Source organism: Arthrobacter sp. GQ119, from assembly GCF_059759125.1.
Genome location: NZ_JCAXEA010000014.1, coordinates 1 through 115343, shown reverse-complemented (window position 1 = coordinate 115343; position 115343 = coordinate 1). Strand labels below are relative to the sequence as shown.

Genomic DNA, 115343 nt, shown 5'->3' with positions numbered 1-115343 from the left:
TCCAGGACGTGGGAACCACCCTCGGCCGCAAGCAGGTCACCCTGCGGGTATCCGATGGCCGGGCCGAAAGCGAGGGCAAAGTCATCGTGGAGGTCCGGGCGCGCGGAACCCTGCCGCCGGTGGCAAACCCGGACCACATAAGCGCCGTCGCCGGCCAGGACGCCGTGGTATCGCCCCTCGAGAACGACTTCGACCCCGCCGGCGCCACTCTGAGGCTGGCGCGGATTGAAGGGCCGGCCGCTGCGAAGGTGTCGCCCCGCTACGACGCCGGGACCTTCGTATTCAACGCAGCTTCCGCGGGCACCTATTACGTTACCTATCAGGTGACCAACGGGCCGGCGAGCCAGCTTGGACTCGTCAGGATCGATGTGACCAACGGCGGGTCCGGCGCCCCGGTAGCAGTCAGGGATGTCGCACGGCTTCCGCACGGCGGCCAGACCCTCGTGGATGCATTGGCAAACGACGTCGATCCGGCCGGCGGCGTGCTGGTGATCCAATCGGTAAACGTTCCATCAGGGTCGCCCGTGTCCGTTGCCGTCCTGGACCACAGCGTCCTGAAGATCACCGATGCGCGAGGTTTGACGGCCCCTGCCGTGGTTACGTACACGGTCTCCAACGGGCAGCAGAGCGCCGTGGGCGAGGTGACGGTGCAGCCCGTGCCTGCCCCGGCCAGGTTGCGGCCGCCCCGTGCCGTCCCGGATGAGATCACCGTGCGCGCCAATGACGTTGCGACGGTCAATGTGCTGGCCAACGACAGCCACCCGGACGGGGCGGCGCTGACGCTGAAGCCGCAGCTGGCGCAAACGGTTGACGCAGCGGACGGGATGCTGGGCATTTCCGGTGACGTCCTGCGGTTCAAGGCCGGGCCCACCGCGAAAACGGTGCACGCCATCTACGTGGTGCAGGGCCCGGACGGACAGGAGGCCTCCGCCCAGGTCACCATCCGGATCAAAGGCGGCGGCGCAGACCAGAATTCCCGGCCGGAACCGAAAAACCTGACCGCCCGCACGATCGCTGGCCGGACCACCCGGATTCAGGTTCCGCTGGAAGGGATAGACCCGGACGGCGACTCCGTGTCCCTCGTGGGACTGGACAAGGCGCCCGCTTCCGGAACCGTCACCGTCGGGGCTACGTATTTGGACTACACGGCTTCTGCGAAGGCATCAGGCCAGGACGCGTTCAGCTATGTCGTGGCGGACACTTTCGGGGTCCGCAGCACAGCCACCGTTGCGGTGGGCATCGGTGCCGCCGGCGGGGCCAACCATCAGCCGGTGGCAGCCGATGACGCGGTGGCCGTCCAGCCCAACAGGAATGTCGCCGTCGACGTGCTGGACAACGATGCCGATCCCGACGGCGACGCGCTGGCCCTCATCCGGGGCGGAGTTGACGCCGACCCGGCTCTCGAGGCGTCCGTCGAAGACGGAAAGGTGCGGTTCACGGCTCCCGCCGCCACGGGCGCCGTCGTGATCCGCTACAGAATTTCCGACGGACGGGGCGGCCAGGCCACGGGCACCGTCAAGGTCGACGTCACTCCCGCGGCGCCGAGGAAGGCGCCGGTTTCCCGGGACGACCGGGTGTCCTTCGCCGAGACGCTGGGGAAGTCCGCGGTTGATGTTCCCGTCCTTAAGAACGACGTGGATCCGGACGGTGTGACCTCTGACCTCAGGGTCGCCCTGGCCACCGGAACCGCCGACGCCGCCGTGCGCGGTGACGGCCGTGTCAACATCACGCTGCTGCCCCAACCGCGGATCATCCCCTACACCGTCACGGACCTGGACGGGCTCGCCTCCACTGCGTTCATTCACGTGCCCGGCACGTCCGAACAGCGTCCAGCACTGAAGAGCCCTGCGCCCCTGGAGGTAGTGAGCGGCACGGAACTGGCAGTCGACCTGGACGACGCCGTCGTGGTGCGGCAGGGCCGCACCCCCCGGATCACCGTGGACTCCCGAGTTTCCGCGGTTGCCGCCAACGGAAAGCCGCTGGTCAAGGACGCGACGTCCCTGGTTTTCACATCCGCCGACGACTATGCCGGACCGGCGTCACTGACGTTCGAGGTGGCCGATGGCCCCGTGGAGGCGCCCGACACGCTGACCTCGGTGCTGACGGTCAGCATCAACGTGCTGCCCGATCCGAACCGGAACCACCCGCCCGCCATGTCCTCCACCCGTGCCGCCGTCGTCAAGGGCGAAGAGACTGTGGTGGAGCTGGAGCCACTGGTGTCGGATCCGGATCCCGCGGACAGCGGCAAGCTTAAGGTCGCCGTGGGTGGACAGCTTCCCAAGGGAATCAGTGCCAGCGTGCAGGGAATGTCGCTGCGCATCAAAGCCGACGCCGATGCGCCGGAGCCGGGAGGCGCGGTGCCGCTGACAGTGACGGATCCGCGCGGGCTTTCTGCCCAGGCGGCAGTCCAGGTTGAGCTGACGCCGTCGCTTCGTCCGCTGCCGGTGGCCAACGACGACGAGGTGGCCGAGGCCAGGGCCGGCGAAGCGCGGCAGGTCCGGGTGCTGGCCAACGACGTCAACCCGTTCCCTGATGCCCCTCTGAAACTTGTCAGCGCCGTCGTGGAGACGGGCACCGGCAGCGCCACCGTGTCAGGGGACGCGGTGGACGTCCGTCCCGCGGATTCGTTTGTGGGAACCATGGTGGTGAGATACCGGGTTCAGGACAAAACGGCGGACCCGCGCCGCCAGGTTGAGGGCCGCCTCCGGCTGACGGTCAAGGCGAAGCCGGACAAACCGGGAACTCCCGTGGCCACCGAGGTGCGGGACAGCACCGTGGTGCTGACGTGGACGCCGCCCGCTGCCAACGGATCCGCCATCACGGGCTACAGGGTCACCGGTACCGGCGGCGTTTCGAAGCTGTGTCCTGCCAACACGTGCACCATCGGGTCCCTGACGAACGACGTCGAATACACCTTCAGCGTGGTCGCAGTGAACGGCATCGGCGAATCCGAAGCCTCTGCTCCCTCCGCGCCGGCGCGACCGGATCAGCGGCCCGAGGCGCCACAGGCGCCGTCGCTGCGGTTCGGGGACAAACAGCTCAACGTCAGCTGGCCGGCCGCCAGGACCACAGGGTCGGCGGTCAGCGGCTACGAGCTGCAGATCTCGCCGGCCCCGCCGGCCGGTGCGGCCGTGAGGTCGGCCGGTCCGGGCCTGAGCTACACATGGACCGGCCTGGCGAACGGCACGTCGTACCGCATCCAGGTCAGGGCGAAGAACAAGGCCCCCACGCCGTCGGATTGGAGCCCTTTCTCGGCCGCCGAGATCCCGGCGGGCGTGCCCGCCGTTCCCGGGAAGCCGAGCAGCACGCTCGCGACGTCAGGCGCCAGCAATTCGGTCATCCAGGTCAACTGGGCCGCTCCGGAAGGCAACGGTGACGCCGTGTCCGAGTACACGGTGGTTGCGTCCCATCCCGGCTCGCCGAACACGTCGCAGGTGGTTGGCGGCGGACGGACCAGTGCCGTCTTCACCGTGGGCAATTCCGACGCCGGCTACACGTTTACAGTGGCCGCACGGAACAAGGCCGGATATTCGGGCGCCAGTGCGGCGTCGGATCCGCGGCGCGCGGTGGGGGCTCCGGGGCCCGTCAACGGGCTGCACGCGGAACCGCGTGACAACAGTGCCCAGCTGTCATTCACCGCGCCCGCCGCCACCGGCGGCGCCGCTGCCGGGGAAACCGTTTATGAGTACCGGGTGAACGGGGGCCCCGTCGCCGCCATGCCTGCCAGCAGGGTCATACCCGGGCTGGCGAACAACGGCACGTACACCGTCGGCGTGCGCGCAACCAACGTCGTGGACGGCCAGTCCTACCCGGGTCCGTTCACGGACGCCAATCCGGTGGCTCCCTTCGGGAAGCCGTTCCAGGCAATCACCGACGGGTTCCACTACGGAAACACGCAGGTGCGGACCACTGTGGCGCCTCCGGCAGCCAACGGCCGGCCGATAGCGAGGTTCGAGTGGAACAGCCGGTACCCCGACGACGGCAGAACCGGTCCCTCAGGCGTGCTACCCGCGGGCGGCGGCGAAATTTTCGCGGGCGACCAGCCCGACCAGAACGTGGAGGTTTACATCACCACCGTCGACACCGACGGCAACCGCAGTGATGTCCTGAGGGCGGGCGGACGGACCTATCAAAACATCAGTTTCACGGTCAACGGCGAGTTCGGCGGCCTCTGTGCCTGGACAAGCTACCAGGGTGGCGGGGCGGACAACCAGGTGAATTGCCTCGCGGACAGCGGCGAATGGATACCCAACGGGCAGATTCTGCCGATCAACTGCACGGGGACCAATGTGCAGTACACCTTCCGGGGTTCCGCGGCCAACCAATGGGCCGTGAAGAGCGGATACGCCGCGACGCGTCACATGCGCATCGCGGGCCAGACGCTTAGCGGCCAGCCGTTGGCCTGCCAGTAGCCCCCGCTGCCGGTGCCATTGCCGGAAGTTCCCAGTCCACCGCGCCGGCGCCTTGCTCTTCCAGCAGGGCGTTGGCGCGGCTGAACGGACGCGACCCAAAGAAACCCCGGGAGGCGGACAGCGGGCTGGGATGGACGCTGGCCACCACCGGAGTCTCGCCCAGCAGCGGGCGCATCCCCTCGGCGTCCTTTCCCCACAGGACCGCCACGAGCGGGAGCCGGCGCCCATCGGGCGCCCGGCGGGCAGCGACGGCGGAAACCGCCGCCGTCGTGATGGTTTCCCAGCCTTTGCCGCGGTGCGAGCCGGCGGCACCCTCGCGGACGCTCAGGACCCTGTTGAGCAGGAGCACGCCCTGGTCCGCCCAGGCACCGAGGTCGCCGTGGACCCTGGCCGGACACCCCAGATCCGATTCCAGTTCCTTGTAGATGTTCGCAAGGCTGCGGGGGATGGGCCGCGTCCTGCCATCAACCGAAAAGGCCAGACCCACCGCGTGGCCCGGAGTCGGGTACGGATCCTGGCCGACGATCAGCACCCGCACCTCCGCCAGGGGCTGCCGGAACGCCCTCAAAACGTTCGACGGCGAGGGCAGCACCTGGTGACCCGCCGCTACTTCCGCTGCCAGGAAGGAAAGGGCCGACCTCAGCTCGCCCTCCACCCCGGCCAGCGCTCCGGCCCAGTCAGCGGCCACCAGCTCCTCCAGCGGCATCCCTGCCATCTGGACGAAGCCAGGGCCCGCGGCCCCGGGCGGCAGCAGGTCGAACAAGGGTTCAGGTTGTTCAGTCACACCGATCATTCTCCCAGCGGCAGCGGCATGGCGTAACGCGTCGTAAATGACAACGCTGTTATTCCTCCGTACCATGGAGGCTGGAGTTTTTACCGGAATCAGCGAAGGAGTGCGCAGTGGCTGAGCCGTTGCAGGACCATCTCGCGGAGCAGTCTGCTGCGGAGGCCGCAGAGGCGGACGCCGGGCCGCGGCGCGGATCCCTGCTGGATGACTTCCAGCTGAGGAACTCGCCGCTGAGCGAGCGTGAGCAGCAGATCCTGGCGCTGGAGCGGCAGTGGTGGAAGTATGCCGGCGCGAAGGAACAGGCCATCCGGGAGCTGTTCGACCTGTCGGCCACGCACTACTACCAGATCCTGAATGCGCTCATTGATACCGAGCATGCGCTGGCCCACGATCCCATGTTGGTGAAGAGATTGCGTAGACTACGTACGTCACGTCAGAGGGCCCGCACCGCGCGCCGCTTGGGGTCTGACGCGTAACCGCCAGTGCCGAACTGCCGGCAGAAGACCAACAAGGACGTCACTTTTACCATGACCAACTATGCCCGAGACGAATTCGACAGGGTCCCAGAGGTCACTTCCCGGCAGGGCGTACACCGCTCCGTACCGGCACCCAGGCGGCCCCGTCTGTGGCCCGTCCTGAGCGTGGGAAGCGGCGCTCTCGCCGTTGGTGTGGCCGCGTTTGTCTTCCTTCCGCAGCTCGGCTTCGACGCCGCTGCCGGGCCTTCAGCAGCCCCGGACGCTGCGGTCTCGCCGTCGGCGGATCCCTCGCCCACGCCGTCCGAGGCAGCGGCGCCGTCCGGAACCCCGAGCGCCGACGCGTCGTCGGCTGCGGCCTCACCATCAGACCCGGCATCCCCTCCGGCCTCCGTCGAAGCGCTCACCTCCGCCGCGGACAAGTCCCTTCCTGTTTCGGTCTACAACGGCACGCAGACATCCGGGCTGGCCGGCCGCGTCGGCGCCACCCTCGAGGCCGACGGCTGGACTCTGGGCCAGGTTGCGAACTGGCAGGGCGCGCCCCAGCAGGAGTCCGTCATCTTTTACTCTGGTGCCGAGCGCAGGGCCAGCGCCGAGGCCCTCGGGGAGCTGCTGAACATCGCCACGCTCGTGGAGAGCCCAGGATTTGAGACGTCCGTTGCCGTGGTGCTGGGCCCCGGATTCCAGTGACCTTCGGGGTTACGCCTGAATAACTATTGAGTCCGGGTCCCGCTGTCAGCCTGCCTCCCGCCGGGGCGCAGTGGATAGAGTGATTTCGAGTCTTCGGCGCGTAATTCACGGCACACACTGAGGTGGGCCTTACGGAAGCAATCTGAAAGTGTGGAGATCATGGCATTGGGAACCGTGAAATGGTTCAACGCTGAAAAAGGCTACGGCTTCATCACCGTCGACGGCACGGGCGACGACGTCTTCGTGCACTGGTCCGCCATCCAGGTGGACGGCTACCGCGCCCTCGACGAGGGCCAGCGCGTGGAGCTCGAGGTCGGCGAAGGCGAAAAGGGCCCGCAGGCCGAAAACGTCCGGCCCGCCTAGTGGCTGCCCGCGCCGCCCGGAGACCTGCCAGGGTGACCGCCCGACGGCGGACCGGAACCATGAGAGCCGCCCGCACTGCTGTTTGGGTGGCCGCTGCCTGGGGTGCTGCCGCCGTCCTGGCGCTGGGCGCATGCTCCGGCTCAGGCGAAAACGCCCGGACTGCGTCCGTGGAGGCCAGCGGCGACGGCACCTTCCGGATCGGCCTGATCCTGGACAACACCGGAACGCAGGCGTTCCTGAACAGTGCCCAGCTGGCAGCCGCCAAATTGGCCGTGCAGGAGATCAACGCGGCCGGCGGCCACAAAGGCAGGCCCGTGGAGCTGTTGCCGGAAAAGCCCGGCGGTGACGCCGGGGCTCAGGCGCGGGAACTCGTGGATGCCAAAGCCGACGTGGTGATCGGACCCACGGATTCCAGCCACGCTCCCGCCGTCATCGATGTACTGTCCAAGGCCAAAGTCGCGCTCATCTCGCCGGCCAACACGGCAGGGGAGCTGAGCGAGTACAGGAGCGGCGGATACTACTTCCGCACGGCGGCGGCCGACGCCGCCCAGGCTGCCGTGCTGGTGAAGCTGGCCAAGGACGGCGGCGCCAAGAGCCTGGCCGTCGTCCACGAGGAGGGCGCCTATGGCACGGAAGTGTCGGCGGCCGTCTCCGTCTCCGCGAAGGGTGCCGGACTGGAGCCCGTGACTGTGGCGGCCTTCAAAGCGGGGGAGGCGCAGAAAGCGGTGGCCACTGCCGCCGGCGCCTCACCGGACGCCGTCGTCCTCGTTGCCCGCGGCGGCGCACAGGGTGCCATCGCAGAACTCCACAACGCGGGACTGTCGGGGAAGCAGCTGATCCTGGCAGACGGAGCCTTCAGGCAGTACGGCTCGGACCTCGGTTCCCGGGCGCTGGACGGCGCCCGCGGAATCGTCCCCGGGGTGTTCCCCTCGGCCCATCTGCAGGGTGAACTCGTGGCCGTGGACAAGAACCTTAAGGACATGACGTTCGCCGCGGAGACTTACGATGCGGTCAACCTCGCAGCATTGGCGGCTGCCGCGGCCGATGACGACGCCGGCGCGTCCGTTGCCGCGAAGCTGATCGCCGTCTCAGGCGGGTCCGCCGGTGCCGGCTCCGGGCCTGCAGGCAAGCCCGCTGTTTGCCGGACGTACAAGGAGTGCCTTGCCGCCGTCCGGGCCGGAACGGCTGTGGATTATGACGGCGAGTCGGGCCCCGTCCGGTTCGACGCGAACGGCGACGTGACGGTGGCCAAATACATGGTGTTCACCTTCGGCGCGGACAACAGGGCGAAACTCACCGGCAGCGAAACAGCCAGCCGGGCAGCGGGCTGATCGCCGGGAGCGAAGCGGCCCCGGATTCGTTCCGGTTTTCACGGCCACTGCTTGCACTCTCCCCGGGGGAGTGCTAATTATTGATTAGCACTCCTGAGCATCGACTGCTAATGCCTCGCCCGGCCCAGGCCGGCAGCGAGGTTGGCGGACGTGTAAGGGAGCGAAGAAATACCTGGTTGGGGTGAGATCCGGACTGCCGGCGTACAGAGGCCTGCAGGAACGATCGTCCGTCGCGGGCACCGCAGCAAGGTTCATTCTTAACGACTGTCCCGAAAGGACTACTGCCGTTATGGCCAAGATCATTGCATTTGATGAAGAGGCACGCCGCGGTCTTGAGCGGGGCCTGAACATCCTCGCCGACGCCGTCAAGGTCACCCTCGGCCCGCGTGGACGCAACGTCGTCCTCGAAAAGAAGTGGGGCGCCCCCACGATCACCAACGATGGTGTTTCCATCGCCAAGGAGATCGAGCTGGACGACCCTTACGAGAAGATCGGCGCCGAGCTGGTCAAGGAAGTTGCCAAGAAGACGGATGACGTCGCCGGCGACGGCACCACCACGGCTACCGTGCTGGCACAGGCCCTCGTCAAGGAAGGCCTGCGCAACGTTGCGGCCGGCGCTGACCCGCTGTCCCTCAAGCGCGGCATCGAGAAGGCAGTTGAAGCGGTAACCCGCGAACTGCTGGACAACGCCAAGGAAATCGAAACCAAGGAAGAGATCGCCGCCACGGCGTCCATCTCCGCCGGTGACGACGAAATCGGCGCCCTCATTGCCGAAGCCCTGGACAAGGTCGGCAAGGAAGGTGTCATCACCGTCGAGGAGTCCAACACCTTCGGCCTGGAGCTTGAGCTGACCGAAGGCATGCGCTTCGACAAGGGCTACATCTCCGCATACTTCGTCACGGACACGGAGCGCCAGGAAACGGTCCTCGAGGACCCGTACATCCTGATCGTCAACTCCAAGATCTCCAACGTCAAGGAACTGGTTGCTGTCCTCGAAAAGGTCATGCAGTCCAGCAAGCCGCTGCTGATCATTGCCGAAGACATCGAGGGCGAGGCCCTGGCCACCCTGATCGTCAACAAGATCCGCGGCACCTTCAAGTCCGTCGCCGTCAAGGCTCCGGGCTTCGGTGACCGCCGCAAGGCTCAGCTCGCCGACATCGCCATCCTCACCGGTGGCCAGGTCATCGCCGAGGAAGTTGGCCTGAAGCTCGAGACCGCTGGCCTCGAACTCCTGGGCCGCGCCCGCAAGGTGGTTGTCACCAAGGACGAGACCACCATCGTCGAAGGTGCAGGCGACGCCGACCAGATCGCCGGCCGCGTTTCCCAGATCCGCGCCGAGATCGAAAACTCCGACTCCGACTACGACCGCGAGAAGCTGCAGGAGCGCCTGGCCAAGCTGGCCGGCGGCGTGGCAGTCATCAAGGCCGGAGCCGCTACCGAAGTTGAGCTCAAGGAACGCAAGCACCGCATCGAGGACGCAGTCCGCAACGCGAAGGCTGCCGTTGAGGAAGGCATCGTCGCCGGTGGTGGCGTTGCCCTCATCCAGGCGGGTCTCAAGGCATTCGCCAACCTGAACCTGTCCGGCGATGAAGCAACCGGTGCGAACATCGTCCGTGTTGCCATCGATGCTCCGCTGAAGCAGATCGCCTTCAACGCAGGCCTCGAGCCCGGCGTTGTGGTCGACAAGGTCCGCGGCCTGCCCGCAGGCCATGGCCTGAACGCTGCAACCGGCGAGTACGTCGACCTGCTGGCTGCCGGCATCAACGACCCGGTCAAGGTAACCCGCTCTGCCCTGCAGAACGCGGCTTCCATTGCCGGACTGTTCCTCACCACCGAGGCAGTAGTCGCCGACAAGCCGGAGAAGAACGCTCCGGCCATGGGCGGCGGCGACGAGATGGGCGGCATGGGCGGTTTCTAACCCCCAGGCCTTCTAGTCGCTCAAACGCGTAAGAGCAGCAGCGGCCCCACCTTCGGGTGGGGTCGCTGCTGGTTTTAACGGCCCGGAATGTTCGACGGCTTGGCGTGTCTTACGGCCCGGCGTGGCCGCTCCACAGGTCCGTCGCTCCGCGGGTTTTATGGCACTGAGTTTCAGTGTCGGCAGGGTCTGGCAGGATGGATTCGTGACGATTACAGCAGCGGCCGACGGTTCGGCCTTAGGAAATCCCGGTCCCGCCGGATGGGCCTGGTATGTGAACAACGATTGCTGGCGCGCCGGAGGGTGGCCGCACGGAACGAACAACCAGGGTGAGCTCATGGCTGTGCTGGACCTGTTCCGCGCCACGGCACACGTCCCACAGGAGGACCTGCACATCCTCTGCGACAGCCAGTACGTCATCAACTGCATCACCAAATGGATGCCGGGCTGGAAGCGCAAGGGCTGGCGCAAGGCCGACGGCAAACCGGTGCTGAACGTGGACCTCCTCAAGGACATCGACAGGGAACTGGTGGGGCGCAAGTACCGATTCGAATGGGTCAGGGGCCACGCCGGCCACGACCTCAACGAGGCAGCGGACGAGCGGGCCCGGGCCGTTGCCCTGGCGTACCAGCAGGGAATCGCGGCACGGTCCGGACCAGGTTTCCGCGGACCGGCCGCGCTGGGCGCATCGGATGCCAGCGCACAGGATGCCAGCGCACAGAGTTCCGGCGCACCGGCTGCCGGGGCAGGCTCCGTAGCTGTGGCATCCCGCCCGGGTTCCGCCGTCGCCGACCTTCGGAGGCAGGGCGGCATGGGCACCTACGAAACCGAAGAACCCGGCCTTTTCAGCGAACCGGAGCCCGACCTTTTCAGCGAGCCGGAGCCCGACCTTTTCAGCGAGCTCGATGCAGATGCATTCGCGGTGCCACCGGGAAGGGGCCCGAGCCCGGAAGAAACCGTCGAGGCGCTGGAACGTGAGCTCCTCCGTCCGGATGTACGCAGCGATATCGGCCGGACGGGAGTGCTCCTGCACCCGGAGTTCATGGAGATCGGCAGCTCCGGAAGGATCTGGACGCGGGACGCCATGATGATGTCCCTGGAGGAAAGCCCCGGCGGTCCGATGGAGCTGGAGCTGATCTCTGCCGACCGGATCGGCGCGGACACCATCCTGCTGACGTACCGCAGCCTCTCACGGGACGGTGCGGCCCTGCGGAGCTCCGTCTGGGTCCTGCACGGCGGACAGTGGCGCCTCCGCTTCCACCAGGGCACCCCGGAGGCCTGACCGGCCCTCAGCTGAACCGCTGGGCGTTGCCCTGTTCCGCCTGCGCGTACGTGGTGGCCGCCGACTGCAGCGCGAGGTTGATGGAGGCCAGGGAGGCTTCCACCTTCCCCTGCGTCAGCGTCCATTCCGTGATGAGTGCCTGGAAGTTCGTGGCCGCAGAACCCCGCCACGTGGCCTGGAGTTCGTCCAGGCCGTGCTTCATCGCCTGCACGTCGGCGCTGATGCGGTCAACGGTGGCCCTGACGTTGGCTGACTTCACCTGGAGGAGTTCGGTATCAACGGAAATGATGCTCATGGCTGTGCCTCTCGACGCGCGGTGGACCGGCACTGGAGTGACCGGCGGAGGGCCGGTTTTCCGACCCGCTGGGTCGAGCCTATGGACCCGGCCGCAGCGGCCACCACAGGAAATCCCTATATGTGGATAACCTGGCCGCCGCCGGGGCCTCCCCGCTCCGGTCCGTCGTCCCTGGTCCCGAGATCCTCGCTCGCCCCGTCCCCGCTTACGCCGTCCCCGCGGGAAGCCTCCTGTGAGTCGTCCCGGAGGGGAAGGCTGACCACTAGCGTGGCACCGCCGCCCTCGGTGGCGTCGACCCGGACGGAGCCGCCGTGCGAGCCGACGATGGCGGCCACGATTGCCAGGCCCAAACCGCTGCCGCCGGTATCGCGCGTGCGGGAGGTGTCCGACCGGTAGAAGCGCTCGAAGATCTTCGGCGCTTCGCTGTCCGGAATTCCGGGTCCATGATCGCGGACTTCGAGCACAGCCCTCGGCTCGCCCTCCGCACCGGTCCTTACGCCGACGGCGAGTTCGATCGGGGTCCCCTCCGGCGTGTATCGGAGGGCGTTGCCCACGAGGTTTCCCACGACCTGGCGGAGCTTTGCCTCATCGCCGAGAACGGGGGCAGGCGCGGCGTGTCCGCCGTCGAGTCCCATCAGCGTGATGGTGCGCCCCCGGTCGCTGGCCTGGGTATCCACGACGGCGTCGTGGGCGAGCAGCTGCAGGTCAACGGGTTTCCGCTGCAGCGGCCGCTGCTCGTCCAGCCGGGCAAGCAGGAGCAGGTCCTCCACCATGGAGCCCATGCGCTTGGCCTCGCTCTCGATTCGGCCCATGGCACTGGCAATGTCCTCCTCGGACTGCAGGGCACCATGGCGATAGAGTTCCGAGTAGCCCCTGATGGTCACCAGTGGAGTCCGCAGTTCATGGGAGGCGTCCGCCGCGAAGCGCCGCATCCGGCCCTCCGAAGCCATCCGGGCAGCGAAGGCCGCCTCGATGTGGGCGAGCATGGCATTGAGCGAGCGCCCCAGGCGGCCGACTTCGGTGGACGGGTTTTCCACCGCCACACGGCGCGACAGATCCCCGGCCGCAATGGCTGCGGCAGTCTTTTCGACCCTGGCCAGGGGCCTGAAGGACCTCGTCACGGTCCAGGACGCGATAAAGGAGGCCAGGATCATGGTGAGCAGACCCACGCCCACGACCACGAGCGTGGCGTGGCGAAGTACTTCGTCCACCGGAGAGAGCGGCAGCCCGACAACGACGACGGCCCGCTGCTGGTCGCTGTCGACCACGCTGACCGCGACCACGCGCCAGTTCTTGCCGTCGCTGCCCCGGACCTGGAAGGGCTTCAACCCGCGTTGACGGGCATCATCCACGGAGATTGAGTCGATGTCCGGGCGGTCGGACTTGCCGTCCAGATTAGTTGGCGCAGAGTCCGGGTAATAGATGGTGACCGTGTAGTCCGTCGGCACCACAGGGTTCGGCACAATCAACTGGTTGAAGGACCGCTGCCGCTCGGCGGACTGGACCGCGGCCCGGAGTTTGTCGTCCACCTGGCCTTCGAGATAGCTGCGCAGCAGCGTCAGCGTACCCGCCCCCGTCACCGCGAGGGCCACCAGCATAAGCGCCATCATGATGGCCACCAGCTGTGACCGGAGTGTGGCGGACTTCCAACGTTCGAGCAAGGTCAGCGCTTTTCTGCCGTCCGGAGCACGTAGCCCACGCCGCGCTTCGTCTGGATAAGGGCCGGGGCCTCAGGATCGATGTCCACCTTGCGGCGGAGGTAGGAAATGTAGGATTCAACGATCGAAGCGTCGCCGTTGAAGTCGTATTCCCAGACGTGGTCCAGGATCTGCGCCTTGGACAGGACACGGTTCGGATTGAGCATGAGGTACCGCAGGAGCTTGAACTCGGTGGGAGACAGCTCGATCACGGTGCCACCGCGCCGCACCTCGTGGGCGTCGTCGTCGAGCTCGAGGTCGTCCACCCGGATGACCGCCTCGTCATCGTCCAGCATGGGCTGGGTGCGGCGAAGCACCGCGCGGATCCTCGCTACCACCTCGTCGAGGCTGAATGGCTTGGTGACGTAGTCATCGCCGCCCACCGTGAGTCCGGTGACCTTGTCCTCGGTGTCGTCTTTGGCCGTCAGGAACAGGACAGGGAAGTGCTTGCCGGCGGCGCGCAGCCGGCGCGTGACGGTGAAGCCGTCCATGTCCGGAAGCATGACGTCCAGTACGGCCAGGTCGGGCGCATCGGCTTCGGCGGCGGCCAGGGCGTCACGCCCGTTGGCTGCGGAGATGACCTCAAATCCGGCGAAGCGCAGCGACGTGGACAACAGCTCGCGAATGTTGGGTTCGTCATCGACCACGAGAAGCTTTGCTTCGGCACCGTTCTTTTTCATAGTTCCCATGATGCTCCCAGAGTCTGGGAGTTGTCTGGATGTATGTTGTGTGTTCAGTGGGCCCTATCCCACGGCGCCGGCGTCCTTGGCGTCCATGATCCTGTAGGCATAGCCCTGTTCGGCCAGGAACCGCTGGCGTTTGGCGGCGAAGTCCTGGTCGAGGGTGTCCCGGGCCACGAGCGAATAGAATCGTGCAGCCCTGCCGTCCTGCTTGGGGCGCAGCAGCCGGCCGAGCCGCTGGGCCTCTTCCTGCCGGGAACCGAAGGACCCGGAGACCTGGATGGCCACGGATGCTTCCGGGAGGTCGATGGAGAAATTCGCCACCTTGGAGACGACGAGGGTCTGGACCTCGCCGGCCCGGAAAGCATCAAAGAGCCGCTGGCGCTCCTTCACCGACGTGTCGCCCTTGATCACGGGGGCGTTCAGTCGCCCGCCAAGCTCATCGAGCTGGTCGATGTACTGGCCGATCACCAGCACCTGTTCGCCGTGGTGCTTTTCCACCAGCTGCTCCGCCACCAGGGTCTTGGTTTCCGACGTGGCGCACAGCCGGTACTTGTCGGCGTCCTCGGCCATGGCGTAGGCAACGCGTTCGTCGCGGGGCAAATCCACCCGCACCTCCACACAGTCCGCGGGCGCGATGTAGCCCTGTGCCTCGATGTCCTTCCACGGCGCGTCGTAGCGCTTGGGGCCGATGAGGCTGAACACTTCGCCCTCGCGGCCGTCTTCGCGGACCAGGGTGGCCGTGAGGCCCAGGCGGCGCCGGGCCTGCAGGTCTGCCGTCATCCGGAAGATGGGCGCAGGCAGGAGGTGGACCTCGTCGTAGATGATCAGGCCCCAGTCGTGACCGTCAACCAGTTCGAGGTGAGGATACAGTCCGCCGCGCTTTGTGGTGAGCACCTGGTATGTGGCGATGGTGACAGGCCTGACCTCCTTGACGGCGCCGGAGTATTCGCCAATTTCGGCTTCCGTGAGCGAGGTCCGCTTGAGCAGCTCGTCTTTCCACTGGCGTGCCGCAACGGTGTTGGTGACGAGGATGAGCGTGGTGGTTGAACTGGTGGCCATGGCTGCGGCCCCCACCAGGGTTTTACCCGCGCCGCACGGGAGCACCACCACGCCGCTGCCTCCGGCCCAGAAGTTCTCAGCAGCCAGCTGCTGGTAAGGCCGCAACTTCCAGCCGGACTCGTCCAGCATGATCGGATGGGGTGTGCCGTCGACATAGCCGGCCAGGTCCTCCGCAGGCCAGCCGATCTTGAGCAGCAGCTGCTTCAGCTGGCCGCGCTGGGACGAGTGGACCACCACGGTCTCAGCGTCAATGCGCGGTCCCAGCAGCGGCTGGATCTTCTTGGCACGGCTGACCTCCTCGAGCACGGGATAGTCGCTGGTCCGCATGACGAGCCCGTGCTGCGGATCCTTTTCCAGCCGCAGCCGCCCATAGCGGGACATGGTTTCTTCAACGTCGATCAGCAGCGAGTGCGGCACCGGGAAGCGGGAGTACTTGAGCAGGGTGTCCAGGACCTTCTCGGCATCGAGGCCCGCGGCCCGCGCGTTCCAAAGGCCCAGGGGAGTCAGCCGGTAGCTGTGCATGTGCTCCGGTGCGCGCTCCAGTTCGGCGAAGGCCGCTATGGCGTGCCTGGCTTCGGTGGCCTGCTCGTGGTCGACTTCCAGGAGGATGGTCTTGTCGCTTTGGACAATCAGCGGTCCGTCGTTCACGCGGTGCAATCTTTCACGGGTGTATTTCCCCTGCTGCTTCGATATCGATGATCCGGTGGATGGACAGCACCCGCTCGGTGTCCTTGGCGGGGTCGAACACCCGGACGCGTCCGCCGCTTACCGAGACCGGAACAACTGTTTCCAGCCTCGCATTCCCGAGGCTGTCCACGACGTTCATGGTGACCCGCTGTTTAAGCCGAATCGCCTTCCGCAGGGTCTCCAGCCCGAGCTGCGTGGCTTCCTCGCTGCCGTTGACAGCGGCGCCGGACCGGTGGCCGTTGGAGCCGGCAGCAGCCGCATGGCTGCGCAGCACTGCGAGCTGGGCGGCGATGTCGGCGTCCGGCGGGGCTGTCCGCGGCGCACTGTACACAGGCCGCGCGCCCGTCCCGGCAACCGGCGCGGTGCGGTTCAGCCGCACGACGGCGGACTCCGGTTCTTCGACGGCGGGTGACAGTCCCAGCCCGCGCAGCACCAGCGCCGTCTGCCGTGGCGGCGCATGCGAGATCAAGACCGTGGGGGCGATCCTGACCAGGTTCAGGGAGGCTGCCGCGGCTTCGCCTGCCAGCTCCATGAGGGCAGCTTCGTCATCGCTCTGGATGAAGCAGCCCGCGGCGCCGACGCGCAGCTTTCCGTGTCTCTGGGCGGTGTCCTCGATGAGGTACTCCAAGGGCTGCGGAACGGCGGTGGCCGAGTGCCTTCGGAGGAAGTCCAGGATGGAGGCGGCGTCCTGTCCGGCGTTCAGGGCCCGCCGGATCGACTGCACGGAGAACCTGTAAATCGTGGCCGGACCCTGCCCTTCGGCGTCCGCCAGCCGCTGCAGCTGTTGGCTCAGTTCCGGGCTCAGGTACCCCGGGGCAACAGCGGTAAGGTCCGCCTGGAGCAGGACGTGGTTCAGGGCGGCCGGCAGGTGTTCGCCAAGGATGTCCATCGCCTCGTCGGGGGCGTCGGCTGCGATGGCCGCGCCCACCTGGCTGAGGGCGCCGGATCCGATCAGGCCAAGCATCTCGGCCTCCGCCAGGACTCCGCGGATCAGTGAGCTGAATCGCCGGGCCATCCGCGGCTGCTGCCATTCGGCGCGTTGCAGCACCGCATTGGCGTCGAGGACGGGGGCGGTGCCGTCCGGAGCCTCGGCTTCGATCGTCAGCTCCCGGAGGATCTCCAGGATTCTTTTGCGGACCACCGGCGCATCAGACCGCTGAGCCTCGGCAGACAAGGCGTTGACGACGGCGGCGCCTGCAGCCGTCCGGTGGTTCGGCTGCCCGCCGGGCTGGCCGTTGATGGGCTGCCCCACCAGTGACGGGGCGCGCTCGCTGGCCAGCCAGGCATTGACAAGCCACAGCCACTGTTCTTGGCGGGGCAGGCCCAGCCACTCGAGTTCGGTCGGCTGCACCCAGCAGGAGCTGTCCACATCCAGCCGGACCAGACCCGAAAGGGCGCAGAACTCCAAGAGGACGGCGGCCGCATGCTGGTCGGCCCGCAGGGCATCGGCAAGCCTGCGCATTTCGCGGATGCCCACCCCGCCGCTGCGCAGGGTCCCCAGTGGCTGCTCCCGGACGGCGTGGAGCAGCTCGCCGGTGAGACGCAGCGTCTCGGCGATTGCGCCCAGGGCGGCGTTGCGGCGCAGGGAAGCGGTGGTGGTTCCCAAGGTGGGCCTGGGAGGGGTGAGGGAGAAGTTATCAATCACTGCGCCGCCCCGGAGGGATATCCCCACGCTGTGGGGGAGTTCAACGTGCGCCGCGTCCAGCGGCACGAGAAGGCCACGGGCCAGCAGCCAGTCCACCGGTCCGACGTCGTGCCCCTCGCCGATGACCGACGCTTTCCGCTGTGCCTGCGGGACCGCCCCCATGGCCCAGTTGCTGAACCGGGCCAGCAGCGCCGTCGTGCGTTCCGGCGCAGTGGCGAGGATGGCACGCAGGGCCTCGGGCGAGGAAGTCCAGTGCTGCAGGGCCAGCGCCGCCTCCATCGGGGTGGTGGCGGGCTGGATCGCGGCGCCGCTGCGGTGCAGTTCGCCGACCAGCTGGACGACGCGCTGGGCGAAGGCTGGCTGCAGCCGGACCAGTTCCGTGTAGCTGCGGCCCAGCCCGGCGGGATAAATTCCCACGACATCCTTCAGGCTCCCCACCGGCAGGTAGAAACGCTGCCGGTGGGCGGAAGGGCTGGCGATGTGAGGGGGCTCGGCACGGTGGACCAGCGCCAACTCCTGGAGCGACAGCAGGATACGTTCAACGGCGGCCAGCGAAGAGCCTGCGATCAGTTTCTTGACACCTGCTGCCGACGCGCTGTGTCCGGTATCGGTGTTCGTGCACAGGTGAAGGGTCTCCAGCACCTGCATTTGGGGCCGGTTGAGGCGCTCCAGGGCCCGCTGCACGCTGACCCGCGCGCTGGCACGGGCCGCCAGCGCCGCGAAATCGGGTACGCCCGGCGAAATGAGATCCGGCCGCGCAGCGAACAGGGCACGCAACGACGCGTCGCTGCGTGCCTCCAGTTCCTTGCTGAGCGCACGAATAAGGGACATCAGTCCAACGTTACCGCCCGCCGCCGTTTCCTGCCCGGCGGCGTGCTGCAATGCTGTCGATCACCAGCACGAATACCAGGATGAAAGCGAGCGGAAGCCCATAGAGGGCAGCGGACGTGATCGCGGCCGGAGCGGCCTGGCCCCCGTATGCCATCGCCATCACCGTTCCCACGGACGCCAGGGAAAGCACTGCCAGAACCGCTGCGGCGACCGTCAGGGGACGCCGGAAACGCGTGGGTATCATGCCGTAACGCTAACAGTCCGGCCGCGGCTGCGCCTCAAAGCAGGAATCCCAAGCCAGTCAGGATAACCTTGAAGTAGCAGACCAACATGAACCAGGCAGTCATACCCTGAACCCGTACACCGGTGCGGATGCGGTGATGGCCGGACATGTCTAGACAGTCAGAACGAAGAAGGTTGATTACGTGCCTACCGGCAAAGTCAAGTGGTATGACAAGGACAAGGGATTCGGATTCCTCGCGGGCGAGGACGGCCAGGAAGTGTTCCTGCCCAAGTCGGCGCTTCCCGGGGGCGTCACTGAACTGAAGGCCGGCACCCGGGTCGAGTTCGGCGTGGCCGACGGCCGCAAGGGCGCCCAGGCCCTGGGTGTGCGGGTACTGGACAAGGCCCCATCCATCGCCAAGGCCAAGCGGCCCAATGCCAGGGACCTCGCGCCTGTGGTGCAGGACCTCGTCACAGTGCTGGACAACCTCTCCGGCACCCTGTCCGCGGGCAAATACCCGGAGGGTAACAAGGGCAAGGCCATCGCGGCTGCCCTGCGTAAGGTTGCCGACGAGCTGGACGCCTAGGTCCCCATGAATCCGGAACCTGAACAGGTCGAATCAAAGGCGGCACCGAAGACTCCCAGGAAGCGTGCCGGTGTTCCGGTCTGGCGTACCGGAAAACCCGACGCCGTCCTCGCGGCTGCCGTAGACGTGGCCAGGGCCGCCATCGAAGGCATCGCGAAGGCATCGGAAATCGGCGAACACCTGGCCGCGCGCACGGAGGGTGACCGCCTGGTGACCCACCTCTTCGAATCCAGGCTGCCCGGTTACGTCGGATGGCAGTGGTACGCCGTGCTCACACGCAATTCACGGTCCAAGGTGATCACTGTGAACGAGCTGGGCCTGCTGCCCTCCGCGGACTCGATCCTCGCCCCGGAGTGGGTTCCCTGGGCAGAGCGTGTCCGGCCGGAGGATGCCCAGGACGATGCACATGCGGACGAAGACGCACCCCGGGCCGCTGCCGCCGGGGCACGCGCGTCAGCGGCGGGCACTTCCGGTGCCGGCGCCATGGAGGTGCCGGAGGTTTCGTCGGAGCCAGCCGTAAAGGAAACCGCGAAGGAACCGGCCGCCGAGGAAGGCTGAACGGCGAACGGTGCCGTCCGGGACACGAGCCCGGACGACGCCGTCGAACGCTGATGCTGCCTGTGGCAGCGGCGCGGGGAGGCTACTTCTTCAGCTGGCCCACCACGTAGTCGATGCACTCCAGCAGCGCCGAAACGTCCGCAGGGTCGATCGCCACGAAGGTCGCAATGCGGAGCTGGTTGCGTCCCAGCTTGCGGTACGGTTCCGTGTCGACGATGCCGTTGGCGCGCAGTACCTTGGCGATGGCCGCGGCATCGATTGAGTCATCAAAGTCGATCGTGGCGATGACGTTGGAGCGTTCCGCGGCGTTGGCGACGAACGGCGTGGCGAACCCGGAGGCCTCGGCCCACTTGTAGATCCGGCCGGCGGAGTCGGCGGTGCGGCCGGCGGCGAAGTCGAGGCCGCCGTTGGAGTTGAGCCATTGCACCTGCGCGTCGAGGGTCACCAGGGTGGCCAGGGCCGGCGTGTTGTAGGTCTGGTTCAGCTTCGAGTTGTCGATCGCCGTTTGCAGGTCCAGGAAGTCCGGGATCCAGCGGCCGCCGGCCTTGATCCGCGCGGCACGCTCCAGCGCGGCGGGGGAGAAGAGACCCAGCCACAGGCCGCCGTCGGAAGCGAAGTTCTTCTGCGGTGCGAAGTAGTAAACGTCGGTCTCGGCGACGTCTACGTCCAGCCCGCCGGCGGCGGACGTGGCGTCCACGAGGACGAGGGAACCTGCGTCGGCGCCGCTCACCCGCTTGACCGGGGCGGCAACACCGGTGGAGGTCTCGTTCTGCGGCCAGGCGTAGACGTCGACGCCTGCCTCTGCCCGGGGCTCGGGGCAGGTTCCCGGCTCGGACTTGATGATGGACGAGTCCGCAAGGAACGGGGCCTTATTGGTGGCCGCGGCAAACTTCGAACCGAACTCACCGAAGGAGAGGTGCTGGGCCTTCTGCTCAACGAGGCCAAAACTCGCCACGTCCCAGAACGCCGTCGAGCCGCCCACCCCGAGGATAACTTCGTAGCCCTCGGGGGCGCGGAAGAACGTACTGAGGCCCTCACGGACCGATCCGACAAGGTTCTTCACCGGCGCCTGGCGGTGGGACGTGCCCAGGAGCGTGGTGGCGGCTGCGGACAGCGCCTCGACCTGCTCGGGCCTGACCTTGGAAGGTCCGGCGCCGAACCGTCCATCCTTGGGCAGGAGGTTTGCTGGGATAGTGATGCTGGTCTCGCTCACAGGGGCTCCAATTTTCGGCATGGACTTGCGGATCGGCGGGGACAGTTGGTGACCGGCGGTCAGGTACGGCTGCCCGCGAAGGCCCCCTTTATTCTGCCTGAGACGCGGAAATCCCGGGAACCGCGCCCGTCACAGTCCAGTCATTGAGACGCGGCGGTTTATCCGGAGTAATTCAAAATAGGCTAAGCTTTTGGTGGACGAACGGGCGGACAGCCGGCGTTGCTCCGCCGCCGGATTGGGGCCGCGGCGGCTGGATGCCGGGCCGCCAGACGAGGGGCCCGCGGTACCGTGGGAGAACGCAAGTACTGTGCTCGAGGAGCTGAGCTGAATGACGGATCTGATCGATACCACGGAGATGTATCTTCGGACCATTTTGGAGCTGGAAGAAGAGAACATCGTGGCACTGCGTGCCCGCATCGCCGAGCGCCTCCGCCATTCGGGTCCCACCGTCTCCCAGACCGTCGGACGGATGGAGCGGGACGGGCTGGTGGTGGTTACCGGCGACCGGCACCTGGAGCTGACGGAAGTAGGGCGCAAGCGCGCCACCGAGGTGATGCGCAAGCACCGGCTGGCCGAGCGGCTGCTTGCCGACGTCATCGGCCTGGACTGGGCCTACGTTCATGACGAAGCGTGTCGGTGGGAACATGTGATGAGCGAACGCGTGGAACGCAGGATCTATGAGATGCTGAATCACCCCACAGAATCGCCCTATGGCAACCCCATTCCCGGGCTGGCTGCGCTGGGCGGCGAGCCGTCGGGTACCTTTACCGACGGCGACCTGAACCTGCTGGACGCCATGGGCAGTTACGGCCCGGACTCGCGGGTGACCGTCAGCAGGCTCGCCGAACCGATTCAGGTCGAGCCCGAACTCCTGCAACAGCTGGACGAGGGCGGGATCCGCCCGGGCGCGACCGTGTCGCTGGAACGGGTCGGGGAGTACATTTCCGTGCGCGTCCCTGGCATCGACGGCGCCCTCGAGTTGCCGCCCGAAGTTGCTGCGCACGTGTTTGTCCGGGTGGCCTGAGTCACCTCCGGTATAGATTTGTCCGACATCAGCTGGCAGGACGACCCACCACTTTTGCACAACCAAGATAACGGAATTATTACTGCCCGATTTAATCACCTATAGTTAAGTCGCAGCGCCGATACCAAAGCGTTACCTGATCCGGAGCCGAACTCTGCCAGCGGATCAGTCGCTCGAAACACCTTCTGGCAGAGGCGGAGGAACCACAACTGGCCGTTCAACACGGCCTTGGGGTGAAGTCCGCAGCAGCAAGCCACCTTCCACAGACGGAATCTCCGGATACCCCTGTGCCAAAAAAGGCTTGTCATTGCGGACCGGGTCGATCAACTCTCTGACCCGAATCCGACAGCTAACTTCGCAGGCTACCCAGAGAGGAACCGTTCTTGACCATGCAGAATGCCCGGGGCCGCCGCCGCGCTACCGGCTCCGCTGCGGAGCCCCGCACGCCCGTAGCGGTCGCCGCTGAGCGACCCCGCGATGCGCAGCGTCAAGCGCGGAAGCAGCGCAGTCCTTTCCGTCAGGTCGCTGACTTCGCCGCTGCCAGCGGAGTTGGCCAGAAAGTCGGGGTGGCTCTTGCCGCCTCGGGCCTCCTGCTGACGGTCACAGTCCCCGCCACGAGCCCGGTCCTGGCCACGGCCGACCACAGTGCCTCCGCCGGCGCAGGTGCCGCCACGCCGCAGCCAGAGGTCTCCGCCGAGGCGGCAGCCAAGATTGACTTCAGCCGCACCTCTGTGGCGACAGCCGGCGACCCGGACGGCAAGCTCAAGCAACTCCTGAGCGCCCAGTCCGCCGGCAGCATTAGCCGCGCGGCCTCCGTCGGCAGCCTTGGCTCGCCCTTGGCGACCATGGTGAAGTCCTCGCCCTTCGGATACCGCGTGAGTCCTATCACTGGCGGCGCCGGAGAGTTCCACCGTGGCCAGGACTTCGCGGCCCAGTGTGGGACAGAGGTGTACGCAGCGGCCAGCGGCACGGTCACGTATGCGGACTGGCACGAGTTCGGCGGCGGCAACAGGGTTGTCATCGACCACGGCAACGGCCTCGAAACCACGTATAACCATTTGTCGTCATCGAGCGTTCAGGTTGGCCAGAAGGTCAGTCGGGGCGACGCGGTGGCACTTAGCGGGACCACCGGCGCATCCACCGGCTGCCACCTCCACTTTGAGGTGATGGTCAACGGAGAAGTCGTTGATCCCGAAGGCTGGCTGTAAGCAAAGCCGATGGAGAACTCTCATATTCCCGTTACACGCCGTGACCTGAATGTGACATTGCCTCCGAACTGTTGTACCGTCTAAACCGCGTCAACTTTTCCGAAGTTGACGCCCTTGAGTGGATTGCCTAACTCTGCCACCGCTCAAGGTCCGTTCGCATTACATCGTCTGGCAGGGGCGGGGGAACCAATTTTGGTCTTCGCAAGAAGGCCTTGGGGTTAAGTCGCAAAGCTTCCCAGGAAGCGGCGCGGCCGGGTGACTCCCATCCGAATCCGACAGCTCACCTCGTAGGCATTGGGAGAGGCTACCTTCGTGTCTTCACGCCACAATCTTGCGCGCCACCGTGCGCAAACGGTTCGTAAGAACCCGCTGGACTCCGTGTCCAAGGCAGTAAGCGCCAATGCAGGCACAGTAGGTCGTCAGGCAGCAGTCATTGCGGCCGCTTCAGGACTCGTCCTGAGCGCCGGCATGCCGGCCAACGCATCCGACGCCAACATCGGTGTTTCCGCCTCCGCTGAGTCCGGATCCCAGGCGACACAGCTTGCTGTGACCGCCGCGCCCACCGCAACCGTCTCCTTCGAGCGTCCTGCCGTTACCACCGAGGCAGCCCCCGTCATTGAGACCGTCGCCCCCCAGTCCAGCGACGACACGGCCAGCCCCGAAGCTGCCGTGGATACCCTCGCGGCCGAGGCCGGGAAACTGGTTGACGCCGCACGCTCGGGCGCAACGTCAGGTCTTGCGGGCATCGCCTACACCGGCATCGGCAGCCCGTACGTCTGGGGCGGCACCACTCCCAGCGGCTGGGACTGCTCCGGCTTCACCCAGTGGGTCTACGCACAGGCGGGCATCAGCATTCCGCGCGTCAATGCGTGGACAGCCATGAAGCCTACGTCGACTCCCGCTCCCGGCGACCTGGTCATGCAGAACGGCGGTGCCCACGTTGGCATCTACGTTGGCAACGGCATGATGATCAGCGCGCTGAACCCCTCGCAGGGCACGATCCTGCATGCAGTGTCCGCCACGGGCACGTCCTCGTTCTACACCCTTCGCTAAAACCCCCATTCGAGACGATTCGGCGTACCCCCAAGACGCCGGCGCGTCGCTAAACCGCGGCCTGCTACAGCGGGACGTGGAACACGAAAGAGAGAAATCATGACTACACGTGCGACCATTGCACGCCACCGCGCCGAGGTCACCAAGACCAACTCGCTGTCCGTCATTGCCAAGGCTGTCGGCGACAACGCCGGCGGAGTAGGCCGTCAGGCTGCTGTTATCGCTGCCGCCTCCGGACTCGTTCTGACCAGCGGCATCGCCGCCAACGCCGCAGAGACCAACGTTCAGCGCGATTCGGCTTCCACGTCCACCCTGGAAGTCCAGTCCCTGGCGTCGGCGCCGATTTCGGCAGCATCCAGCATCGCCATCTCCTACGAGAAGCCGGCGATCACCACCACCCCGGCCCCCGTCGTTGAGGCTCCCGAGCCGGTCGTCAACGTCCAGGAAGCTGCGCCTGCCGTGGAAGCCCCGGCCGTCAAGGCTGCTCCGACAGTTCAGGCCACGGCGACCGTGGAAGCTGCACCTCTTGCCAACACGTCCTCGGCAAGCGGCAAGGGAGCTTCCATTGCCGCAGCTGCCTACGCCCAGCTGGGTGTCGCACAGGACTGCACCGCACTCGCCACCAACTCGCTGGCTGCTGTGGGCGTCCACTACCACGGCTGGCCGGCAGGTTACCTGTCCTTGGGTCGCACCGTCAGCGCTGCCGAAGCCAAGCCGGGCGACCTCGCCTACTACGAAAACGGCGGCATGGGCCTGGCCCACATCGCTGTCTACGTGGGCAACGGCCAGGCTGTACACGGTGGCTGGAACGGCGGAACCACCGCTCTGTTCAGCGTGAACGTCGGCTCCGGCCCGGTCTTCATCCGCGTCGGCGGCTAAGCCACGAGCAAAGGCTTAAAAGGACCCCTGCCTCTGAGGCGGGGGTCCTTTTGTCTTAAAACTGCCCGGGCTGAACACCGACACGCCGTGGCCGAATGTTAGGCCGATTCGTCGATATACGCTAAGAGTGTTTACTCTTGTGGTGTCGATCCATAGCCCGGACATGCAGAGGGCAGCCGGCCCTCGCGCCTCTGCCGGGTGCGGCCGTGAAGAGGTATGCGCATGCGCACGCTCGTTCTTAATGCTGGATATGAACCCTTGGCGGTTGTGACCTTCCGCCGGGCGCTGGTTCTTGTGCTCACAGGAAAAGCCAGCGTGGTTGCTGAAGGTGACGATCCCGTCGTGGGGCCGAAGGACATCATGGGACGCCCCTCCGTGATCCTCCTGAACCGTTATATCCGGCCGCGCTATAACATGGTCACCGCAGTCAGCCGGCGCGGGGTACTGCGCAGGGACGGCCACCGGTGCGCGTACTGTGGCAAGGCAGCCCACACCATAGACCACGTCCAGCCGAAATCGCGGGGCGGTGCGGATACCTGGGAAAACCTCGTGGCGGCCTGCCTCCGGTGCAACAACGTCAAGGGGGATCACACCCCGGCCGAAATGGGCTGGAAGTTGCGGTTCGTCCCGGCGCCTCCCGTTGGCACCATCTGGCAAATCAAGGAACTGGAGAAGCCGACCCCCGCATGGGATCCCTTCCTGCTTCCGGAGACGGCCGCCTGACCCGTCCGCACTAGGCTTGGTATGTGTATTTCGATGCAGTCATCCTGGCCGGCGGCCGTTCTTCGAGGCTCGGCGGTTCGCCGAAGGCCGAACTGATCTATGAGGGGGAGACCCTTCTGCAGCGGTCGATTGCGGCCGCCCGAGGTGCCCGCCGCATCGTAGTCGTGGGCCCGGAAGCCCACGACCTTCCGCCCGGTGTTTTGAGCTGCCGGGAGGATCCGCCGTTCGCAGGGCCTGCCGCCGCGGTTGCGGCCGGCCTGGCCCTGCTGGAGTCCCCGGCCCGTCCCGGGGATGATGCCTATGTTCTGGTTCTGGCATGTGACATGCCCCGCGTGGCTGGTGCCGTGCGTGCCCTTCTGGCAGCGCTGCGGGATGGCGACGGCGTCATGGCAGTTTCGGGCGACGGGCGGCGCCAGCCGTTGGCAGGCTTTTACCGCGCGGCTGTGCTGGAACGCGCCGTGGAAGAAGCCGCGGCGCGGAACGCTTTGAACCATGGGTCAGTTTTCGCTCTCCTTGCTAGGCTTGACGTACAGGCTGTCACCGTGCCCGCCGGCTCCACAGACGATGTGGATACCTGGGACGATGCCGCCGCATTGGGAGTGGACGCCAGCAATCATCCGGGCTGAACGTCGCAGCCGCAGTTGAGATTGGAGGCAGGCATGAAAAGCCAGGACGAAACGCTTGAGGAGTGGTGCCGTCTACTGCTGCGGGCCTTCGAGCTCGAAGACGTGCAGGTGGATGTCAACGAGGTGCTGTCCCTTGCCGGGGTGGCTGCGCACTCGGTGGTCCGGCCCGCAGCGCCGCTGACCACCTTCATTGCCGGATTTGCCGCCGGGCTCGCATCAGGTTCGGGCCAGGCGCCTGACTCCACATCGATGAAGGCGGCCATGGACGTGGCCCGTTCCGTGTCTAAGGCCTACTCGGCCGATGAGGCAGGGGATGACCCGGTTCCGCCGGCCGCAGGCAGTGCCAGCAGTGTAGCGCCTTCCAGCGGGACACCGGGGGAATGACCGCCGCCCCCGGACATCCTGCAGCCGAGGCCGCCCAGCCGGCCACCCACCCAGCCGGGGACGCTGCTTCGGCCGAGGACGACACAGACGCACTGCCCGCGGACAGTGGACCCGCGGACAGTGGAATCGAGCCCGCGGATCCGCCTGCCACGCATGCGGCACACACCTGGGAAGAAGCACGGCAGGCCGCCTTTGACTGCGCTGCTCCGATCCCTGCGGGCCGGGTTCCGCTGCGGGAAGCCCTGGGCCGGACATTGGCGGCGGACATCACCGCCCTGCAGGACATTCCGCATTACGCTTCGTCCGCGATGGACGGCTGGGCCGTCAACGGCAGCGGTCCCTGGATCCTTGCCGAACCCGGGCAACGGCTCGCCCCGCACCAGGCCAGCGTCATCGTGACCGGCGGACTCATTCCACCGGGCGCGAAGGCGGTGCTGCGCAGTGAAAGCGGCGCCATGTCCAAGGATGAGGATGGCCTGCCGGTATTGGTCCTCGGCGGCAGCGCCCGCCCGGGTGAACCGCGAAACGGCCAGCACATCCGCAAAGCGGCTGAAGAAGCCGTTGCCGGCGAGGTGCTGGTCAAAGCCGGCACCACGCTGAATCCTGCCCATCTGGCACTCGCCGCCCTGGCCGGCCACGACGATGTGTCGGTCGTTGGCAAACCGGTGGTAAAGCTGCTGCTCACGGGCTCCGAGGTCGTCGAGCACGGCCTCCCCGAAGCGGGCAAGGTCCGTGACACCTTTGGCCCGCAACTGGCTTCCGTCGTGGAGATGATGGGCGGCATCTGTACCGGACAGGTCAGGATAGGGGACAGCTACGGCGAGTGGCTGGAAGCACTGGAGGACGAAGGGCCGGAGGCGGAGCCGGACGCCCGCCTGGCGGAGGCGTCAGCAGCAGTCTTGCCTCCCGACGTCGTCATCACCACCGGGGGTACCGGTGTGTCCGGTACCGATCACTTCAGGCGCGCCGTGGCTGATCTCGGCGGGCGGCTGGTGATCGACGGCGTGGCGATGCGCCCCGGCCACCCGGCCGTCCTTGCGGAACTGCCGGACGGGCGCTTCGTGCTGGGACTGCCCGGCAATCCGCTTGCGGCAATGATGGCGCTGTCCACTGTCGGCGGGCCGCTCCTCGCGGCACTGGGCAACGGGGCCATGCCGCCCGTGCAGGAGGTGCCGTGCGGAACCATGATCGATGCCGACCCCGGCCGGACCAGACTCATGCCGTTCCGGCTCCTCTACGGCATGGCCTCGCCCTCCCAGCACACCGGACCTGGGATGATGCGGGGACTGGCAGCCGCTGATGGCGTGATGGTGGTCCCGCCGCACGGCGTGCAGCTTGGGGAGACCGTTCCGGCCTTTGCACTGCCGTGGGGGCCGGCCATTCCCGAGCCCAAGAAGGCCGACTCCAAAGCGAAGGCGTCACCCCGCAGGGCGGGGAACAGGTCGGCCGGCAAGCCGGCCGCGGACAGCGGACCAGTGGACTGGAGTGCGCTTCTGGACTGAAAACCACAGCCCGTTGGTGTACTGGCACCCCGCTTGCAATGATGGAGGCATGAACAGGCCGGCACCAGGGGTGACCCGATGGGACGCGTGACGCAACGACGCAAGATTCACCGATACGTTCTGGACGGCTCACCCTCCGCCCTCGAATTTCCGGTTCGGCACCGTGAGGACGTGCTGGCCGTGGAGGAGCCGCTGGAGATCCGGCTCGGCAGTCTCTCCTTCTCCGTGACCATGCGCACACCGGGGGACGACTTCGACCTGGTGGCGGGATTCCTGGTCTCCGAGGGCGTCATATGGGACCCCGACCAGCTCATCTCCCTGAGGTTCTGCGCCGGGGAAGATGAAAACGGCGTCCAGACCTTCAATGTGGTGGAAGCCCAGCTGCGGCCCGACGTCGTGCTCCCGGACACCGGACGCCACGTCTACACATCAAGTTCCTGCGGGATTTGCGGCACGGATTCGATCGAGGCCGTCCGCAAGTCCTCGCACTTCAGTCCGGCTGACGACACGCTCACGGTCCCCGTAAGAACCCTCGCTGCCCTGCCGGACCTGCTCAGGGAAGCGCAGACGGTCTTCGAAGCCACCGGTGGCGTGCACGCCGCCGGTCTCTTCAGCATCGATGACGACGGCGCCGCCCGGCTATTGTGCCTCCGCGAGGACGTTGGCCGGCACAATGCCGTGGACAAGGTGGTTGGCTGGGCGTTGCGTGAGCGGCGCCTGCCGCTGTCCCGTACTGTGCTGCAGGTATCAGGCCGTGCATCCTTTGAACTGGTGCAGAAGGCTGCGTTGGCGGGCATCCCGGTACTGGCTGCCGTCAGCGCTCCCTCCAGTCTCGCCGTTGAACTAGCGGAGTCCAGCGGGGTTACCCTGGCCGGTTTCAGCAGGGGAAGCAGCCTGAACGTCTATACCGGTGGACACCGCATCTCCCTGGCGGAGCTGCCCCGCCAGGAGCCGCGAATGCTTGGTTAATGAGGCTCGACGCAGTAGATTTTATCCATCGAATGGACACGTTGATCCGCTCTTTCAGGGCAGCGAACCTGCCCCGGACACCAGCTGGATGACGCCCAAGGCCGGCGAAACGGCCTGAACGGGCGGCGCCGGCCCCATGCATTAAAGAGGAACACATTGCACGACGACCGCCGGATCACGGAAGTCCGTCTCGACCGCTTCCTGCGGGAGCGGATCACCCCCGCGATCTACTCGCGAACCGTACCCCTGACCTTGAGCAGCTGGGAAGTCCCGGACGAGCCTGTGCCCGTCATGGAGGCACTGCGCCAGGATTTTCGGCGGCAGGAACACGGCGCGGCGTGGGGCCGGCCCTGGGGAACCATGTGGCTTCGTCTCGAGGGCGAGGTTCCCGACTCGTGGGGGACCGCGCCGGACACCGAAGTGGAGATGGTGGTGGACCTCGGGTTCACCACCGAAATTCCCGGCTTCCAGTGTGAAGGCACCGCGTGGCGGCCGGACGGCAGCATCATCAAGGCAATTTCTCCGCGCAACCAGTACATCCCGCTCAAACTGCTGGGCAGCGGTATGGCTGTGGACTTCTATGTCGAAGCTGCGGCCAACCCCGATGTTGCGCAGGGCTGGACCTTTGCGGCCTCGCCGTACGGGGACAAGGCTACCGCCGGTGACCAGCCGCAGTACCGTCTCGGCAGCATTGCCATCGCGGAACTGAACCGGCACGTGTGGGAGCTGCAGCAGGACATCGCTGCGCTCCGGGGCCTGATGCACGAGCTGCCCATGGAACTGCCGCGCCGCCACGAGATCCTGCGTGCCCTGGAGCGCATGCTGGACATTATGGATCCGGACGACGTCCCCGGCACTGCGGCGGCAGGCCGGGCCGCGCTCGCCGGCGTTTTGGCCAGCCCCGCTTACGCCTCGGCCCACGAACTGCTGGCCACCGGCCATGCCCATATTGATTCCGCCTGGCTGTGGCCGGTACGGGAGACCATGCGGAAATGCGCGCGGACGTTTTCGAACGTGGTCGCGCTCATGGACGATGATCCCGACTTCGTGTTTTCCTGCTCCTCAGCGCAGCAGCTGGCCTGGATCAAGGAGTTCTATCCCGAACTGTTCGGGCGGATCCGCGAGAAGGTGAAGGCCGGACAGTTCGTTCCCGTGGGGGGCATGTGGGTGGAATCGGACACCAACATGCCCGGCGGGGAAGCCATGGCCCGGCAGTTCCTGGAAGGCAAGAGCTTCTTCCTTGACGAGTTCGGCATCGAGTGCCAGGAAGCCTGGCTTCCGGACTCGTTCGGATATTCCGCGGCGCTGCCGCAGATCGTCAAGTCAGCCGGCAGCAAGTGGTTCCTTACGCAGAAAATCTCCTGGAACCAGATCAACCGGATGCCCCATCACACCTTCAACTGGGAGGGGATTGACGGCACGCGGCTCTTTACCCACTTCCCGCCCGTGGACACCTACAACTCGGAGCTCACCGCCCGCGATCTTGCCCATGCTGAACGCAATTACCGGGACCACGGGTACGGCACGATCTCGCTGGTCCCCTTTGGCTACGGCGACGGCGGAGGCGGCCCCACCCGGGAAATGCTGGCCGCCGCCCACCGCACCGAGAACCTGGAAGGCTCGCCCAAAGTCCGGATCGGGACGGCACGCAGCTTCTTCGAGCAGGCCCAGGCCGAATACACCGCCCTCCCGGTCTGGGTGGGGGAGATGTACCTCGAACTCCACCGTGGCACCTACACCAGCCAGGCCCGCACAAAGCAGGGAAACAGGCGCAGCGAGCACCTCCTCCGTGAAGCCGAGCTGTGGTGTGCCACAGCAGCGGTGCGCACCGGAGGTTCCTACGCCTACCCGGCAGCCGAGCTGAAACGGCTGTGGCGGCTGGTGCTCCTGCAGCAGTTCCACGACATCCTGCCCGGCAGTTCCATCGCCTGGGTACACCAGGACGCCGAACGGAACTACGCTGCCGTGGCCAAGGGACTCGAAGGGCTTATCAGCCAGGCCACGGCCGCCGCGCTGGGCGAGGGCAGCGAGGAGTTCCTGCTTAACGCAGGTCCCCGCGAACGCGACGGCGTTCCGGCACTCGCTGCTGCCCGGCCCCTCGAGGCAGACGGGCCGGTGCAGGTCACAGCCCGGGATGGCGGCTTCATGCTCGACAACGGCATCATCCGTGCCGTGCTGGATGCCAACGGACTGCTGACCTCACTGCGCGACCACGCCAGCGGCAGGGAGGCCATAGCCCCGGGCGACTTCGGAAACCACCTGGAACTGCACCGCGACACCCCCAACGAATGGGACGCCTGGGACATTGACCAGTTCTACCGGCGGAACGTCACGTCACTGACCGACGCAGCCTCCATGACGGTGGAGCGGCACGGCGGTGACGCCGTCGTCATCGTTGAACGGCTCTTCGGGGCCTCGCGGATCGTCCAGCGCATCACCTTGGCGCCCGGCGGCAGTTCGCTGGGCATCTCCACGGACGTCGACTGGCAGGAGCGTGAAAAGCTCCTCAAGCTGGGGTTCCCGCTTGATCTCAGGGCCGACCGCTCGGCTGCTGAAACCCAGTTCGGACATGTCTTCCGGCCCACCCACGTCAACACCTCCTGGGAGGCCGCGAAGTTCGAGATCTGCGCGCACCGCTGGATCCATGTAGCCGAACCCGGTTATGGCGTGGCCATCGCCAACGCCTCCACCTACGGCCATGATGTGGCCAGGAGCATCAGGGACGACGGCGGAACCACCACGACCGTCCGGCTCTCACTTTTGCGCGCGGCAAAATTCCCCGACCCGCAGGCAGACCGCGGGCGCCACGTACTGGACATCTGGATCCGGCCCGGTGCCGGCATCGCGGACGCCGTCGAGGAAGGCTACCGCGCCAACCTCCCACCGCGGACCGTGCTGGGCGCGCATCCCGTGGAGCCGCTGGTCGCCGTGGATAACGCGGCGCTCGTCGTTGAAGCTGTGAAGCTGGCGGAGGACGGGTCGGGGGATGTCATCGTGCGGCTGTACGAGTCCCTGGGCGAACGCTCGGCGGGACGGGTCATGGCCAACTTCCCTGTCCGGAACATCCACACCGTGGATCTCCTGGAACGGAAGGCCGAGGCGCCGGGCGTCGTGGGCGGAAAGAACGCGGCAGACCTCACCCTGCGTCCGTTCCAGCTGGTCACCCTGAGGTTCGTGCGCTAGAACTCGTGAAGCAGCCGCTTGACGAACTGCCGGGTACGTTCCTGGCGCGGTGCCCGGAGGACCTCCGCCGCCGGTCCGCGCTCAACCACCACGCCGCCGTCCATGAAGATGACCTCGTCGGCCACCTGCCGGGCGAAGGCGAGTTCGTGGGTGACGATCACCATGGTCCAGTTCTCTTCGGCCAGTTCCTGGATGACGCCCAGAACATCGCCAACCAGTTCGGGGTCCAGGGCTGACGTGGGTTCGTCGAACAGCAGAAGCTGGGGCTTCAGGGCGAGGGCACGCACAATGCCCACGCGCTGCTGCTGCCCGCCGGAGAGCTCGAAGGGGTAGGCGTCGCGTTTGTCCGCCAGGCCAACCCGGGCCAGCAGCTTCTCCGCCTCGTCGACGGCTTCGGTGCGATTGCGCTTCTGCACCTGCACCGGGCCTTCGATGACGTTCTGCAGCACCGTCATGTGGGGAAAGAGGTTGTAGTGCTGGAAGACCATGGCACTGCGGTCGCGCAGGTCCGAGATGTCCTTCTTGGCCACCTTGCCCGAAAAGTCGAGCGACAGGTCTTTGCCGGTGCCGGTGTCTGCAAAGGTGACGGTGCCGGCGTCGGGCGTTTCCAGCCCGTTCAGCGAACGGAGCACTGTGGTCTTTCCGGAGCCCGAAGGCCCGATGAGGGCAACCACGTTGCCGCGGCGCACGTCCAGGTCGATGTCCCGGAGCACCACGTTGCTGCCGAATGCCTTGGCCAGGCCGCGGACGGAAAGCACCGGCCTCGCCTGGGGCGCACCGGCGTGCTCAGGGTTGCCCGAGGGAGCGCCGGCGGGCGGGCTAGTGGGCGACATAGCGGTCCAATCTCTTTTCGAGGGCGGATTGTCCAGCGGACAGCGCGAGGCAGATGACCCAGTAGACCAGCGCGGCTTCAAGGTACAGCACCATGAACTCCTGGCTGAAGGCGGCGATCTGCTGGGCATTCCGGAAGAGCTCGGTGACCAGGATCAGGGAGGCCAGCGATGTGTCCTTGACCAGGGAGATGAACGTGTTGGACAGCGGCGGCACGGATACCCTGGCCGCCTGCGGAAGGATGATGCGGCGCAGCGACAGTCCCCGCGACATGCCGATCGTGTGTCCGGCCTCCCACTGCCCCTTGGGGACCGAGAGGATGGCTGCCCGGATCACCTCCGCCGCATAGCCGCCGACGTTCAGGGAAAAAGCGATGATGGCGCTGGGCCAGGGATCCAGCTTCACGCCCAGGCTGGGCAGCCCATAGAAGATCACGAAGAGCTGCACCAGCAGAGGGGTTCCGCGGATCACGGAGACGTAGAACCGTGCGGCCCCGGAGATCACAGCGTTTCGGCTGAGCCGCATGAGCGCCACAAGCAGCGCCAGGGCCAGGCCGCAGGCGAACGAGGCCAGGGTCAGCGGGATCGTTCCCGTGACGGCACCGGCGATGATCGGGCCGAAGGAGCTCCAGACGAGGTCCCAGTTGAACGGCATTTACTTCGTGACGTCCGCGCCGAAGTACGTCTCCGAGATTTTCGCCAGGGTGCCGTCTGCCTGAAGATCGGCCAGGGCCTTGTCCACGGCCGCGGTGAGTTCCGTGGAACCCTTGCGGAACACAAACGCGCTCTCCGACTTTTCCGTGGTTTCTGCGGCGATCTTCAGGCCGGAGTCCGGGTTGGTCTTGGCGTAATCAAGATAGGTGAGCTTGTCGTTGACGATCGCATCCACACGGCCCTGGCGGACCAGCGTGACGCCCTGTGCCCAGCCTTCAACGGACTGGACGTTTGCGCCGGCGTCCACGGCCATCTTGTAGAAGTTGCTCGTCAGCGACTGGGCGGTGGTCTTGCCCTTGAGGCTCTCGAAGCTCGTGATGCTGCTGTTGTCCTCTTTAGTCACGATCACACCCGTGGAGACGGTGTACGGGGTGGAGAAGTCGTACTTTGCCTTGCGTTCGGGGTTGATGGAGATCTGGTTCGCGATGGTGTCGAAGCGCTTGGCGTCGAGGCCTGCGAAGATGCCGTCGAACTGGGTTTCCTCGAACTTCGCCTTTACACCCAGCTTGCCCGCCACCGCCTTGGCGATCTCGACGTCGAAGCCGGTGAGCTCGCCTGCTCCTTCGGCATGGAAGGAAAACGGCTTGTACGTACCCTCCGTCGCGATCACGATCTCGCCCTTGGACTTCACATCGCTCAGGGAAGTATCCGAGCCGGTGGTAGCCGACGGTGCCTGGGAGCCGCCGCAGGCAGACAGCGCCAGCGCCAGGCCGGCGAGAGTGGCGACGATTGCACTGCGGCGGGTATGGAGGCGGTTCATGGCGGTTCCTTCTTCTGCTGGCGGCTGAGGGCTTTGTACCGGCAACGCCCGTGTGACGTCCTTTTATTTCGCCATCATACGGGGGGCCGGAACGGGGCCTTAAACAGGCTGAGTGGGGGCGGTCCCCAACGGCCGCCACCACTCATCCCCCCAATGCATGCTCCAGCAGGCGCCACAGTCCTCCGGATTAGCGGAGCACCAGGCAGCAGCTGCTTTCACACATTCATGATTCTCTCACGCTCTAATGATTTTGTGAATCCCGCTTTGCTACCTTTCAGTAAATGACGTTCCCGGTCCCGTTGCAGCCGGTTGACTAATACTGGCTGCCTGCGGGCGACGGAACCCTCCGGTGCGCCCTCGCCTTGGCCAGCCAGATCAGCGCCAGGCCGGAGACGAAGCACAGGATGGCGGTGTAGTTGATGATGAAGGGCAGGTAGCCCCACGACGGCGGAATCAACGGAAAGAGGAGGCTGAGCGTGACGTCTATTCCTCCGATGGCCAGCAGGAGGGCACTGATCCGCAGCATCGGCGGCAGAGTGCTGCCCACCGCACGCACCATGGCAGGCAGGATGGCCAGGCACACGTAGGCAGGATAGGCGCGGCCGGCCGCACCGTAGTATTCCACCAAGAGCCTGTTCCGTTCGTCCTTGGCATAGACGTCCATCATCCCCGCCGACGAGCCTTCGGTGTCCATGAAGGCGAAGAGAACCAGCAGCGCGGCGGAGATCAGCCCCAACACTATGGTTCCGGCACGCCCCCGGATGAGCTGCACGCCGCGGGCGTCTCCGAACCCCTTGGCGATCCGGATGCCGAGGAAGTAGATGGCGCCAAAGATGATGAAGCGCAGGAGGAGGTTAGCCACATTCGTGTTTCCGAGCAGGTTATCGATCGCCAGATAGGGGCCCTTGATGCTTAGGAGCGTGGCCACGGTCAAAAACGCAAAGATATAGAAGAGCGACCTGTTTTTCTTGCGGACCAGGTTCGGTATCCGGGACAGGGCGGCGGCAGCGCACGCCACCAGAGTGGTCCACTGCAGGATCTCGATCATCCCAGATTCTCCCAGATTTTTTCGGTTTGTTCTTGATCTTGTTCCTGGCGGCGCAATGTCTTCCCGAGCGCCTGGAGGCGGTCTCCCGCCAGTGCGGCGAGTTCGCCGTCGGACAGCCGGTCCAGGGCGGCCTTGCGGGCGCCCGGCGCCCAGCCTGCTTCGGCTTCCGTGATCAGACCGGTGGCCACCAGGCCGCCGGTCAGCCCGACGCCGCCAGCCCGGGATGTGGCTATCGCCACCTCGGGGGCAAGCCGGTTCGCGGTCAGCTGCGCGGAGTAGTTCTGCGGGGCGATTCCCGTGGCGGCGGAGACACGGTGCCGGAGTTCCCCGTCGTCGATTGCATCCACCCAGTTCTTCACGGAGGTCGGGTGCGGAGCCGGGCTGAGTTCCCAATCCCCGCCGACGTCCTCTTCGGGTGCCGTGCGGGCGATGACAGCACGCAGCAGGTCCACGGTGGCGATTTGGCTGACGAGCTCCTGCCGGGTGGGCGGGACGAGGGGTCCGGCGAGGTCGCGGTAGACCTCAAAGTAGGCAAGGGACGTTACGGGATCAGTATCGAAAGCCCGGCTGATGCTGACCACGGTTGCCTCGGCGACTTTGCCACGGACGAGCTGCTGGGCCAAGGTGGTCCGCTTGACCTTCGACAGCCTGCAAACGTCGGCCATGCTGGTGTCAGGTGCAATGCCGTGCAGCCAGCGCTGGAACGCTTTGGCGGGGAGTGGCATGGAACGCTCTCTGCTGAACGAATGATTGGCACGATGGCAGCTGCCGGTAGTCTCGATTTTACCCGGGCCGCCGCTTCCACTATGCTAGTTTCTCGAACCCGCTGGTCCGTACACCCCCCAAGTCCGGACCAGCGGGTTCTTTCATGCCCGCCGGAATTTTCGGGCCGATCCGGGCAGCGGTGAGAGGATGGACAAATGACGGCAACCCTTGTTGCGAAGGACCTGGCGGGCGGTCATGATCACCGCACCCTCTTCTCAAAGCTTTCCCTGACCGTGGCGCCCGGGGAGGTCGTCGGCGTCGTCGGGGCGAACGGGGCCGGCAAGTCCACCCTGCTCCGGCTCCTTGCAGGCGTGGATGAACCGCAGGAGGGAACCGTAAGCCTGGCTCCCGCGGATGCGTTCGTAGGCTGGCTTCCGCAGGAACACGAGCGGGTCCCTGGCGAGACAGTGGCCGCGTATATAGCACGCCGCACGGGCTGCGCCAGTGCCACCGCCGACATGGAGGCCACCGCCGAAGCGCTCGGCGGGGGAGCCCCCGGCGCGGACGATGCGTACTCCCTGGCCTTCGACCGCTGGATGGCCTCGGGCGCCGCCGACCTGGACGAGCGGATTCCCCCTGTCCTCGCCGATCTGGGCCTGGACGTCGGGGCGGACGTGGACATGACCGGGCTGTCGGGCGGCCAGGCGGCACGCGTAGCGCTCGCCGCCCTGCTGCTGAGCCGCTTTGACATCGTGCTGCTGGATGAGCCGACAAATGACCTCGACCTGGAGGGCCTTGCCACGCTGGAGGCCTTCGTCCAGGGTCTCCGCGGAGGCGCCGTGCTGGTCTCGCATGACCGCGAGTTCCTGGCCCGCTGCGTGACCACGATCGTTGAGTTGGACCTCGCCCAGAACTCAGTGGCAGTCTACGACGGCGGCTACGAGGCCTTCCTCGAGGAGCGCGCCGTCGCCCGCCGGCATGCCCGCGAACGCTACGAGGAGTTCGCCGCCACGAAGGCGGATCTGGTGTCCCGTGCACGCACCCAGCGCGAGTGGAGCTCGCAGGGCGTCCGTAACGCCATGAAGAAAAACCCCGACAACGACAAGATCCGCCGGGCGGCCAGCACGGAATCGTCGGAAAAGCAGGCGCAGAAGGTCCGTCAAATGGAGTCGCGCATCGCCCGCCTTGACGTAGTGGACGAGCCGCGGAAGGAATGGCAGCTGCAGTTCAGCATCGGTCAGGCACCGCGCTCAAGCTCCGTGGTGGCAACGCTCCGGGACGCCGTGGTCCATCAGGGGGACTTCACGCTGGGACCGGTCAACCTGCAGCTCAACGCCGGTGAACGGATCGGCATCACCGGCCCCAACGGTGCGGGCAAGTCAACACTGCTGCGCCTGCTGCTCGGCCTGCAGGAACCGGCTTCCGGGAATGCCTCCAGAGGGGCGTCCGTGGCCGTGGGCGAGATCGACCAGGCACGCGGCCTGCTGGCCGGCAACCTGAAGCTGGGCGACGCCGTCGAAGCGGTGCTGGCCGACCAGACGCCGGCGGAGGTCCGCACCCTGCTGGCCAAATTCGGACTCAAGGCGGACCACACCTCCCGCACCGTGGATTCCCTCTCGCCGGGCGAACGCACGCGCGCAGCCCTCGCCCTCTTACAGGCCCGCGGTGTGAACCTGCTGGTCCTGGACGAGCCAACCAACCACCTGGATCTGCCGGCGATCGAACAGCTGGAGGAAGCCCTGGAGAGCTACGAGGGCGCACTGCTGCTGGTGACCCACGACCGCCGCCTCCTCGAGAACGTGCGGCTCGACGCGCGCTGGCACGTGGACAACGGCGTGGTCACAGAAGCCATGACCGGAAAAATGGAGCAGAGACAATGAGCATGGACGGCGTCGCCTGGCGCTCGCTGCACAACATCACCCGGGCCAAGAGCGGCTCCAAACCGTTTTCCCGGGAGACGCTGAAACGCGTCCTGGGCTTTGCGCGCCCACACCGGGCCAAGCTGATTGCCTTCGTGGTGGTGTCCATTGCCATGGCCTTCCTTGCCGTGGCAACGCCGGTGCTTGCCGGCCAGGTGGTGGACGCCATCGTGGCCGCTGCCGGAACCGGCGAAGTGATCCGGCTGGCAGCGCTGATCGCCGGGGTGGCCGTTGCCGAGGCCGCGCTGGGCTTGGTGAGCCGGTGGCTCTCCTCCACCATCGGCGAAGGCGTGATCGTAAACCTCCGCACCCGGGTGTTCGACCACGTGCAGAAAATGCCCATCGCCTTCTTCACGAGGACCCGCACCGGCGCCCTCGTCAGCAGGCTGAACAACGACGTCATCGGAGCCCAGTCGGCGTTTGCAGGAACACTCTCCGGCGTGGTGAGCAACGTCGTGGCGCTCATTCTGACCCTCGTAGTCATGCTCAACACCTCGTGGCTGGTCACCGTGCTGGCCATGGTCCTGCTGCCGATCTTCCTCATCCCCGCCCGGCGGATGGGCTCCAAGCTGGCAGACCTGCGCCGTGAAGCCGCCGAGCACAACGCGGCCATGGGCACCCAGATGACGGAGCGTTTCTCGGCCCCGGGTGCCACGCTGGTCAAGCTCTTCGGCCGCCCGGAGGACGAATCGCGAGAGTTTGCGCTGCGTGCGGGCCGCGTCCGCGACATCGGTGTGCGGACCGCGATGCTGCAGTTCACGTTCGTGACCGCGCTGACGCTGGTCTCTGCGCTGGCCCTGGCCCTGGTGTACGGCCTGGGCGGCTGGCTCGCCATCGAAGGCCAGCTCGCACCGGGCGACGTCGTGGTGCTGGCACTGCTGCTCACCCGCCTTTACGCCCCGCTCACCGCCCTGTCCAACGCCCGCGTGGAGATCATGAGCGCCCTGGTCAGCTTTGAACGCGTCTTCGAGATCCTCGACCTCAAGCCGCTCATCCAGGAAAAGCCCGACGCCGTGGAGGTCCCGCCGGGGCCGGTCGCCGTCGAATTCGACGACGTACGGTTCGCCTACCCCTCGGCGGACAAGGTGTCCCTGGCGTCCCTCGAGGAGGTTTCCACCCTGGACACCCGCGGCGGCGAAGAGGTGCTGCACGGCATCAGCTTCCGGGTGGAACCCGGCCAGACCGTTGCGCTCGTCGGCTCGTCGGGAGCGGGCAAGTCCACCATCGCCCAGCTGCTGTCACGGCTTTACGACGTCGACTCCGGCGCCGTGCGCCTCGGCGGCCGCGGTTCCGGAACAGGGCTGGACGTCCGCGACCTGACCTTCGGCTCCATCCGCGCCACCCTCGGCATGGTCACGCAGGACGGTCACCTGTTCCACGAATCCATCGCCTCCAACCTGCGGCTGGCCCGTCCGGACGCCACCGAGGAGGAGATGTGGGACGTGCTGCGCCAGGCGCGGCTCGAGTACATGATCCGGTCGCTTCCGGACGGCCTGGACACCGTGGTGGGGGAGCGCGGCTACCGCCTGTCCGGTGGGGAACGCCAGCGCCTCACCATCGCCAGGCTGCTGATCGCCCAGCCCCGCGTCGTTATCCTGGATGAAGCAACAGCGGCACTGGACTCCACCAACGAAGCCGCCGTGCAGGCGGCTCTCGGTGCGGCACTCGAGGGGCGCACCGCCGTCGTGATTGCGCACAGGCTCTCCACGATCCGCGCCGCCGATGTCATCCTGGTGGTGGAGGACGGGGCAATAGTGGAGCGCGGAACCCATACGGAACTCCTCGCCGCCGACGGCCGCTACGCCGAGCTGTACCGGACGCAGTTCGCGGAGGCTGCCGCAGTGGCTGAGGAAGCCGTCCCGGAGCTTTAGGCATCTCCGGTTGCAGACAAATGGGCAGGGCCCCGGAGAAATGTCTCCAGGGCCCTGCCCGGTTGTTAGGCTGCCTGACGGCCGCCAGCCGTTACCGGAAGATGTTGTAGCTGCCCCAGCCCCCGCCGATCAACGTTCGGGTACCCCAGATCCCCTTGCTGTAGGGGTAGTGGGCTAACGTGCCGTCGGTGAAACGGGCGATGAGTCCGTTACTTCCGGGGGTGAATCCAGCCACATTGGTGATGCTGTTGACGCTGTTCCACCCTCTGCCGACCACGGGCCTGGTTTGGTTGAGGAAGCCACCGGTTCCGTTGGAGCGGTACAGCAGGAGGCTGCCGTCGCTGCGTTTGGCGAGGAGGTCCTGTATCCCGTTCTGGTCGAAGTCAGCCATGGTGAGATAGAGGCCACGCCATCCGCCTCCGCGGTAGGTGCGCGGCGACAGGGTTTTTCCAGTGCTGTTCCCGTAGTACCAGAGACTCCCGGCCGCGTCGTAGGCAAGGATGCCAGGGTACTTGTCGGCTGTGCGCCAGCGGCCGACCGTCACGTGGTAACTGCCCCATCCTCCGCCGAGGGACTGGGCCGGAGCGAATCCTCCACCGTGCTTTCCAAGGTAGTAAGTCAGCCGCCCGTCCTTCCACTGGGCGACGATGTCATAGACGCCGTCGCTGTTCCAGTCGATCACGTACCCCTTGGCCAGTCCGGCCCAGCCGCTGCCGATCTTTTGCCGCGGCTGGATACCGCCAGCGCCGGTGGCCCGGTAGTTCCACAGCACGCCGTCCGCTCCGGCCGCTACGGTATCAGCGGCGCTGGCGATGGTCGGCCCGGAGTGGGCGGGTGGCGTGGTACCGATGTTGATGGTCGAGGCGACGCTGGGCACCCCGTTGGCGTCCACTGCAAAGAGCATGTAGTTGCCCGGCACCAGCACTCCGTGATCCGACGGCAACCTCAGCGACGCGGTGTTGCCCGAGACCGCGGTTGCGGTCAGCGGGATCCGCCGCTGGTCGGTGTTCACGGTGTGGGTCACCGTGCTCATCCGCATCAGGGAGAACTTGGTGGTCGGCGACCCGGTGGTCACGGCAATCGTGCTGCCGGGCGAGGCGAACGTTGGTGCAGTCACAATCCTCGGCCGGACGCGGGCACTGCCATCGGCGTTCAGCAGGTAGGGCGGGGTGAAGATCTCTCCGTCCAGGTGGTTGGTGGTGCAGTCCCCCTCGCACAGCCCGCCGCCGCCGACGAACACCCGGGCATCCGGGAGCAGCAGGGCAACGCTGTGATAGGTCCGGGGAATGGCCATCGGCGCCATCGTGGTCCACAGTCCGGTCGCCGGGTTCCAGATTTCCGGGGACATCCTGGCATCAGTGTCGGTCCAGGGACGAGGAGTGGCCTGACCGCCGACCACGAGCACCTTGCCATCGGGCAGCGCGACCCCGTTCGCGAAGGACCGGCTGACGGCCATGTCCGCGGTCCGGGCTACGGTGGCTGCGTTGTTGATGTCGATGGTGTACGCCCGCGCCGTGGCAGGGGCGCCGGAGTAGGCGGTCGCCCCGCCCACGGTGAGGATCTTTCCGATGTCGTACATCACGGCATCGCCGTTCATGGCGTCCGCGCTGTCGGACCGCAAACCGGCCGAGGTGATGCTGCCGGTGCCTGTGGTGGAGATCCAGTTCATCTGGCTGCTCGGCCCGGCGTGGAATACGCGGCCGCCGGGGGCGGCGAACAACCAGGCGTGATTGTCGGAACGGAATTCGCCGTCGGGATCGTCGGTCAGGATGGGGTCTACCGGCACATTTGTCAGCGCGCGCCAGCCGCCGGCGGCGGACCACACCTCGCCGTGCCTGTTGCCCACATCGCCGCCTGACCAGGATCCGCCGATGCTGAACACCTCACCGGTGGACGTGGTCACGTTGGACTGGTATCCGCGGCCCATCGTCATGGCCGGTCCCCGGGTCCAGGTGTTGGCCGCAGGATCGTACAGGCTGGTTTTCGTGCTGTTGCTGCCGCCGCTGACCATGATCCGCCCGTCCGGCAGCATCGAGGTTCCGGGGCAGAACATGTCGTGGGCGGTGTTGGCCACCTCGGTCTGGGTCACCGCGCCGGTGGTGAGGTTCAGGGTGGATGTCTGGGTGTAGCCGCTGGCGCCGCCGAATACCGTGCCCGAGTACGCGGACCAGGTGAGCAGCTTGTTGCCAGGCAGCAGGGCTGCTGCGACCGGGACAATCGGGAAGTTGATGGTGGGACCCCAGGACCCCTGCGCCCCGTTCACTGCCATGGTGGTCATCATGCCGCTGTCGCTTTGGCCAATCAGGTTGATCTCCGCTGCACTGCTCCAGGATCCTCGGTTGCCGGCCTCGCCGATGGCCCGTAGCTGGACATAGCGTGCCGTGGCTGCCGCGAACGTCACGCTTTTTTCGGCACTGCTGTCCGCCCAGGTCCCCTGGGCCACGGGCGTACCCCATGTGGTGCCGTTGGTGCTCACCAAAATCTCGAAGCTGCCGATCCGCCCGTTCTCGACGTCGGGACGCGGCAGATAGCGCAACCCCGTGATGTTTTGGGTCACCTTGGTGTCGATTGTGATGGCGTGAGGCAACGCGACTGCAGGCGCGGCAGTTCCCTTGCTGTGCCAGAACGTGTCGGCGTTCCCGTCGAGAACGTTGGCGGCCACACCGTTCCCGCCGGAAACCACTTCGTCGCTGGCCGACACCGTCCACCCGGTCCGCTGCAACGAAGGCGGAGGCGGCTCCATCCCGTCGGCCGACAGCACGGGGATGTGCTCATGGGGCCCCGGCGGCGCGCTGGAGGCGTCGTCGTGCGGAACCACCGCCACGTAACCCGTGATCAGCAGGAATGCCGCCGTAACTGCGGATACAACTCGAAACATGTGCGCCTCCGTCTGGCTTCAGCCCTCCACGACAACACGAAGGCTAGGCCGGGCAGGTTGGGAAAACCTTGGGCGGCAGGTCCGGGCAGTGAAAGGTTGACGGCATGCGTGAATATATGAGCCCGCGAAGCCAGGGCCGGGATATGAGGCTGGGGTACCAGGCGGAGGAGGTCAGGTGCGGGCGGTGCCCCGGGCGTCCGGTGCGGCCAGCGCCGGCAGGATGTGGTCCGTGAGCAGGGGCGCGAGGTCGGCGGGCAGCTCCGCCGCCAGGTCCAGCCAGCGGATTTCTGCGATCTCGGCCGAGGGATGGGCAATCCAAGTGCCGGGCGCCCTGAACACCGTTGCCTCGATTTCCGTTGCTTCCTCATTGGCGGCGTCCGCGAGCCACACGCCCATCAGCTCCAGATCCCGCGGGTCAACAACGATCCCCACTTCTTCCTCGAGCTCCCGCGCCGCGGCCTGCACAGCGGTTTCGCCGGGTTCGGGTTTCCCTCCGGGATGCATGAACTTGTCCGTGCCGCGCTTGCGGACGGTCAGGAGCCGTCCGGCGGCGTCATAGACGCAGACCGCAGAGACAATGATGCGGGGATTCACACCTACGAGCCTAGCTGTTTAGCAGCATGCGCCGCAGGCTCCCGACGGAGCACGGATTCCAGCAGCAGGTCCTTGTGGGGGCCCGTGACGTCCCAGACATAGCTGAATGCGTCCGGGCCGAGCAGGGAGTATCTGACGCGGTAGGTGTCGGGATCGCACCAGTGGTGGTCCTGGCTGGCGTCCGCGGCGAAGCTCATTCGGTGGAACGGGCGGCCGTCGGGAAAGGTCATGTCCAGGGCGTCGGGCGAGCCCGTGGGCCTAAGGAGGTATTCCCGCGTCGCCGGGCCGGTAAAGGTCCCGGCGCCTGAAGCGGGCCAGCGCACGGTGCCTTCCTCATGGAAGCGCAGCCCGCCGTCGTCGTCTGTTTCGGTAAAAATTACGACGCCGGCAAAGGTTCCGCGGGTGCCCGCCGTGCGGTCAAAAAGGGTCCGTTCCACGGACCAGCGTCCACCGGACGCCACTGCCCGGGAATTGCGGGCCTGCGAGATGCCCAGCAGATAGGCGCGGAGCCCGGAATACGGCTGCAGATTCAAGTGCCCTCGATTGGAATCGAACCAACGACACCGGCTTTAGGAGAGCCGTGCTCTATCCACTGAGCTACGAGGGCGGGCGTCCGCGCGGCCAGCCTGGGCCGGCCCGTTCGGACACGCTTACAAGCATACAAGGTGTCGGCGCGTACTACGCTCTTGGCATGGCCGCCGCAGCACAAGCACCTTCCGCCCGGGCAACATTCCTGCCCGATACCGCCTCCACGAGACAGTACATCGGGGCCTGGGCCGTACTCAGCGTGGTGCAGTATTTCGTGGCGGAGGCGGCCGTGATCGGCGCCTGGGCCGGGCCCGAACCCTACGACCGCCGGACCGGGTTCATCAGCGACCTCGGCGCCGTTCACTGCGGCGTTTTTGACGGGCGCAGCGTCTGCTCGCCGCTGCACCCGCTGATGAACGCCTCTTTTGTGGTCCAAGGCCTGGGAATGCTGCTGGGTGCCCTGCTGCTGAGTTCGGCGCTGCTGCGGATCGCTGCGCGGCCGGGAGCGCCGGTGGCGGCGAGCCACAGCGGCGAGGTGCCGTGGTTCGCGGCCGTTGGCACGCGCGTCTTCACCGGAACGGCCGGCGCCGGAACCATCATCGTGGGGCTGGTGCCCGAGGACGTGGGCTCGGGCTGGCACTTTGCGGGTGCCGTCATGTACTTCGCCGCCGGGTCCTTCGCGTTGCTGCTGCTGGGTGGCCTGTGGCTGGGGCAGACACCGCTGGGCCGGTTCATCCTCGCGTGCGGCATCGTGTCCCTCAGCGCCCTGGTAACGGGCGGGGTGACGGGCATGAAGGTGCCGGAACCCGGGACATTGGAGCGGCTGATGGGCTATCCGATTACGGTCGGCCTGGCTGCTGCCGGCCTCGTCGTTGCCCAGCGCGTCCACCACGAACGCGCCGTCCGCAAGGCACTCAGGGCGCGCTCGGCCTAATCCCCGGGTCCGCTTTGGGCTGCCTTTACGGGCTAGGCTGCGGACTGGCCCGCTGAGCCCGCTTCGACCGGCGGCGCCCCAAAAAGACTGCGGCCGCGCCGGCAAGCAGGCTCAGCACCAGCAACACCCAGCCCGCAACGGTGAGGAAGGACGCCAGGGCGACCTGTCCGGCGTCGAGCGTGGGCGCAGACACCATGGCGTCGATGGCCACGTTCCCCCATAGCCGTGCAACCACGAACAGCAGCGGCAGGGACCACAGCGCCCAGCGCAGCGTCTTTCTCGCCACGTTGGTGCCAATCAGGATGAGCCAGGTGAAGCCGAAGATCAGCGGAAAGAGCGTGCCTGCGGTCTTATGCAGGTAGTTGAGCTGGCCGATGGCGTCGCCGTTCAGAACGCGGCGCAGTTCCCCCACGAAGCCCGGATCAAAGCCGCCGATGAGGGAATCGGGCATCGGCAGGCCCCCGGACAGCTGGGTGAGCTGGTTCAGCGTCAGCAGATGGAGATACCAGAACAGGAACAGGCTGGCCACGACACCCGCGATGATGATGAGGTTGCCGTTGCTCTGGGCCTTCTGCGGAGTGCGGTCCGTGGTCGGATTGATCACCGGCGGCAGGTCGTGCTGCGGGACCACCGCCTTCGCGCCGTGCTTTTTAATCCGCTGTGCAGGTGTCTTGGCCATGCATCCATTATCGCCGGAGCCCGTTGTCGTCCTGAGTCCGTTGTCGCCTGAGTCTGTTGTCATCCTGGGGCCGCCCGCCGATAGGCTGGGGGCGTGACGGAACTTGGAAGACACAAACTGGGTAAACACAGCGCGGCCAACCTGAGCCCCGGCCTCGACGACTTCGAGCTGGCGTCCGCGCTGGTCCGCGAAGCCGGGATGCTGGCCCTGATGATGCGGCAGGGCGGTCTGGATTCCCAGCGCAAGACCTCGGTTTCGGACATCGTCACAGCGGCAGACCATGCGGCGGAGGCCTATGTGCTGGAACAGCTGCAGCGCTGCCGCCCCGAGGACGGGGTCCTGGGCGAGGAGGGCGCGGCCGTGCGCGGAAGCAGCGGCCGCACCTGGGTCATCGATCCCGTGGACGGAACCTACAACTTCCTGCACGGTTCCACATACTGGTGCTCCGCGATTGCCCTCAAGGACGAATCGGATGTGCTGCTCGGGGCCATCTTCCAGCCGGAAGAGGACAAGCTCTGGCTGGGCGGGGCGAGCCGCCCGGCCACCCTCAACGGCGACGTTGTCACCACCTTCAAGGCCGACGGCGCAGACCGCAGCGCGTCCCCTCTCGCCGACATTGGCGCCGCCACCTACATCCATCCCCGCTGGCTCGCGGACCCCATGTGCGCCATGCCCTGGCATGCGGCGGCCACGTCGGCCGCCACGCTGCGCATGCTCGGCTCCGGCTCCTGCGACCTGGGACGTGTGGCCGACGGTGAGCTCGGCTGCTGGTTCCAGCACAGCTGCCCCGAGTGGGATTGGCTTCCCGGGAAAGCGATCGTCCTTGCCGCCGGCGGCGCCGTCGGCAGCGTCTACGTGAACGGCTTGGAATGGTTCATGGCAGGGGGCACGACGGCGGTGCATCAGTTGCGTGCGGCCCTCGAGTCAGGCTCCGTGGACTAGGCTTTGTCACTGCTCTCCGGGAGGGAATCACACTCTCCGGGAGGGAAGTCCGGAGTTATCCACAGGGGCGGAATCGAGTGTCAGCCCCACCGCCTAGACTTGTAGTCACCATGGATATGTTGTTTGACCCGTACGCTGACGGACCTTTCAAAGCCGGCACCCACGCGGCCGCCCTGACCAAGTCGCGCCCTGAACCCGGTCTGGCGCCGGCCGAATTTGGCGGCGGGGGCCATGGCCCGAAGGAACCGCATCAGCCTGAAGCGGCCGGGGGTGGTGAGACCAGCACCTGGACCCGGCCCAAGCTGCCGGACGCCGGCGCCTTGCTGCAGGGGCTGAACCCGCAGCAGGAAGAGGCTGTGAAACACGCCGGCAGCGCGCTGCTGATTGTGGCCGGTGCGGGGTCGGGCAAGACACGCGTTCTCAGTAACCGGATCGCCTACCTGATCGCCACCCGCCGCGCCCACCACGGCGAGATCCTGGCCATCACGTTCACCAACAAGGCCGCCGCAGAAATGCGGGAACGCATCGAGGCGCTCGTCGGCGGCCGGGCCAAGACCATGTGGATCTCCACGTTCCATTCTTCCTGCGTCCGGATCCTGCGCCGCGAGGCAGCCAACGTTGGCCTGAAATCCAACTTCTCCATCTACGACTCCGCGGATTCCCTCAGGCTCATTACGCTCGTGGCCAAGAACCTGGACCTGGATCCCAAGAAGTTCGCGCCCAAGGCCATCCAGCACAAGATCTCCGCGCTCAAGAATGAACTGATCGACGCCGATTCCTACGCATCGTCGGCGAACTACAACGATCCCTTCGAACAGGCCGTTGCCGAGGTCTTCAAGGGCTACACCCAGCGCCTGCGCCAGGCGAACGCCATGGACTTCGACGACCTCATCGCCGAAACCGTCTACATGTTCCGTGCCTTCCCGGCACTCGCCGATTCCTACCGCCGGCGGTTCCGGCACGTCCTCGTGGACGAGTACCAGGACACCAACCACGCCCAGTACGCCCTGGTCCGGGAAATCGTGGGCGAGGGACCGGACGCCGCGGAACTCACTGTCGTGGGCGACTCCGACCAGTCCATCTACGCCTTCCGCGGCGCGGACATCCGCAACATCGTGGAGTTCGAAAAGGACTATCCGGACGCCCGCACCATCAAGCTCGAACAGAACTACCGCTCCACCCAGAACATCCTGAGTGCGGCCAACTCCGTCATTTCACGCAACCCGAACCGGCCCGAGAAGCGGCTGTGGACCGCGGAGGGAGAGGGCCACAAGATCATCGGCTACGTCGGCGAAAACGAACACGACGAAGCACAGTTCATCGCCAAGGAGATCGACCGGCTGCAGGACGAGGACAACCTTCGTCCCGGTGACGTCGCCATCTTCTACCGGACCAACGCGCAGTCACGTTCCATCGAGGACGTCCTGGTGCGGGTCGGGCTGCCGTACAAGGTGGTGGGCGGCACGCGGTTCTACGAGCGCAAGGAAATCAAGGACGCGCTGGCCTACCTGCGCGTGCTGGTCAACCCTGATGACGACGTCAACCTCCGCCGCGTCCTGAACGAACCCAAACGCGGCATCGGCGACCGCGCCGAGGGCGCCGTGGCCGCCTTGGCAGAACGTGAACGCACGTCCTTCATGGCCGCAGCCCGCCGCGCCGACCAAGCCCCGGGCATGGCCACGCGCTCGGTCAACGCGGTGCTGGGCTTCGTGAAGCTCCTCGATGATCTGGCCGAGGTCGCGGCCGGGTCCGGCGCAGCAGCCGCCCTGGAAGCAGTGCTGGAACAGACCGGTTACCTGGCAACCCTGCGATCCAGCACCGACCCGCAGGACGAGTCCCGGGTGGAGAACCTGGCCGAGCTCGTCGCCGTCGTGCGTGAGTACGAACAGGACAACCCGGAAGGGTCCCTCGAAGCCTTCCTGGAACAGGTATCCCTCGTGGCGGACGCGGACCAGATTCCGGATGCGCCGGGGGCGGATATCGACGCCGCCGTGGCCGAGGCCAAGCGCCTGGGCGTCGTCACGCTCATGACGCTGCACACGGCCAAGGGCCTCGAATTCCCCGTGGTGTTCCTCACCGGCATGGAGCACGGCCTCTTTCCGCATCAGCGCTCCGCCACGGACCCGAAGGAACTGGCAGAGGAACGGCGCCTCGCCTATGTGGGACTGACCCGTGCCCGGAAGCGGCTGTATGTCACCCGCTCCGAAGTGCGCAGCATGTGGGGCCAGAGCCAGTACAACCCCGCCAGCCAGTTCCTCGAGGAAATCCCCTCCGACCTCGTCGAATGGAAGCGCGAAGGCACCAGCAGGCAGGCGGGCGGCTGGGGGAGCGGCGCCTCAATCGGCTCCAGCCGCTACGGCGGATCCTTCTGGGGTGCAGGGGCTGCACGGGGCGGGAAGGCTGACTCCTCGGCGGGCTTCAACGCTGACGTTCCCGCCGCCGTCGCGAAAAACCGGGTGCAGCCGCAAAAAGAGGTGATCGCGGTCAGCGTGGGGGACAAGGTCAATCACACCAGCTTCGGCAACGGCACGGTGCTGGCGGTGGAAGGTGCGGGGGATAAGACGGTGGCGAAGGTGAAGTTCGACGTCGGTGAGAAGCGACTGCTGCTGCGCTACGCGCCGCTGACCAAGCTCGACGCCTGACCATGGCGGTGGTGCGCAGGTCGCTGGTGGCTGCCGCGGTTGGGGTCCTCGCCGTGCTGGCCGGCACGGGCTGTTCCGTCACCGTGCCGGATCCCGGGTACACTCCGCCACCGCCGTTGCCAGCCCTCGAACAGCTCAGGCAGGCTCCGCTGACCGACGCCGCCGCTTTTCGGACCGGTGATGATGTGCTGGCCTTTGTCACGGCCGACCGGAACGTCGTCTGCGCCCTGACTTCCGCCCGCGGCGCACACGTGAACCTGCCCTACGAACCGAACAACTTCGGCGATTCCGCCAACAGGAAGCTGGACACGGTTCCCGTGGCGCACTGCGAGTTGGCGGTGTACCCCGCGCCCGAAGCCGCGGACATCAGGGACAACTGCACCGGAACGGGCCTGGGCTACCTCGGCGGAGCCGCCCTGCTCACACCGGACCGGGCCAGGTACGGGGAATGCCGGTCCGGCGTCACGGCGATGGAATCCGCCTTTGGGCCCCAGGGAACAGGGGACGGAGTGATCGCCGCGCTTCCCGTCCTCCCCGAAGGCGGCAACCTCGAACGCAACGGCCTGAGGTGTTCGGCGTACGACTCCGGGGTGGCCTGCGGCAACGTCACCGGCGGCGTTGCATTCGTCGTCAGCCGGGATCATTACGAGATCATCTCCGGTGCGGACAAAAAGGCCTCCACGGCACCGTCTGAGGCCCCAAAAACCCCGTAATCATGCGGTTTTTCTACGGTCCATAGAATAGTGTCCTTACTCACATAACAGGTAGTCTGGAAAGGCCTTGTCCCCATTAAGGACTAGAGTTCCCAGAGGAGCATTGCGCTGCGTGGCTCGTCTCCGGACCTGCCGCAGGGCGCGTTTATTCCGCAGTCCGGTCCACATCTGTGGTGCTTTCCGGCTGTACAGAAACTACTTCGACGTAGAAGGACACTAAACCGTGGACCTGTTTGAATATCAGGCGCGCGATATGTTCGAGGCGCACGGTGTACCCGTGCTTGCTGGCATCGTGGCGCACACCCCTGAAGAAGCAAAGGCAGCTGCCGAGAAGATCGGCGGCGTAACTGTCGTAAAGGCGCAGGTTAAGGTCGGTGGCCGCGGCAAAGCCGGCGGCGTCAAGGTTGCCAAGTCCGCTGGCGAGGCGCTTGAGCACTCCACCAACATCCTGGGCATGGACATCAAGGGCCACACCGTTAACAAGGTGATGATCGCCCAGGGTGCGGATATCGCCGAGGAATACTACTTCTCCGTTCTGCTGGACCGGGCCAACCGCAACTACCTGGCCATGTGCTCGGTTGAAGGCGGCATGGAAATCGAGCAGCTCGCCGTCGAACGTCCCGAGGCGCTGGCCAAGGTTGCCATCGACCCCGCCGTGGGCATCGACCAGGCCAAGGCCGACGAAATCGTCGCCGAGGCCGGTTTCGCTGAGGAGCTGCGCGGCAAAGTCGCCGCCGTCATCCTCAAGCTGTGGGACGTCTTCAAGAAGGAAGACGCCACCCTCGTGGAGGTCAACCCGCTCGTCAAGACCGGCGCCGGCGACATCGTTGCCCTCGACGGCAAGGTGACCCTGGACGAGAACGCCGACTTCCGCCACGCCAAGCACGCGCTGCTGGAGGACAAGGACGCTGCCGATCCGCTCGAAGCCAAGGCTAAGGCGCAGGACCTCAACTACGTCAAGCTCGACGGCGAAGTTGGCATCATCGGCAACGGTGCAGGCCTCGTGATGTCCACCCTCGACGTCGTCGCCTACGCCGGCGAGAGCCACGGCAACGTCAAGCCCGCCAACTTCCTGGACATCGGCGGTGGAGCTTCCGCCGAGGTCATGGCCGCTGGCCTCGACGTCATCCTGGGCGACGAGCAGGTCAAGTCTGTATTCGTGAACGTCTTCGGCGGCATCACCGCGTGTGACGCTGTTGCCAAGGGCATCGTGGGTGCGCTGGCCGAGCTTGGCCACTCCGCCAACAAGCCCCTCGTTGTCCGTCTCGACGGCAACAACGTTGAAGAAGGCCGCCGCATCCTGGCCGAGGCCAACCACCCGCTGGTTACCCTGGCCGCCACCATGGACGAGGGCGCCGACAAGGCCGCCGAGCTCGCCTACGCAGCTAAGTAAAGGGACGCACCATGTCTATCTATCTGAACAAGGACTCCAAGGTCATCGTCCAGGGCATCACCGGCGGCGAAGGCACCAAGCACACCGCCCTGATGCTGAAGGCCGGCACCAACATCGTTGGCGGCGTTAACGCCCGCAAGGCCGGTACCACGGTTCTGCACGGCGAGAACGAGATCACCGTTTTTGGCACCGTCAAGGAAGCCATGGCGGAGACCGGCGCCGACGTCTCCATCGTCTTCGTTCCGCCGGCATTCACCAAGAACGCCGTCGTTGAAGCCATCGAGGCAGGCATCGGCCTGGTCGTGGTCATCACCGAAGGCGTTCCGGTCCAGGACTCCGCCGAATTCTGGGCACTGGCCCAGTCCAAGGTGGACGCCGACGGAAACCAGATCACCCGCATCATCGGGCCGAACTGCCCCGGCATCATCACCCCGGGTGAAGCCCTGGTCGGCATCACCCCGGCGAACATCACGGGCAAGGGCCCCATCGGCCTGGTGTCCAAGTCGGGCACCCTGACCTACCAGATGATGTATGAACTGCGCGACCTTGGCTTCTCCACCGCGATCGGCATCGGCGGCGACCCCATCATCGGCACCACGCACATCGATGCGCTGGCCGCTTTCGAAGCTGACCCGGAGACCAAGGCGATCGTCATGATCGGCGAAATCGGCGGCGACGCCGAAGAGCGCGCAGCGGACTTCATCAAGGCCAACGTCACCAAGCCGGTTGTGGGCTATGTGGCAGGCTTCACCGCGCCCGAAGGCAAGACCATGGGCCATGCAGGCGCCATCGTCTCGGGTTCCGCCGGTACCGCCCAGGCCAAGAAGGAAGCCCTCGAGGCCGCCGGCGTCAAGGTCGGCAAGACGCCGTCCGAGACCGCAAAGCTGCTGCGCGAAGTTTACGCAGCCCTGTAGTTCCCGCGGGACATCAGTCCCGAAAGCAACGCGGGGTCACCTCGGACAATCCCAACTGGATTGTCCGGGAGTGGCCCCGCGTTTCTTCATTTAAACCCTTGTCCCCGGACGCAGCGGGGCTTAAGCTGTTAACAACCTAAAGGTTGATCAATGAGGGCCTTGATAAATGACAGCCTTGAAAAACTAGAGCCTTAATAAACTAGAACCTTGATCAATAAGACGGTTGAACATTAGGAACATCTGCACCAGTTCTAAGGCAGTGGCAGTGGACACGATGGACGATGACGATCTCCTCGACTTGGCCTTCCTGGCCCTGTCCGATCCCGTCCGCCGCCGCCTGATCTCCCGGCTTAGCAGGGGGCCCGCCACCGTCAACGAACTGGCCGAACCCTTCGCGATCACTAAACAGGCGGTCTCGAAGCACATCCAGGTACTCGAGCAGGCGCAGCTGGTCACCCGCACCCGCGATGCCCAGCGCCGGCCCGTCCACCTGAACCCCGCACGGCTCGAAGCGCTGACCGCGTGGATCGACCAGTACCGGCTGGTCCGCGAGGCCCAGTTCCGCAGCCTCGACGCCGTGCTCCGCTCCCAAGCCGCCCCAGGCGGCAGCAGCTCCAAGGAGAAAAAATGAGCAACGAGCTTAAACTCACCGTTCCCGACGGCCTCCCGTTCATAGACTTCGAGCGGGAGTTCGATTTCCCCGTTGCCGATGTATTCCGCGCACACAAGGAGCCTGACCTCATCACGCAGTGGCTTGGGCCGCGAGGCACCAACGTGGACATCGATCACTACGACTTCCGCTCCGGCGGCAGCTACCTCTACAACCACACCGGCCCGGACGGCGCAAAGTACGCCTTCAGCGGCATCTTCCACACCGTCCGCGAAAATGAGTTCGCCATCCAGACCTTCGAATTCAGCGGCTATCCGGACGTCGTCAGTATTGAATTCATGAATTTCGAGGATCTCGGAAACGGCCGCTGCCGGCTGCGGGGGCACTCCGTCTATCCGACGCAGGAGGCCCGGGACGGGATGGCCCAATCCGGAATGGAAGGCGGCATGAGCGACGGCTACGAACGGCTGGAGGAACTGCTCGCCAAGTAAGTCCGGCTCGGACTTCTGAAGACAGAGGCCCCGGCAGTCACCCCACGCACGACGCCGGGCGGTCACCTTCTCCCAGAAGGTCACCGCCCGGCGTCGTGCTTTTTTCTTTTTTGCATGCAGGGGCGAAGCCTTGTACCGGTCCAATGGAATTTGCTAGTTTGATAGGACAAACTAACAAAGGAGCACCGTTGCCACTCGTTCGAATCGACGTCAATGAAGGCCGCACCCCGCAGGAGCTGCAGCAGCTCAGTCGGGGAATCCACGACGCCATCCTGGCCGAATACAAGATTCCGGAGCGCGACTACTTCCATATCGTCACCGAGCATCCGGCGGGGCAGATCTTCGCGCAGGATGCCGGCCTCGGCTTTGAACGCACGCCGAAGGTCGTCATGATCCAGATATTCACCCAGGGCGGGCGCAGCCAGGAGGCAAAGCAGTCCCTGTTCGCTGCCGTGGCTGCCGGGCTGGGGGAGCTCGGGGTCGGCGGCGAGAATGTGTTCATTGGATACGTGGAAAACACTGCCGGGGACTGGTCCTTCGGATTTGGCCGGGCCCAGTACGTCACGGGCGAGCTTGCAGTACCTAAGAAGTAGGGGCGTGCGAGGCGTGCCCGGACGTCCTGCGGGCCGCCTCGGCGACCTTCCGCTTGCTGAGCGCTTCCACCGAAATGCAAGTTGTAAATATGTCAGTACAAACCTTTGACAGGACATTCAATCTAGGGCAAAGTAGGGGTGTGGCCCCGCTCACGGGGGTCTGCAAGCACCGGAGCCCAGGCTGTTCAGCTGCTTAGGTACAGAGTTCAAACAGAAAGGTCCGCGATTACCGTGACCCACGAACTGCTCACGATCGGGCGAATCAGCGTTGATATCTACCCGAACGATATTGGGGTGGACCTGGAGGACGTGACGTCCTTCGGCAAGTACCTTGGCGGCTCCCCGTCCAACGTGGCTGTTGCTGCGGCCCGCCACGGCCGCCGCGCCGCAGTGATCAGCCGGACCGGCGATGACGCCTTCGGAAACTACCTGCACCGCGAGCTGCGCAAGTTCAACGTGGACGACGCCTTCGTCACCCCGGTGAAGGAATGGCCCACGGCGGTGACGTTCTGCGCGATCAAGCCGCCGGAAGACTTTCCGCTGTACTTCTACGGACGCGTTCCCACGGCACCGGACCTGCAGATCACAGCCGATGACCTGGACCTCGAGGCCGTCAGGAATGCCGGGATCTTCTGGTCCACCGTGACGGGCCTGTGCCAGGAACCCAGCCGCGAAGCCCACATCAAAGCCCATGAGGTCCGTCCCCGCGCCGGCCTGAAGGAGGGCCAGCACACCATCCTGGACCTGGATTACCGCCCCATGTTCTGGGCCTCGGAAGAGGAAGCACGCGCCCAGGTGGCCAGGATCCTGCCGCATGTCACAGTGGCCATCGGCAACGACAAGGAATGCGCCGTTGCCGTTGGCGAGGGCACCCCGGACGAGCAGGCAGACCGCCTGCTTGCGGCCGGAGTGGAAATCGCCGTCGTCAAGCTTGGCCCGGACGGTGTGATGGCTAAGACCCGCACCGAACGCGTGGTCTCCGCGCCGGTTCCCGTGGAGACCGTCAACGGGCTCGGCGCCGGCGACTCCTTCGGCGGAGCCTTCTGCCATGGGCTGCTTTCCGGCTGGCCCCTTGCCCAGGTCCTTGACTACGCCAACGCCGCCGGCGCGATCGTTGCCTCCCGCCTGTCCTGTGCCGATGCCATGCCGACTCCCGACGAGGTCATCTCGCTGCTGGCCGAGCGCGGCCGCCTCGCCCCCGGTGCTGTTCCCCGCAGGGACTCCAGCCAACTCGCCCCCGAAGGAGCATCCCTGTGAGCCTCAACCCCGGCGCCGCCACTCTCACCGTGGATGACGATCCCCGCCGCTACGCGCACCTGAGCACTATCCGCCTCGAGGACCCGGACGCGGTGGCCCGCGCCGCCAAGGCACGCCGCCGCCATCCCGGCCCCAAGTCCGGCAGGCAGAACTTCATCGTCGCCGCCGACCACCCGGCCCGCGGAGCCCTCGCCGTAGGCAGTGATCCCGTGGCCATGGCTGACCGCCGCCAGCTGCTGGACCGGCTGCAGATCGCGCTGGCCAACCCGGCCGTGGACGGCGTGCTCGCCTCGCCCGACATCATGGATGACCTGCTGCTGCTCGGTGCGCTGGAGGGCAAGCTGCTCTTCGGCTCGATGAACCGCGGCGGCCTCACTGGCCTGGTCAACGAATTCGATGACCGCTTCACCGGCCACACCGCCGCCGCCCTGGAAGCCCTCGGCGCCGACGGCGGCAAGATGCTCACGCGCATCTGCCTCGGCGACCCGGACACCGTCTCGCTGCTGGAGGCGACGGCCAAGGCCATCGATTCCCTCGCCGAGCGCAAGCTGATCGCCATGGTGGAACCGTTCCTGTCTATCCGGGAGAACGGACGGGTCCGCAACGACCTCTCAACGGATGCCGTGATCAAGTCGATCGCGATCGCCGAAGGCCTGGGCTCCACGAGCGCGTACACCTGGATGAAGCTGCCCGTCGTGGCAGAGATGGAGCGCGTCATGGCCGCCACCACCATGCCCACGGTGCTCCTGGGCGGGGATCCGGAGGGCACGCAGGACGAAGTCTTTGCCGCCTGGGAAGCCGCCCTCGCGCTCCCCGGCGTGCAGGGACTTACCGTCGGACGGACCCTGTTGTACCCGCAGGACGGCGATGTTGCCGGTGCCGTCGCCGCGGCGGCTGCCCTCCTCAACCACACCACAGAAGTATCGGAGTAACCTCCCATGGAGACGAGAACAGCAACAGGAACCCGCCGCATGACCGTGGCGCAGGCCGTGGTCGAGTACCTCTCCAAGCAGTACACGGTTGACCGGATCGGCACCGAGGACTACCGGGCGCGCCTCATCCCGGGAACATTCGGCATCTTCGGGCACGGCAATGTTGCCGGCGTGGGCCAGGCCCTGAAGCAGTACCAGGCCGCCGACCCCGCGATGATGCCGTACTACCAGGGCCGCAACGAACAGGCACAGGCGCACCAGGCCGTGGGCTACGCCCGGCACACCCGCCGCCGCCAGACGTTCGCCATCAGCACCTCCATCGGCCCCGGCTCCTCGAACCTGCTCACGGGCGCGGCGCTCGCCACCACTAACCGGCTGCCGGTGCTGCTGCTCCCCAGCGACACCTTCGCCACCCGTGCCGCGGACCCCGTGCTGCAGCAGCTCGAGCAGCCCCACTCCTACGACATCACCGTGAACGACGCGTTCCGGCCGCTGTCCAAGTTCTTCGACCGAGTCACCCGGCCCGAGCAGCTGTTCTCCGCGTTCCACCACGGCCTGCGCGTCCTGACCGACCCGGCCGAGACCGGCGCTGTGACCATCTCGCTGCCGCAGGACGTCCAGGCCGAAGCCTTCGACGTGCCGGAGGAATTCCTCGCTGAACGCGAGTGGCGGATCCGCCGCCCGGACGCCGACGACGAGGACATCCGCCGCGCCGCCGAAGCGATCCGCGCCGCGAAGCGCCCGCTGATCATCGCCGGCGGCGGCGTCCTGTACGCCTACGCCAACCACGAACTGGCCAGTTTCGTGGAGCTGACCGGAATCCCGGTGGGCAACACCCAGGCCGGCGTCGGCGTCCTGCCGTGGGATCACAAGCTCTCGCTGGGAGCCATCGGCTCCACGGGCACGACGGCGGCCAACGCCATCGCTGCCAGGGCGGACCTGATCATCGGGATCGGCACACGCTACGAGGACTTCACCACCGCGTCCCGGACCGCGTTCCAGAACCCCGGCGTGAAATTCATCAATATCAACGTCGCCGCCATCGACGCGTACAAGCACGGCACCACGCTGCCGATCGTGGCCGACGCCCGAAAGGCCCTGGTCAAGCTGAACCAGGCCCTCGGCGGCTACCGCGTGGGCGCGGATCTGGAACACCGGGTCGCGGCCGAGAAGCAGCGCTGGGACGCCACGGTGGACGAGGCCTTCGACACCCGGCACACGCCGCTCCCCGCGCAGAACGAAATCATCGGCGCCACCAGCCGCGCCATGGACGCCCAGGACGTCGTGATCTGCGCCGCGGGCTCGCTGCCCGGTGACCTGCACAAGATGTGGCGGGTGCGCGATCCATTCGGCTACCACGTGGAATATGCCTACTCCTGCATGGGCTACGAAATCCCGGGCGGCCTAGGCGTCAAGCGCGCAGCGCTGGCTGAGGCCGCGGCCGCCGGCGCTGAAGGCAAAGGGCGTGACGTCGTGGTGATGGTGGGGGACGGCTCCTACCTGATGATGCACACCGAACTGGTCACCGCCGTCGCTGAACGCATCAAGCTGATAGTGGTCCTGATCCAGAACCACGGCTACGCCTCCATCGGCTCGCTGTCTGAATCCCTCGGTTCCCAGCGTTTCGGCACCCGGTACAGGGCGTTGGATGAGGAACAGCACAGCTTCGACGACGGCGAAACGCTGCCCGTTGACCTGGCCCTGAACGCCGAAAGCCTGGGCGTGAAGGTCATTCGCATCGAACCGGGGGAGAAGGTCATCGCCGAACTGGAGCAGGCCGTCCGCGACGCCAAGGCAGCCCCGGAGCGCGGCGGCCCCATCCTCATCCATGTGGAATCCGACCCGCTGTTGGATGCCCCGAGTTCCGAATCCTGGTGGGACGTCCCCGTCTCCCAGGTCTCGGACCTCGAATCGACCCGGCAGGCCTACCAGACCTACACCGACCACAAGAGCCGCCAGCGCAAGCTGCTGGGCTGAATTCCCTTCAAACTTCGACCACTCAAGGAAGCGCCCAATGACGACCACCACTTTTGACACAGCAACGATCAGCCACTTCATCAACGGCGCCGAGACCGCCGGCGAAGGTGACCGCACACAGCCCGTCTACAACCCGGCCAACGGAGCCGTCACCGGCGAACTGCGGCTCGCCAACCGGGCAGACCTGGATAACACCGTTGCGGCCGCCCGCGCCGCCGCCGACAGCTGGGGCGACATTTCCCTGGCGAAGCGCACCGCGGTGCTGTTCAAGTTCCGCGAACTCGTCGCGTCCCACATCGACGAACTCGCCGAGCTGATCACGGCCGAGCACGGCAAGGTCCTTTCCGACGCCAAGGGCGAGATCGGCCGCGGCCTGGAGGTCATCGAGTTCGCCTGCGGCATCCCGCAGCTGCTCAAGGGCGACTACTCGGACCAGGTCTCCACCGGCATCGATGTCTTCTCCTTCCGCGAACCGCTCGGCGTCGTCGCCGGCATCACGCCGTTCAACTTCCCCGTCATGGTGCCGTTGTGGATGGCGCCGATGGCGATCGCCACCGGTAATGCCTTCATCCTTAAGCCCTCCGAGCGCGACCCCTCCGCCTCCATGCTGCTGGCCAGGCTGTGGAAGACCGCGGGCCTGCCCGACGGCGTGTTCCAGGTCCTGCACGGCGGCAAGGAAACCGTCGACGGACTGCTGACCCACCCGGACGTGGACGGCATCTCCTTCGTCGGCTCCACCCCGATCGCCAAGTACGTCCACGAAACCGCCACGAAGCACGGCAAGCGCGTCCAGGCCCTGGGCGGGGCGAAGAACCACGCCATCGTGCTGCCCGACGCCGACCTGGACAACGCCGCGGACCACCTCGCCGCCGCCGCCTTCGGCTCCGCCGGCGAACGCTGCATGGCCATCTCCGTCGCCGTCGCCGTCGGGGACGCCGCCGAGCTGCTGGTCAAGAAAGTCCAGGAGCGTGCCCAGGCCGTGAAGGTCGACAACGGCACCGCCCCCGGCGCCGAAATGGGACCGGTCATCACCCCGGCCTCCAAGGAACGCATCGTCAAGATCGTCACCGAAGCCGAAGCCGCCGGCGCCGCCATGGTGGTGGACGGCCGCGACCTCGTGGTCCCCGGCCACGAAGACGGCTTCTGGGTCGGCCCCACCGTGATCGACCACGTCAAGACCGAAATGACCGCCTACACCGAGGAAATCTTCGGACCCGTCCTCGTCGTCGTCCGTGTGGACGACCTGGACGCCGGGATCAGGCTGATCAACTCCAACCCCTACGGCAACGGAACGGCGATCTTCACCTCCTCCGGCGCCTCCGCGCGGAAGTTCCAGCGCTCCGTCACCGTCGGAATGATCGGCATCAACGTCCCGCTGCCCGTCCCGGTGGCCTACCACTCCTTCGGCGGCTGGAAGGCCTCCCTCTTCGGCGACAAGCACATCTATGGCCCCGAAGGCGTCTCCTTCTACACCCGCGGCAAGGTCGTCACCTCCCGCTGGCCCGAACCCACGCACGCCTCCGGCGCCTCCTACAACTTCCCCTCCAACTAGCGACCCGACTATCCACAATCGACTGCTCCGTACCCGCCGTTTCGAGCATCCAAAACGGCACTTGCGGAGCAATCGATGACAAGGATTGAGATATGACTGAGAACAAACTGATCATCGGCACGGCGCCGGACTCCTGGGGCGTGTGGTTCGCAGACGACCCGAAGCAGACCCCGTGGGAGCGGTTCCTGGATGAAGTGGCAGAGGCCGGCTACAAGTGGATCGAACTGGGCCCGTACGGCTACCTGCCGAACGACCCCGCGCGGCTGGCGGAGGAGCTCAGGCAACGCGACCTGAAGGTCACCGCAGGAACGGTTTTCACCGCGTTCCACCGCGGGCTGGACCAGTGGGAGACGGCCTGGGAGCCGGCCCGCAAGGTTGCCGAACTGACAGCAGCCATGGGCGGCGAGCACATCGTGGTCATCCCCGCCATGTGGCGCGACGACGTCACCGGTGAGGCCGTGGAGAGCGGCACGCTCAGCGACAAGGCCTGGGGGGACCTGTTCGCCGGCCACAACCGGCTCGGAAAGACGCTGCTCGAGGACTTCGGCCTCAAACAGCAGTTCCACTCCCACGCCGATTCCCACGTCGGGGTGCAGGAAGACATCGAGACGCTCCTGGGTGCCACGGACCCGCAGTACCTGAACCTCTGCCTGGACACCGGCCACGCCGAATACTGCGGAGCCTCCAGCCTCGAGCTCATCAAGAACTACCCGGACCGGATCGGGTACCTGCACCTTAAGCAGATCAACCCGGACATCCTGAAGAAGGTCAACGAAGAAAACATGACCTGGGCAGCGGCAAACCTGGCCGGCGTCATGACGGAACCGCCCAACGGTCTGCCGGACTTGCGAGCGGTCATCGAGGCTGTGGAAGCCCTGGACCGACCCATCTTCGGCATCGTGGAGCAGGACATGTACCCGGTTGCCTTCGACGTTCCGATGCCCATCGCCAAGCGCACCCGCAACTACCTGCTGTCCTGCGGCTCCCGCACCGCCGTCAACTAACGGCCGCCCAGGCACTCGAAACGTAAGGAAAGAACAATGACTGAAACCCTTCGCGTCGCCGTCATCGGCGCCGGCCGCATGGGCGCGGACCACATCCAGCGCCTCAGCAAGCGCATTCACGGCGCTGAAGTCGCCGCCGTCGTCGACGTCGACCTGGCCCGCGCACAGGCCGCCATCCAAGGCATCCCGGGCGCCGTCGCCCTGGCCGACGCTGATGAGGCGCTCAGCAACGGAGACGTCAACGCCGTCCTGATCGCCACGCCCGGCTTCCTGCACGAGGACATCCTGCTCAAGGTCCTTGCCAAGGACATCCCGATCCTCTGCGAAAAGCCCCTGACCCCGGACGCCGAGTCCTCCTGGAAGATCGTCCAGGCGGAGGAAAAGCTGGGCCACAAGCGCATCCAGGTGGGCTTCATGCGCCGCTTCGACGCCGAATACGCCGCCCTGGGCTCCGTAATCCGCGACCGCGAGCTCGGCGAACTGCTGATGCTGCACCACCAGCACCGCAATCCCAGCACCCCCGCGGGCTTTACCAACGAGATGCTGATCAACGATTCGGTGGTGCACGAGTTTGACGCCATCCGCTTCTTCACCGGAGAAGAAATCACCAGCGTTCAGGTCCGCCTCGGCAAGGCCACGAAGAACGCCCCGGCCGGGCAGCACGATCCCCAGCACGTCCTGATCGAGACCGAATCCGGTGTCCTGGCCGACGTCGAAATCTACGTCAACGCCAAGTTCGGCTACGAAGTGGCCACGCAGGCCTCCTTCGAAGAGGGCATCGTCAGCATCGGCGGAGACAAGGGCCCCTACACCCGCAGCGCCGGCCGCTGGGGCGGCACGGTCACCCCCGGTTTCGAAGAGCGATTCGGCGCCGCGTACGACGTCGAAATCCAGTCCTGGGTGGACGCGGCACTCCGCGGCGAAATCGGCGGCCCCACCGCCTGGGACGGCTACGCCACCGCAGCCTGCTGCGAAGCCGGCGTCGAGGCGCAGAAGAACGGCGAGAAGGTCGCCGTGAAGCTGAACGCCAAGCCTGCCCTTTACGGCTAGGACAAACGGAAGGGGCCGGCGAGGCCGGCCCCTTCCGTTCATTTCCGGTCCGACGCACAACTGACTGATCCACAATGGAGTGTTCCACGTGAAAATCGCACTTGACCCCACGCCGTTCCACCACTCGCACAGCCTGCTCGAATTCCCCCGGGTGGTGGCGGACCTCGGTTACAAGTACATGCAGATGACCCCGCACGCCGACTTCATCCCCTTCTACAACCACCCGAAGGCCGATGACGAACTGGTGGGCCAGCTGAAGAAAGCCAGCAAGGACGCCGGAATCGAGATCGCCTCGGTACTGCCGGTGCTCCGCTGGTCCGGGCCGGACGAAGACGCCCGCGAAGCCGCCGTCCGCTACTGGAAGCGCGCCATCCAGATCACCGTGGACCTGGGCGTCGGCACCATGAACACCGAATTCAGCGGCCGGCCGGAGAAGGCCGAGGAATCCGAGCGCGCCTTCTACCGCTCCATGGAAGAGCTGCTGCCCATCATCGAACGCGAAGGCATCGACTTGCTGATCGACCCGCACCCGGACGACTTCGTGGAAGAAGCCCTAGCCGCCATCCGGGTCATCCGCGGCCTCAACTCCAGGAACGTCGGCCTGGTCTACGTGGCCTCGCACAGCTTCCACATGAAGGACGCGCCGCTGGATATCATGCGCGCCGCGGGGGACAAGCTGCGCCTGGTGCACGTCGCCGACACCATGGACCACCACGCCTCGCACGGCCTGCGCTACATCACCAACCCGCCCGGCAACCCGGTCCGTGTGCACCAGCACCTGAAAATCGGCGACGGCGACGTCAACTGGGAAGAATTCTTCGGCGGCCTGCAGGAAATCGGCTTCCTGGACCGTGAAAACACGGTCATGGTGTCCAGCGTCTTCGCCGAAGACGAGAACGCCGACGAGGTCTCGCGCTACCAACTGGACACGATGAACAACTACATCGCCAAGGCACGGTAGCCGCCGCCCTATGAAGCAGACAGAACAAACACTTCCCAGTTCGCCGACCGAGTCCCCGGCCGGGCGCGGTGGCCTGGACAGGAGCGCCGCCAATCCCAAACGATTCATGCGGCGGGTGGCCCTGTTCTCCACCTTTGGCGGGCTCCTCTTCGGCTACGACACCGGCGTCATCAACGGTGCCCTGCCGTTCATGCAGCGCGACCTCGGACTGACCCCGCTGACTGAAGGGTTGGTCACCTCCACCCTGCTTTTCGGCGCGGCTTTCGGTGCCATCACCGCCGGCCGCCTGTCCGACCGCTTCGGCCGCCGCAGGACCATCATGGTGCTTGCCCTCATCTTCGCCGTCTCCACCATTGCCTGCTCCCTCGCCCCGACGACGGAGCTGCTGGTAGCGGCCCGCACCGTTTTGGGCCTCGCAGTCGGCGGGGCATCGGTGATCGTGCCCGTGTACCTCGCGGAGATGTCACCGGCGGCCCAACGCGGACGGATCGTCACGCAGAACGAGCTCATGATCGTCACCGGCCAGTTCCTGGCCTTCACGTTCAACGCCGTCCTGGGCAACGCCTTTCCGGAGGCCTCCCATGTGTGGCGCTGGATGCTGGTCATCGCGACGCTGCCCGCCGTCGTCCTCTGGTTCGGCATGCTGGTTCTCCCCGAAAGCCCCCGCTGGCTGGCGTCCGCCGGACGCTTCGGTGAGGTCCTCGCAGTGCTGCGCAAAACCCGGGCTGCTGCGGATGTCTCCACCGAGTTCGACGACGTGCGGCAGGCAGCCCGGGAAGACTACCAATCCAAGCTCGGCACTTTCCGGGACCTCACCGTGCCATGGATCCGCAGGATTTTCGTGGTGGGCCTGGGGATGGCGGTCATCAACCAGATCAGCGGCGTCAACGCCATCATGTACTACGGCACGTCCATCCTCTCCAACTCCGGCTTCGGGGACCAGGGAGCCTTGCTCGCCAACGTCGTCAACGGCGTCACCTCAGTGGTGGCCGTCATCATCGGCATGTCCCTCATGACGCGGGTGCGCCGCAAGTCCATGCTGATCGTTGGACTGGTGGGCACGGCATCGTCACTGTTGGCCATCGGCCTGATCTCGATGCTGATCCCGGAAAGCACCCTGCGGGGCTACCTGGTGCTGCTGTTCATGGTGACGTTCCTGGCGTCCATGCAGTCCTGCATCGGCACGGTGACGTGGCTGACCATGTCCGAGATCTTCCCCCTGCACGTGCGGGGCATCGGCATGGGCATCTGCGTGTTCGTCCTGTGGATGATCAACTTCCTGATTGGATTCTTCTTCCCGCAGATGGTCGCGTGGATCGGCGTTTCGACCACCTTCTTCATCTTCGTGGCCGTCCAGCTGGCAGCCATCGTGTGGGTGAAGCGCGTGGTCCCGGAAACCAAGGACAAGAGCCTCGAGGACTTGGAGCACCACTTCAAGAACGTTGGAGTCAGGGACCCCGCCGCGGTCAAATAAGGGCAGGCACGGGCCTGGCTGGGAGCCGGACTACACGGGCGCGTGCAATTTGGGCAGGGCGTCCACGAGCGGGGCCAGTTCCGGGATGCCCTGGGCTTCGGCCAGGGTGCGCTCCAACGCCGCGTCGTGGACGGGCCGGGCGTCCTCCAGGAGCTTGATGCCGCTGGCCGTAAGCTCCGTGTAGATGCCGCGGCGGTCATCGGCGCACAGGACGCGGGTCAGCAGCTCACGGTCCTCCAGCCTGTTCACGAGCCGCGTGGTGGCACTGGCGCTGAGAGCGGTGGCGCGGGCGAGCTGCTGCATGCGCATGTGCCAGCCGTCCTGACGGCTGAGGGCGTCCAGCACCGTGTATTCCACGACGGAGAGCTGCGCGTGGGACTGCAGCGAGCGTTCGAGCTCCGCTTCGATCAGTCCGTGCAGCGCTGCGAGCGTCCGCCAGCCCTGCGCGCGCACTTCAACGGCGTCGTCCTTGATGCCCATTGTTCTTCCTCCTTCAGGCGCCCAGCGTGGGAGACGGGCACGGCAAATAGTTGCTTGCGCGGGATATTTGCTTGTGCAACAATAAATACCGCGTCTGCAACTATTAGCCTACGTGCCCCATCCCATTCCGTACAGTTCCAAGGAGCACCTCCATGCCTATCGGCCTGATTGCCCTCGCCCTTGGCGGGTTTGGCATCGGACTCACTGAGTTCGTCATCATGGGCCTGCTGCCCGAAGTGGCCGCAGACTTCCGGGTCAGCGAGGCCTCGGCCGGCTGGCTGATCTCCGGCTATGCGCTCGCCGTCGTGCTCGGTGCGCTCGGGCTGACCGCCGCGGTGACCCGCTTCGAACGCAAGCCCGTCCTCGCCGTCCTGCTCGTACTGTTCATCGCCGGCAACCTGATCTCCGCCACGGCCCCCGACTACTGGATGATGATGGCCGGCCGCGTCGTGGCCGCCCTCGCGCACGGCGCCTTCTTCGGTATAGGCGCTGTGGTGGCCGCCGACATGGTGGCGCCCACCAGGAAAGCCGGCGCCATCGCCATCATGTTCACCGGACTCACGGCCGCCAACGTGCTGGGCGTTCCCTTCGGCACCATGCTGGGCCAGGCGGCCGGCTGGCGCTCCACCTTCTGGGCCATCACCGGAATCGGCGTGCTCGCTCTGGCGGGCATTCTCGCCCTCGTGCCGAAAACGGGACATGGTGAGGCAGCCCCCGGCGGCCTGCGCCGGGAACTGCGGGCCTTCCGCTCCGGCCAGGTGTGGCTCTCCATCCTGGTGACCATCCTGGGCTACGGGGGCATGTTCGGCGCCTTCACCTATATCGCCTACACGCTGACGGAGGTCTCCGGATTCTCCGCGGCTGCGGTCCCGTGGCTCCTGATTGTCTTCGGGGTGGGCCTGTTCATCGGCAATACCCTTGGCGGCAGGGGTGCCGACCGCAACGTGGACCGCACCCTGCTGGTGGTCCTCTCGGCCCTGGCGGTGGTGCTCGTCGCGTTCGCCCTGACTGCGGGCAGCCAACTCCTGACCATCGCCTCCATGGTGCTCATGGGCAGCTTCGGCTTCGCCACGGTTCCAGGCCTGCAGATGCGGGTCATGAAGTACGCCGACGGCGCCCCTACCCTCGCGTCCGGCGCCAACATCGGCGCGTTCAACGTGGGCAACGCCCTGGGCGCCTGGCTGGGCGGCGTGACCATCACGGCGGGACTCGGCTACACGTCGCCCATCTGGGCCGGCGCCGGCATCACCCTGCTGGGCCTCGCCGTGATGGCGTTCGCCGCCGGCAAGGCGCCGGCGTTCGCCGACGCTGCTGCAGTTTCTGCCGGGTCTGACGCCAACGCTCCTGCAGATTCTGCAGTGCCGGCTGTCCGCTGAACCGGCTACGGCCTCATCCAGGAAACGCTAGGCGCGGAACGGCAGGCGCGGATCCACGTCCTGGGCCTCCCAGCTCTGGCGGACCCAGCCATGGTGGGGATCGTCGCTGATGAGCCAGTCACGCACCCGTCCGGGCCCGGCCATGACATTCAGGTAGTACATGTCGTATCCCGGCGCGGCCATGGCCGGGCCGTGCCAGCCGTAGGGGACCAGGACCACGTCGCCGGTGCGGACCTCGGCGGCGACGTCGATGGGGCGCTCGTCGGAGGCGTAGACCCGCTGGTAGCCGATGGCGTCCGCGTCACCGCCCGGGCCCGCGATGCCGGGAACATCCGCCACCCGGGTCTCGAAGTAGTAGATCTCCTCAAGTGAGGTCTCACCCTCCTTCTCCTCATCGTGCTTGTGGGGAGGGTAGGAGGACCAGTTGCCGGCGGGCGTGATGACTTCGCACACGATGAAGCGGTCTGCCTCCAGCGCCGCGGGGGTGCCGAAGTTGTGGACCTGGCGCGAGCAGTTCCCGGCGCCGCGCAGTTCCACCGGGGTCTCCGCCGCCGTGACCAGGCGCGTGGGGTACTGGACGTTGGCGGGCGCCGTGGCGACGGCAACCCGGCCGCCGTCGGACGAACTGACCGTGACCGCCTTCCCGGTGCCGGAGTACAGCACGTCTGTAGGGCCGCTGAAGACGCTGGCGCGGCCGGCCAGCTGATACTTCTCACCGTCCACGGCCGCCGTAAAGGCGCCGCTCAGCGGAATCACGATGCGTTCCTCGCCCGCCGCGGGGAGTTCGACGACGGCGCCCGGGGCCAGCGTGGCCACCTTCAGCCCGGTATGGGCCCACCCCTGCACGGTGATGGCGGAGTCCGCTGTTCCCAGCGAAACGTCCCAGCAGCCTTCGGCTGCGCTGCCCAGGGGATATACCCAGTCGGCCATAGATTTGTTCTCTTTCGGGTCGTAGGTGGTGGTCGGGGTTCGGCTACCTCTGTACGAGGGTCATTTCAAAGCTGTAGGAATCGCCGCGGTACACGTGGCGTCCGGTCTCGACGTTCCGCCCGGTGTCGTCAACGGCGGTGCGCTCCATGGTCACCAGCGCCGAGCCGGGCTCCGTTTCCAGAAGCGGGGCCTGGTATTCGTTGGCCACCATTGCGCCAATCCGCTGTGTGGCCAGCCGGAAGTTGACTCCGCCGCCGCGAAGGATGCTGTAGAGCCCCTGCGAGCCGAGCAGATCCTCATCAATGTGCGTGATGTCATCGCGGACCCAGTTTTCCATCAGGGCCAGCGGTTTCCCGCCGACCTTGCGGAGCCTGGTGAAGTGGTAGACCTTCGCGCCGGCCTGCAGGTGCAGTGCCTTTTGCGTGGCGTCGTCGGCTTCGACATGAGCGAACGACAGGACCTCGGTGGTGGGCTTGCTGCCGTTGTTGGCGAGGTCGTCATACAGGCTGGAGAGTTCCAGGGGGCGGCGGACCTGGCTTGAAACCACTTGGGTGCCCACCCCGCGTTTGCGGACCAGCAGTCCGGAGCGGACCAGTTCGTCCATGGCCTTGCGCATGGTGGGCCGGGATAGGTTCAGCTGGGCGGCGAGGTCGATTTCGTTCTCCAGCCGGCTGCCCGGCTCCAGGAGCCCAGTGTGTATCGCGGCCTCGATGCCCTGCACCACCTGGTGGTAGAGCGGCACCGGCGATGACCTGTCGATGCTGAGGTGAAGTTGGTTCGCCATTGAGTGCTCCCTTTTATGCTGCGGGCAGTCCTGCGTCCAGCTGCCCATATGTCAGCTGCATGTTCGCTTGATAGGACATACTGCCTTTCTTGATATTAGCAGCGGGTGCCCTTGGGTCAAGGCCCCTCCCTTTGCTTCTCGTGGTGATGCGGGTGGCCTCGCAGTCCCATCGGCGGCAGTTTCGTTAAAACATCCTAATGTCAGGACAAACTATTGACATCTGTGGTCTAAGTCACCATGATCGGTGTAGCAGGCTTGCCGACCCCGCACCGTGGCGGAGGTCGCGGCCCCCCGAATCGAAGGAGATCTATTGTGACGAAGTTCTTTTGGCGCCGTGCGGCGGTCGCAGCAGTTGCAATCCCCATGCTGGCGATGACCGCGTGCTCCAGCACTGGTGGCAGGCCGGCTGATGCGGGCAACGCCGGCGGGGGCGGGCAGGTGGTCAACACTCCCCGGATGAAAGTCGCGCTGATCACCCATGCGGCCCCGGGAGACACGTTCTGGGACATCGTCCGCAAGGGAGCTGAGGAGGCCGCCGCAAAGGATAATGTCGAACTGCTCTACACCTCCGACCCTGAAGGTGGACGCCAGGCGCAGCTTATCCAGCAGGCAATTGATCAGAAGGTGGACGGCATTGCCGTGACACTGGCTAAGCCGGATGCGCTGAAGGACTCCCTCAAGAAGGCCACAGACGCCGGCATACCTGTAGTCAGCCTCAATGCCGGCGAATCGGTCTCTGCACAATTGGGCGCTTTCACCCACTTCGGGTCCAACGAAAAGCTTGCCGGCGCCGCCGTCGGAACGAAGCTCAGCGAACTGGGGCTCAAGCACCCCATCTGTGTTATCCAAGAGCAGGGGCACGTGGGTCTGGAAGCCCGCTGCGCAGGGGTCAAGGAAAAAGTGGCCGGAACGGAGATCCTGTACGTACCCGGTACGGACATGGCCCAGGTTTCCTCCACAGTTACCGCCAAACTGCAGGCCACTGCTGACGCCGATGCCATCATTGGCTTGGGTGCGCCCTACACATTGACCATTCTGAAAGCCGTGACCGGCGCCGGCAGCAAGGCCAAAGTGGCCTCGTTCGACATGAACCCTGAGCTCGCCCAGAAGATTGCCGACGGAGAAGTCATTTTTACAGTTGATCAGCAACCGTGGCTGCAGGGCTACGGCTCAGTTGATTCGCTGTGGCAGGCCAAGCGCGGTGGCTTCAAGATCGGCGGCGGGCAGCCCGTGCTGACCGGCCCGGCCATTGTCGACAAGGCTGCAGCAACCGACGTCCTCAAGTTCGCGAAGGACGGCGTCCGCTAAGGACACCCCTCCCGCCGGGTCCGCGGCTCCAGGCAGCGGATCCGGCCCTAGGCAGGAGAATCATCATGACCATCACCCAGAGTGTGTCGAAACCCCCGGCGCTGCGCGATGAGCGCGTGGCCAAGCGCAACCCCTTTCAGAAACTCCTGGCACGTCCTGAAGTCGGCGCCCTCGTGGGCGCAATCGTCCTCTTCGTCTTCTTCGCCTCGGTTTCCCAGACCTTTATCCAGCCGAACGCCTTCGCCACCGTCCTCTACGGCAGCTCCACCATTGGCATCATGGCCGTGGGAGTGTCGCTGCTGATGATCGGCGGCGAGTTCGACCTATCCACAGGCGTTGCCGTGATCAGCTCGGCCCTGACAGCCTCCATGTTCAGCTGGTACTTCAGCATGAACGTCTGGGTCGGCGTGCTCCTGGCGCTCGTAGTGTCCCTGGGCATCGGCTTCATCAACGGCTGGATCCTGATGAAGACCAAGCTGCCCAGCTTCATCGTCACCCTCGCAACCTTCCTGATGCTGACCGGCCTCAACCTGGGCCTGACCCGCATGATCGGAGGCGGCGTGTCCTCGCCGTCCATTTCCGACATGGACGGCTACCAGGCAGCCCGGGCCATCTTTGCCTCCTCGGTGAACATCGCCGGGGTGGACGTCAACAACACCGTCTTCATCTGGATTGCCCTGGTTGCCGTGGCGTCCTGGGTGCTGCTGCGCACCAAGGTGGGCAACTGGATCTTCGCCGTCGGCGGCGACGCCAACGCTGCCCGCGCAGTGGGCGTCCCCGTCAAGGCGACCAAAATCGGCCTGTTCATGGCGGTCGGTTTCTGCGGCTGGATCCTCGGCATGCACAACCTGTTCGCATTCGACGCCGTGCAGTCCGGCGAAGGCGTGGGCAACGAATTCCTCTACATCATCGCAGCGGTCATCGGCGGCTGCCTCCTCACCGGCGGCTACGGCTCGGCCGTGGGCGGCGCGATCGGCGCCTTCATCTTCGGCATGGCCAACAAGGGCATCGTCTACGCCCAGTGGAACCCGGACTGGTTCAAGTTCTTCCTGGGCCTGATGCTGCTCCTGGCCACCATCGTGAACCTGATTGTCAAGCGCCGCGCAGACGCAAGTAAGTAAGGGCGAACACCATGAATGCGAAGCAGATCGACCAGCAGCAGCTCCTTAGAGATGAAAAGGACCCGCTGACCCACACGCCCGTGCACCTGCTCTCGCTGGAGAGCGTGGGCAAGCACTACGGCAACATCGTCGCCCTCACCGACGTCACGATGGCTGTGGACAACGGCCGCGTCACCTGCGTCCTCGGCGACAACGGCGCGGGCAAGTCCACCCTGATCAAGATCATCGCCGGCCTGCACCAGCACGACGAAGGCGTCCTGAACATCATGGGGGAGGAGCGCAAGTTCAGTTCCCCCAGGGACGCCCTGGACGTTGGCATCGCCACGGTCTACCAGGACCTGGCCGTCGTTCCCCTGATGCCCATCTGGCGCAACTTCTTCCTTGGTTCCGAGCTGACCTCCGGCTTTGGCCCATTCAAGAGCCTGGACGTCCAGAAGATGAAGGACATCACCAAAAAGGAACTCGCCGACATGGGCATCGACCTCCGCGATGTCGAGCAGCCCATTGGCCAGCTCTCCGGCGGTGAACGTCAGTGCGTCGCGATCGCCCGCGCCGTCTACTTCGGCGCCAAGGTCCTGATCCTGGACGAGCCCACAGCCGCGCTGGGTGTGAAGCAGTCCGGCGTCGTGCTCCGCTACATCCTGCAGGCACGCGACCGGGGACTGGGCGTCATCTTCATCACCCACAACCCCCATCACGCCTTCCCTGTGGGCGACCGGTTCCTGCTGCTCAAGCGAGGCAAATCGATCGGCTACTACGACAAGAAGGACATCACCCTGGACGAGCTCACCGCCCAGATGGCCGGTGGGGCAGAACTGGCCGAACTCGCCCACGAACTCGAACAGCTCGGCGGGCACGGCGACATCGTCAAGGAAGTCCAGGCCGAAGTCGCCGAAGCCTCCACTCCCGGCACGCCAAGGCAGGTGGGAACCTGAGTCCGCGAAACCGGCCATCCGCAGACTGCAACTGAAAAGGAACCGTATGAAGGACATAACGCTCGGACTTGTCGGCGTCGGCCGCATCGGCGTGATGCATGCGAACAACATCGCGGCACTGAACGGCGTGCTCCACCCCCAGGGGATCAACGTCCGGCTCAGGCTCACCGATGTTGCCGCGGAGCACGCGCGTGCCGTCGCACAGGGCCTGGGCGCCGAATTCCTGCCCTCCGTCAAGGCGCTGCTCGGCTCGGGTCTCGATGGCCTGGTGATAGCAACCGGAACCGGCACGCACCCGGAACTGATCAGGGCGGGCGTGGATGCCGGCGTTCCGGTGTTCTGCGAGAAGCCGGTGGCCTTGAGCGTGGCAGACTCCCTGCCGGTCCTGGAGTACATCCGGGCCAAGAGGGGAACGGTCCAGATCGGCCACCAGCGGAGGTTCGACGCCGGATACGTCGAGGCAAAGCGCGCCTACGAGGACGGTGAGCTCGGCTGGATCCACTCGCTGAGGGCCGTTACCTGTGACATGATGCCGCCGCCGCTGGAGTTCCTGGCGACGTCGGGAGGGTTGTTCCGCGATTGCTCCGTGCATGACTTCGACATCCTGCGATGGCTCACCGGCCGGGAAATCGTGGAGGTCTACGCCAAGGGCTCCAATAAGGGCGACCCGGCCATAGGCCGAGTGGGGGACGTGGACACGGCGCTGGCGGTGGTCACGTTCGACGACGGCACGCTGGGTTCCGTGGGCGCCTCGCGCTACAACGGGGCCGGGCACGATGTCCGGCTGGAAATCATGGGCTCGGAAGGCTCCCTCATGGTGGGCCTGGACGAGAAGTCCGCGCTGGCTTCGGCGGAAGCAGGCGTCGGGTTTCCGTCCGGGGAGTCCCACAGGACATTTGCTGAGCGTTTCGACCAGGCGTACCGGTCCGAGATGGCCGCCTTTGCGGAGCTCGTGCTTGGCCAGCGGGAGAACCCCTGCACGCCCGAAGACGCCGTCGCGGCATCCCGGGTGGCCGACGCCGCCCAGGAGTCGCTCGAAACGGGGCTGTCCGTGCGCGTCGCGGCCGCGGTCACCATCTAGCCGCGGCCTGTACCTGCCCTGTACTGCCGCGATTGCGGCCGCCAGCGTCAGCGGCTGCAGGCCTCCACGAAGGCGCGGAAGGGTGCCTGCCGCTGGGCTTCCGACAGCTTGCGGACCTCGGGGTGCCACTGGACCGAGACCACCCACCGCTCAGGATCTTCCAGCGCCTCCACGGTGCCGTCATCTGCCACGGCGGTCACCACCAGACCGGGCGCCACCTCCGCCACGGCCTGGTGGTGACCGGAAGCGATCTTCACCCCGACGGCGCCGGGGGTCCCGGGTGCCGGATCCGCGACGGCACCGTACAAGTGCGCCACCCTGGAGCCTGGCATGATCGCCACCTCGTGCCAGGCCCACAAGCCGCCGCCGTCGCGGTGGGCCACGGTTCCCGGTGTCATGTCCTGGATTAGCGTTCCGCCGTACAGGACGTTGAGCAGCTGGTGGCCCCGGCAGATTCCCAGGAGGGGGAGTCCGGCGTCGATCGTCTGGCGCGCCACCGCAAAATCCAGGCGGTCCTGCTCCGGGTTGACGTCGTAAAGGGTGGCGCCCGGCTCCTCACCGTAGAGCCGCGGGTCGACGTCACCGCCGCCGGGAAGGACGACGCCGTCAAGCGCCCCGCCTGCGCCGGCCCGCCCGCCGCCGTCGAACAGGCCGTCGCCGAGCAGTTCGGGGGTTAACAGCACGGGTTCACCGCCGCCGTCGCGCACGAGGCCAACGATGTCATCGAAGAGGCCGTTGGCCTTGGCCACGCGGGGGTCAGGATCGGCCGAGCTGCTGAGCCGGACTGGAATGCCGATGCGCGGGCGCGGCGGGGTGGCAGGGGCTGAATTCTGCATTCTCAAATTCTGCACCACTTTTGACCGGCCGGGCCGCTTCGCTCCGTGCAGGTTTCCCGCGCTTTTACCCCGCCGCGCCCCCGTTTCTGTAGTGTTAGGCGCATCGAGGGCAGCAGGCAAGGCGAAAGTAGGTCGTTCCCATGGGTCGCAGGACACTGGTTGACGGTCTGGTCGACGGCCTGCTGGACGACATCCTTGACGGCAGGCTCAAGCCGCATGAGGCCCTGCCACCGGAAGCCGACATTGCCAAGGTTTATGACGTCAGCCGCCTGACGGTGCGGGAGGCGCTTAAGGCACTGCGGGCGCAGAACATCCTGTACGTCAAGGCGGGCCGGGGAACGTTCGTCAATCCCGCGGAAAACTGGACGGGGCTGGATGCGATCATCAAGGCCGCCTCGTACGGCAACGCGGCGGACCAGGTGTCCATCGGCCTGATCGAGGTCCGGCGCATGGTGGAAACGGGCGCCGCGGCGCTTGCGGCCAGGCGGCATTCGCCGGAACACGCCGAGGAGATGCGGCAGGCAATCGCCGACATGAAGCGGTTCCATGCATCCGGAGACCTTGACGGGTTCGTGACGGCCGACATCGCCTTCCACGACGTCGTGCTGAAGGCCTCGGGGAACCCGTTCGTGCGCGCCCTGCTCGCGCAGCTGGGCCAGTCGCTCTACCGCGCGCGCCGCGAGACGTCCGCCATCCCGGAGATCCAGCGCCACGCCATCGCCTTCCATCAGCGAGTGCTGGACAGCATCCTCACCGGTGACGCCGAGTTGGCGCGTCGGGCCATGGACGAGCACATGGACCAGACGTTCGAAGACTACGAACGCTACGTCCACGGCGCCAAATCCTAAAGCCAGCCCCTGGCCGCCTTGACGTAATGCGCGTCACCCTTCTAAGATCTTTTTCATGTTCTTCCGTCAGATGTCTGACATCAGATTCAAATAGTATAGAACCCCAGCAATCAAAAAGCCGCTCCGCTCTGGAGCGAATACAGCCCGAATAAACGCCTCGGATTCCCCCGCGCGAAGCCGCCGGTCCGGAACCGACAGATAGAAGGTCGATGATGACTTCATTAACCACAAAGCACTCCGGCCTCGGCGAGCTTGGCGACCGCACACTCCGCAAAGTCCGCCGCCGCGTCATGCCCCTGATCGTCCTGCTCTACTTCATTGCGTATCTGGACCGGAACAACGTCGGCTTCGCCAAGCTGACCATGAGCGAGGACATCGGCCTGACCGCCGCTGCCTACGGGCTCGGCGCGGGCATCTTCTTCCTCGGCTACGCCCTCCTGGAAGTGCCCAGCAACGCCGGCATGTACAGGTTCGGCGCCCGCAAATGGCTGGCCCGAATCCTCATCACCTGGGGCATCTTCGCCACCGCGATGGCCCTGGTGAACGGCGAAACCACCTACTACATCATCCGGTTCCTGCTGGGCGCCGCTGAAGCAGGCTTCTTCCCTGCCATCCTCTTCTACCTGACCCTGTGGTTCCCCGCCGCGCAGCGCGTCACCGTGCTCGGCATCTTTATCCTGGCTCAGCCGATCTCCAACGCCCTCGGCGCCCCGGTCTCCGGCCTGCTGCTGCAGATGGACGGCATCTGGGGCCTGCACGGCTGGCAGTGGCTGTACATCATCGAAGGCATCCCCGCGATCCTGCTGGGCGTGCTGACCCCGATCCTCATGACGGACCGCCCGCGGGACGCCAAGTGGCTCAACGCCGACGAGCGCGAGTGGCTCGCCACCACCATGGACGCCGAACTCGCCGCCAAGTCCAAGGGCGTCAGCCACAACTTCCTGGCCGGCCTCAAGGACAAGCGGACCCTCGTCTACTCGGCCCTTTACTTCGGCCTGGTCTGCGGTATCTACGGCCTTGGACTCTGGATGCCCACGATCGTTGCCGCCCTCGGCAAGTTCTCCACCGCCCAGGTCGGATTCATCGTCCTCATTCCGTACTCCATCGCCGCAGTCTTCGTGTACTTCTGGAGCAAGCGTGCCGATCAGACGGGCAAGCGTGCCTGGCACAGCTCCGTCAGCATGGTGCTGGCCGGTGCGGGTCTGCTGTCCGCAGGCTACCTCCTCCAGGTCAACCCCGTCCTTGCCCTGATCGCCCTCACCGCCGCGGCCATGGGCATCTACGGAGCCATCGCCCCGTTCCTGTCCATGCCGTCCGCGGCGCTCACCGGCGCGGCAGCAGCCTCCGGCCTGGCCATGGTCAACTCGCTGGGTAACCTCGGCGGCTTCGTGGCCCCCTACGCCGTGGGCTTGTTCAACGACGCCACCGGCAGCAACCAGAGCGGCCTGCTGTTCCTCTCCTTCTGCCTGTGCGTCACCGCTGTGGCCACCTACCTGTACGCCCGCAAGCGTCCCGAGGGTGACGCCGCCCTGGATCCCGCAGTCGAGGCAGCCAACAAGGTCACTGTCACCAACTAAGAACCACCCGCCAAGAACCGGCTAATACCAGCTAAAGGAATACCTGCAATGAGCTCAACCACGTCCTTCCCCGCAGAACGCACCGTCGTCCTGACCGGTGCGGCCTCTGCCCGCGGCATCGGCCGCGCAGCTGCTGACCGCATGGCCAGCGAAGGCTGGTCCATCGCCATCCTGGACATCAACGCCGAGGATGCGAAGGCCGCAGCGGCCGAAATCGGCTCCAACCGCGCCGTCAAGGCCATCGGAGTGGGCGCCGACGTCTCAGACGCCGAGTCCGTGGACCGGGCGATCACCGAAATCGAGGAAACGCTGCCGCCGATCGTGGCACTGGCCAACCTCGCAGGCATCAGCTCGCCCACACCCTTCATGCAGACCACCGTGGAGGAATGGGACAAGGTCTTCGCAATCAACATGCGCGGCACCTTCGTTGTCTCCCAGCGCGTGCTGAAGGGCATGATCGAGCGCAAGCTGGGCCGCATTGTGAGCATCTCCTCGATCTCGGCCCAGCGTGGCGGCGGCACGTACTCCAAGGTCGCCTACAGCGCCTCCAAGGCCGGCATCATCGGGTTCACCCGGGCCCTGGCCCGCGAAGTGGGCGAGTTCGGCGTGACGGTCAACGCCATCGCCCCCGGCCCGATCGACACCGACATCATGGGCGGCACGCTGACCGAGGAGCGCAAAGCCCAGATGTCCGAAGGCATCATGATGGGCCGCGTCGGCACCCGGCAGGAAGTGGCTGCACTCATCTCCTTCCTGCTGGGCAAGGACTCCGGCTACATCACTGCCGCCACGTATGACATCAACGGAGGCCTCCAGGTCTCCTAGTCAGACAGTCTCCTGACCTGACCTCCTGGCCGGACCAGCAGGGGAGAACCAACGAAGTGCCCCGCAGCCCAGCTGCGGGGCACTTCCGCGTTCGGGCTCGCTAGGCTGGCATCATGAACCCCTCCGGCAGCCTGAACCCGAGCCCGCGGACCCTCGAGGTCGAGAGCCTCTCCGGATTCGACCGGCTGGTCAGCGACGGAGCGAAGACCATGCACGGCTGGCACGCGCAGTCCCTGGACCTGCGCGGCCGGGCCCCTGCGCTCGCGGCCATGGACGCCGAAGGCGCGGTGTTCCTGGGCTGCACGTTCGATCCGGGGGTGGAAGAAGCGCTCCGCCGCCGCGGCGCCCTGATCTTTCCGAAGCTGACCGGAGTGCCGTTTGATGCTTACCGCGCGGAGCTCTACACGCCGCAGGAGCTCTATGCCGGAATTCAGGACACGCCGTATGAGGAAACACCGGACGCTCTGGTGTATCAGTGGAGCATCCGGCCCGGCCAGCGCCACCGCCTGGACGCCACGCTCGCTGCTGCCCTGCACGACCACGCCATCGGCGACGCCCTCGACGAGCTGCTCCGGTCAACCCAGGACGGGGGCAGCACGATCGTCGGGGTCATGGGCGGCCACGCGGCGCAGCGGGGAACCGCGGGCTTCGCCGACGCCGCTGCGTTGGGCAGGCTGCTGGCCCGCAGCGGGCGGATGGTGGCCACCGGCGGAGGGCCGGGGGCCATGGAGGCGGCCAACCTGGGCGCCTACCTCAGTGAAGTGTCCGAAGAGGAGTTCCGGGCTGTCCTTGCTGAACTGGCATCCGTCCCCGGCTTCCGGCCCTCGGTGTCCGCGTGGGCACGCGCGGCCGCCGCCGTCGTCGAGCGTTATCCGGGCGGAACGGCATCGGTGGGCATCCCCACCTGGTTCTACGGCCACGAACCGCCCAACTATTTCGCGACCCGCATCGCCAAGTACTTCGCCAACGCCGTCCGCGAGGCAATTCTGCTCGAGCTGTGCAACGGCGGAATCGTGTTCCTGCCCGGCGCGGCGGGGACCGTTCAGGAGATCTTCCAGGACGCATGCGAGAACTACTACGGCGCACCCGAAACCATGACACCCATGGTGCTCGTGGGCCGGGGGCATTGGGAGCACCGATATCCGGCCTGGCCCATGCTGCAAAGCCTGGCCGCCGGCAAGCCGATGGAGGAGCGGATCTTCCTGGTGGAGACCGTGGACGAAGCGCTCGCGGTTCTCGATTCCTAGAGGTCCTTCCGGCACGGCGCCTGGCTCAGTGCCTGCAGGCCGTTCAGGTCCCCGGCAGCCAGACCGTCAGGCGTGCCGATTTCCGGGTACATCAGCTGGACAGGGTCATTTACGTGCTCAAGCCCCATGACGTGCGCGAGTTCATGCAGGATGACGGCGGTGGCATAAGCGGGCCCGTCCGGCCGGTTCAGTTCAATGCCGATCTGCGGTGCATCCAGCTCCAGGCTTCCGGTGACGAAGCTCTTGGGACCGTCGCCAAAGCTGTAATGTGTGCTGCCCCCGGTGCCGATGATCTGGCCCTTGAGCTTGGGGGCTGCCTCCGGAGTGGTCCAGCTGATCAACAGCGGTGCCCACCGTTCCCCGTAAGCCTCGGGCTGGTACGGATCGCGCTGCGCGGATGGCTGTTCGTCGGTGGCGCCGTCATTGACGAAGCGGATGCCCGTCGCGCGTGACACCGTCTTGATGGCCTCGTGGACCAGACCGGCCGCGCCCGCCGGGGCAAGGTCGTCGTTCACCACATAGTGCAGCGGCCGGCACGGTGAGAATCCCACGGGAGTGCCGTCGTCGTTCGTGGCCAAAAACGCGTACGATTTGCTCGGTTTGGGCGGGGTCTCGGGCGTGCCGAGCGGCGCGTCCGCTTCCTCGATACCCGGCGGCGGAGCGTCCGCCGCGCGGCTGTCGGTTCCCGGTTCTCCCGGTTTCCCGGCGTGGCCGGCTTCGTGCGCCCCGCCGATCTCTCCGGAATCTGCGGCGGGGTCCCCGGCTCCGAGACGGAACTCGAGCAGGCCCGCCAGGCGCGGATCGTTATAGGCGAGGCCGGCGGCCAGGAAGGCGCCACACCCGATGGTGGATATCAGGACAAGGTTCCGGATGAAGCTGCGGGCGGCCCGGCCCGACCCCGCGTGGCGCGCGTGCTTCCGGTGCCCGTTTTCCGGCACTAGGCGATCACCGCGCCGAAGACCATTCCCAACAGGTAGGTGACGCCCGCGGCGCCCAGGCCGATAGCCAGCTGGCGCAGGCCCCGGGTCAGGGGCGACGTTCCGGACAGCAGGCCGACGACGCCGCCGGTCGCCAGCAGTGCCATGCCGACCAGGACGGCGGCCGTCACGAGCGCACCAATGCCTGTCATGCCGAAAAGGAAGGGAACGATGGGGACGATCGCGCCGGAGGCAAAGAAGCAGAAGCTGGACAGCGCCGCGCCCCAGGCCGTGCCAACTGCCTCGTGCTCATCCTGGGACTGCGGGAGCTCAGGCCGCAGCGAGAGGCTCGGGTCACAGTCGCAGCTGAAGAGCCCCATCCGCTCGGCCACCCGGTGTTCGGCGGCCTCACGGGACATGCCGCGGGCCAGGTACACCAGCAGGAGCTCGTTGTGTTCAATATCGAGCTGGGGCGCGGCTGCCAGCGTCACCTGCGTGGGACGGGTGGCGGCAAGGAGTTCACGCTGGGAGCGGACGGAGACAAATTCGCCGGCACCCATGGAGAAGGCACCCGCCAACAGGCCCGCAATGCCACTCAGCAGCACCACCGAGCTGGCCACACCGGTTGCCGCCATGCCCATCACAAGCGCCAGATTGCTGACCAAGCCGTCGTTGGCCCCGAAAACCGCAGCCCGGAAGGTCCCTGCCAGCCGGTTGCGTCCGCGGGTGGCAAGTCCGCGCACCACTTCCTCATGGATCTGTTCATCCGCAGCCATGGCGCGTGTGGCAGACGGTTCCCGGGTGTACGGGGAGCGTCCCTCGGCGCGCTGTGCCAGGGCAAGCACGAAAACGGACCCAAAGTGGCGGGCAAGGAAACCCAGCAGCCGGCTGCGGGCGGAGGCGCGGCGGGGCTTGCCCGCATGCTCGCCGAGCAGCTTGAGCCAGTGTGCCTCATGGCGGCCTTCGGCCGATGCCAGGGCGAGGAGGATGGCGCGTTCTTCGCCGGACCGGTTCTGGGCGAGGTCCCGGTAGACGGCGGCCTCGGCACGTTCGTCCGCCAGGTACTGGCGCCAGCGTTTGATGTCCGCTGCGTCCGGGGTGGCGCGGGCGGCGGCTGCACTGTGATGGTCAGATTTTGCGGGCTGAGACACGGGGACTCCTGGACTGGATGAGGCATGGTTCTGCCCCATTGCTTGCCCAGCTTACCGCGCAAATCCGCGGTTTTTCGGCTGGTATTCCTCAGCGTAAGTTTTAGGGATCCCGTAATTCTGCCGTCCCGGCGGGGCTCTCTGTGCTGCCTCCGGCCCGGCTCTTGACCCCCTGCATGGGTGGTGATCTGATGAAAACGTGCCTCGTTGGAGGAGGGCACGGAAGTCCAATCACACGGAGGTCTGCAGTATGAACACCACCGGATCAAACCCCGAGCCTGCCCGCCGCACCATCGAATCGGATCCCGCCTACGACTTCGCCGAGGATGTACCGGTGGATGAGGACTGGGATGCCGAAGACGAGTTCCTCGATTCCGAGGAGCGGGTCGTTCCTACCGCACCGGAAGCGGTTGACAGCGACGAGCGCGTCGTCGCCCTGGACACCGACGAGTTCCGCGAGGACGAGGAATACGAGCCATAACCAGTTTGTCTTGACCCCTACTTAACGCCCGACGGCGGTGCGTTCCCCACCAGGGGAAGGCACCGCCGTCGGGCGTTTCGGTTGCTAATGCAGACCGGCTCAATCGGTGGCTTGGTTCAACCGGTGTCTGGGTCGCCTGGCTAGGGCGCCGTGACGGGAATCGGCACTTCCTCGGATTCCTGGCCAGCCACGCGCCGGTACCAGTTCTTCATCACCGACGGATCCGTGGGCTTGGTCAGCAGCGAGACGACCACGTAGACCACGGTCGAGGCCAGCAGACCGAAGTAGATCGGTTCGTTGGCGAAGATTCCGTCCAGCGGTGCCTTGGCGTTGATTTCCAGGACGGTCATGGTGCCCAGGGTGATCACTGAACCGACGGCCATCGACGCCGCAGCGGCCACACCGGTGCCGCGCTTCCACACGAGGCCGCCGAGGATGGCGACGAGGAGGCCGCCCACCAGGATGTCGTACGCGATGGTCAGCGCCGCCACGACGTCCTTGGTAATGATGGCGATGAGGATGGCCACGATGCCGAGTCCCAGCACCCAAAGCCGGTTTGCCTTGACGTCGTGCTCGGGGTTGTCCGAGTCGTCGGTGTTGATCGTCTTGCCGAACCAGCTGGCCACGAACGGGAGGACGTCGGCGCGGGCCACGGTGGCGGCGGCGATCAGCGCGCCGGACGCCGTGGACATCATGGCGGCGACGGCGGCGGCGAGCACGAGGCCGCCGATGCCGATGGGCAGCAGGTTCTGTGCCACCTCCGCGTAAACGACGTCTTTGCCTTCGGCCGCGACGTCGATGTCAGGCAGGGCGACGCGGGCGCCGAGGCCGATCAGGGCGCCGGCCGCACCGTAGAGGATGCAGTAGATGCCGGCCGTGGCACCGCCCCAGCGTGCGACCTTCGGCGTCTTCGCCGTAAACACACGCTGCCAGATGTCCTGGCCGATGAGCAGGCCCAGGGTGTAGACAACGAAGTAGGTGATGATGGTCTGCAGGCCGATGCCGTCGATCTGGAAGAAGCTGGCGTCAACGCGGCTGCGGATCCCGTCGAGGCCGCCGGCGGCGTTGAGGGTGAACGGCAGCATCAGGATAAAGATGCCCACCGTCTTGATGACGAACTGGACCTGGTCGGCCAGGGTGATGGACCACATCCCGCCGATCGTGGAGTAGACCAGCACGATGCCGCCGCCCACGGCGATGGCCAGTGCCCGGTCCCAGTCAAAGAGCACCACGAAGATGGTGGCATAGGCGCCGGTGGAGGTGGCGCAGAGCATCAGCGTGTAGGCCAGCATGACGATGCCGGACGTCTTGGTGGCGTGGCTGCCGTAACGCAGGGTCAGCATCTGGGACACGGTGTAGATCTTGAGCTTCTGGATGGTGCCGGCAAAGAGCAGGCTCAACGCCAGCACGCCGGCCCCGATGGCCACCACGAGCCACATGCCGGAGATGCCGAACTTGTAGCCGAGGCCGACGCCGCCCACGGTTGAGGCGCCGCCAAGGACGACGGCGGCCATGGTTCCGGTGTAGAAGAAAGGTCCGAGGCGGCGGCCTGCCACGAGGAAGTCGCTGTTGTTTCGGGTGCGGGACTTGCCCCACCAGCCGAAGGCCAGCATGGCGGCCAGATATGCCACCACGATGGCGATGTTGACGAAGTTTGCGTCCATGATGTTGGGGCTCCTTGGAGCTCTGGCAGCTACTACTGCAATCCGGGGGAGCGCAGCATTGGGGATACGCGGATTGGGCTGCGCTGAAAGGAAGTACTGGGGATTACGCTTGTTGCTTGTTAGGCAACAGTTGTTGCTAAACAGCGTAGGCTGTGATCGGAGTAACAGTCAAGACGCAATCGCATGTGACGCGCTGCCTGCGGCCTCAGATCAGCGGCGGGCCGCTAGTATGGCTCCAAAGATGGGGCCGAGCGGCCGGCCGTGAAAGGTTCGTGAATGAAGGCACTTCCAGTTGAGCCGAGCAATGTTCCGGTTGCTATCGGTTCAAGAATCCGTGCCGCCCGCCAGTCGCAGCGGCTCACGATTGAACAGGTGGCGGATGCCACCGGGCTGACCAAGGGCTTCCTCAGTCGCGTCGAGCGGGACCTGACTTCGCCGTCCGTCGCCTCGCTGGTCACCCTGTGCCAGGTGCTGTCCATCTCCATCGGCGATCTGTTCGCCGCCCCCGAGACCCACCTGACAAAGCGCGACGCCGGTCCCCGCATCTCCCTGGGTGGGGAAGGCATCGTCGAGCGGCTGCTGACCGCCCGCTCGGAGCGGCGCGTCCAGATCATCCAGGCCGTCATTGAACCCCGGGGGCGCGGCGAGTCCGAGCTCTATGCCGTGGATTGCGACGTCGACGTCCTGCACGTCATCAAAGGCACAATCAGGCTCATCCTCACCAATGAGGAGTATGAACTCTCCGACGGCGACACCGTCACGTTCCCGGGGCGTGAACCGCACACCTGGATGAACCCCACGGACCAGTCCGTTGAGGTGCTGTGGGTGCTCGTTCCGGCCGCCAGCCGGTAGGCATTCCCTTCTTTCCGTGATCCCGATCCGGCTGCGTCAGGCGAGCCGGCATTCCGGCGCGCCCATCCCCACCCTCCCTGCTTCTGTAAACATATGATGCGCATTAGGCAACTTCGAGTGTATGATGGCTGTCACACCCACCTTTCATCCTCGAAGGAGAGGCGTTCCTTTGGAAGAGCTGCGCATCGAAGCCAACGGCAACCTTGGCCCCATCGATTCATCCCGAATTCCCCGCTACGCGGGAGCCGCCACCTACGCCCGGCTGCCCCGCCTCGACCAGGTGGCCAAGGCGGACATCACCGTGGTCGGCGTCCCCTTCGACTCCGGTGTTTCCTACCGCCCCGGCGCCCGGTTCGGCGCCAACCACGTCCGCGAGGCCAGCCGTCTGCTCCGCCCCTACAACCCGGCCTGGGATGTCAGTCCCTTTGAGAACTGCCAGGTGGCGGACGCCGGGGACATGGCCGTGAACCCGTTCAACATCAACGAGGCCATCGAGACGGTACAGCAGAACGCCCTGGACCTGACCGCGTCCGGCAGCAAGCTGCTGACCCTCGGCGGGGACCACACCATCGCGCTGCCGCTGCTGCGCGCTGCCGCGGAGCGAGCCGGCGGCCCGATTGCCATGCTGCATTTCGATGCGCACCTGGACACGTGGGACACCTACTTCGGCGCCGAGTACACCCACGGCACGCCCTTCCGCCGGGCCGTGGAGGAGGGCATCCTCGACACCGAGGCCATCAGCCACATCGGTACCCGCGGCCCGCTGTACGGCAAGAAGGATCTCGACGACGATCACCGCTTCGGGTTCGGCATCGTCACCTCGGCAGACGTTTACTACCAGGGCGTCCTCGAGACCGTTGCCAAGGTCCGGGACCGCATCGGCAACCGCCCGCTCTATATCTCCGTGGACATCGACGTTCTTGACCCCGCGCATGCTCCGGGAACGGGTACCCCGGAAGCCGGTGGCATCACCAGCCGGGAACTGCTCGAGATCATCCGCGGCTTCCGTGGCATGAACCTTGTGGCGGCCGACGTCGTCGAAGTTGCCCCTGCCTACGACCACGCGGAAATCACCGGCGTCGCCGCCAGTCACGTCGCCTATGAACTGGTCACCCTCATGGCCGACAACGCCGTCGAAGGGGACCGCTTCGGGGCCGACACCGGCTACGCCTCTCAGGCGCTGGGCCAGGAATCCCGGCGTCCCGCCGGTTTCGCGAATCCAGTGGCCTCCCGGTGACCGGCGTCCGCAACGGCGGGGATCTCGTCGTCGAAACCCTCGAGGCGCTGGGCGCGAAGACCGTCTTCGGCATTCCGGGCCAGCACGCGCTGGGCCTGTTCGACGCCATGGGCCGCGGGAACCTGCACTTCGTGTCCTCGCGCGTGGAGAACAACAGTGCCTTCGCCGCCGACGGCTATTCGCGGGCCACGGGTGAGGTGGGAGTGCTGTTCCTGTCCACCGGCCCGGGAGCCTTGATGTCCCTCGCGGGGCTGCAGGAGGCCTACGCCACGGGCGTGCCGATGGTGGTGATCGCCAGCCAGATCCCGCTGGAGGGGCTGGGGGCGCGCCGGAAGGGCATGTTGCACCAGCTCGATGACCAGAAGGCCTCGGCCGCGAATGTCACCAAGAGCCAGCGCCTGATCCAGCATGCCTCCGGCATTCCTTCGGCCATCCAGGATGCCTGGACCGAAGCCATCTCCTCGCCGCAGGGCCCCGTCTGGCTCGAAATTCCACAGAATGTCCTGCTCGATCCCATCATGGTTCCCCCGGTGGAGGACGCGCTCGCCGAAGCCGCGGACAACCCCCCGCGCGTCGAGCTGGTCCGCGAAGCCGTCAAATGGCTGACCGCCGCGGAGCGTCCGGCCATCATTGCCGGCGGCGGCACCCGCCGCGGGCGGGCCGAGAAGTCGCTCCTGTCCATCGCGGAGAAGCTGCGCGCCCCGGTGATCTGCACTCCCGGCGGAAACGGCGCGTTCCCCTGGAACCACGGGCTGTCGCTGCAGTCCTGGATCGAGGACCGCCACATGACCGACGTCCTCGAGGATGCCGACGTGCTGATCGTCATCGGCTCGTCGCTCGGTGAGGTTACGTCCAACTACTTCACGTTCGAACCGCGCGGCCGGATCATCCAGATCGACGCCGAACCCCGGGTGCTCGAATCGAACCGGCCCGGGCTGGGCATCCGCGCGGACGCCGGGCAGGCGCTCGCCGCCCTGGACGATGCCCTGGTGGTTGAGCCCGCCGAAACCGGCCGCAGCTGGCACGGGGTCTCGCCGGAGGACCTGGTGCGCGAGACGCTGGGCAAGGTGCGGGCGCGTCTCGAATCCCAGGACCTCCGCAAGGAACTGGCGTTTATGGCCGATATCCGAGAGGCCGTTCCCGCGGACATGCAGACCTTCTGGGACATGACCATTTCCGCCTACTGGGGCTGGAGCTGCTGGGACTCCCGCGAAGGCCAGTTCCATTCCGCCCAGGGCGCCGGCGGCCTGGGCTACGGCTTCCCCGCAGCCATCGGGGGAGCGGTGGGCCTGGAAACGGTCGGCAAGTCAGGTGCCTCCGCACGTGTCCTGGCGGTCTCGGGAGACGGCTCCGCCATGTACTCCATCTCCGAACTGGCCACCGCCAGGCAGCACAACGTACCGGTCACCTGGCTGATCGTGGACGACGGCGGGTACGGCATCCTGCGCGAATACATGGTGGGCGCGTTCGGCAAAGCCACGGCCACCGAGCTCGCGCGCCCGGACTTCGTGAAGCTCGCCGAGGCCTTCGGTGTGCCGGCCACCCGGGTGGCCCCGGAAAATGTGGGGGACGCGCTGAAGGCGGGGTTCGCCGCGGACGGCCCGAACGTCGTCGTCGTCGAAACCCTGCTCAAGATGTTCGCCCCCACCCACCTGGACCCCTAACCGCCACGCCAGCCACCTCATCCACCTACAACCGCAACATCACAGCGCGAACTGGCAGCTAATGCCCTCTCAGCACGATTTTGAGGGGAATAGCTGCCAGTTCGCGCTTGGCTTTTAACGGTTTGCCTCACGGTTTGCCTAACCGTTGGGCAGGCGTACTCCGCTGGGATGATCTTCGCCGGCGATGTTTCGCTTGGGCAACGGATTTCGTACAGTTGGAAGGCTAATGATGTCAGCCCCGGCTGCTACAACTTCTCGCAACCAATTCGCGCTCTCTTCCTAAGGACCCGTGGGCATGCTTGTCACCCTCATCCGGCGCTATGCCAAGCCGTATGTGCCGTACATATTGGCCGTCATCGCCTTGCAACTGGCGTCCACCATCGCCGCCCTGTACCTGCCGAGCCTCAACGCGCAGATCATCGATGAAGGAGTATCCCGCGGCGACACCGACTTCATCTGGCGCACCGGCGGCGTGATGCTCCTGGTGGCATTTCTCCAAGTGGGCACCGCCATCGCCGGCGTGTATTTCGGGTCCAAGACGGCGATGGCGATGGGACGCGACCTGCGCCGCGGCGTCTTTCGGAAAGTAACGAGCTTCTCCGCCAAGGACGTGAACACCTTCGGCGCACCCACCCTGATCACCCGCGGCACCAACGACGTCCAGCAGGTGCAGATGCTGGTCCTGATGGGTCTGAACTTCATGGTCTCTACGCCCATCATGTGCATCGGCGGCATTGTCATGGCTCTGCGCGAGGACATTAACCTGTCCTGGCTGGTCTGGGTCTCGGTGCCTGTCCTGATTGTGGTGGTGGGCTACATCGTTGTGCGTCTCATGCCGCTCTTCCGGTCCATGCAGAAGAAGATCGACCGGATAAACGAGGTGCTGCGCGAACAGATCATCGGCATCCGTGTGGTCCGCGCCTTTGTCCGCGAGCCGTACGAGACCGAGCGCTTCGGGGAGGCCAACAAGGAACTGACGGACGTTTCCCTGAAAATCGGCGCGCTCTTCGTTCTCATGTTCCCGGCCATCGGCATGATCCTGCACCTGTCCACGGCCGCCGTGCTCTGGTTCGGCGGCCAGCGGGTGGACTCCGGCGACATGCAGGTGGGCGCCCTGACCGCCTTCCTGCAGTACCTGCTCCAGATCCTCATTGCCGTGATGATGGGCACGTTCATGGCGATGATGATTCCGCGTGCATCGGTGTGCGCCGACCGCATCGGCGAGGTGCTCGACGTCGAGCCCTCGATCCACGATCCCGAGCAGCCGCAGATCCCGGCACAGCTGGAGGGCGTGGTGGAATACCGCAACGTCACCTTCGCCTACCCCGGCGCGGAAGCCCCCGTCCTGAGCAACATCAGCTTCACGGCCCGCCCGGGGGAAACGGTGGCGATCATCGGCTCCACCGGTGCCGGAAAGACCTCACTCCTGTCGCTGCTGCCCCGACTCTATGACGTGGCCGACGGCGAGGTGCTGCTTGACGGCGTCTCCGTGAGCAGGCTGGACCGCGCCGAGATCACCAGGCGCGTGGCCCTCGTGCCGCAGCGCCCCTACCTGTTCTCCGGAACGATCGAGCACAACCTGCGCTTCGGCAAACCGAGGCAATCGATGAAGAACTGTGGGAAGCCCTGTATGTGGCACAGGGCGACGGCTTCGTGAAAGAGAAGAAGAACGGGCTGGCGTCCCGGATCGCCCAGGGTGGCACCAACGTCTCCGGCGGGCAGCGTCAGCGCCTGTGCATTGCCCGGGCCCTGGTGACGAAGCCCAAGGTCTACCTCTTTGACGACTCGTTCTCGGCCCTGGACGTCGCTACTGACGCGCGGCTGCGGGCCGCCCTCAAGCACATTACGGCGGACGCCACCGTGATCATCGTGGCGCAGCGGATCTCCACCATTACGGAAGCGGACCAGATCCTGGTGCTGGACAACGGCCGGATCGTGGACCGCGGCACGCACGATGAACTGCTGGAGACGTCGCCCACCTACCAGGAAATCGTTGAGTCCCAGCTGAGCGTGGAGGAAGTGGCATGAGCGCCGACAACAGGACCCTGCGCGGGGATACCGAGGAAGGCGTTCTTCCCGACGCAGCCGCGGAAGCAGCCGCGGAAGCCCCAGAACTCGAGGACGACGACTTCATGGAGGAGGAGTACAAGCCCACCGAGGCAGACGGCGGCATGTTCGGCGCGATGCCGGCCAAGAAGCCAGAGCACTTCTGGCCCTCCGCCAAGCGGCTCCTGGGCCTGCTCAAGCCGGAGGCTGTCGGCATCTACATCGTGGTGGCCATGGTCATCGTGTCCGTGGTCCTCAACGTCATTGCGCCCAAGGTGCTCGGCCAGGCCATGGACGTCATCTTCGGAGGCGTCGTAGGCAAGCAGCTCCCGGCCGGAGTCAGCAAGGAGCAGTTCGTCGACGGCCTGCGGGCGCAGGGCCAGGATAACTTCGCGGACATGATCTCCCGGATGGAACTGGTTCCCGGCACAGGCATCGACTTCCAGAAGCTGACGGTGCTGATCTCCGCTGTGCTGCTCATGTACTTCGTGGCGAACATCTTCCTGTGGCTGCAGGGTTATGTGCTGAACCGGATCGTCATGACGGTGATCCGCCAGCTCCGCGACGACACCGAAAAGAAGCTCAACCAGCTGCCGCTGAACTACTTTGATACGCGCCAGCGCGGCGACGTCCTCTCCCGCGTGACGAACGACGTCGACAACGTCCAACAGGCGCTGCAGCAGGCGTTCGCGCAGCTGATCAGCTCCGTCCTGACGGTCCTGGGCATCGTGATCATGATGTTCATCGTCTCGTGGCAGCTGGCCCTGATTGCGCTGATTGCCCTCCCGCTGTCCGGCGTAGCGGCGGGCGTGATCGGCGCCCGCAGCCAGAAACTGTTCGCCGCGCAGTGGAAGAACACCGGCCAGCTGAACGGCCAGATCGAGGAGTCCTTCTCCGGCCACGACCTGGTGCGGGTCTTCGGCCGCGACGCGGACATGCTGGAGCGGTTCGAGGAGCGCAACGACGCCCTGTACAAGGCCAGCTTCGGCGCGCAGTTCGTCTCCGGCATCATCTTCCCGGTCATGCAGTTCGTGTCCTACCTCAGCTACGTCGGCATCGCCGTGGTCGGCGGGCTGCGCGTGGCGTCCGGCAGCATGAGTCTGGGTGACGCCACGGCATTCATCCAGTACTCACGCGAGTTCACCCAGCCGCTGGGCCAGATGGCGGGCATGGCCAACATGCTGCAGTCCGGGGTGGCGTCTGCCGAGCGTGTGTTCGAGTTCCTGGACGCGGACGAGCAGGACGCCGAAACCGCCACCAGGCACCTGCCGGCCAAGACCGACGGCCACGTGGAATTCCGCGACGTCACCTTCAGCTACACGGAGGACAAGCCGCTCATCGAGAACCTGTCGTTCACCGCGGAGCCCGGGCACACCGTGGCGATCGTCGGCCCCACCGGCGCCGGCAAGACCACCCTGGTGAACCTCGTCATGCGCTTCTACGAGCTCAACTCGGGTGCCATCACGCTGGACGGGGTGGACGTGACGCAGCTCAGCCGGGCCGAGCTCCGCTCAAAGGTGGGCATGGTGCTGCAGGACGCCTGGCTCTTCGGCGGCTCCATCTACGACAACATCAGGTACGGCAAGCTGGACGCCACGGAGGAAGAAATCATGGCGGCGGCCAAGGCCACGTTCGTGGACCGCTTCGTGCGGGCGCTGCCCGACGGCTACGACACCGTCATCGACGAGGAAGGCAACAACGTCAGTGCCGGCGAAAAGCAGCTGATCACCATCGCCCGGGCCTTCGTGGCCAACCCGTCACTGCTGATTCTGGACGAGGCCACGAGCTCCGTGGACACCCGCACCGAGCTCCTCGTCCAGAAGGCCATGGCAGCGCTGCGCACAGACCGGACCAGCTTTGTCATCGCCCACCGCCTCTCCACCATCCGCGACGCCGACACCATCCTGGTGATGAAGAACGGCAAGATCGTGGAACAGGGCAACCATCAGGCCCTCCTCGAGGCAGAGGGTGTGTACTACCGTCTGTACATGTCCCAGTTCGCCGGCGCTGACGTGGAGGAAACACCCGTGGACGATTCGACGGCGGTGCACAGCTGAGCGGGCGGAGCGCCGCAGGCCACCCGGACCCCCGGCGCATCGAGGTGCTCGTGCCGATGCGCTGGGGCGACATGGACGCCTACGGCCACATCAACAATGTGCAGATTGTCCGCATGCTGGAGGAAGCGCGCATTGCCGCGTTCGGGCCGCCGCGCGGCGCCGGGCTGCCCGGCGTGGAACCGCACGTCGCGCTCTTCAACGACCTCGCCGACGGCGTCATGGCCCTCGTGGTGGACCACCGCATACGGTACGTGAAGACCCTGGAGTACCGGAACGTCCCGGCGGTGGTGCAGGTCTGGGTCGGCGCCGTGAAGGGCGCCAGTTTCGACATCCATTACCTTGTGCAGGATCCGGTTACTCGCGAGGATTGTGTGAAGGCGTCGAGCCATCTCGCCTTTGTCGACGAAGCCACAGGACGGGTGCTGAGGCTGACCCCGGAACAGAAAGAGCGACTGGAGCCCTTCACCGACCACAAGCCCTGACCGGCCCACAGCTCACAGCCCCCGGCCCACAGCTCATCGGCGAGCCTGTTACCAACACAAGGAGCCGCAGTGAAAAAGAAGAAGAAATCCTGGAAGGACATGCCCCCGGCAGCGCGCATCGGAACGGTGATCATTGGCGCCGCGCAGCTGGCCTTTCTCGCGGCCGCCCAGCGGGACATTTCCCGCCGTCCGGCGGAGCAGATCCGCGGCTCCAAGAAGTTCTGGCGGCTTGCCACGCTGGTCAATTTCATCGGTCCAGGCAGCTACTTTGCGTTCGGCCGGAAGCGGCTGCCGCGGCCTACCGGGAAGTAGCTTCTCCGGGGCCGTGGTGCTGGCGTTCAGGTTAAGCCTGTAAATTTGAACGCATGACCCCCGCCCCTAAGCCTGCCCTGCACCGTGCCCTCGGAGTTTCCAAGGAGATCGAAGAGGCGGCCTGGTTCGTGCTCGGTGCGGGGCTTCAGGGCAAGCCATCGGCGCTGGACGGGCGCACCCAGACCTGGACCTCAGAGGCGGCCGGGGAGCTGCTGGAGCGGCTGGACCGGGGAGTGGCCGACGCCAAGGCCCCTATGATGACCAACCTGCGGACCAACCTCGCGGACGCCTCCCGTCCGGCGAAGCAGCTCGCCGTTGAGCTGCTCTTCCTGCAGTCGCTGCCGCTGGCCCATGAGGTGAAGTCGCTGAAGGTCAAGCGGGCCCGCGTGACCGAGGCGGCGTCGTGGATTGAACCGCCCCTTGAGCTTCCCGAGGCGCTGTACAAAGGCATGACCGACCACGGCGTCATCCGGGACCGCACCGCCGAATTCAACTGGACCATCTGGGACCACCTCAAGTGGCTCTGCCGGTTCGTGCACCATGTTGACCAGCAGTCCACGGCCGCCATCAACAAGGCGCTCAAGGACCCGCTGGCCTTCCATCTGCTCGCCGCGGGCACGCCGGACGACCAGCCGGCGATCCGGCGCAGCATCGAGTACCTCGCCTGGCCCAGCTTCTTCGAACCGGTCGTGGCCGACGTCGAACGCCGGGAAATCCGCGATGCCTTCGCCTCCCTGGTGGGCGGGGCCAAGGGCGACACCGATGAAGAAATCACCGCCGACATCCGGCGGATCCGCCTGCACCTTGATGAGCAGGCAGGACAGCGCATCGACTGGTACTCCCGCCACCTCGTGAGCCAGTGGCGCAAGGTCGGGGACCCGGGACGCCGCGCCTGGCTGCTGCGCACCCATCACGACAACGCCGAGCTGCTCGCCGCCTGGCAGGAGGAAGAGAAGGTGACGCTCGACGTCGAACATCTCCGCCTGCTGGACGCCGGCGTGACCGCCGGACTGGTCCAGCATGCGGTGGACGAGGATTACAAGCACCTCGGCTACGTGGAGCGGGAAGACACGAAGACGGCGGTTTTCGCCTTCCTGACCGTCATGAAGCCGGGGGACCTGGCCCTGTGCCACAACTCGGGGTCGGTCCGGATCGGCGTCGTCCTGGGGGAGCCCGACCACAACGGCGACAACCGCCGGATGCACCGGAAGGTCCGCTGGTTTGACGATGCCCACGCGATGACCGAACTGCCGCGGCACGTGCAGCGCCAGCTCGCCACTCCGGGGATCATCGTCGACGTCACGCGGGTGGTGCAGGCGCTGCAGGCGCTTCTGCCCGCTGAAGCGGAAGCAGAGCCCGACGGCGGTGCGGAACCCGCCGCCGTCGCCGTTCCCGTCCAGGAAGGGTTCCGCCCGCTGACGCCCGACTTCGCGGCCTCGCTGCACATGGATCTGGAACCGCTCCAGGAGATTGCCGACCTGCTGGAGGAGAACCGGCAGCTGGTGCTGTACGGCCCGCCGGGTACCGGCAAGACGTACCTCGCCAAGCACCTCGCGGCCGAGCTCGCGCAGGACAGCACGGACGAGCGGGTGAAGCTGGTGCAGTTCCACCCCTCGTACGCGTATGAGGACTTCTTCGAGGGCTACCGGCCGGACAAGACGGACGAGGGCCAGGTGTCCTTCAAACTTGTGGCAGGGCCGCTCCGCCGGCTCGCCGAAGAGGCCGCCAAGCCGGGCAACGAGTCAAAGCCGTATTTCCTGATCATCGACGAGATGAACCGCGCCAACCTGGCCAAGGTCTTCGGCGAACTGTACTTCCTGCTGGAGTACCGCGACGACCGCATCTATCTGCAGTACAGCCCCAACGAGCCGTTCACGCTCCCGGACAACCTCTACATCATCGGCACCATGAACACCGCGGACCGCTCCATCGCCATGATGGATGCCGCAATCCGGCGCCGCTTTGCCTTCATCGAACTGCACCCGAAGACCGAACCGGTGAAAGGGTCCCTGCTCCGCTTCCTTGAGGCGCGGCAGCTGGACACCACGCCCGCATTGCTGCTGGATGCTCTCAATGACTCCATCGACGAGTGGGACCGCGACCTCATGATCGGCCCCTCCTACTTCATGAAGAAAGCCGCGCAGAGTCCCTCGGGGCTGCGCCGGATCTGGAAGTACGAGCTCATGCCGCTGCTCGAGGAGCACTATCATGGGCAACTGACCCGGGCGCAGCTGGAGGAACGCTTCGGGCTGGAGCAGCTGATGGGACGCCTTGCGGCTCGCTAGCGTGGCCGCCGGGCCCGCGCGCGTTGGCGCCTCGCCGCGCTTTCGTCACGTCGTGCTGGACGAGCTGTCCCGCGGAGTGGTGGAGAAACTGGATCCGGGCAGCGCTGCGTTCATCAACTCCAGCGGGCTCGCGAAGGCCTCACCCATGGGGATGGGCATGTACCGGATCGAACCGGTGGGCAAGGTGGGCTCCGTGCGGACATCCCACGTGCAGCTCGACGTCCGGCCGAAGGACCGGCTGGGGCTGAACCGGCTGCTGTTCCTGCTGAGCTATGCAGGCGACCAGGGGTTCCGCGACGATCCTGTTGCCGCCACCGAGGACACCGAGCTGTGGAGCGCGCTGGCGGCGTCCCTCGCGCAGCTCGCCGAACGGGCCCTGCAGCGCGGCGTGCTTCAGGGCTACCTCACCGTTGACGAGTCGCTGCGGACGGTCAAGGGCCGGATCCGGATCTCCGACCAGATATCGCGCCGGCCCGGGATGCTGGTTCCGCTCGAGGTGTCCTACGACGAGTTCACTGAAGACATCGCTGAGAACCGGATCCTGCGTGCCGCCCTTGAGCGCATGTCCCGCGTACCCGGCGTCCGGCCCGAAGTGCTGAGCCGGCTGCGCCAGCTCAAAGGAAAGCTCGACGCCGCCACCCGGCTGCAGTCCGGCGCCCCCCTGCCGCCATGGCGGGCCAGCCGGATGAATGTCCGGTATCACGCTGCGCTCCGGCTGTCCGAGGTAATCCTGCGCAACGCCTCGGCCGAGGCGGGCGAGGGACCGCAGCAGACTGCGTCATTCGTGGTGGACATGGACCGGGTTTTCGAGGATTTCGTGGGCAAGGCCCTCCGCCACGCCATGAAGGGCTTTCCCGGTGAAATGCGGCTGCAGTTCAACGCCATGCTCAACGAAGCTGTCCGCGACTCGGACCGGCTGACCGTCCGGCCCGACGCCGTGCACCTGCTCGGGGGACGACCGGTGGTGGTCTACGACGCCAAATACAGGGCACGCGCGGATCGCGGGGCGTCGCTGACCGGGGACCATTTCCAGATGCTGGCCTATTGCACCGCGCTGCAGGTGCCCACGGCCTGGCTGGTCTATGCCGGAGCCGGCGAAGTGAAGCTGAGGCGCATCCTCAACACGGACATCGACATCGTGGAGTTTCCGCTGGACCTTTCCCAGCCTCCGGCGGACATTCTGGCCGCCGTCTCGGATCTGGCCGGGCAGTCCTGGGGAGAAGTGGTGCGTCAGGCCAGGTCCGGCCGCTAAGAGCGCGCCTAGACGGTTTCTGTTTCCCTGTCCTCGTCCGCAGCAGGATCATCCAGGTCGCCGTACATGGAGCGCAGGTGAGCGAGGAGGGCCTTCTCCGGGCAGCCGCGATATTGGGCAAGAAGACCACTCAGCCGGGTTCTGATCTCAGCACCTTCCGGGCACGGATCATCGAGGATCGAGGAGATGATCGCCATAACCTGCCGCCGCATTGGCCCCAGTTCCGGGTCCTTGGTGGGCTGGTTGACTTCCGGCCAGGCGACGAGCCGTTCGGAGTAGGCGCGGGGTCCTGTCGGCATCAGTTTCTGCGACATGTCACTCTCCGGTTCCCTCGGTTCAGACAGCAAGTGGAGTGATGCTTTGGGCCCTTGATGTCTCCAGTGTGCCAACGCGGGGGTCGGGTCCGCCACCCCAGCGAATTGAACATTGTACAAACTCTAGCGCAAGACAGACAGGTCTGTCTTGCGCGGGGGTTACGATGTTAACAAATGGACGGTTCATCCAGATCTGCTTTACCGAGCGCCGGGATTTTTCCCTCCGGCGGGTTGCAGTCTGGCCCGGAGACGGAGGCCCTGCCTGGAGGCGCGGCGGCGGGCATCCGGGAACGGATCGTGAATGCGGCCTATGATCTCTTCACGCGCCGCGGTGTGCGGGACGTGGGCATCAACGAACTCATCAGCCGCTCGGGCGTCGCGAAAGCGACCTTCTACCGTCATTTCGCCTCCAAGGACCAGGTGGTGCTCGCCTTCCTCGAGCAGCGCGACCGCGTATGGACCGTCAGTGCGATTGTGGGGGAGGCGCGACGCCGGGCACGCACCCCGGAAGAGCAGCTGTTGGCCATCTTCGACGTGTTCGCCGATTGGTTCCACCGCACCGATTTTGAAGCCTGCTCCTTCATCAACGTGCTTCTCGAGATGGGCTCCTCGCATCCCTTGGGCCGGGCGAGTATCGACTACCTCGCCAAGATCCGCGGTCATGTGAAGCAACTCGCGGACGAGGCCGGCCTGGAGCGGACCGAAGATTTCTCCAGGTCATGGCACATCCTGATGAAGGGGTCCATCATTTCCGCTGCTGAAGGTGATGTGGAGGCGGCCAGGCGTGCCCGCCAGCTCGCCGGCTGGCTCATCGAGCACCACCGCACCTGAGACGGCATAGCGTTCGGGCCAGGCGTCAGGCCGGGAGCGCAAACGTGAACGTGGTCCCGTGCCCTTTTGCACTGCGCAGCGAAACGGTGCCGCCGTGGGCTTCCACGATGGCCTTGCTGATGGAGAGCCCCAGCCCGACGCCGGGGATGGCGGAGTTTCGAACGGCCTCCGAGCGGAAGAACTTGGCGAAGGCTTCCTTCTGGTCCTGTTCGCTCATTCCCATTCCGTTGTCGCTGACGCTGCACAGCACGTGTTTGTCCTCGGACCGCAGGGAGACGGTCACTTCGCCGCCGTCGGGGGAGTATTTGATGGCATTGGAGACGAGGTTGTCCAGGACCTGTGAGATCCGCGCGGAGTCGACGTGCGCCTCCAGCTGCTCGGGGGCATCGAACCGGAGACGGATGCCGGATTCCGCAGCCCGGGGCCGGGCCGCGCTAATGCTCGCGCGGACCAGCTCAGCCACGTCCACTGCGTGAGGACTGATAATCAGCTGTCCGCGTCTGCTCGACAGGAGGTCTGAAACGAGGGTAAGCAGGCGTTCCGAATTGCGCTGGATGATTTCCAGCGGGCCACGTTGATAGTCGGTCATGTCGTCGTCGTCGAGCAGCAGCTCCACGTAACCGAGGATGGACGTCAGGGGCGTGCGGAATTCGTGCGAGACGTTGGAGATGAAATCGTCCTTGGCCGCAAGGGCATCAACCAGTTCAGTTACGTCACTGAACACGATGACGGAACCTGCAAAGTTGCCGTCCTGGTCCGTCATGGGCCTTGCACTCGTTGTGATGGCACGCTGCTCCTCGCCAGTCCCCAGCCAGACGAGATAGTCGGTGAATTTCTCACCAAGCACGGCACGGCGAACCGGCCGCTCCTCCACGGGAACGGGGGTGGTCCGGTCCTGCGCGAAGACCAGCAGTTGCGATTCATTCGGATCTGCGTTGTCCGGTGGAGACGCCAGCTGATGGTGGGCCCGTTGCTTCCGGTTCATCAGGATGTCGTTCCCACCTGCGTCTACAGCGAGCACGCCCAGGTGCACGGTATCGAGCACGGTATTGAGCAGCCTCTCGTGGCGTTTGCTGCCGTCCAGCACGCCCTGCAGCTGGGCGTCCTTGTCCTCCAGGTCGCGTTGCTGCCGGACCATGCTGAGAGTCATCACGGTCACCGAAACGCCGATCCCCAGCACCATGATCGGAAGCAGAAGGGAGCGGGTCAGGTCCTGTCCGGACACGTCCCCCTTGATCAGAAGCGGGAGCCAAATGATCGCTAGCGGCCCGAAAAAGGAAAGGGCTACAGCCGTCCTGGGAAATACGCCGGAAGCGCATAGCCAGATCACGGGAAATACCGCCATCAGGCTGATTCCCGTCAGGCTGTCCTGGCCGCCTTCCCTGCCGAGCGCGATCGAAACCAGGTCCAGCAGGGGAATGACCAGGAAACTGGGGTACGGCAGGCGGTCCCAGGGAACGGCATAACAGAGAATCAGGATGATGACCTGCGACACCAGGAAGCTGATGAAAAGCGGATTCGTCAGCGTCTGCGGGAAGAAGGCCAGAACGAGGACGGCTGTGAAACCGACTGTGACGGACAGCGGCATCTGGCTGAGCGTCACGCGGCCCCGCAAGGAATACTCGTGGAAGGGGCGCCGGAAGAGCGGCATCCTGCCCGAGGCGATGTTCCAGGCTTGCTTATTCATTCGTGCTGGTCAGGAAGGACTTGGCAGGTAAACGCATAGAAGCAGGATAACCGGCGGGGGCTATACTTCAGACGGGAAGTAGCGGGCTGAGGGGGCTGCGATGGGCGACACACGCGTTGGCTTGGTTATCGAGGACGACCACGACATTCGAGAGCTGGTGCGGGTTGTTTTGACGCAGGCAGGCTTTGAGGTCACGGCTGCGTCCAGCGGGGCGGAAGGTGTTCTCGCAGCCAAAAACCTTGATCCGGCGGTCATCACTTTGGACCTTGGCCTGCCGGACATCGACGGCTTTGAAGTGGCCCGGCAGATCCGCCAGTTTTCGGACGCGTACATCGTGATGCTGACGGCCCGGGCGGAGGAGCTGGATACCCTGATCGGCCTGGAGTCAGGGGCCGACGACTACTTGACGAAGCCCTTCCGGCCCAGGGAGCTGCGCGCCCGCGTTGCCGCCATGATGCGGCGGCCGCGGTCGACGTCGGATCTTGCCGATGACTCAGGCGCACCTTCCGCCGGGGCTGGCGACGCGAAGGGCTACCGCCACAACGGGCTGGATTTGAGCTATGAGACCCGGACCGTGTCCGTGGACGGTCAGGAACTCAGCCTGACCCGAACCGAGTTCGACCTGCTGCACGCGCTTCTGGAGGCGAACCGCATGGTCCGCACCAAGTCCGATCTGGTGCGCCGCCTACGGGACGAACCATACGACGTCGGGAGTTACATCAGTGAGGCCGACGAGCGGGCCGTCGAGGTGCACATGGGCAACCTGCGCAAGAAACTCGGTGATTCCGCCCAAAATCCGCGGTGGCTTCAGACCGTCCGCGGCGTCGGGTACAGGCTGGCGCCTGAGCAGGGCTGAGACTGCACCGAGCCGGCTCTCAGCGGGCGGTGAGGAACCGCTCCAGCTGCTCCTCCAAGGCGGGCCGGTCCTTTAGTTCGCACTCCCATAGCGTGAGGACTTCCCAGCCCGCGCTTTCGAGTTGCCGGCGCTGGTCGGCGTCGCGGTTTCTGGTCCTGGTTCGTTTTGTTTCCCAGAACTCAGCGTTGGCCTTGGGTGCGTGCTGGCCCACCCGGCAATCGTGGAAATGCCAGAAGCAGCCGTTGATGAAGATGACCTTCCTGCGGCCCGAGAACACGAGGTCGGGATTTCCAGGCAGCTTGGTGCCGCGGGAGACGCCGTGTAGCCGGTACCGGTAGCCCTTGGCATGCAGGAGGCTGCGCACCAGCAACTCGGGTTTGGTGTTCTTTCCCCTGATCCGGGACATGTTCCAGCTGCGCTGCTCAGGTGTCAGCCGGTCCGCCATGATTCAAGTCTAGGCGGCCAGCAGACGGCGGGATGTGGTGCTGTTAGGCGTTGAGTTCCGGCTGCGCGCCGAAGTCGAAGTGCCTGCCGCTGACGGATCCGGGCTCGATCTCGACGTAAAAATCCTTCAGGGTCGGCACCCAGGAAGCCAGCCCGAGCGCCTCGGCTTCGGCAATCTCGGCCGCCTTGTCCAAGACCCGGGCAGTACCGCGGAGGACGACCGACCATGCCTGGTCCGACAGGATGCCGTCCGTTTCGAAAAGCACGCGGTCGTTGATGGTCAGCTCGGCCAGCTTGTTGCCGGGGGCCGTGCGAAAGTAGAGCTTGCGGCGGCTGGTCACGTAGTTGACGGGGAAGATGTCCGGCTCTCCGGCCACGGTGACAACGAGCCTGCCGTGGTTGGTGCCCTCCAGAAGCTGCCAGCACTGTGCGTCGTCGAGGATGAGGATGGGGTCGCCGTCTGCGTGATTGAACATCATGGCTCCATCATTCTACGCGAGGTAGAAAAGTGATAGGGGTGCGCGGCAATTTTCCCAGCAGTTCCCGTAAATCCGCCATAGGGTGCCCGGCCGCTTCCTGGGCTTCGCAGGTTGTGGATAACTTTGAGCGCGAAAGGGTAGCCTCGGCTACCCTTTAACCATTGTTCGGACACGGACGTCTGGGCCATCTATCCGGGGGGATTAGCTGCGCATGACTTCTCGATCGCCTATTTCCGGGCGCCTGTGCCTTTCTGCTGTTTCGTGCCTCGCCATCTCCGCCCTGGCTCTCAGCGGCTGCAGCAGCGGCGATGCGCCCCCGGGCGATCCGAGCGCCGGGACAACTTCCTCCGGGGTGCCGTCTGCGTCCATTACGCCGGCTGCCTCGCCTACTCCCAAACCGACGCCCGTCTACAAGCCGGCCGACGCAAAGGGCCGGGCGCAGAATGTTCCGGTTCCAGTACTTCCCGAAGCTGCTAAGAAGCAAAACAAAGCAGGGCTGATTGCATTTGCCAAATACTGGTACTCAACCCTTAACTTCGCCTACGAAACAGGTAACTTCGGGCCGCTGGATAAAGTCACGGCGCCGACCTGCGCACTCTGCGGGAAAGTTCGGCCGGGAATAATCGAGTGGAATTCTGGGGGACGATGGATCGCTGGCGGACTAGTCAAGGCGAATGGCGCCTTTACTGAATTCGTAGAGACTCCGACGGGCGAGTATCAGGTAACAACCCAGCTTGAGCAGTCTCCCGGAACCTTGCACAGGCCGGACGCCAGCGTGGAGAAGTCAGTTCCTGGCTCACAGGTGCTCGCGGATATCATGCTTGTGCGCTTCGTCAATGGGGGCTGGAAGGCTATGAACGTTGACCGGCTTGGGGCATGAACCTCCGATGCCGATTGCCGCGCAGCATCTGCGGAATCCTCTGCATCGGCCTATCGTCAGTTGTAATTTCTGCTCTTCAGATCGAATCGGCAATGGCTGATTCCTCTGATGTCTTCTGGAATACAGGTGGCGTTGGAGTGTGGCGTTTCGACTCCGACAACAAAGTGTGGGTCGACGCGCCGGCGTCCGTTCCGGAGAGTCCATACCAATATAAATTCGAGCCGCTGTGTCTGGTGAACAACAATGACTTCGATATCGCTTGTCTTGCAGGTGCGATTAAGTGTACGGACGGGAAGGATGGGCGTCCTGTTAGGTGGTGGTGGAAGCTTCGAGTAGCAGGAGACGACAGTTGGACCGCAATCCGACCCGACAGATGCGTCTACACAGAAGACCCGGCTGATGTCCTGGGCCGCATCGCAGCACAAATTCAGAGAAGGTTTGAGCAACTCCCCGTGAATGCTGGAGTCTCGGGAATTCAGCCAACTCCTCACACTCTTAGGGGCGCTGAGACCAACTTCTACGCTGAAGCCGCTGAACAGACCTTCAACGTAACCATGCTCGGGCAGAAGGTCGCGATCGTCGCCAAACCGGTCCAATACCGCTGGGACTACGGCGACGGCACTTCACTCGGACCAACGACCACCATGGGTGGACCGCTGCCGCAGGACCGCTGGGGTGAGAAGACCCGGACGAGCCATGCCTACGCGCAAACCGGAGACTTCAATGTCGTCCTGACCACGTACTTCCAGGGCACCTACTCAGTCAACGGTGGTCCTGCGCTCCCCATACCCAACCAGGGCCAGTTCAGTGCGCCCCCTCAAACCGTGAGTGTCTGGCGGTCTGTCACCCGGAACTACGCCGACGATTGCATCACAAATCCCCGCGGCCAGGGTTGTCCGGGCGCTGCTGTGACAAAGGGGCGGTAGCAGTCGTGGCTGTTCGACCCTTTGTAGCTGTGTGCCGTGTTTCTGCCATGGCCATTCTTTCCGTGCTCGTGTTGTCATCCAGTGCCTGTGGAGATGCGAACAGCGTCGATGGCGGCGAAGGCGCCGTGCCTGCGGCATCACTGTCTTCTATTTCCCAACCCAGCGTCGAGGCGCCCCCTCGCCCAACGCCGGAGCACAAGGCGGGAGATGCAAACGGCCCAGCGCAAAATGTCCCTCGGCCGATCAAGGCCGACCTGACAGGTGAGAACACCAAGGAGGGTCTGGAGGAGTACGTGAAGTACTGGTACTCCCTGCTTAGCTATGGTTTTGAAACTGGCGACCTGTACGCCTGGTCTGAGCAGTCATCGCGGTCATGTGTCTTCTGCAACGTCCTGAGAACGAGCATTGCTGATGCTTATGAAAAAGAAGGATGGCTGGCGGGCGGCCATATATCGACGCCTTCGGCTGTAGCACGGTTTAAAACTGGCGCTTCCACGCAGCAGGTCGTGGTTCACGTTATTCAAGAAGAAAGTACGCGCTACAGGGCGGACAAAACAGTTCACAGTCGGCATCGTGGAAGCAACACCGGCGCTGTGGTCTTAGCCACCTTTGCTCAGGGAAAGTGGAGCGTCTCCGACATGCACCTTTTGCGGTAGCCATCTTCGTAAATTCCAAGGTTGAAAAACGTACAGGTGTAGATCCGGAGTGTGACCCTCAGCGCATTCGGAATACTTGCACACGCGCGGCAGTTGCAGACGGTGAACCCAAATGCATTCTGAAAGGAACCGCGCATGCTGTTTTCCCGGCTGAACCTCGGCGAGCTTGAACTCCCTAACCGGCTGGTCATGGCGCCTCTCACCCGCCTCCGCTCAGGCAAGGACGGAATACCCGGGCCGCTCGTAGTGGAGCACTATCGCCAGCGGGCCTCCCTCGGCTTGATCGTCAGTGAGGGCATCTACCCCAGCCCCGCCGGTCGCTCCTACCCGGGACAGCCGGGGCTCGTCACGTCCGAGCAGATCGCCGCTTGGAAAAAAGTCACGGATGCAGTCCACGCCGAGGGTGGCCGGATGTTCGCGCAGATCATGCACGGCGGGCGCGTCTCCCACGAGGACATCACCGGGGGCCACCGAATCGTTGCGCCGAGCGCCATCGCCGTGGATGCGGAGACCCGGACCTACAACGGCAAGCAGGCGCACCCCGTTCCTCATGAACTCACGACGGACGAAGTTCCTGTGGTGATCCAGGAAATCGTCACGGCGTCGCTCAACGCAATCGAGGCCGGTTTCGACGGCGTCGAGCTCCACTCTGCCAACGGTTATCTGCTGCACGAGTTCCTTGCGCCGAACAGCAACATCCGGACGGACAGCTACGGCGGCTCTCCCGAAAAACGGGCACGGTTCGTCATCGAGACCGTCAACGCTGTGGTCGAGGCGCTGGGCGCCAACCGCGTGGGAATCCGCATCTCCCCGGAACACAACGTTCAGGGCATCAGCGAAAATGACGTTGAGGACGTTCGTGCCACCTATGAAGTATTGGTGAACTCGATCGCGCCCTTGAACCTTGCCTACTTGAGCATCCTGCACGACCAGCCCGCATCCGAGTTAGTCCAGGACCTGCGCGCCCGGTTCAATGGAACCTTCCTCGTCAACACCGGTTTCGGCGACGTCACCACCCGTGAGGAGGCAGTTTCCTTGGTCTCTGACGGTCACGCAGACGCTGTGGTGGTTGGCCGGCCAGCCATCGCCAATCCCGACCTCGCTCGTCGTTGGCGCGAAGGGCTCCCCCTGAACGAGCTCGACCCGAGCACGTTCTACGCGGAAGGCGCCAAGGGTTACACCGACTACCCGGCCTACCAGCCCGCGTAGCCAGACCGGCAAACGCAGAGTCGCTGGCAACCCACAGAGAGTACGAGGAACCGCCCGGAATCCCGGGCGGTTCCTCTGACTTTTACAAGCCCGGCCGGGCCCGCCTGTCCTCATCCGGCCGGGACATGATCAGCCTGCCGCGAGGGCATCGTTGACGAGCTTGGCCAGTTCGGGTGCATCGGCTGCGGTGACCGCTCCAACCGCGCCGCTCTTCATCACAGTGACCGCCAAGGTCCCCTTAACTCCCAACACGGTGATATTGCAGACCTGTTTCTGCCCGGTGGGGGTGGTCTGGACGGTCAGCGCAGCCAGCGACTGATCGGCCTGCACTGCGGGGTCCAGGGGTTTCATTTCGTTGGTGACCTTCTGCCCCTTCAACTCAACGGTGTACGTCGAGCACTCCTTCAGCGCCGCTGCGCTCTTCTCGAACTGGGCAGTCATCACCGAAGGGTCCCGGACAGCGAACACCGTCATGACCGTCGCCGTTTTGGCCTTCGCCGCCAGGCTCGCCCCGGCAGCGTAGGTGCTGCCCTCGGGAACCTGGGTGTTGTTATCGATCAGCACCCCGCAGGTTTTTGGTGTGATGACGGCGGTTTTGAGCATCTCCCGGGCTGCTATCAGTCCCTGGTCGATCTGGGCGGCCGGGACGACGGTGAGGGGCTGTCCTTGGGCATCCTTCAGGCCGGCGACGATGGCGGTGAGTTCCTCATTGGTGTAGGCCTTCGGGGTTGGTGTCGGTGTCGGTTCCGATGACGCAGGGGACGGACTCTCGTTGGTACCTGACGGGGCTGGGCCGCCGCAGCCCGTGAGAGTGAGAACTGCTGCGATGGTGAGGGCGGCTGGAGCGTTGCTTCTGTTCATGGCTGGATCCCGTTCAACTGTGCCGGCCTACCCGCGGGTTTTCGCGGGCTCGTTCCGGAACTGCGCCGTCAGCTGCCGCTTGCCGGCGGGCACAGTACACCGCGCACGCCTGCGATGTTTGAGTCGCTCAGGGCCGGCCTGCGGGCCGTGTCCTGGTGTGGTGATCCCCTTTTTCACCGCTGGATGGCGCGGTTGCTCAGAGGGTACGACGTCAGCCCAGCCAGCGCCAGAGCAGGCAGGTAACTCACCTCCCTGACCTCCACTGACGTGCCCGGGGGCCCCGCTGGCGGTCAGGTCCTCATAGCGTCCCAATAGAGAGTCCACGCTGCGCTTCGTCCCTTCGGGTCCCCGATGCCAAATTTTCGGGGCGCGTTCAATTCTCACGGGCCCATTCATCCTCACGGTTCGCTCGCCTATAGGATTTGAGCATGCAGAAAGCGTCCAGCGGCACCAGAGCCGGCAGCCGGCATGACGATCAGACCGGCGACCGCCGCGGAGGTCGAACCGTGAGTCGCCAGGTCCTGGCGGACCACGTCTACGAGGAACTGCTGGCCGCACTCATGGACGGCCGGCTGGAACCCGGCGCCGCCGTCAGCATTGATGGAACGGCCCGCGAACTCGATGTTTCGCCTACTCCTGTCCGCGAGGCACTTGCCCGGCTGGAGCACACCGGCATGGTCCGGCGAGTGGCCTTGAAGGGGTACCGCGTTGCCCCGGTGTTCACCCGGGAAGACTTCGCGGAGCTCATGGAGGCCCGGCTGGCTATCGAGCCGGTCAACGCCCGTTTGGCCTGCGCCCGGCTCACGCCCGAACGGCTTGTGGAACTCGAAAGGACCGTCGACGACCTCAAGTCGGCCCCGCGCGGCCCCTCATTTGCTGAATACAAGGACTATCTGGAAGCGGACGAACACTTCCATCAGCTGATCGCCCAGCAGACCGGGAACCAGTTCATGGTTGCCGCCTACGCCGCCCTTGGCGGGCAGGTCCAGCGGTTCCGGCTGTTCGGCGGCGTAGGCATCACCGACGCCGAATTCGCCATCGCCGAGCACCAGGCAGTCCTGGATGCGTTCTCCACAGGGGACCCCGAAAAGGCCGAGGCCGCCATGGCCGACCACATCCAAAAGGTCCGGGCGCGGGCCATCGCCGACGCCCCCGCCAAGTAGCCTTCCGCGCAGCAGGGCACTACAAGTAAATGACCTCTATCTGATGGTCAGCACATCCCTATAGGATCTTCGATTGCCACGGGGAACGCCACAAAAACCTTGACAGCCCCATTCGGATAGTAGATCCTATAGGAAACAGGATTCACGAAGGAGTGCAAAACGTGGCATATACAGCCGAGAACTGGCCCATCACCGCCGCCCTGCTGCAGTTCCCCGGTACAGACGCCCAAGGAACCCCCATCAACGACGCAGACGCGTCCGCCTGGGCCGAAGTTTTCACCGAGGTCAAGGAAGCCGGTTTCGCCAACGCCGACCTCACCGACAGCTGGGTCCGCCCTGGCGACCTCAGCAAAGAACGCCTCGCAGAGTTCAAGCAGACCGCCCAGGAAGTGGGCATCGGCATTCCCGTCATCTCCGCCATCCGCCGCAGCGTGATCGAGGAAGGCAGGTGGGAAGCCAACCTCGAGTACAGCCACCGCACCATCGACGCCGCCGCTGAACTGGGGTGTGAGGTCGTTTCCTTCGGCCTGCACCAGGCGATCACCCCGGAGCAGCAGAAGCAGCTCTGGTTCTGGACCGTCGAAGGCCACAAGGACCCGGCCGGGGACAAGGAGTCCTGGAACAACGCTGTCACGCGACTCCGCGAACTGGGCCGCCACGCGGCAGACGTAGGCGTCCTGCTCTCCCTCGAAATGTACGAGGACACCTACCTCGGAACCGCGGACGCCTCCGTGCAGCTGGTCCAGGACATCGGACTCTCCAACGTCGGCCTCAACCCGGACATCGGCAACCTCATCCGCCTGCACCGCCCCATCGAGGACTGGCGCGAAATCGTGGCCAAAACCATGCCGTACTCCAACTACTGGCACATGAAGAACTACATCCGCGACGAGGACGTGGCCCGCGACATGTACGTCGCCATGCCAGCCCCCATGGAGAGCGGCCTCATCAACTACCGCGAGGCGTTCAAGGTGGCCATTGCGAATGGCTACCAGGGCATCATCTGCACCGAGCATTACGGCGGCGACGGCCTCTCCGTCACGGCCCGCAACCAGGAATACCTGCGCCGCCACGTCCTCCCGAAGAAGGACGGCTACGCGCTCGGCACGAGCCTGGTGGCGCAGGGACGGCAGCGGCCGGCCGCCGTCGAACTCGCCTCTTCCTGAAGGTCCGGGCGTTCGGTTCCCACCGGAACTGAACGCCCGACGGCGGCTGCCGGGCTCTGTTCCGGTGGCCGCCTTCCCGGGGCTCTCCGGAACAAGCCGGCCGTGGTCCACGACAACTGCTCACCCCAACACGGATTCAATGAGGAACCATGACCCAGATCTTCGACAATCCCGCTGATTTCGCGGATGAGGCGCTGGACGGCTTCGTGGCTGCCAACCGCGGTCACGTGGCCCGAGTGGACGGCGGCGTTGTCCGCTCCACTGAGATGGCCCCCGGCCAGGTGGCCCTCGTGATCGGCGGCGGCTCCGGACACTACCCGGCCTTCGCCGGACTCGTGGGAGCCGGCCTGGCAGCAGGCTCAGCGTGTGGCAACATGTTCGCTTCCCCTGCCGCCGGGCAGGTCTACCGCGTGGCCAAGGTCGCCAACGCCGGCGGCGGCGTGCTCCTCAGCTACGGCAACTACGCCGGCGACGTCCTGCACTTCGGGCAGGCCCAGCTGCGCCTCAACGCCGCAGGCATCGAGACCCGCACGGTGCTGGTGACCGATGACATTGCCAGCGCACCGCTGGACCAAATCGAGAAGCGCCGCGGCATCGCTGGCGACCTCACGGTCTTCAAGGTCGCGGGTGCCGCCGCCGAGGCAGGCCTGAACCTGGACGAGGTGGAACGGCTGGCCCTCAAGACCAACTACCGCACGCGCTCCCTGGGTGTGGCCTTCGACGGCTGCACGCTGCCCGGCGCGAACGAGCCCCTCTTCCAGGTGCCCGAAGGCCAGATGTCGCTGGGCCTCGGCATCCACGGTGAACCGGGAATCTCCGAGCACCCCATGCCCACGGCATCGGAGCTCGCGGAACTGCTCGTCTCCAGGCTCCTCGAGGACAAGCCCGACGAAGCCGGCGACCGCGTGGTGGCGATCGTCAACGGACTCGGCACCGTCAAGTACGACGAACTGTTCCTGCTGTTCGGCAAGATCGAAAAGCTGCTCGACAAGGCCGGGCTGACCGTGGTGGAGCCGGAGTGCGGCGAGCTGGTCACGAGCCTGGACATGTCCGGGCTCTCCCTGACCCTGCTGTGGCTGGATGACGAGATCGAGCAGTACTGGGCAGCCCCTGCCGACACTCCGGCGTTCCGCAAGGGCAATCTCGCGCCGCGCCCCCGCCGCGAACTCGCCGGAACCGAGGACGCGGTCGCTGAAGCGACGGAAAAGGCCACCGCGGCATCCTCGGACCTGGGCAGGCTGGCGGCCGCCGTCCTCGCACAGGTGCGTGACGTCGTCGTCGAACACGAAGAGGAACTCGGCAACCTTGATGCCATCGCCGGAGACGGCGACCACGGCATCGGCATGCGCCGCGGCGTGGATGCCGCCGCCGCGGCCGGCGAGCGGAATGCGGCCGCCGGAGCGTCCGTTGAACGCGTGCTCACCGCCGCGGGGGAGGCCTGGAGCGAGCGGGCCGGCGGAACCTCCGGTGCCCTCTGGGGATCCGCGGTCATCGCGGCGGGAATCGCACTGGGCAACCGCGACTCCTATCGGGCAGAGGACGCGGCCGCAGCGGTGGAGGCTTTCACCAGCGCGATCACCGCGCTCGGCAAGGCCGAACCGGGGGACAAGACCATGGTGGACGCGCTCCTGCCGTTCCAGGATGCGTTCCGCAAAGAGCACGACGGCGGCGCCTCCCTTAGCGGCGCCCTCGCCGCTGCTGCTGCCGCGGCCACGGAAGCGGCCGGGCAGACAGCGAACCTGCGCCCCCTCAAAGGCCGGGCCCGCCCGCTGGCTGAGAAGAGCCTCGGCCATCCCGATCCGGGTGCAGTTTCCTTCGGCCTGATCACCGAACGGATCGCCCGCTACATCCAATCTGAACTGGCCACGTCTGATCTGGCCTCATCCCGCATGGCCGCCCCGGCCGGAAACGGAGCACAAGCATGACCTCGACCACAGGCTGGCGCATTGTCATCGGCAACGATGAGGCCGGCGTTGAATATAAGGAAGCGCTGAAGGCATTGCTCGAGGGCGACGACCGCGTGGCCTCCGTTGTGGACATCGGCGTGGCCGCCAATGACTCCACCGCGTACCCGCACCTCGCCGTCACAGCTGCCCGCAAGGTGGCCGAGGGCGAAGCCGACCGTGCCCTCCTCATCTGCGGCACGGGCCTCGGCGTGGCCATTGCGGCCAACAAAGTCCCCGGCATCCGTGCCGTCACCGCACACGACAGCTACTCCGTGGAACGCTCGGTCCTGAGCAACAACGCCCAGGTCCTTACCATGGGCCAGCGCGTGATCGGCCTGGAACTCGCCAAGAAGCTCGTGGGCGAATGGCTTGGCCACCGCTTCGACGAGAACTCGTCCTCGGCGGCCAAGGTGGACGCTATCTGCTCCTACGAACCCGACTACATGAAGGCTGACTGAACCATGACAGAGACACCCAACAGCTCACGCAAGTTCGCCGTCGTCGGGTCCGGCTACATGGGCGGCGGCATCGCCCAGGTGCTGGCGCTGGGCGGAGCGCGCGTTGCCTTGGCCGATGTGTCCGCGGAGGTAGCGCAGAAGAACTATGAGCGCCTTCTGACGGAGTCCGACCAGTTTGTGGCTGACGGCCTGTTCCCCGCAGGCTCCACCGAAATCCTGAAGCAGAACCTCTGGGCCGCGAAGGACATCGAGGAAGCCGTGGCGGACGCCGACTTCATCGAAGAGGCCGTTCCCGAAGTCATCGCGATCAAGCACGAGACGCTGGCCCGCATCAGCGCAGCCGCGCGCCCGGACGCCATCATCGGCTCCAACACCTCCACCATCTCCATCGCGGAGCTGTCGGAGCCGGTGGCCAACCCGGAGCGCTTCCTCGGCGTCCACTTCTCCAACCCGTCGCCCTTCATCCCGGGCGTGGAGATCATTCCCCACGCCGGAACCTCGGCCGAAACGGTTGGCGCGGCCCGCGATCTGGTGCACGGTGCCAACAAGCAGACCGCGGTGGTCAAGGACGTCACCGGGTTCGTGCTCAACCGGCTGCAGTACGCGCTCTTTCACGAAGCCGCGCAGCTCGTGGAGCAGGGCATCGCGACGGCGGAGGACGTGGACACACTGGTCCGCACCACCTTCGGCTTCCGCCTGCCCTTCTTCGGGCCGTTCGCTATCGCCGACATGGCTGGCCTGGACGTCTACAACTTCTGCTACAAGTCGCTGCAGACGGACTTCCCGGAGCGCTTTGCCACCCCGAAGATCCTCACGGACCTCGTGGAGGCCGGGAAGCTGGGCACCAAAACAGGTGCAGGCTTCCTCAATGTCCCCGCCGAGCGCACCCCCGAGCTGATTGCCTACCGCAACAAGGCCTACGTGGCCATGCAGAAGCTCATCGAGGAGCTTGGTCCGGCACCCATCAACTGAGCACCCGCTGAACCCGGCACAGCCGAATCCAACACAGGCAGGAACCCAGAATGACGCAGCCCAGCGCCGCCGGCACCGCGGGCCACAACACCCCGGAAACCATCTATGTGGGTGTCAGTACCAAGATGTACCTGGGCTACCGGGACAGTCTGCGCTGGCTGGGCGAGCTGCGCCGCGAAGTGGACGCCCGTCCGGCACTCGCTGCCGGACGGGTGGTCCCGTTCGTCATTCCGTCCTTTCCCATGCTGCCCGCTGCTGCCGAGATCCTGGCCGGCTCGCCGGTCCTTCTCGGGGCCCAGGACTGCGGCTGGGCGGACGGCCCGTGGACCGGTGAGGTGTCGCCGTCACTGCTTTCGGAGCTCGGCGTACGCCTCGTGGAGATCGGCCATGCCGAACGGCGCCGGCACTTCGGCGAGGATGACGCCATGATCGCGCTCAAGGTCAAGGCAGCAGACGACGCCGGCCTCACCCCTCTGCTGTGTGTCGGCGAGGAGACCGCAGGGCCGGGGTCGGGTACGGAGACCGGGGCCGCCGAGACGGCTGCTTCGTTCGTCTACGGCCAGATCCAGGCAGCGACCGGCGGAGACTGGGAGCTTGCCTCGCGGCTGGTGATCGCCTACGAACCGGTGTGGGCCATCGGCGCCGCCGAACCGGCCAGCGCCGGCTACGTGTCCGACGCCGTGAAGCACCTTCGCGCACGGCTCGCCGTTCACGGACTGGCCGGCCTGCCGGTCATCTACGGCGGCTCGGCCAAGCCGGGGCTGCTGCCCACGCTCGACGGCGTCTCCGGTCTCTTCCTCGGACGGTTCGCCCACGAGGCGGCCAACTTCGGAAAAGTGCTGGATGAAGCCCTGGCACAGGCCAACGCTGTGGCGCGGGGCCCCGTAAGCCAACAGGGCTAGAGGAACGCCTCCCGCCCGGTCCCTTCGCTCAGAACAAGTTGGCCGTCCTCGATGGACACCAACAGGCTCCGCGGCCGCCCGTGCAGCTTCTTCTCCGCCATGAGGTTCCGGCTGACCACCTCCACGCCCACAGTGGCGCCCTTTGCGGGCAGTTCCACAGAGACTTCCTCGGCCATTCCGAGCAGCTCCCGGGTGGTGACGTCGCGGTCGTACCGTGCTTCCTTGCCGTTGACAGTGATGGCGACATCGTCCTCCCTGAAGCCATCCTGAAGAATGATGAGCAATTCCTGCATGGTGCACCGCCTACCTGGAGGATTTCTGCTGCCTACAGCCACTACATCACTTAAGCTCAGCCCTGTGTAGGGCAAAATGTTGTGGTGACCCAATTCCCGCAGGCCCCTTCCGCACCCTCTCCAGCTCCGGATCCAGCCCCGGCACGAACTCCGGAGGCCAACGGCACGGACGGCGGTCTTGCCCAGCGCATCGCCGCCCAGATCGCCGCCGAGCTCGGCGTCAAAGCCTGGCAGGTGAAGGCAGCCGTGGACCTGCTCGACGGCGGGTCCACCGTCCCCTTCATCGCCCGCTACCGCAAGGAAGCCACGGGGACGCTCGACGATACCCAGCTCCGCGATCTCGACGAACGCCTGCGCTACCTCCGCGAACTGGAGGACCGCCGTCGTGCGGTTCTTGAGGCGATTGCTGCGCAAGGCAAGCTGACCCCGGAACTCGAGGCCGCCGTCGTCGCCGCCGACACAAAATCCAGGCTGGAGGACATCTACCTGCCCTTCAAGTCCAAGCGCCGCACCAAGGCGCAGATCGCCCGGGAGGCCGGGCTGGAACCGCTCGCCGACGCGCTGCTTAAGCGCCCCGAATTGGATCCGGAGCGCGAGGCGGCGAAATACCTGAACGCCGAGCATGCGATTGACGATGCCGCCGCTGCGCTCGCCGGCGCACGCTCCATCCTCGTCGAACGCGTGGCGCAGGATCCGGACCTTGCAGAAACGCTGCGTGAGCGTCTGTGGACGCAGGGCCGGATGGTGTCGCGCGTCAAGAAAGGCAAGGAGGCCGAAGGGCAGAAGTTTGCGGACTACTTTGAGTTCTCGCAGGCTCCCAGCGGAATGCCGTCGCACCGCGTCCTCGCGCTGCTGCGCGGCGAGAAGGACGGCGTGCTGGAGCTCGACCTCGCCGAGGCGGACCCGGCCGACGACGACGCCCTCGCCGCCGCGCGCGCCCGGTACGAGTCCGCCGTGGCCAGGTTCCTCGGGGTTGCGGACCGCGGTCGGCCTGCCGACGCCTGGCTCCTCCAGACCGCGCAGGTGGCATGGCGCTCGCGGGTGCTTGCCCGGCTCACCGCCGATCTGCGCGGTCGGATGTTTGCTGCTGCTGAGGACGAGGCTGTCCGCGTCTTCGCAGCCAACTTGCGCGATGTCCTGCTGGCCGCACCGGCCGGTAACCGCGCCACACTTGGCCTGGACCCCGGGCTGCGGACCGGCGTGAAGGTGGCAGTGGTGGACGGGACCGGCAAGGTGGTGGCCACGGATACGGTGTATCCGCATGCGCCGGCCCGCAAGTGGAATGAAGCCCTGGCGACGCTCGGCCGGCTGGCGCGGCAGCACGCCGTCGAACTCGTGGCAATCGGTAACGGCACAGCCTCGCGGGAGACGGACAAACTGGCTGCCGAACTGATCAAGCAGCTGTCGGCCGAAGCGGGTGGCGGAACGGCAGCGCCGCAGAAGCTGGTGGTGTCCGAGGCCGGTGCGTCCGTATATTCGGCGTCGGCGCTGGCCGCGGCGGAACTGCCGGGCATGGACGTGTCCCTCCGCGGCGCGGTTTCGATCGCGCGGCGACTGCAGGACCCGCTGGCCGAACTGGTGAAGATCGATCCGAAGTCGATTGGCGTCGGGCAGTACCAGCACGACGTCACCGCCGCCAAGCTGGACCGCAGCCTGGATGCCGTGGTGGAGGACTGTGTGAATGCGGTGGGCGTGGACGTCAACACGGCGTCGCCGGCGCTGCTGAGCCGGGTGGCCGGCGTGGGGCCGCTGCTGAGCGAGAACATCGTGGCCTACCGCAATGAGCATGGTCCGTTCGCCAAACGCAGCGAGCTGAAGAAGGTGCCGCGGCTGGGGGCGAAGGCGTTCGAGCAGTGCGCCGGATTCCTGCGGATCACCGGGGGAGCGGAGCCGCTGGATGCGTCCAGTGTCCACCCGGAGTCGTATCCTGTGGCCCGGAAAATCATGGCAGCCGCCGGTGCGGGGACTGGCGCCGCCGGTGCCGGGACTTCCGGCAAAGCCGCGACGCTTCCCAGCGCCGGGCTGGCCGGGGCCAGTTCGCTGAACCCGCAGGACTTTGTGGATGGCACGTTCGGTCTGCCCACGGTGCGGGACATTATTGCCGAGCTCGAAAAGCCGGGCCGCGACCCCCGGCCGGCTTTCAAGGCCGCCACGTTCTCCGAGGGGATCGAGAAGATTTCCGACCTCAAGCCCGGGATGGTGCTGGAGGGGACAGTCACCAACGTGGCCGCGTTCGGCGCATTCGTTGACGTTGGAGTGCACCAGGATGGGCTGGTGCATGTGTCGGCGCTCGCGAACCGGTTTGTGTCCGATCCGCGGGAAGTGGTGAAGTCGGGCCAGGTGGTGCGGGTGAAGGTGCTCGAAGCCGATCCGGAGCGGAAGAGGATCTCGCTGACCCTGCGGCTCGACGACGAACCGGCACAGTCCGGCGGGCGCCAGGCTGCTGGGGGCCAGGCTGCCGGGCGCCAGGCGGGCGGCGGCCGTCCTGCGCGCAATGGCGGTTCAGCAGGCGGTGGTTCTGCGGGCGGTGGTTCTGCCGGCGGTGGCGGTCGTGCGGCGGGCGGCGGAAAGCACAAGCCCGCGCCTCAGAAGCCCGGGCCCCAGAAGCCCGCGCCTCCTGCGGACACTGCCATGGCAGAAGCGCTGCGGAAGGCCGGCCTCACGAAGTAGGCGAGCCTGCAGGACATCGAGCCTGTCCCGAACTCCGAGCCGCTGGGCAAGGTTCTGTCTGGGATTAGAGCATGGTCCGAGGCGCGGGCGCGTTGCCCCTGACAGTATCGAACCGGGTGCCTAGAGTAGCGGCATGAGTTTTACGCCGCCGGAGCCGTTCACCACCCGCCCCACCCTGCGGGGCACGTTCGGCATGGCTGCATCGACGCACTGGCTGGCAACGGCAACGGCGCAGTCTGTGCTGGAGCGGGGAGGCAACGCGTTCGACGCGGCCGCCGCCGCTGCCTTCGTGCTGCACGTGGTGGAACCCCACCTCAACGGTCCAGGCGGAGACATGACCGGCGTGTTCAGTACGGCAGAGGATCCGGGTAAGCCCGTCGTGCTCATGGGGCAAGGCCCTGCGCCGGCCGGAGCTACCGTGCAGCACCTCCGGGGCGAGGGTCTGGATCTGGTGCCGGGCTCCGGTGCGCTCGCCGCCGCGGTGCCTGGCGCCGTCGACGCTTGGCTTTTGCTCCTGCGGGATCACGGAACCTGGGAGCTCGCGGAGGTGCTGGACTTCGCGATCGGGTATGCGCGGGACGGGCACCCTGTTCTTGCACGGGTCGGCAGCACCATCTCCGCGGTTTCGGCGTTGTTCAGCGAACACTGGCCGACGTCAGCCGACCTGTGGATGCCTGACGGACGGATTCCGCAGGAGGGCGAGCTGATGCGGAATCCCGCCCATGCCCGCACCTTGCAGAGACTGGTCCAGGCCGGCGCAGGCATAGGAGAGGCTGCGGATGCTGCCGCTGCCCACACGCGTGAGTCGCGGATCGACGCTGCCCGCCGCGAATGGAGTGAGGGCTTCGTGGCCCGGGCCGTCGCCAAGGCTGTGCAGACGCCACAGCGCCACTCGTCGGGGACGGACCACCGCGGCGTGCTGACCATGGCCGACATGGCCGGGTTCCGGGCGGGCTATGAAGAGGCCGCCACTCTGGAATTCCGGGGCTATACGATTGCCAAGACCGGACCGTGGGGTCAGGGTCCGGCGCTGCTGCAGGCCCTCGCCATTCTGGACGGTTTCGATGACGAACACCTCGATCCGTCTACTGAACTCGGCGCCCACACCATTCTCGAGGCCCAGAAGCTCGCGCTGGCCGACCGTGAGGCGTACTACGGCGACGCCGATGTGCCGCTGGACCACCTGCTGTCGGCAGATTATGCGGCTGAGCGCCGCCAGCTGATCACCAAGCAGGCGTCCCACGAGTTCCGTCCTGGCCGAGTCCCCGGGCGGGAACCGTACACTCCGGTCCTGCGGACGGAGTATGTTCCGGCCGCACACGCGGGTTTTGCCGGTGGGGCAGGGGAGCCCACCGTGGAAGCGACGGGGGAGACCCGCGGCGACACCTGCCACATCGACGTCGTGGACCGCTGGGGGAACATGATCTCGGCGACGCCGTCAGGGGGCTGGTTGCAGTCGTCGCCGGCAATTCCGGAACTGGGTTTTTGCCTGGGGACCCGGCTGCAGATGACGTGGCTCGAGCCGGGAACCCCTTCGACGCTGGCTCCCGGTAAGCGGCCCCGGACCACGCTGACGCCGACACTGGTGCTGCGCGACGGCAATGCAGTCTCGGCGCTTGGGTCACCGGGCGGGGACCAGCAGGACCAGTGGCAGCTCCTTTACTTACTCCGGACCATTGTCGGGGGATACTCGCCTCAGCAGGCCATCGATGCGCCGGCCTTACATACGACGTCGATGCCGGGCTCATTCTGGCCCCGCACCTGGGAACCAGGTGGTGCCGTCGTCGAGGATCGGTTGGGGAACGATGTCATTGAAGGCCTCGAGCGAAGAGGCCACCGCATCACCCGCGCCGGTGACTGGACGCTGGGACGGCTGTCCGCCGTCGTGCGTGATCCGTCGACCGGAGTTCTGCAAGCGGCCGCCAATCCGCGGGGTGCGCAAGGTTACGCTGCAGGGCGGTAATGCTGTATGGGGACCTGCTCGCAGGCCTTCCGGCTTCGGTGCGGGTTCTTTGGTTGCCTTCGGCACGTCGGGGTTTCCGGTTTCCGGGCTTTCTGAAAGGCTGGGACCATGACTTACTTCCTGGAATATACGGTTCCTGCTGGCCCTGACGACGCCGAATTCGAGTTCCCGCACGACGAGATCCAGACGGGGACCACCATCCCGCTCTCGGAGACGGACGCTGAAATAGTGCACACGTCCGAGCTTTCTGCACGGACCGGCATCGTCGGTGCCACGGTACCGGAAGCCAAGCTCGAAGCCGAGCAGCTCATCATCCACAGCCGGGCCACTGAGGCTTCTCTTTATGAGGATCCGTCCAACTCGCTACAGTCGGGGATCGGTACGCTGATTTCCACGTTCGTGGAAGGTCGCGGCTGGCAGGACGCCTAGCCAGCGGCACGAACACACCGGACGCCCGGACTCCTTGAGGGTCCGGGCGTCCTGCTGTTTAGTGGAGCGCTGCAGCACGGCTCGGCGACATTACAGTATGCGCATTCGCGTAGACCCCGAACGCTCAGCTCATGTTCGGTGGTGGTGGTTGCGGCGGGGTTTTTGGTGGGGGTCGATGTGGGGTGGGGGGATGAACCAGGGGATGCCGGTTTTGACCTGGATCTGCCAGTGCTCTTTGTGGATGAGA

At 65.9% G+C, this 115343-nt stretch carries 101 protein-coding genes, 1 tRNA gene, 1 pseudogene and 2 riboswitches (1 of these 105 running past the window's edge); of the genes and pseudogenes, 72 read left to right on the top strand and 31 right to left on the bottom strand.

Going from position 1 to position 115343, the window contains the following annotated elements:
* Positions 1 to 4412, top strand: the 3' portion of a protein-coding gene (locus tag AC6CH3_RS14240; protein WP_498133062.1) for an Ig-like domain-containing protein. It extends 1651 nt beyond the left edge of the window; the window shows 4412 of its 6063 coding nt (coding positions 1652–6063); its start codon lies off the left edge, out of view; its stop codon occupies positions 4410 to 4412.
* On the opposite strand, the gene AC6CH3_RS14235 is transcribed toward AC6CH3_RS14240, so the two are convergent.
* Positions 4384 to 5205, bottom strand: a complete 822-nt coding sequence (locus AC6CH3_RS14235; protein ID WP_498133061.1) for a uracil-DNA glycosylase — start codon at positions 5203 to 5205, stop codon at positions 4384 to 4386. The two genes, AC6CH3_RS14240 and AC6CH3_RS14235, sit on opposite strands and share 29 nt — an antisense overlap.
* A gap of 107 nt (positions 5206 to 5312) precedes the next feature.
* Here AC6CH3_RS14235 and AC6CH3_RS14230 point away from each other — a divergent pair, with 107 nt between their 5' ends.
* From AC6CH3_RS14230 to AC6CH3_RS14205, 6 genes are all read left to right on the top strand, one after another.
* Entirely contained in the window at positions 5313 to 5675 is a 363-nt protein-coding gene (locus AC6CH3_RS14230; RefSeq protein ID WP_498133060.1) for a DUF3263 domain-containing protein, read from the top strand.
* 51 nt (positions 5676 to 5726) lie between these two features.
* The gene (locus tag AC6CH3_RS14225) at positions 5727 to 6362 is read left to right on the top strand and encodes a LytR C-terminal domain-containing protein (protein ID WP_498133059.1); all 636 of its coding nucleotides are present in this window, start codon (positions 5727 to 5729) and stop codon (positions 6360 to 6362) included.
* A 159-nt stretch (positions 6363 to 6521) separates the two neighbouring features.
* Positions 6522 to 6725: a cold-shock protein gene (locus AC6CH3_RS14220; RefSeq protein WP_400581172.1), complete on the top strand. Its 204-nt coding sequence runs from the start codon at positions 6522 to 6524 to the stop codon at positions 6723 to 6725.
* A 59-nt stretch (positions 6726 to 6784) separates the two neighbouring features.
* Positions 6785 to 8056, top strand: coding sequence for an ABC transporter substrate-binding protein (locus AC6CH3_RS14215; protein WP_498133058.1), 1272 nt, complete (start codon positions 6785 to 6787; stop codon positions 8054 to 8056).
* Between the two features lie 289 nt (positions 8057 to 8345).
* Complete coding sequence (groL, locus tag AC6CH3_RS14210; protein WP_498133057.1) at positions 8346 to 9974, top strand: chaperonin GroEL; 1629 nt, start codon at positions 8346 to 8348, stop codon at positions 9972 to 9974.
* A gap of 202 nt (positions 9975 to 10176) precedes the next feature.
* Positions 10177 to 11253 carry an RNase H family protein gene (locus AC6CH3_RS14205; protein WP_498133056.1) on the top strand — a complete coding sequence of 359 codons (1077 nt, stop codon included), beginning with the start codon at positions 10177 to 10179 and terminating at the stop codon, positions 11251 to 11253.
* Between the two features lie 7 nt (positions 11254 to 11260).
* Here AC6CH3_RS14205 and AC6CH3_RS14200 read toward each other — a convergent pair whose 3' ends face one another.
* The 6 genes from AC6CH3_RS14200 to AC6CH3_RS14175 all read right to left on the bottom strand — a co-directional run bounded on the left by AC6CH3_RS14200 (position 11261) and on the right by AC6CH3_RS14175 (position 18394).
* A complete protein-coding gene (locus tag AC6CH3_RS14200) occupies positions 11261 to 11548 on the bottom strand; it encodes a WXG100 family type VII secretion target (RefSeq protein WP_494035389.1) in 288 nt (95 codons plus the stop codon).
* Positions 11549 to 11664: 116 nt separating this feature from the next.
* Positions 11665 to 13209, bottom strand: a complete 1545-nt coding sequence (locus AC6CH3_RS14195) for a sensor histidine kinase (protein ID WP_498133055.1) — start codon at positions 13207 to 13209, stop codon at positions 11665 to 11667.
* Positions 13210 to 13211: 2 nt separating this feature from the next.
* Complete coding sequence (locus AC6CH3_RS14190; RefSeq protein WP_498133100.1) at positions 13212 to 13925, bottom strand: response regulator transcription factor; 714 nt, start codon at positions 13923 to 13925, stop codon at positions 13212 to 13214.
* A gap of 63 nt (positions 13926 to 13988) precedes the next feature.
* Positions 13989 to 15635, bottom strand: coding sequence for a DNA repair helicase XPB (locus AC6CH3_RS14185; protein ID WP_498133054.1), 1647 nt, complete (start codon positions 15633 to 15635; stop codon positions 13989 to 13991).
* 13 nt (positions 15636 to 15648) lie between these two features.
* Entirely contained in the window at positions 15649 to 18150 is a 2502-nt protein-coding gene (locus tag AC6CH3_RS14180; protein ID WP_498133053.1) for a helicase-associated domain-containing protein, read from the bottom strand.
* Between the two features lie 10 nt (positions 18151 to 18160).
* Entirely contained in the window at positions 18161 to 18394 is a 234-nt protein-coding gene (locus AC6CH3_RS14175; RefSeq protein ID WP_494035394.1) for a hypothetical protein, read from the bottom strand.
* 181 nt (positions 18395 to 18575) lie between these two features.
* On the opposite strand from AC6CH3_RS14175, the gene AC6CH3_RS14170 reads away from it, so the two are divergent.
* Positions 18576 to 18959 carry a cold-shock protein gene (locus tag AC6CH3_RS14170; protein ID WP_498133052.1) on the top strand — a complete coding sequence of 128 codons (384 nt, stop codon included), beginning with the start codon at positions 18576 to 18578 and terminating at the stop codon, positions 18957 to 18959.
* Positions 18960 to 18965: 6 nt separating this feature from the next.
* Positions 18966 to 19517, top strand: coding sequence for a DUF3027 domain-containing protein (locus tag AC6CH3_RS14165; protein WP_498133051.1), 552 nt, complete (start codon positions 18966 to 18968; stop codon positions 19515 to 19517).
* 82 nt (positions 19518 to 19599) lie between these two features.
* Here AC6CH3_RS14165 and serC read toward each other — a convergent pair whose 3' ends face one another.
* On the bottom strand, positions 19600 to 20730 hold the full coding sequence (gene serC, locus AC6CH3_RS14160; RefSeq protein WP_498133050.1) for a phosphoserine transaminase: 1131 nt from the start codon (positions 20728 to 20730) through the stop codon (positions 19600 to 19602).
* Between the two features lie 328 nt (positions 20731 to 21058).
* On the opposite strand from serC, the gene AC6CH3_RS14155 reads away from it, so the two are divergent.
* From AC6CH3_RS14155 to AC6CH3_RS14110, 10 genes are all read left to right on the top strand, one after another.
* The gene (locus AC6CH3_RS14155) at positions 21059 to 21754 is read left to right on the top strand and encodes an iron-dependent transcriptional repressor DtxR (protein ID WP_498133049.1); all 696 of its coding nucleotides are present in this window, start codon (positions 21059 to 21061) and stop codon (positions 21752 to 21754) included.
* A gap of 169 nt (positions 21755 to 21923) precedes the next feature.
* A riboswitch (cyclic di-AMP (ydaO/yuaA leader) is annotated at positions 21924 to 22133 on the top strand.
* A 4-nt stretch (positions 22134 to 22137) separates the two neighbouring features.
* Positions 22138 to 22962 (top strand): M23 family metallopeptidase, encoded by an 825-nt coding sequence (locus AC6CH3_RS14150; RefSeq protein ID WP_498133048.1) that lies wholly within the window; start codon positions 22138 to 22140, stop codon positions 22960 to 22962.
* 138 nt (positions 22963 to 23100) lie between these two features.
* Positions 23101 to 23270, top strand: a riboswitch (cyclic di-AMP (ydaO/yuaA leader).
* A gap of 70 nt (positions 23271 to 23340) precedes the next feature.
* Positions 23341 to 24015: a C40 family peptidase gene (locus AC6CH3_RS14145; protein ID WP_498133099.1), complete on the top strand. Its 675-nt coding sequence runs from the start codon at positions 23341 to 23343 to the stop codon at positions 24013 to 24015.
* Positions 24016 to 24114: 99 nt separating this feature from the next.
* Entirely contained in the window at positions 24115 to 24894 is a 780-nt protein-coding gene (locus tag AC6CH3_RS14140) for an NlpC/P60 family protein (RefSeq protein ID WP_498133047.1), read from the top strand.
* A gap of 222 nt (positions 24895 to 25116) precedes the next feature.
* Entirely contained in the window at positions 25117 to 25617 is a 501-nt protein-coding gene (locus AC6CH3_RS14135; RefSeq protein WP_400581195.1) for an HNH endonuclease, read from the top strand.
* A gap of 23 nt (positions 25618 to 25640) precedes the next feature.
* Positions 25641 to 26243, top strand: coding sequence for a molybdenum cofactor guanylyltransferase (gene mobA / locus AC6CH3_RS14130; protein WP_498133046.1), 603 nt, complete (start codon positions 25641 to 25643; stop codon positions 26241 to 26243).
* A gap of 33 nt (positions 26244 to 26276) precedes the next feature.
* On the top strand, positions 26277 to 26627 hold the full coding sequence (locus AC6CH3_RS14125; RefSeq protein ID WP_498133045.1) for a DUF6457 domain-containing protein: 351 nt from the start codon (positions 26277 to 26279) through the stop codon (positions 26625 to 26627).
* Positions 26624 to 28129 (top strand): molybdopterin molybdotransferase MoeA, encoded by a 1506-nt coding sequence (locus AC6CH3_RS14120; RefSeq protein WP_498133044.1) that lies wholly within the window; start codon positions 26624 to 26626, stop codon positions 28127 to 28129. Before AC6CH3_RS14125 ends, AC6CH3_RS14120 begins: the two co-directional genes overlap by 4 nt.
* Before the next feature lie 78 nt (positions 28130 to 28207).
* On the top strand, positions 28208 to 29098 hold the full coding sequence (gene fdhD, locus AC6CH3_RS14115; RefSeq protein ID WP_498133043.1) for a formate dehydrogenase accessory sulfurtransferase FdhD: 891 nt from the start codon (positions 28208 to 28210) through the stop codon (positions 29096 to 29098).
* A gap of 156 nt (positions 29099 to 29254) precedes the next feature.
* Positions 29255 to 32281, top strand: a complete 3027-nt coding sequence (locus AC6CH3_RS14110) for an alpha-mannosidase (RefSeq protein WP_498133042.1) — start codon at positions 29255 to 29257, stop codon at positions 32279 to 32281.
* Here the strand turns inward: AC6CH3_RS14110 and AC6CH3_RS14105 are convergent.
* From AC6CH3_RS14105 to AC6CH3_RS14085, 5 genes are all read right to left on the bottom strand, one after another.
* A complete protein-coding gene (locus AC6CH3_RS14105) occupies positions 32278 to 33114 on the bottom strand; it encodes an amino acid ABC transporter ATP-binding protein (RefSeq protein ID WP_498133041.1) in 837 nt (278 codons plus the stop codon). The genes AC6CH3_RS14110 and AC6CH3_RS14105 overlap by 4 nt on opposite strands.
* Positions 33101 to 33766, bottom strand: a complete 666-nt coding sequence (locus AC6CH3_RS14100) for an amino acid ABC transporter permease (RefSeq protein WP_498133040.1) — start codon at positions 33764 to 33766, stop codon at positions 33101 to 33103. The genes AC6CH3_RS14105 and AC6CH3_RS14100 overlap by 14 nt, the downstream gene beginning before the upstream one ends.
* Positions 33767 to 34585, bottom strand: coding sequence for an amino acid ABC transporter substrate-binding protein (locus AC6CH3_RS14095; protein WP_498133039.1), 819 nt, complete (start codon positions 34583 to 34585; stop codon positions 33767 to 33769).
* Between the two features lie 313 nt (positions 34586 to 34898).
* The gene (locus AC6CH3_RS14090) at positions 34899 to 35633 is read right to left on the bottom strand and encodes a hypothetical protein (RefSeq protein ID WP_498133038.1); all 735 of its coding nucleotides are present in this window, start codon (positions 35631 to 35633) and stop codon (positions 34899 to 34901) included.
* Positions 35630 to 36358, bottom strand: a complete 729-nt coding sequence (locus tag AC6CH3_RS14085) for a hypothetical protein (protein ID WP_498133037.1) — start codon at positions 36356 to 36358, stop codon at positions 35630 to 35632. Before AC6CH3_RS14085 ends, AC6CH3_RS14090 begins: the two co-directional genes overlap by 4 nt.
* Positions 36359 to 36553: 195 nt before the next feature.
* Between AC6CH3_RS14085 and AC6CH3_RS14080 the strand changes: the two genes are divergently transcribed.
* Positions 36554 to 38218, top strand: a complete 1665-nt coding sequence (locus AC6CH3_RS14080) for an ABC-F family ATP-binding cassette domain-containing protein (RefSeq protein WP_498133036.1) — start codon at positions 36554 to 36556, stop codon at positions 38216 to 38218.
* On the top strand, positions 38215 to 40128 hold the full coding sequence (locus tag AC6CH3_RS14075; RefSeq protein WP_498133035.1) for an ABC transporter ATP-binding protein: 1914 nt from the start codon (positions 38215 to 38217) through the stop codon (positions 40126 to 40128). The genes AC6CH3_RS14080 and AC6CH3_RS14075 overlap by 4 nt, the downstream gene beginning before the upstream one ends.
* Before the next feature lie 91 nt (positions 40129 to 40219).
* Here AC6CH3_RS14075 and AC6CH3_RS14070 read toward each other — a convergent pair whose 3' ends face one another.
* The 4 genes from AC6CH3_RS14070 to AC6CH3_RS14055 all read right to left on the bottom strand — a co-directional run bounded on the left by AC6CH3_RS14070 (position 40220) and on the right by AC6CH3_RS14055 (position 44207).
* Entirely contained in the window at positions 40220 to 43006 is a 2787-nt protein-coding gene (locus AC6CH3_RS14070; protein ID WP_498133034.1) for a galactose oxidase family protein, read from the bottom strand.
* A 171-nt stretch (positions 43007 to 43177) separates the two neighbouring features.
* Positions 43178 to 43600 carry an NUDIX hydrolase gene (locus AC6CH3_RS14065; RefSeq protein WP_498133033.1) on the bottom strand — a complete coding sequence of 141 codons (423 nt, stop codon included), beginning with the start codon at positions 43598 to 43600 and terminating at the stop codon, positions 43178 to 43180.
* A gap of 2 nt (positions 43601 to 43602) precedes the next feature.
* Positions 43603 to 44133 carry a DUF6314 family protein gene (locus tag AC6CH3_RS14060; RefSeq protein WP_498133032.1) on the bottom strand — a complete coding sequence of 177 codons (531 nt, stop codon included), beginning with the start codon at positions 44131 to 44133 and terminating at the stop codon, positions 43603 to 43605.
* A gap of 1 nt (position 44134) precedes the next feature.
* Positions 44135 to 44207, bottom strand: a tRNA-Arg gene (locus AC6CH3_RS14055).
* A gap of 84 nt (positions 44208 to 44291) precedes the next feature.
* On the opposite strand from AC6CH3_RS14055, the gene AC6CH3_RS14050 reads away from it, so the two are divergent.
* A complete protein-coding gene (locus tag AC6CH3_RS14050) occupies positions 44292 to 45062 on the top strand; it encodes a DUF998 domain-containing protein (RefSeq protein WP_498133031.1) in 771 nt (256 codons plus the stop codon).
* A gap of 25 nt (positions 45063 to 45087) precedes the next feature.
* On the opposite strand, the gene AC6CH3_RS14045 is transcribed toward AC6CH3_RS14050, so the two are convergent.
* A complete protein-coding gene (locus AC6CH3_RS14045) occupies positions 45088 to 45741 on the bottom strand; it encodes a hypothetical protein (RefSeq protein WP_498133030.1) in 654 nt (217 codons plus the stop codon).
* A 93-nt stretch (positions 45742 to 45834) separates the two neighbouring features.
* Here AC6CH3_RS14045 and AC6CH3_RS14040 point away from each other — a divergent pair, with 93 nt between their 5' ends.
* The 16 genes from AC6CH3_RS14040 (at position 45835) to AC6CH3_RS13965 (ending at position 64246) form a co-directional block, all read left to right on the top strand.
* Complete coding sequence (locus AC6CH3_RS14040) at positions 45835 to 46683, top strand: inositol monophosphatase family protein (protein ID WP_498133029.1); 849 nt, start codon at positions 45835 to 45837, stop codon at positions 46681 to 46683.
* 110 nt (positions 46684 to 46793) lie between these two features.
* The gene (gene pcrA, locus AC6CH3_RS14035; RefSeq protein WP_498133028.1) at positions 46794 to 49325 is read left to right on the top strand and encodes a DNA helicase PcrA; all 2532 of its coding nucleotides are present in this window, start codon (positions 46794 to 46796) and stop codon (positions 49323 to 49325) included.
* A 2-nt stretch (positions 49326 to 49327) separates the two neighbouring features.
* Complete coding sequence (locus AC6CH3_RS14030; protein WP_498133027.1) at positions 49328 to 50038, top strand: hypothetical protein; 711 nt, start codon at positions 49328 to 49330, stop codon at positions 50036 to 50038.
* A 223-nt stretch (positions 50039 to 50261) separates the two neighbouring features.
* On the top strand, positions 50262 to 51431 hold the full coding sequence (sucC, locus tag AC6CH3_RS14025; protein WP_498133026.1) for an ADP-forming succinate--CoA ligase subunit beta: 1170 nt from the start codon (positions 50262 to 50264) through the stop codon (positions 51429 to 51431).
* An 11-nt stretch (positions 51432 to 51442) separates the two neighbouring features.
* Entirely contained in the window at positions 51443 to 52345 is a 903-nt protein-coding gene (gene sucD / locus AC6CH3_RS14020) for a succinate--CoA ligase subunit alpha (protein ID WP_400581231.1), read from the top strand.
* A gap of 274 nt (positions 52346 to 52619) precedes the next feature.
* Positions 52620 to 52976 carry an ArsR/SmtB family transcription factor gene (locus tag AC6CH3_RS14015; RefSeq protein WP_498133098.1) on the top strand — a complete coding sequence of 119 codons (357 nt, stop codon included), beginning with the start codon at positions 52620 to 52622 and terminating at the stop codon, positions 52974 to 52976.
* Positions 52973 to 53446 (top strand): SRPBCC family protein, encoded by a 474-nt coding sequence (locus tag AC6CH3_RS14010; protein ID WP_498133025.1) that lies wholly within the window; start codon positions 52973 to 52975, stop codon positions 53444 to 53446. The genes AC6CH3_RS14015 and AC6CH3_RS14010 overlap by 4 nt, the downstream gene beginning before the upstream one ends.
* 188 nt (positions 53447 to 53634) lie before the next feature.
* Complete coding sequence (locus AC6CH3_RS14005; protein ID WP_498133024.1) at positions 53635 to 54039, top strand: tautomerase family protein; 405 nt, start codon at positions 53635 to 53637, stop codon at positions 54037 to 54039.
* A 231-nt stretch (positions 54040 to 54270) separates the two neighbouring features.
* Positions 54271 to 55296: a 5-dehydro-2-deoxygluconokinase gene (iolC, locus tag AC6CH3_RS14000; RefSeq protein ID WP_498133023.1), complete on the top strand. Its 1026-nt coding sequence runs from the start codon at positions 54271 to 54273 to the stop codon at positions 55294 to 55296.
* A complete protein-coding gene (locus AC6CH3_RS13995; RefSeq protein WP_498133022.1) occupies positions 55293 to 56228 on the top strand; it encodes a Cgl0159 family (beta/alpha)8-fold protein in 936 nt (311 codons plus the stop codon). The genes iolC and AC6CH3_RS13995 overlap by 4 nt, the downstream gene beginning before the upstream one ends.
* Positions 56229 to 56267: 39 nt before the next feature.
* Complete coding sequence (gene iolD / locus AC6CH3_RS13990; protein ID WP_498133097.1) at positions 56268 to 58205, top strand: 3D-(3,5/4)-trihydroxycyclohexane-1,2-dione acylhydrolase (decyclizing); 1938 nt, start codon at positions 56268 to 56270, stop codon at positions 58203 to 58205.
* 37 nt (positions 58206 to 58242) lie between these two features.
* Positions 58243 to 59757, top strand: coding sequence for a CoA-acylating methylmalonate-semialdehyde dehydrogenase (locus AC6CH3_RS13985; RefSeq protein WP_498133021.1), 1515 nt, complete (start codon positions 58243 to 58245; stop codon positions 59755 to 59757).
* 92 nt (positions 59758 to 59849) lie between these two features.
* On the top strand, positions 59850 to 60761 hold the full coding sequence (locus tag AC6CH3_RS13980) for a sugar phosphate isomerase/epimerase family protein (protein WP_498133020.1): 912 nt from the start codon (positions 59850 to 59852) through the stop codon (positions 60759 to 60761).
* Positions 60762 to 60797: 36 nt separating this feature from the next.
* Positions 60798 to 61811 carry a Gfo/Idh/MocA family protein gene (locus AC6CH3_RS13975; protein ID WP_498133019.1) on the top strand — a complete coding sequence of 338 codons (1014 nt, stop codon included), beginning with the start codon at positions 60798 to 60800 and terminating at the stop codon, positions 61809 to 61811.
* 88 nt (positions 61812 to 61899) lie between these two features.
* Positions 61900 to 62772, top strand: coding sequence for a sugar phosphate isomerase/epimerase family protein (locus tag AC6CH3_RS13970; RefSeq protein WP_498133018.1), 873 nt, complete (start codon positions 61900 to 61902; stop codon positions 62770 to 62772).
* A gap of 10 nt (positions 62773 to 62782) precedes the next feature.
* Positions 62783 to 64246, top strand: coding sequence for a sugar porter family MFS transporter (locus tag AC6CH3_RS13965; protein ID WP_498133017.1), 1464 nt, complete (start codon positions 62783 to 62785; stop codon positions 64244 to 64246).
* Between the two features lie 30 nt (positions 64247 to 64276).
* On the opposite strand, the gene AC6CH3_RS13960 is transcribed toward AC6CH3_RS13965, so the two are convergent.
* Complete coding sequence (locus AC6CH3_RS13960; RefSeq protein WP_498133016.1) at positions 64277 to 64726, bottom strand: MarR family winged helix-turn-helix transcriptional regulator; 450 nt, start codon at positions 64724 to 64726, stop codon at positions 64277 to 64279.
* A 152-nt stretch (positions 64727 to 64878) separates the two neighbouring features.
* On the opposite strand from AC6CH3_RS13960, the gene AC6CH3_RS13955 reads away from it, so the two are divergent.
* Complete coding sequence (locus tag AC6CH3_RS13955; RefSeq protein ID WP_498133015.1) at positions 64879 to 66102, top strand: MFS transporter; 1224 nt, start codon at positions 64879 to 64881, stop codon at positions 66100 to 66102.
* A 27-nt stretch (positions 66103 to 66129) separates the two neighbouring features.
* On the opposite strand, the gene iolB is transcribed toward AC6CH3_RS13955, so the two are convergent.
* Both iolB and AC6CH3_RS13945 read right to left on the bottom strand, forming a co-directional pair.
* Positions 66130 to 67032 (bottom strand): 5-deoxy-glucuronate isomerase, encoded by a 903-nt coding sequence (gene iolB, locus AC6CH3_RS13950; protein ID WP_498133014.1) that lies wholly within the window; start codon positions 67030 to 67032, stop codon positions 66130 to 66132.
* A gap of 43 nt (positions 67033 to 67075) precedes the next feature.
* The gene (locus tag AC6CH3_RS13945) at positions 67076 to 67816 is read right to left on the bottom strand and encodes a GntR family transcriptional regulator (protein WP_498133013.1); all 741 of its coding nucleotides are present in this window, start codon (positions 67814 to 67816) and stop codon (positions 67076 to 67078) included.
* A gap of 312 nt (positions 67817 to 68128) precedes the next feature.
* On the opposite strand from AC6CH3_RS13945, the gene AC6CH3_RS13940 reads away from it, so the two are divergent.
* The 4 genes from AC6CH3_RS13940 to AC6CH3_RS13925 all read left to right on the top strand — a co-directional run bounded on the left by AC6CH3_RS13940 (position 68129) and on the right by AC6CH3_RS13925 (position 72261).
* On the top strand, positions 68129 to 69124 hold the full coding sequence (locus tag AC6CH3_RS13940) for a substrate-binding domain-containing protein (protein ID WP_498133012.1): 996 nt from the start codon (positions 68129 to 68131) through the stop codon (positions 69122 to 69124).
* 65 nt (positions 69125 to 69189) lie between these two features.
* Positions 69190 to 70245 (top strand): ABC transporter permease, encoded by a 1056-nt coding sequence (locus AC6CH3_RS13935; RefSeq protein ID WP_498133011.1) that lies wholly within the window; start codon positions 69190 to 69192, stop codon positions 70243 to 70245.
* A gap of 11 nt (positions 70246 to 70256) precedes the next feature.
* On the top strand, positions 70257 to 71180 hold the full coding sequence (locus tag AC6CH3_RS13930) for an ATP-binding cassette domain-containing protein (RefSeq protein WP_498133010.1): 924 nt from the start codon (positions 70257 to 70259) through the stop codon (positions 71178 to 71180).
* 46 nt (positions 71181 to 71226) lie between these two features.
* Entirely contained in the window at positions 71227 to 72261 is a 1035-nt protein-coding gene (locus AC6CH3_RS13925; RefSeq protein WP_498133009.1) for a Gfo/Idh/MocA family protein, read from the top strand.
* A 47-nt stretch (positions 72262 to 72308) separates the two neighbouring features.
* Here AC6CH3_RS13925 and AC6CH3_RS13920 read toward each other — a convergent pair whose 3' ends face one another.
* Positions 72309 to 73097: a gamma-glutamyl-gamma-aminobutyrate hydrolase family protein gene (locus AC6CH3_RS13920; protein ID WP_498133008.1), complete on the bottom strand. Its 789-nt coding sequence runs from the start codon at positions 73095 to 73097 to the stop codon at positions 72309 to 72311.
* A 140-nt stretch (positions 73098 to 73237) separates the two neighbouring features.
* On the opposite strand from AC6CH3_RS13920, the gene AC6CH3_RS13915 reads away from it, so the two are divergent.
* The 4 genes from AC6CH3_RS13915 (at position 73238) to AC6CH3_RS13900 (ending at position 77594) form a co-directional block, all read left to right on the top strand.
* Positions 73238 to 73945, top strand: coding sequence for a FadR/GntR family transcriptional regulator (locus AC6CH3_RS13915; protein ID WP_498133007.1), 708 nt, complete (start codon positions 73238 to 73240; stop codon positions 73943 to 73945).
* 209 nt (positions 73946 to 74154) lie between these two features.
* Positions 74155 to 75522: an MFS transporter gene (locus AC6CH3_RS13910; protein WP_498133006.1), complete on the top strand. Its 1368-nt coding sequence runs from the start codon at positions 74155 to 74157 to the stop codon at positions 75520 to 75522.
* A 48-nt stretch (positions 75523 to 75570) separates the two neighbouring features.
* On the top strand, positions 75571 to 76347 hold the full coding sequence (locus AC6CH3_RS13905; RefSeq protein WP_498133005.1) for an SDR family NAD(P)-dependent oxidoreductase: 777 nt from the start codon (positions 75571 to 75573) through the stop codon (positions 76345 to 76347).
* A gap of 113 nt (positions 76348 to 76460) precedes the next feature.
* Positions 76461 to 77594 (top strand): LOG family protein, encoded by a 1134-nt coding sequence (locus AC6CH3_RS13900; protein ID WP_498133004.1) that lies wholly within the window; start codon positions 76461 to 76463, stop codon positions 77592 to 77594.
* Here the strand turns inward: AC6CH3_RS13900 and AC6CH3_RS13895 are convergent.
* On the bottom strand, positions 77591 to 78532 hold the full coding sequence (locus AC6CH3_RS13895; RefSeq protein ID WP_498133003.1) for a matrixin family metalloprotease: 942 nt from the start codon (positions 78530 to 78532) through the stop codon (positions 77591 to 77593). The genes AC6CH3_RS13900 and AC6CH3_RS13895 overlap by 4 nt on opposite strands.
* Entirely contained in the window at positions 78532 to 79662 is a 1131-nt protein-coding gene (locus AC6CH3_RS13890) for a VIT1/CCC1 transporter family protein (RefSeq protein ID WP_498133002.1), read from the bottom strand. The genes AC6CH3_RS13895 and AC6CH3_RS13890 overlap by 1 nt, the downstream gene beginning before the upstream one ends.
* A 247-nt stretch (positions 79663 to 79909) precedes the next feature.
* On the opposite strand from AC6CH3_RS13890, the gene AC6CH3_RS13885 reads away from it, so the two are divergent.
* Entirely contained in the window at positions 79910 to 80140 is a 231-nt protein-coding gene (locus AC6CH3_RS13885) for a hypothetical protein (protein ID WP_494035444.1), read from the top strand.
* A gap of 140 nt (positions 80141 to 80280) precedes the next feature.
* Here the strand turns inward: AC6CH3_RS13885 and AC6CH3_RS13880 are convergent, their stop codons facing one another.
* On the bottom strand, positions 80281 to 81804 hold the full coding sequence (locus AC6CH3_RS13880) for a sodium:solute symporter family protein (RefSeq protein ID WP_498133001.1): 1524 nt from the start codon (positions 81802 to 81804) through the stop codon (positions 80281 to 80283).
* A 276-nt stretch (positions 81805 to 82080) separates the two neighbouring features.
* On the opposite strand from AC6CH3_RS13880, the gene AC6CH3_RS13875 reads away from it, so the two are divergent.
* From AC6CH3_RS13875 to AC6CH3_RS13835, 9 genes and pseudogenes are all read left to right on the top strand, one after another.
* Complete coding sequence (locus AC6CH3_RS13875) at positions 82081 to 82656, top strand: helix-turn-helix domain-containing protein (protein ID WP_400580859.1); 576 nt, start codon at positions 82081 to 82083, stop codon at positions 82654 to 82656.
* 169 nt (positions 82657 to 82825) lie between these two features.
* On the top strand, positions 82826 to 83893 hold the full coding sequence (gene speB, locus AC6CH3_RS13870) for an agmatinase (protein WP_498133000.1): 1068 nt from the start codon (positions 82826 to 82828) through the stop codon (positions 83891 to 83893).
* Positions 83890 to 85557 (top strand): thiamine pyrophosphate-binding protein, encoded by a 1668-nt coding sequence (locus tag AC6CH3_RS13865; RefSeq protein ID WP_498132999.1) that lies wholly within the window; start codon positions 83890 to 83892, stop codon positions 85555 to 85557. Before speB ends, AC6CH3_RS13865 begins: the two co-directional genes overlap by 4 nt.
* A 295-nt stretch (positions 85558 to 85852) precedes the next feature.
* A pseudogene (locus AC6CH3_RS13860) lies at positions 85853 to 87585 on the top strand (ABC transporter ATP-binding protein).
* 104 nt (positions 87586 to 87689) lie between these two features.
* A complete protein-coding gene (locus AC6CH3_RS13855; protein WP_498133096.1) occupies positions 87690 to 89660 on the top strand; it encodes an ABC transporter ATP-binding protein in 1971 nt (656 codons plus the stop codon).
* A gap of 56 nt (positions 89661 to 89716) precedes the next feature.
* Entirely contained in the window at positions 89717 to 90142 is a 426-nt protein-coding gene (locus AC6CH3_RS13850; RefSeq protein ID WP_498132998.1) for an acyl-CoA thioesterase, read from the top strand.
* Positions 90143 to 90211: 69 nt separating this feature from the next.
* A complete protein-coding gene (locus AC6CH3_RS13845; protein WP_498132997.1) occupies positions 90212 to 90454 on the top strand; it encodes a hypothetical protein in 243 nt (80 codons plus the stop codon).
* A 53-nt stretch (positions 90455 to 90507) separates the two neighbouring features.
* Positions 90508 to 92739 carry an McrB family protein gene (locus AC6CH3_RS13840; RefSeq protein WP_498132996.1) on the top strand — a complete coding sequence of 744 codons (2232 nt, stop codon included), beginning with the start codon at positions 90508 to 90510 and terminating at the stop codon, positions 92737 to 92739.
* Positions 92726 to 93991, top strand: coding sequence for a 5-methylcytosine restriction system specificity protein McrC (locus AC6CH3_RS13835; RefSeq protein WP_498132995.1), 1266 nt, complete (start codon positions 92726 to 92728; stop codon positions 93989 to 93991). Before AC6CH3_RS13840 ends, AC6CH3_RS13835 begins: the two co-directional genes overlap by 14 nt.
* 8 nt (positions 93992 to 93999) lie before the next feature.
* On the opposite strand, the gene AC6CH3_RS13830 is transcribed toward AC6CH3_RS13835, so the two are convergent.
* Positions 94000 to 94305, bottom strand: a complete 306-nt coding sequence (locus AC6CH3_RS13830) for a hypothetical protein (RefSeq protein WP_498132994.1) — start codon at positions 94303 to 94305, stop codon at positions 94000 to 94002.
* Positions 94306 to 94602: 297 nt separating this feature from the next.
* Between AC6CH3_RS13830 and AC6CH3_RS13825 the strand changes: the two genes are divergently transcribed.
* Positions 94603 to 95136: a TetR/AcrR family transcriptional regulator gene (locus tag AC6CH3_RS13825; RefSeq protein WP_498132993.1), complete on the top strand. Its 534-nt coding sequence runs from the start codon at positions 94603 to 94605 to the stop codon at positions 95134 to 95136.
* 25 nt (positions 95137 to 95161) lie between these two features.
* Here the strand turns inward: AC6CH3_RS13825 and AC6CH3_RS13820 are convergent, their stop codons facing one another.
* On the bottom strand, positions 95162 to 96823 hold the full coding sequence (locus tag AC6CH3_RS13820; protein ID WP_498132992.1) for an ATP-binding protein: 1662 nt from the start codon (positions 96821 to 96823) through the stop codon (positions 95162 to 95164).
* A 100-nt stretch (positions 96824 to 96923) separates the two neighbouring features.
* Between AC6CH3_RS13820 and AC6CH3_RS13815 the strand changes: the two genes are divergently transcribed.
* Positions 96924 to 97679, top strand: a complete 756-nt coding sequence (locus AC6CH3_RS13815) for a response regulator transcription factor (protein WP_498132991.1) — start codon at positions 96924 to 96926, stop codon at positions 97677 to 97679.
* A 19-nt stretch (positions 97680 to 97698) separates the two neighbouring features.
* Here the strand turns inward: AC6CH3_RS13815 and AC6CH3_RS13810 are convergent, their stop codons facing one another.
* Positions 97699 to 98124 carry a very short patch repair endonuclease gene (locus AC6CH3_RS13810; protein WP_498132990.1) on the bottom strand — a complete coding sequence of 142 codons (426 nt, stop codon included), beginning with the start codon at positions 98122 to 98124 and terminating at the stop codon, positions 97699 to 97701.
* Between the two features lie 43 nt (positions 98125 to 98167).
* Positions 98168 to 98602 carry a pyridoxamine 5'-phosphate oxidase family protein gene (locus AC6CH3_RS13805; RefSeq protein WP_498132989.1) on the bottom strand — a complete coding sequence of 145 codons (435 nt, stop codon included), beginning with the start codon at positions 98600 to 98602 and terminating at the stop codon, positions 98168 to 98170.
* A 211-nt stretch (positions 98603 to 98813) separates the two neighbouring features.
* Here AC6CH3_RS13805 and AC6CH3_RS13800 point away from each other — a divergent pair, with 211 nt between their 5' ends.
* The 4 genes from AC6CH3_RS13800 (at position 98814) to AC6CH3_RS13785 (ending at position 102273) form a co-directional block, all read left to right on the top strand.
* Positions 98814 to 99482 carry a DUF6318 family protein gene (locus AC6CH3_RS13800; RefSeq protein WP_498132988.1) on the top strand — a complete coding sequence of 223 codons (669 nt, stop codon included), beginning with the start codon at positions 98814 to 98816 and terminating at the stop codon, positions 99480 to 99482.
* A 452-nt stretch (positions 99483 to 99934) separates the two neighbouring features.
* On the top strand, positions 99935 to 100408 hold the full coding sequence (locus AC6CH3_RS13795; RefSeq protein ID WP_498132987.1) for a PKD domain-containing protein: 474 nt from the start codon (positions 99935 to 99937) through the stop codon (positions 100406 to 100408).
* A 47-nt stretch (positions 100409 to 100455) separates the two neighbouring features.
* Positions 100456 to 101064 carry a DUF6318 family protein gene (locus AC6CH3_RS13790; RefSeq protein WP_498132986.1) on the top strand — a complete coding sequence of 203 codons (609 nt, stop codon included), beginning with the start codon at positions 100456 to 100458 and terminating at the stop codon, positions 101062 to 101064.
* 135 nt (positions 101065 to 101199) lie between these two features.
* Positions 101200 to 102273: an alkene reductase gene (locus AC6CH3_RS13785; protein ID WP_498132985.1), complete on the top strand. Its 1074-nt coding sequence runs from the start codon at positions 101200 to 101202 to the stop codon at positions 102271 to 102273.
* 129 nt (positions 102274 to 102402) lie between these two features.
* Here the strand turns inward: AC6CH3_RS13785 and AC6CH3_RS13780 are convergent, their stop codons facing one another.
* Positions 102403 to 103134, bottom strand: a complete 732-nt coding sequence (locus tag AC6CH3_RS13780) for a hypothetical protein (RefSeq protein ID WP_498132984.1) — start codon at positions 103132 to 103134, stop codon at positions 102403 to 102405.
* Positions 103135 to 103562: 428 nt separating this feature from the next.
* On the opposite strand from AC6CH3_RS13780, the gene AC6CH3_RS13775 reads away from it, so the two are divergent.
* From AC6CH3_RS13775 to AC6CH3_RS13750, 6 genes are all read left to right on the top strand, one after another.
* A complete protein-coding gene (locus AC6CH3_RS13775) occupies positions 103563 to 104297 on the top strand; it encodes a GntR family transcriptional regulator (RefSeq protein WP_498132983.1) in 735 nt (244 codons plus the stop codon).
* Positions 104298 to 104458: 161 nt separating this feature from the next.
* On the top strand, positions 104459 to 105463 hold the full coding sequence (locus AC6CH3_RS13770) for a sugar phosphate isomerase/epimerase family protein (protein WP_498132982.1): 1005 nt from the start codon (positions 104459 to 104461) through the stop codon (positions 105461 to 105463).
* Positions 105464 to 105612: 149 nt separating this feature from the next.
* Complete coding sequence (dhaL, locus tag AC6CH3_RS13765; RefSeq protein ID WP_498132981.1) at positions 105613 to 107388, top strand: dihydroxyacetone kinase subunit DhaL; 1776 nt, start codon at positions 105613 to 105615, stop codon at positions 107386 to 107388.
* Complete coding sequence (locus tag AC6CH3_RS13760) at positions 107385 to 107867, top strand: ribose-5-phosphate isomerase (protein ID WP_498132980.1); 483 nt, start codon at positions 107385 to 107387, stop codon at positions 107865 to 107867. The genes dhaL and AC6CH3_RS13760 overlap by 4 nt, the downstream gene beginning before the upstream one ends.
* Before the next feature lie 3 nt (positions 107868 to 107870).
* Positions 107871 to 108839 (top strand): 3-hydroxyacyl-CoA dehydrogenase family protein, encoded by a 969-nt coding sequence (locus tag AC6CH3_RS13755; RefSeq protein ID WP_498132979.1) that lies wholly within the window; start codon positions 107871 to 107873, stop codon positions 108837 to 108839.
* A gap of 50 nt (positions 108840 to 108889) precedes the next feature.
* On the top strand, positions 108890 to 109741 hold the full coding sequence (locus AC6CH3_RS13750; protein WP_498132978.1) for a triose-phosphate isomerase family protein: 852 nt from the start codon (positions 108890 to 108892) through the stop codon (positions 109739 to 109741).
* Here AC6CH3_RS13750 and AC6CH3_RS13745 read toward each other — a convergent pair.
* On the bottom strand, positions 109738 to 110034 hold the full coding sequence (locus AC6CH3_RS13745; RefSeq protein ID WP_498132977.1) for a hypothetical protein: 297 nt from the start codon (positions 110032 to 110034) through the stop codon (positions 109738 to 109740). The two genes, AC6CH3_RS13750 and AC6CH3_RS13745, sit on opposite strands and share 4 nt — an antisense overlap.
* A gap of 84 nt (positions 110035 to 110118) precedes the next feature.
* Here AC6CH3_RS13745 and AC6CH3_RS13740 point away from each other — a divergent pair, with 84 nt between their 5' ends.
* From AC6CH3_RS13740 to AC6CH3_RS13730, 3 genes are all read left to right on the top strand, one after another.
* Positions 110119 to 112704 carry a Tex family protein gene (locus AC6CH3_RS13740; protein ID WP_498132976.1) on the top strand — a complete coding sequence of 862 codons (2586 nt, stop codon included), beginning with the start codon at positions 110119 to 110121 and terminating at the stop codon, positions 112702 to 112704.
* Positions 112705 to 112837: 133 nt separating this feature from the next.
* Positions 112838 to 114667, top strand: coding sequence for a gamma-glutamyltransferase family protein (locus AC6CH3_RS13735; protein ID WP_498132975.1), 1830 nt, complete (start codon positions 112838 to 112840; stop codon positions 114665 to 114667).
* A gap of 108 nt (positions 114668 to 114775) precedes the next feature.
* A complete protein-coding gene (locus tag AC6CH3_RS13730) occupies positions 114776 to 115096 on the top strand; it encodes a hypothetical protein (protein ID WP_498132974.1) in 321 nt (106 codons plus the stop codon).
* Positions 115097 to 115343 lie beyond the last annotated feature (247 nt).

Bases quoted from the DNA above. Each gene is read 5' to 3' on its own strand.
- AC6CH3_RS14190 (WP_498133100.1), bottom strand. From the start codon at position 13,925: ATGAAAAAGAACGGTGCCGAAGCAAAGCTTCTCGTGGTCGATGACGAA.
- AC6CH3_RS14080 (WP_498133036.1), top strand. From the start codon at position 36,554: ATGACGGCAACCCTTGTTGCGAAGGACCTGGCGGGCGGTCATGATCAC.
- AC6CH3_RS14155 (WP_498133049.1), top strand. From the start codon at position 21,059: ATGACGGATCTGATCGATACCACGGAGATGTATCTTCGGACCATTTTG.
- AC6CH3_RS13750 (WP_498132978.1), top strand. From the start codon at position 108,890: ATGACGCAGCCCAGCGCCGCCGGCACCGCGGGCCACAACACCCCGGAA.
- AC6CH3_RS13955 (WP_498133015.1), top strand. From the start codon at position 64,879: ATGCCTATCGGCCTGATTGCCCTCGCCCTTGGCGGGTTTGGCATCGGA.
- AC6CH3_RS13855 (WP_498133096.1), top strand. From the start codon at position 87,690: ATGGAGGAGGAGTACAAGCCCACCGAGGCAGACGGCGGCATGTTCGGC.
- AC6CH3_RS13975 (WP_498133019.1), top strand. From the start codon at position 60,798: ATGACTGAAACCCTTCGCGTCGCCGTCATCGGCGCCGGCCGCATGGGC.
- AC6CH3_RS14015 (WP_498133098.1), top strand. From the start codon at position 52,620: ATGGACGATGACGATCTCCTCGACTTGGCCTTCCTGGCCCTGTCCGAT.
- AC6CH3_RS13850 (WP_498132998.1), top strand. From the start codon at position 89,717: ATGCGCTGGGGCGACATGGACGCCTACGGCCACATCAACAATGTGCAG.
- AC6CH3_RS14090 (WP_498133038.1), bottom strand. From the start codon at position 35,633: ATGATCGAGATCCTGCAGTGGACCACTCTGGTGGCGTGCGCTGCCGCC.
- AC6CH3_RS13815 (WP_498132991.1), top strand. From the start codon at position 96,924: ATGGGCGACACACGCGTTGGCTTGGTTATCGAGGACGACCACGACATT.
- AC6CH3_RS13745 (WP_498132977.1), bottom strand. From the start codon at position 110,034: ATGCAGGAATTGCTCATCATTCTTCAGGATGGCTTCAGGGAGGACGAT.
- AC6CH3_RS13925 (WP_498133009.1), top strand. From the start codon at position 71,227: ATGAAGGACATAACGCTCGGACTTGTCGGCGTCGGCCGCATCGGCGTG.
- AC6CH3_RS14050 (WP_498133031.1), top strand. From the start codon at position 44,292: ATGGCCGCCGCAGCACAAGCACCTTCCGCCCGGGCAACATTCCTGCCC.
- sucD (WP_400581231.1), top strand. From the start codon at position 51,443: ATGTCTATCTATCTGAACAAGGACTCCAAGGTCATCGTCCAGGGCATC.
- dhaL (WP_498132981.1), top strand. From the start codon at position 105,613: ATGACCCAGATCTTCGACAATCCCGCTGATTTCGCGGATGAGGCGCTG.
- AC6CH3_RS14175 (WP_494035394.1), bottom strand. From the start codon at position 18,394: ATGATACCCACGCGTTTCCGGCGTCCCCTGACGGTCGCCGCAGCGGTT.
- fdhD (WP_498133043.1), top strand. From the start codon at position 28,208: ATGGGACGCGTGACGCAACGACGCAAGATTCACCGATACGTTCTGGAC.
- AC6CH3_RS13730 (WP_498132974.1), top strand. From the start codon at position 114,776: ATGACTTACTTCCTGGAATATACGGTTCCTGCTGGCCCTGACGACGCC.
- AC6CH3_RS14010 (WP_498133025.1), top strand. From the start codon at position 52,973: ATGAGCAACGAGCTTAAACTCACCGTTCCCGACGGCCTCCCGTTCATA.
- iolB (WP_498133014.1), bottom strand. From the start codon at position 67,032: ATGGCCGACTGGGTATATCCCCTGGGCAGCGCAGCCGAAGGCTGCTGG.
- AC6CH3_RS13830 (WP_498132994.1), bottom strand. From the start codon at position 94,305: ATGTCGCAGAAACTGATGCCGACAGGACCCCGCGCCTACTCCGAACGG.
- AC6CH3_RS14140 (WP_498133047.1), top strand. From the start codon at position 24,115: ATGACTACACGTGCGACCATTGCACGCCACCGCGCCGAGGTCACCAAG.
- AC6CH3_RS14215 (WP_498133058.1), top strand. From the start codon at position 6,785: ATGAGAGCCGCCCGCACTGCTGTTTGGGTGGCCGCTGCCTGGGGTGCT.
- AC6CH3_RS14070 (WP_498133034.1), bottom strand. From the start codon at position 43,006: ATGTTTCGAGTTGTATCCGCAGTTACGGCGGCATTCCTGCTGATCACG.
- AC6CH3_RS13775 (WP_498132983.1), top strand. From the start codon at position 103,563: ATGCAGAAAGCGTCCAGCGGCACCAGAGCCGGCAGCCGGCATGACGAT.
- iolD (WP_498133097.1), top strand. From the start codon at position 56,268: ATGACCGTGGCGCAGGCCGTGGTCGAGTACCTCTCCAAGCAGTACACG.
- AC6CH3_RS13885 (WP_494035444.1), top strand. From the start codon at position 79,910: ATGAACACCACCGGATCAAACCCCGAGCCTGCCCGCCGCACCATCGAA.
- AC6CH3_RS13920 (WP_498133008.1), bottom strand. From the start codon at position 73,097: ATGCAGAATTCAGCCCCTGCCACCCCGCCGCGCCCGCGCATCGGCATT.
- AC6CH3_RS14045 (WP_498133030.1), bottom strand. From the start codon at position 45,741: ATGGCCAAGACACCTGCACAGCGGATTAAAAAGCACGGCGCGAAGGCG.
- AC6CH3_RS14220 (WP_400581172.1), top strand. From the start codon at position 6,522: ATGGCATTGGGAACCGTGAAATGGTTCAACGCTGAAAAAGGCTACGGC.
- AC6CH3_RS13810 (WP_498132990.1), bottom strand. From the start codon at position 98,124: ATGGCGGACCGGCTGACACCTGAGCAGCGCAGCTGGAACATGTCCCGG.
- AC6CH3_RS13805 (WP_498132989.1), bottom strand. From the start codon at position 98,602: ATGATGTTCAATCACGCAGACGGCGACCCCATCCTCATCCTCGACGAC.
- AC6CH3_RS13945 (WP_498133013.1), bottom strand. From the start codon at position 67,816: ATGGCGAACCAACTTCACCTCAGCATCGACAGGTCATCGCCGGTGCCG.
- AC6CH3_RS13930 (WP_498133010.1), top strand. From the start codon at position 70,257: ATGAATGCGAAGCAGATCGACCAGCAGCAGCTCCTTAGAGATGAAAAG.
- AC6CH3_RS13875 (WP_400580859.1), top strand. From the start codon at position 82,081: ATGAAGGCACTTCCAGTTGAGCCGAGCAATGTTCCGGTTGCTATCGGT.
- AC6CH3_RS13915 (WP_498133007.1), top strand. From the start codon at position 73,238: ATGGGTCGCAGGACACTGGTTGACGGTCTGGTCGACGGCCTGCTGGAC.
- AC6CH3_RS14165 (WP_498133051.1), top strand. From the start codon at position 18,966: ATGAATCCGGAACCTGAACAGGTCGAATCAAAGGCGGCACCGAAGACT.
- AC6CH3_RS13880 (WP_498133001.1), bottom strand. From the start codon at position 81,804: ATGGACGCAAACTTCGTCAACATCGCCATCGTGGTGGCATATCTGGCC.
- AC6CH3_RS14085 (WP_498133037.1), bottom strand. From the start codon at position 36,358: ATGCCACTCCCCGCCAAAGCGTTCCAGCGCTGGCTGCACGGCATTGCA.
- pcrA (WP_498133028.1), top strand. From the start codon at position 46,794: ATGGATATGTTGTTTGACCCGTACGCTGACGGACCTTTCAAAGCCGGC.
- AC6CH3_RS13910 (WP_498133006.1), top strand. From the start codon at position 74,155: ATGATGACTTCATTAACCACAAAGCACTCCGGCCTCGGCGAGCTTGGC.
- AC6CH3_RS14225 (WP_498133059.1), top strand. From the start codon at position 5,727: ATGACCAACTATGCCCGAGACGAATTCGACAGGGTCCCAGAGGTCACT.
- AC6CH3_RS13780 (WP_498132984.1), bottom strand. From the start codon at position 103,134: ATGAACAGAAGCAACGCTCCAGCCGCCCTCACCATCGCAGCAGTTCTC.
- AC6CH3_RS13785 (WP_498132985.1), top strand. From the start codon at position 101,200: ATGCTGTTTTCCCGGCTGAACCTCGGCGAGCTTGAACTCCCTAACCGG.
- AC6CH3_RS14200 (WP_494035389.1), bottom strand. From the start codon at position 11,548: ATGAGCATCATTTCCGTTGATACCGAACTCCTCCAGGTGAAGTCAGCC.
- AC6CH3_RS13760 (WP_498132980.1), top strand. From the start codon at position 107,385: ATGACCTCGACCACAGGCTGGCGCATTGTCATCGGCAACGATGAGGCC.
- AC6CH3_RS13905 (WP_498133005.1), top strand. From the start codon at position 75,571: ATGAGCTCAACCACGTCCTTCCCCGCAGAACGCACCGTCGTCCTGACC.
- AC6CH3_RS14235 (WP_498133061.1), bottom strand. From the start codon at position 5,205: ATGATCGGTGTGACTGAACAACCTGAACCCTTGTTCGACCTGCTGCCG.
- AC6CH3_RS14135 (WP_400581195.1), top strand. From the start codon at position 25,117: ATGCGCACGCTCGTTCTTAATGCTGGATATGAACCCTTGGCGGTTGTG.
- AC6CH3_RS13965 (WP_498133017.1), top strand. From the start codon at position 62,783: ATGAAGCAGACAGAACAAACACTTCCCAGTTCGCCGACCGAGTCCCCG.
- AC6CH3_RS13985 (WP_498133021.1), top strand. From the start codon at position 58,243: ATGACGACCACCACTTTTGACACAGCAACGATCAGCCACTTCATCAAC.
- AC6CH3_RS13960 (WP_498133016.1), bottom strand. From the start codon at position 64,726: ATGGGCATCAAGGACGACGCCGTTGAAGTGCGCGCGCAGGGCTGGCGG.
- AC6CH3_RS13800 (WP_498132988.1), top strand. From the start codon at position 98,814: ATGACTTCTCGATCGCCTATTTCCGGGCGCCTGTGCCTTTCTGCTGTT.
- AC6CH3_RS14100 (WP_498133040.1), bottom strand. From the start codon at position 33,766: ATGCCGTTCAACTGGGACCTCGTCTGGAGCTCCTTCGGCCCGATCATC.
- AC6CH3_RS13935 (WP_498133011.1), top strand. From the start codon at position 69,190: ATGACCATCACCCAGAGTGTGTCGAAACCCCCGGCGCTGCGCGATGAG.
- groL (WP_498133057.1), top strand. From the start codon at position 8,346: ATGGCCAAGATCATTGCATTTGATGAAGAGGCACGCCGCGGTCTTGAG.
- AC6CH3_RS14105 (WP_498133041.1), bottom strand. From the start codon at position 33,114: ATGTCGCCCACTAGCCCGCCCGCCGGCGCTCCCTCGGGCAACCCTGAG.
- AC6CH3_RS13900 (WP_498133004.1), top strand. From the start codon at position 76,461: ATGAACCCCTCCGGCAGCCTGAACCCGAGCCCGCGGACCCTCGAGGTC.
- AC6CH3_RS14120 (WP_498133044.1), top strand. From the start codon at position 26,624: ATGACCGCCGCCCCCGGACATCCTGCAGCCGAGGCCGCCCAGCCGGCC.
- AC6CH3_RS13755 (WP_498132979.1), top strand. From the start codon at position 107,871: ATGACAGAGACACCCAACAGCTCACGCAAGTTCGCCGTCGTCGGGTCC.
- AC6CH3_RS13790 (WP_498132986.1), top strand. From the start codon at position 100,456: ATGGCCATTCTTTCCGTGCTCGTGTTGTCATCCAGTGCCTGTGGAGAT.
- AC6CH3_RS13820 (WP_498132992.1), bottom strand. From the start codon at position 96,823: ATGAATAAGCAAGCCTGGAACATCGCCTCGGGCAGGATGCCGCTCTTC.
- AC6CH3_RS14030 (WP_498133027.1), top strand. From the start codon at position 49,328: ATGGCGGTGGTGCGCAGGTCGCTGGTGGCTGCCGCGGTTGGGGTCCTC.
- AC6CH3_RS13735 (WP_498132975.1), top strand. From the start codon at position 112,838: ATGAGTTTTACGCCGCCGGAGCCGTTCACCACCCGCCCCACCCTGCGG.
- AC6CH3_RS13840 (WP_498132996.1), top strand. From the start codon at position 90,508: ATGACCCCCGCCCCTAAGCCTGCCCTGCACCGTGCCCTCGGAGTTTCC.
- AC6CH3_RS14180 (WP_498133053.1), bottom strand. From the start codon at position 18,150: ATGTCCCTTATTCGTGCGCTCAGCAAGGAACTGGAGGCACGCAGCGAC.
- AC6CH3_RS14095 (WP_498133039.1), bottom strand. From the start codon at position 34,585: ATGAACCGCCTCCATACCCGCCGCAGTGCAATCGTCGCCACTCTCGCC.
- AC6CH3_RS13980 (WP_498133020.1), top strand. From the start codon at position 59,850: ATGACTGAGAACAAACTGATCATCGGCACGGCGCCGGACTCCTGGGGC.
- AC6CH3_RS14125 (WP_498133045.1), top strand. From the start codon at position 26,277: ATGAAAAGCCAGGACGAAACGCTTGAGGAGTGGTGCCGTCTACTGCTG.
- AC6CH3_RS14075 (WP_498133035.1), top strand. From the start codon at position 38,215: ATGAGCATGGACGGCGTCGCCTGGCGCTCGCTGCACAACATCACCCGG.